The organism is Parcubacteria group bacterium (assembly GCA_041659505.1).
Lineage (GTDB): Bacteria > Patescibacteriota > Minisyncoccia > Moranbacterales > UBA2206 > UBA9630.
Genome location: JBAZYF010000001.1, coordinates 518,598 through 633,940 on the forward strand (window position 1 = coordinate 518,598; position 115,343 = coordinate 633,940).

A 115,343-nucleotide genomic window follows, 5' to 3' on the forward strand; every position below is an offset into this window, starting at 1 on the left:
GTACTGGGCTGCCTAGTGCTCCGATATATTATATCATTGTTGGGATTTTGGATTGGCTTTTAACTATTGTTGGCGTGATTGGCGTGATTGGTTTTGTCATTGCCGGACTGATGTATTTGACCTCAGCGGGACAGGAAGATCAAATTAAGACGGCCAAAAAAGCGATGCTAGCTTCAATCGTTGGAGTACTTGTGGCTATTTGTGGCGTAGTAGTTATGTATGCAGTAAACTCGATGCTTAATGCGGAGAGTCTATTTTAAGTTTAAAAAAATGAAAAAAAATAAAAAAATATTTATAATTCTATCAGCAGCCGTTTTTTTTAGTTTTCTGATAGTTGAAAAATCACAAGCAGCAACTTGTTGGACGGGAAGTTGCAAAGCAGCTTGCTCAAGCACAGAGCAAATATCTACTGTTCCAGGCGATGGTTGTGGAGATGGGGAAGTTTGTTGTGTCCCAAAATCGGCGGATGTGACAAATCCTTGCGTGGGCCTCGCGGATGGCATTTTTTGCACAACGGAGAGCGGTAAGGCTGGTACTTGCCAGGGCGGGTTTTGTAGTGCAGACAGCAATGATGACGACGACGATGATGATGATTACAATAGCACATCAACTAGTGGTTGGAATTCATCTAACCTGACACAGTTTGGTCTGCCCGATGCGGGCGGTACTGGCGATGCGGGTTATGTAATTTACGCAGTTTTGGATTGGTTGCTTGCAGTGGTAGGTGCTGTGGCGATAATCGCATTGGTTGTTTCTGGCATCCAATATTTCATGGTGGCAACAGATGAAAAAATGATGGAGCGGGCGAAAAAAACTATGACAGCAGCAATTATCGGTCTAATCGTGGCATTGTCTGGATTGGTCGCGATTTATGCCATAGATTTAATGCTTCGCGCGGACTCTTTATTTTAAAAATTTTAAAGATTAAAAATGGATATGCAAAATAATAAAAAAAAATTACTCTTATTTTCTGTAGTAATCTTTGCAGTTGGGTTTTTTATGGCAGGCAACGCTCAGGCGGAGAGTTGTATATGCGGCAGTGCCACGAGTTCGTCATATTCGACCGCACCAACAAGCAACCTTTGCCAAACAGGCACTAATTCTTCAGTTACTCCAGATAGTGGCTATTGGAATTGGAGCTGTGGGGAAACTTGCGATACTGTTAGTTGTCAGGCTCGTCAATCAGTTGATTTAACTACTTGTATTTGCGGCAGTTCTAATGGGCAATCATTTGATGCTGCTCCGACAAGCAATCTTTGCAATACGGGGACGGCATCTTCTGTCACTGGAACAGGGCCTTGGAATTGGAGCTGTGGAGAGAGTTGTGGTACAGCAACTTGTTCGGCGAATAAGACTGGTGATTCAACAACAAATGGAACTGGTATTACTTTTCCGACAAACACGGGACTGCCAACAAATTCCGGATTGGTCAAGGGAATTTTTACGAATGTGGCTAATTGGCTTCTAAGTATTATTGGTATTATTGCTATTATTAGTTTCGTGATTTCCGGAGTCCAATATTTTTTAGTAGCGACAGATGAGAAAATGCTGGAAACCGCTAAGAAAACGATGATGACTTCGATCATTGGAATTGTGGTGGCTTTATTTGGCTATATCGCAATAAAAACAGTAGAGATGCTTTTAAAAGGTTAGCTGTATTGTATAAAAAAAGACAATTTTAAAGGGCAGCTCAGTTGAGTTGCCCTTTTTATCACCTCCTTTCGATGAAGTCGTGATTTTTGTTATTTTCTTGTGAGTATCACCTCCTTTGTTCCTGGAGGTGGAGAGAAACATTGTTTTGTTTCTCTTAGCACGATCACTGTGCCATTTGTGATGCGTGCCTTATCTTCCCAGATCTCACGTACTGTTGTGCCCAGAGGGAAAACATTCCAGCCCCCTACTTGGATTACCTCAGAGAAGGGCGGTGTGCCGGTGGCTGGTATTACATACCGGTCAATTTTTCCGGTACCGGTAGCTGGCTGAGTGGGGCTTTTATTTTTTTTCTGCATCTCAACTTGGAGATGCATTTCTTCCAGTTTCTGTTTTCTAGCTGCCTCATCAGCATCATGTTTTGTCTTGGCCGCTGCAGCTGCATCGGCCTTGGCCTTCTCGCCAGTGATAAAATCCAGGGTATTATCCAAAACTTTTTCCCCAGCATCTTTGATTTTCTGAGATACCGGAGGGGGTGTTAATTGCTTTGGATATCTGGTTTGGATTCTGTTGATAACATCAGTGCCAAGCCAGGGTATTAATACGATAACACCCAGTGAGCAAAAAACAAATCGGATAATCTTGTTTTTGGCCCCTAATCCAAAAGCAAATAAAGCAAAGGATAAGCAGCCAATTAATTTATTTATGGGATCAGTAAGTCGATCCCCCAAAAACGTAAGGTCTGGATTGATCATGGCTTGAGTGAAAAGATAAATTTCCGCCACAATCGCAAATCCCATAGTGAAACCCAAAAAACCTTTTACTCTGCTTCCTGCTGCTGCTCTCTGATATCCCGAGAAACTCATTATTGCAAGAATCGGGAGACCGGCAGTAATCCAAGAGAATACGCCGTCTACCTTACCATAAATAACAACAAGCGATCCAATGAAAGCCGCTAAAAAGAATAGCGGCAATCTCTTGCTTTGCGAGTTCTCTCTGTAGGTCAAATATGCAATAATCAATTCCAGAATTGCCAGAAATTTCCAGAAGAACCATCCGCCACCCGGTGTTAAAGATTGTGTTTGTCCGGGTTGTGCCGAGATGGGTTGCGCGGTTGGGGTTGGGTCTGAAATCATGCTGGACCAAATCGACCAGCAAATAAAAATAGTGATTCCTATCCCTAGCCAGATGAATAAATTTCTATGAGCTCTTGCCCATGTGGTGATCCTATTAAACATTTGAGCCTCCTTTATTTAAGAACTTCATACACAATTTTTGATAAGGCAGTAATAATTGCGATCAGTCCGGTGAAAAAAAGACAAATGGACAAAAACTTATTTCCATGCATCCATTTGACAGTCTTTTTTATTCCGCCTGTTTTCACCAGCAGATCCCTACCAATCGCGATCGCCTTTTGACGCTGATAAATTTGATCAGCCGTCCCAGGAAGATAAGCTTCTTCGATCAATTGAAGAAAAAAATCGTCACAGGGATTGCGAAGGGTCGTTTGCGCAAAAACGAATCGCGCGTTGGTCTCATTTTTTGAAGTAAGTTTTCCACTTTGCTCCAAAAATTCCTTCGTCATCTCCATCAGTCTGACCCGATACTTTCCAGCATCAAATCCGTCAGCAATAAATCTTTTCCGGAATTCCTCTTCCACAATCAGAATAATTCGATTGCTACATGAGGATAACCCAAGATTTCTCCATGTCTCATCCTCGCCGGTTAGTTCCTCCGGGATGAGTGATAAAACCCAGTCCGGAACTCGTCCTTCATTTGGACTTCCCGGTTCTGGTTTCTTGCTTATGCCCATCAACATAGCCATGATAATGGCGAAGTTCTGAACCTTTTCCCAAGTCAGCCACGCGCTTTTTACTTTCTCGGTGGCAGTGGGAACTGCGGCTTCTGTTGCTTTGGGCCTTTCTTCGGGCTTGGGCGCTTCCTCTGTCTTGGGTGTTGTTTTTGGGGTATTTTTCTGATTTCTTGCCATTGTAATCCTCCGTTTCCGTCTTGTCGGCGTAAAAAATTGATATATAAAATTGTCAAGGAGCCGACCATTCGGCTCTTGGTTTTGACCTTGAGTCGAGTCGACGCTCTGTTGCGTTGACCTTATATACTAGCACAAAATGAGAAAAAAGTCAATTTGGGTTTGAACGTATAATTGGATAAGGCTTTATATAAGCCATAAAATTTTGGGGGATTTGGGATGAAGAGTTGATTTGAGGCTATTTTAGGCTAAATATTTGGAAAAATGTGCCAAAAAGGTGAAAAATGTAATAAATGGCTTAAAATAGCCAAAATGTAGTTAACCCGCCTATTTGCAGCGTAGTTCATTCAATTGGTCAGTTAAAAAACTTAATTTGACAAAATGTAAGCTTCTAGTCTATAATATGAGTGTTGATAGGGAAGGAAGATTCAGGTTCGCGAAAGCGGGCTTTTTATTTAAGCTTCAAGCTGCAAATCAATAAAAAACTGGTGTCATGCCGGACTTGATCCGGCATCTATGATGATACGAATCGGAGATCCTGAATCAAGTTCAGGATGACATGAAAAATTTGTAATTTGTAGAAATTAAACTAGCTTTAATTAATCATTAAATAATAAATGTATGCGAAAACTGGGACAAATTCGAAAACCGAGAAAGGCAGCCGAAGAGGAAGAAGCACCGCGAGGCGCGGGTGATTTTGGTAGTGCGATTTCAGCTCTTTGCGAAGAGAAGGGAATCTCAAAAGAGAAAGTGATTGAGACAATTGCGGCGGCCTTAGCGGCAGCTTACAAAAAAGACTATGGCAAAAAAGGCCAGAACATCCGGGCGGAATTTGATGAGGTGAGTGGCGGAGCGAAATTTTATCTCGTGAAAGAGGTGGTTGATGAAACGACACGGGAGTTTGTGGAGGAGAAAGAAGAAGGTGAAGTTGAAGAGAAACGAAGCTATGAGACGAGACCCTCCTTCGCTGAAGCTACGGCGGACGAAGAAAAATTACCGCGTTTTAATCCGGAGCGCGATCTGACTTTGGAGCAGGCAAAGAAAATCAAGAAAAAAGCGGTGGTGGGGGATATTATTGAAACAGTTTTGCCGGAAGAAAAGGATTACGGTCGAGTGGCGGCGCAAACAGCCAAGCAAGTGATCATTCAAAGAATTCGCGAAGCGGAAAGAGATTCGATGTTTGAGGAATATAAGAATAAGGAAGGCGAAGTGATTTCCGGCGTTGTGCAACGGGTGGAAGGCCGGAATGTTTTCATTGATATCGGAAAATCAGTCGGCGTGCTTTTTCCTGGCGAACAGATCGAGCGGGAAAATTATCGCATCGGACAGCGCGTGAAAGTTTATCTGGCGAAAGTAGATGCAGGCACAAAAGGTCCTGGCATCACGCTTAGTCGGGTGCATCCGGAAATGGTGCGGAGACTTTTTGAATTGGAAGTGCCGGAAATTTTTGCCGGAACGGTGGAAATCAAAGCAATCGCGAGGGAAGCAGGTGAGCGCACGAAAGTGGCTGTTGCTTCGACAGAAGAAGGAATTGATCCGATCGGTTCTTGTGTGGGACAAAAAGGGACGAGAGTGCAAGCGATCATTGAAGAATTGGGCGGAGAAAAAATTGACATCATCCTTTGGAACGAAGACCAGGCGAAATTTATTTCCGCCGCGCTTAGCCCAGCCAAAGTTTTGCGCGTTGATCTCAATGATGTAGAGAAAAAAGCGACCGTTGTCGTACCAGAAGAGCAACTATCACTGGCGATCGGCAAGCGCGGACAAAATGTCCGTCTGGCCGCCAAGCTGACCGGTTGGAAGATTGATATTGCGGGAGTAAGCGCTGATGAAGATGGAAAAGAAATCAATAATCAAGAAACAGTGAACAGTGAACAGCAGGGGGAAGAGAAAAAAGAAGAATTTGTTGCGCCAGAAGTGGCGGAAGATAAGACAGAAGAGTAGATTCTTAAATTGTGTCATCCCCGCACCCGTTTCACGAGCATAAACTCCGGCGGGGATCCAGGCGCCTCAGGTGAAAAATAAAGAGAAAACGAATTATTAAAATTCAAGACTTAATGAAGCAGAACTCTTGCCAGACTTGCAATTCGGTTTTCCAGGGTTCATAAATTGTGGAACCTGGATTCCCGCCTGCGCGGGAATGACAAGGAGAGTAGTGTATTTTTCTGAAGCTCTCCGTCAAAGCAGAAATAATAAAATAATTATTAATAAAACGATGAAAAAATTAATTATTATTGGCCATAAGAATCCAGATACTGACACAGTTGTTTCTAGTTTGATTGCGGAACATTATTACAAGAATGTTTTAAAAATCGAAGCCAAGGCATATCGTGCGGGAGAGCTTAACAACGAGACGAAATTTGTTTTGGCGGAGTTTATGCTACAGGCGCCAGCGCTACTTAAGAAAGCCGGAGAGAAAGATGTTTTTGTCTTGGTTGATCATAATGAACTTAGCCAGACTGTGGATGGTTTGAACATCGGGCAAATTGAGCGGATCGTTGATCACCATAAGCTCAACCTGCAAACTGAAGCCCCGATTTTTTTGCGTACTGATCCGATCGGGAGTACTGCTTCGGTGCTGGCAAGAATGTACGGCGAAGCGGGAAAAAAAATTCCGACCAACATCGCAAAACTGATGCTGGCGGGAATCTTGTCTGATACTTTGAATTTAAATTCACCAACAACGACGGAGGTGGATAGAAAATTAGTGAAAGATTTGAACAAAATTGCCAAGCTGAATCTGAAGCAATTTGTGGCTGATTTATTTTCTGCCAAATCAAGTCTCAGGGGAATTTCTTTGGATATTTTGATCACACAAGATTATAAGGTATTTGAAATGGGTGCTAGTAAGGTCGGGATTGCTGCTTGGGAAACGACTAAACCGGAAAGTGTTTTGGTGGAGAAGGAAAAAATATTAGAACTGCTTGCGAAAAAGAAGCAACAGGAAAAACTAGATTACATCGTGTTTATGCTGGTGGATATCATTGCGCAAAACAGTACGCTGTTTATTGTCAGTGAAAAAGAACAGGTGCTTTTGGAAAAAGTTTTTGCTGGAAAAATTTCTGGCAACGAGATGTTTTTACCGGGAGTGGTTTCACGAAAAAAACAGATCGTGCCGCCATTGACTGAGAGCCTAAATAAATAATAATTTTAAAGTTTCTATGATAAAGCAACTACCTAAATCAAGAATCGAAGTGGAGCTGACTGTGGAGTGGTCGGAGTGGGAAAAGTATATCGCACCAGCTGTTTCTGAAATTTCCGCGGAGTTTAAGTTTCCCGGATTTCGTCCAGGGAAAGCGCCAAGAAATCTTGTCGAGCAAAAAGTGGGCAAAGAAATGATCCTTTCTCACGCGGCGGAAAAAGCGATCAGCAAGAGTTATTCTGATTTTGTTATCAAAGAGAAATTGGCAGTGCTTGGCAGTCCGCAAGTGGAGATTGATAAGATCGTCGAAAATGAGCCGCTTGTTTTCAAAGCAACTGTGGCGGTGATGCCAAAAGTGACTGTCAAAGATGACTACAAAGTGGAGATTAAGAAGATTAATGCTGATTTTCAGAAAAAAACGGCCAAGGTTGGCGAAGAAGAAATTACCCTCGAACTGGAAAAGATTGCTAATAGTCGCGTAAAATTAGTTACGGTGCGGAGGCCGGCAGCGAAAAATGACAGTGTGGAGGTGGATTTCGCGGTGAGTATTGACGGGAAAGTGATCGAAGGTGGAGAGAGTAAGAATCACGCGCTGGTCATTGGCAAAGAAGTGTTTATTCCTGGCTTTGAGGATAATTTAATTGGAATGAACGAAAACGAAGAAAAAGAATTTGAACTTAGTTTTCCTGATAGTTATCACAAAAAAGAGCTAGCGGGAAAAGCGGCAAAATTCAATGTGAAGATGGATCTAGTACAAGAGAGACAGATCCCAGAAATTAATGATGAATTTGCCCTATCTTTAGGAAAATTCAAGAATCTTTCGGAACTGAAGAAAAATATCCAGGAAGGCTTGGAACACGAAAATGAACACAAATTGAAAGAAGAAAAGCACGGAAAATATTTGGATGCAATCGTGAAGAGTCTAGAAGGTGAATTGCCCGAGGCACTCGTCGCTGATGAACTCAATCGGATGGCGCAAGAGTTTGAGGGTCAGATCCAATCGACCGGTATGACACTAGACCACTACTTGGAACATCTGAAAAAAGATAAGGCAGAACTTCTGAAGGATTGGGAACCGCAGGCGGAAAAAAGGATTAAATCGGCCATGGCGCTGAAAGAAATTGCCAAAAATGAAGAGGTGAAAGTAGAATCAGCGGAAGTGGAAGCGGAAATGAACAAAACCGTGCAATACTACAAGAATGTCAAAGATTTTGAAAAGAATGTCGATATGCAGAGATTGTATAGTTATGTGAAGGGAACGTTGGAGAATGATAAGGTGTTTGAGATGCTGGAGAAACTATAATATTTTTTATAATTTACAATTTTCAATTACCAATTTTCAATAAATTTTCAAGTTCCAATTTGAAAATTGATCCATTGACAATTGAATGTAAATTGAAAATTGATTATTGAAAATTAATATGAACAACTTAACGAATCAGTATCTTATTCCAACCGTAATCGAAAAGACCAGCCAAGGTGAGAGGGCATATGATATTTATTCACGCCTGCTAAAAGATCGGATAATTTTTTTGGGTAGTTCGATCGATGACGTGTCGGCTAATATTATCATTGCACAACTTTTGTTTTTGGATTCGCAAAATTCCAAAGAAGATATCAAGCTCTATATCAATTCTCCCGGCGGATCAGTCACGGCGGCGCTCGCAATTTATGACACGATGCAATTTGTCAAAATTGACGTCTCAACGATCTGTGTGGGAATCGCGGCTAGTGCGGCGGCGCTGCTGCTCGCTAGTGGTGCGAAAGGAAAAAGGATTGCATTGCCAAACAGCGAAGTGATGATTCATCAAGTGATGGGTGGCGCGCAAGGCCAGGCGACAGACATCGACATCCACGCGAAACATATTTTGAAAACGAAAGATAAGTTGAATGAAATTTTGGCGACGCATACTGGTCAACCAATTGCCAAAGTGACGATTGACGCGGAACGAGATTTTTTCATGAGCGCAACTGAGGCGAAGAAGTATGGAATTGTGGATAAAATCATAAAATAAAGGAACCCTCCTCGCCCTCCGGGAGAGGATGTCACGAGCACGTGACAGGTGAGGGTAAGGGTTATACATTAGGAATAATCCAAGCTAGTTTAGTTTTTTCCTAACATTACACCCTTTCCCTCATCCGGCCTCCGGCCACCTTCTCCCGAAGGGCGAAGGAGATATAAAGAAAAACCCTCGAAACTTTAAAAGTTTCGAGGGTTTTTTGAGATAAAACTAAAAACTATTTTTTGTTTTCCAGAAACGGCAACAAACTTTCTCCGGTCATTTCTTTGGATTTTTTGATTCCGAAAAGATCAAGAATTGTTGGGGCAATATCGCTGAGGAGTCCGGATACTTCAAAATTTACGTCAATAGCCTCACTTTTTTTGCTAGAATGGTTTTGTGCGGTAACAAACCAGAGTGGAACTGGATTGGCGGAGTGTTCGGTATTTTTTTCTCCAGTTTTGAGGTTGATCATTTCTTCTACATTACCATGATCGGCCGTGATGAGTAGGCAGCCGTTTTTTTGGGTAATTTCTCGAATTAACTTGTCTAGGCATCTATCCACTGTCTCAATGGCGATGATAGCCGCCCGTTCATTCCCAGTGTGGCCGATCATATCGGGATTGGCATAATTAAGAACTATGAAATCATACTTTTGGGCCTGCACATATTCACAAACCTTGTCTGTCAATTCCTGCGCGCGCATTTCAGGTGCCTCGTCAAAGCGCGCGACATCTTTTGATGGAATAATGACGCGGTCTTCTAGCGGGAAGGGCTCTTCATTTCCACCATTGAAAAAATAGGTGACGTGGGCGAACTTTTCTGTTTCGGCGATTCTCAGTTGGGTTAATTTTTCTGCGGAGAGAATTTTTCCAAGACAGGATTCAACTTCGACAATAGGGAAAGCGATGTCATTTACTGGTAATCCAGTTTCGTATTGTACCATACTGACAAAATGAAGATTAGCTATCTTTCTTCTATTAAATTTATCAAAATCAGGAAGGGTAAAAGCTTTTGTGATTTGACGGGCGCGATCCTCGCGAAAATTAAAAAAAATCAAGGCATCGTTATCGGAAACCGTCGCAATCGGTTTTCCATCTTCAGTCACGACAGCTGGAACGATGTATTCATCAAAAACCTCTTGTTTGTAGGATTTTTTAAGATAGTCTAGGGGGTCAGTAATCTGTTCGCCCAGACCATCTGTCATGGCCGCATAGGCTAATTGGATGCGATCCCAGTTGTTATTGCGATCCATGCCATAATATCTACCTCCAATCGTGGCAATTTTTCCCACGCCGTAAATATTAATTCTCTTTTGCAGATCCGTAATACATTCTACTCCTGAAGTAGGGGCACAGTCTCTTCCGTCGGTAAAAATATGCAAATAGACGCGATCAAATTTTTGCTCATGCATCAGTTCTAAAAGTCCATAGAGATGGTCGACATTAGAATGGATGCCGCCTTTACCAAGGAGGCCCATAATGTGAACAGACGACTTATTTTTCTTGGCATGATCAATCGCACCCAGAAATGCCTTATTTTTGAAAAACTCGCCATTCTGTATGGACATCGTGATACGTGGCAAATTTTGATAGAGGGTTTGTCCTGTGCCAAGAGTGAGATGGCCCACTTCTGAATTGCCAGGTTCACCCCAGGGAATTCCGACTGAAATGCCAGAGGCCTGAAGAGCGATATGGGGATAGAGTTGATTTAGTCTTTCAATTGTGGGCAATTTTGCGGAAGCGATCGCGTTGCCTTTTGTTTGCTTACTAAGTCCCCATCCGTCCAGGATAACAAGTGTGATTGGTTTGAAGATATTCTGCATATTTTGTTTGTTAGCTTTAGATGATTACTAGTATATGTTAGCACTCTTGGCGTGTTTTGACAAAAATTGGCGGTTGTAATACCATTAGAGGGGTAGATAATTGTTTAAACAACTCTAGTTTATATTGATAAAGGGGAATATTCAGGGGTGGCGCCCTGGCTTTTCAAAAAGTATCTGTGGCAAATTACATTTATGATTTATCAATTGAATAGAAAAAAATATTATGGAAATGGGTTTAACGGTGCTAATCACCGGTATTTTATCTTTGGGAATCGGGTCAGTCCTGGGCTATTATGCCAGGCAGACAATTGCTAAGAAGCAACTTTCCACAGCGGAAGGCAAGGCCTTGAAGGTGGAGGAAATGGCAGAAAAAAAGGCACAGGAAATTGTGCTAGAGGCGAAAAATAAGGCGGTGAATATCCTAGAAGAAGCCAAGAAGAAAGAATTTGACAAAGAAGAGCAACTCCTCCGGACAGAGGCACGTTTGGATAAAAAAGAAGAAAGCTTGGAGGGAAAAATTCAGGATGTAGAAAAAGAGAAAGAATTGTTAGGTAAAAAGGCGGATGAGGTCAGGGAGATTCGAAAAGAAGCGGAAGAAGCTAGAAAACAAGAATTAAAAAGGCTGGAAAAGATCGCAGGGCTTTCAAAGGAAGCGGCTAAGAAAATTCTTTTGCAACTGACTGAAGAAGAAAGTCGAGAGCTTTTGGCCAAAAGGATCAAATCATTGGAAATTGAAGGACGTGATACTTTAGAAAAGAAAGCGCGTGATATTATGACTGGCGCAATCCAAAAATATGCTGGTTCGCATGCAGCTGATGTGACCACAAGCATTGTTGCAATTCCATCTGACGAAGTGAAGGGTCGGATTATCGGAAGAGAGGGACGAAATATCAAGGCCTTGGAGCGGCTTACGGGGATTGAAATTATTGTCGATGATACGCCGGAAGCGATTGTTATTTCTGGTTTTGATCCGATTCGCAGAGAAATTGCGCGAATTGCGATTGAACGGCTTATCTCTGACGGACGGATCCATCCAACCAAGATCGAGGAGGCAGTGGAATTTGCTAAGTTGGAAATTAATAATAAGATCCGTGAAGCCGGTGACGCTGCTGCTTATGACGTAGGAGTGGCTGGGCTTGATCCGAAACTGATCCATATCTTAGGACGTCTCAGATATCGGACTAGTTATGGCCAAAACGCACTGTTACATTCATTGGAAGTGGCCCATCTCTCTGGAGCATTGGCGGCGGAATTAGGCGCGGATGTGAGTTTGGCGAAAAAAGCGGGACTCTTGCATGACATCGGCAAAGCGATTGATCATGAGGTGCAAGGCACGCACGTAGAAATTGGCATCAAGATTTTGGAAAAATTCAAAATTGGCAAAGACATTATTGATGCGATGAAATCTCACCATGAAGATTATCCATTTGAAACACCAGAATCGATGATTATCTCAGCGGCCGATGCCATTTCCGCTTCACGTCCCGGAGCGAGAAAAGACACGCTGGAAAATTACCTCAAGCGCTTGGAAGAACTGGAAGCAGTGGCGACATCTTTCCCGGAAGTGGAAAAGACCTATGCCATCCAAGCCGGAAGAGAAATTCGCGTATTCGTGCGACCGGACAAAATTGATGATCTGGGTTCAATTAAATTGAGCCGAGCGATTGCCGATAAGATTGAAAAAGAGTTGAAGTATCCAGGTGAAATCAAAGTGAATGTGATTCGCGAAACACGCGTGGTGGAATATGCTCGTTAGTGTGTGGATAAATGCATTTGCTTTATTTAAAGCAATTGTAGTAAAATAGAAAGACAAGCAGATTCGATAAGAATTAAGGTACGCGCCAAAGTTTAATTTCCGAAAAATTAAAGGGCTTGGCGAAACTATTGAAAGGAGGTGATAATATGGCAGGCAATATCAATAAAGATGCTTTGGTAAGCGCAATCAGCGAAAAGACTGATTTGTCCAAGAAAGACATCGAAATGGTTTTGGAGACAATGATTGAAGTTATCACTAAATCTCTAAAAAGCGGAGATAAGGTAACAATGACCGGTTTTGGAACTTTCAAGGTTTCTAACCGTGCAGCGAGAGAAGGAATCAATCCTCAAACTAAAGCTAAGATCAAAATCCCAGCAATGACCGTTCCTAAATTTACAGCTGGAAAAGCTTTGAAAGAAGCTGTGAAATAAATTTAGTTTGAATATATTTTCTAGAAAATAAATTAGAAGATAGCAATAAAATCCCGCGCAAGCGGGATTTTATTATGCTTATTGACTAAAGGGCGGTTTACGGATATGATTTATAAGTCAGTAAAAACGGTATGTAGCTATATTATGGCCAAGCGGGCTTGCCCGCCGGAGCTTTAGCGTAGTCCTCCTTCGCGTGATACTAGCGGGCCTTGCCCGTCGTAGTCACGCTTCGGCGGGACGGAGACGGGGCGTTGTGTAATGGTAGCGCGCTTGGTTTGGGACCAAGTAGTCCGAGTTCGAGTCTCGGCGCCCCGACAGAGAAACAGAATGTTTTAGAGTTAAAAATAGTATGTTGTGCTATGTTTATGTCCTAGAGAGTAAGAAAAATAGAGATTTCTATAAAGGGTTTACCCAAGATATAAACAAAAGACTAAAGGAGCATAATTCTGGCTTAACCGAGTCAACGAAAAATCACAGACCATGGAAGCTAGTCTATTGTGAAATATTCCTAAATAAGCAGGATGCGATTAATCGAGAAAAGTATTTAAAGGGCAATTGGGGTAGGAAATTTCTCAAAGAAGTATTGAAAAATTATATAGAAAATAGATAAATTGTTTCCGGCGTGCCTGCGGCATTTGCTTGCGATATGGATAGTAAGTGCTCTCCGATGATAGCTAAGCTTAAGAAGATGTATCACTTATTAAGTTCGGTGGCAAATGCAGCAGGCGGGTATCGTATAGTGGCTAATATACGTCCTTGCCAAGGACGAGCGACGGGTTCGATTCCCGTTACCCGCTCAAAGATTCAAAAACGGCCTCCTTATGGGCTGTTTTTGTTTTATCTAAAGCAAAATCAGTCAGTTCTAACCTTGGGTTTTGAGCCTTTATGGTTTCTATGCCTTTTTCAATGATTTGGTACTGTTTTCTCAAAGTAATATCAAGGATTCCGTCTTTAAGGATAAAGCTTGAACCTAGCGATCGCAGTATTGTAGTCTTGGTTTTATAGTCTCCAGCGTTAAAATTCTCTTTTGCATACACTGCGAATTTGAAAGTTTTTTCCGTCAGTTCTAACCATTCGTCGGCTCGTTGACTTAAATTGTCCAAAGTCTGTTCAATTTCAGACTTTTCTTTTAAAAGGGATAGTTTTTGCGTCTTAAACTCTTCTTCGCTTAGGAGTTCTTTATCTCCGTTGGAAGGCGAGATGAAGACTTGCAATAGGTTATCAATTCTATTCTGGCAACTCTTAAGCGTCTTCTGCTGATTTTCAATCATAATATTTCTGTTGTTGACTTCAAATTCATTATCTCGACTTAGTACCTTTAACGCAAAACCTAAAAAGCTTTCTGGCAAAGCCACACTTTCCAATTTTTTGATGATCTGGTCATTGATTTTGTCAAAAGAGATGGGCTTTTGGTTGCAATGCGTGTCTAATTTCTTCCGAGTGCAACGGTGATAAAGAAAACTTTTTATGTTACCCGTGGATTTTATTCTTTTAGTCTTGATCTCTGTGGTGATGTGACAGCCACATTCACCACAGCGGATAGTGCCACGATAGGGCAGATCCTTATGCCTATTTTGTGGTTTCGTTTTAATCCCCAGTAGTCTTTGGACATGGTCAAATTCATCAGATCGTACCATGGGAGTATGTTTTCCTTGGTACGTTTTTCCCAAAAAATCATATTGACCGCAGTAGAAAGGATTGATGAAAATTTTGTATCCATGCGTTTCATGGAGTTTAAAATCTCCCTTTTTGGTCGTTCTTCTAAGCCCCCATTCATTGTTGGCAATGTCAACTATTTTAGAAACCGAATATTCTCCCGTTAACATCAAATCCCACATTTTGCGAACGATAGGAAATTTCTGATCATCAACATGTATAACTTTACTCCCTTGATCTCCACCTCTATCATTCAAATATCCAATCGGTGCTCGCCCAGGTCGCCATCCCTTCTCTGCCTTGGAAAGCATGCCTCGTTTAACATCTCGTCCAAGATCGATAATATATTGACTTGCCATTCCGAGTTCGACGGCCATCATCATCACATTATCAGCACTCCGATATTCTCGCCCAGGAGTTTGGATTGATTGGATTATTCCTTGTTGAAGCAACCATTGAATTTCGCCTCCGTCAACCGGATTTCTTGCAAGACGATTTATTTTCCAACAAAGTATTCCACTTGCTTTGCCCTTTTTTATTTCAGTCATCAATTTATTGAACTCTGGGCGACCTGGTTTTTTAGCGGATTGATTTTCTTGAAAAACGCCTTTAATTTCAAGATTAAGTTGCTTGGCAATTCTGCCAAGTTCCTTTTTTTGATCTTCGATTGATTGGATCTGGCGATCTTCTGAGTCAGTCGACTTTCGGAGATACATCAGATATTTTGGCTTGCTTTCCATGGTGTAATACAAAATTTAACACGCACCTAAAATCGATTATATAGCGCTCTTATTCTTTGTACACATATCAGAACGCTTTTTTATCGGCTTGTACACCGACCGAACCAGCTCGACTAAGTTTTCTGAAATTTCAAAAGCCTCTTTAAGTGAAATTTTTTCGCCCGTTTCTTTCTCGTAGAGTATTTGAAATTTTTTAGCGTCTGATTCGGTTATCATTTTGATTGTTATAATTTAGATTTTTTCTTACACCCATTACACCGATAGCGATTTTGCCTTTAGACAAAACATTCTATGGGTGTATGACTTTCTATTGAGATACATCGGGTGAATGATCGCTTTTACACCAAACAACATCATGTTTAGTGTCTTACACCTAAAAAAGAGTGCCTTCTGAAACACTTTGTTGCTCCGGTGTAGGAGGTGTAATACTTTTGCTAAAATAGCTGGCGTATATGGTCTCTACCTTGCTTTTTTCAAACAAGTAGCGGTTTCCGTTTTTTGTATGTCTCTTTTCAGATGAGAGATTGAAGTTTTTGATCGCACGTCCGACCATATTTGCCTTGTGTTTGTCGTTTTTTGCGTCACTGAAAATTTTTACATCACTTGTGTAATCGATGTATTGAGCAATTTCTTTCGGACTAAGTTCGATCATGTCTTTTCCTTCGAATTGTTCAATAACGGCAATGGCGACAGCTTCTTCAATTTCAGATGGTTCATATTCGGCGAATCCGTACCACGCAAGAAAGCGTTCTTTTGCTCCTTCAATTTCATCTGCCCAGCCAAATAGTTTAAAAATTGTTTCTATTGGAAGCCAAAGCTCCAGTTTGCGCCCGACGATGTCATTATTCTCACGGCTTTCTGATTTGCCAACAGTATAAAGTGAGCCAACTTCGCCGTAATTATTAACCAAGAATTTATAAATCATCCCTCGTATTTCTCGCCAGTTCTCGTTGTCGTCATCGGGATCGTGAAAATTCTTCTGACTTCTGATAAGTGGAATAACTAAACATCTATCTCTTAAGTCTTCTGGGAGTTCTTTTATGGATGCAAAAACTTTTGGTGAATAGGTTTCAAATTCTAAGATTTCTCTGCGACCTTTATTGACATTCATGATCCTTCTTTTGCCACCACCTTTTTTGTACGAATCAGCCAGTAAATCTAAAAGTCCGCTGTTATCCTTGGGGTTTATGGAATCTGCTTGATCGATTAGATATGTACCTCTTAAAGCATCAACTGTATCACCTAAGGCCGCCATCGTTGGGCGTGATTTTAAGGCGTTGAAGCAAACTTGTCTTAAGAAGTTAAGACATTGGCTTTTGCCCGATCCTTTGGGAGCTTTGATGTTGAGAAAAGGATATGCGTAAAAGATTGGGAAAAAGTAAGTTCCAGCTATCCAAGCCGATAAAAGGTGATAATCAATTTCTTTTTCCAGCTCAATGTATTTTTTGGCCAATCCCGTAATTTTATTCGCCATCTCTTTCGGATTGGGAATGGTGTTATTGGCGATTGTAAAATTCTCAACAAATTTTTGTAAAGCGTCCATACTCCAGCGATCTTCAATCCACATCAATTTTCGCTTTTGTAGTTCCAGAAAGTATGTCTCCGTTGTGTCGTTCTCATCCTCATCATTTTTAATCACGATTATGTCTTTGTCGGTAAGCATGATAGCCCTGTCTCTCATTATCAAGAAGACATTTTTTTCTTCCTCTACCGAAGCTCGGTAGCGAAATCCTAAGACCAAAAAATTATCTCTTATATCTAGTGATGGATGGAGAATTTTTTCTCCCATGCTTTCGATTTTATTTTCTTGTAGTTTCTCTGGCGGCTGTACAGTAACCATTTCTCCGTTTGGAAGAGTAATTTCGATGGTAGAATGTTCGTTGTTTTTTTCTTCCTCGATTTCTTTTTTAAGTTCTTCGAGCTTTTTCTCTGATTGTGTTTCCATATTATTGGAGCGACTTTATGGCGTTTTTGAAATCAACTCCATGAAGAAGCATATAAAATTTAATTACATCGCCCTTTTCGTGACATCCGAAGCAATAAAAAGTATTGGTTTCGGCGTAGAAATAAAGTGAGGGTGTTTTTTCGTTGTGAAACGGACATAGTGCGACGAAATTTTTACCCGATGATTTAAGTTCCAGCTTATCTCTGGCGAGTTCAATGACTGATCTCGACTTAGCGATTGCGATCATCTCTTGAAAATTTTCATATCGAGTGAATAATTTTTTTGTCGGACCTTCTACGATCGCAAGTTGTCTTTTGAGTTGAAAAATACGGTTTTCTATTTTGAGCAACTCTGGGATTCTAAGTTTTTCAAATAGAACATCGTAAAGCCACTGATCTTTTTCTGGAATGCCGACTAAATCTTTTTTAATTTCTGTTTTTAACCTTTCATATTCCTTTTTCCATTTCGAAATGTTTTCAGAAAGCATTTCTTTGCTTGGGCAAAAAGCCTCGACCAGCTCCTTGTCATTAAGCTTTGGTAGCGATCTTTTCCAGTGATTTTCTAGCTCGAGTGAGTGATAAAAAAATTCATCACTGTCAATGTAGTCTTGATTAGATTGGCTCTTAGACATTGTTTTCATGCTTTTAAAAATTAAAAAATCCTTACCGTATTATGGTAAGGATTGTAAATCAAAATTAAATTTAACGGCGTGACATTATGGGTCAATCCTAAATGTCACACTTCGTTGGGTTGCATAGTATATTACTAATCGTTTGGCCTATCTAGCTTTTTCATTGCAGAAAGAACCTCATCCTTGGTCATTGCTCTCGGTTGCGATACTTCTTTCTTTCGGCTAATAACTTTTCGAACGTATGCGAAACTTCCTTCTTGGCTTAGTCCTAATTCATCAGCTACCCTATAAGAGGTCAGTCCTTTTTTATGCAATTCAATTATTTTATCTTGCTTGTCACGAAAAATTTTAGAATGGATGGCTGGTAAGGGTAAATTATTTTTTCTGGCTGTTTCAAGTTGAGAGCGTTTTATATCTGTCCAATTGTCGTCAATCATTTTTTTCAGATCAGCCTTGGTTGCTTCTGGATAGACAAAAATCAAGGCCGAGAGATCTTTTTTGTTATAAAGAAAACCTTCAATATCGTATTCAAATCCAGGCCAAAAGAAAGCAGTATTCACCTGACAGCCATACCCTGTTGCCAATGAATCTGCCAATTCATATAGCGGTTTGTTTTTACCGAATAAGATAAATGAATGAAGATGGGTCGATGCTCTCCGTGGAATTTGAAATTTGTCTAAAAGTTTTTCGGAAAAGTCATTGCTGTATAGGTTGTTCCAAGAAAGAATCATGGCTAGTAAATCTGGATTGTTCTTGTGTAACTTTTTTAATCTTTCTATCTCAGATTTACTTTTTGGGTCTATGTGTGACTGTAAATTATTTTTTACTAAAAAACCTCTCTCGTTTTTTTGTGTTTTAAATCCATTTTTAGGAATGCCCAGTTTCTTTCTGAACAAGTGGATTTCGTCCATAAAATCAACTCTATCCGCCAGGTTTAGTATTTGTTCAATGTATTTATTTTCTGGGTTGTCTTTCGTTTTCATAATAAGTATATTTTCCCATTAGATGAGACAAAAATCAAGTTGCATTTTGCCTTATTTTGTTGTATTTTATATGTGATACCACAAGTTAATAAATACTGAGGCAAACCTCTGAGGTTTTTGTCCTATCACGCCCTTTAGCGGGCGGCTCGATGCACATGATAGGACACCTCGGTGTTTCTTGACTTGTGGTATCCGTCGGGTCGTCCACTCAAGCGGAACTTCTCGGCGATCTAATTGATTTAGGTCGCTTTTATGTTTAGCGAAAAAGTTGAATATCCAAAACTAAACGCAAGACAGAAAGAAATATACAACTTTCAAAAAGCTTCGGCCGTTTTTGCTGATTACGGGTATACAACTATCAAACTTTCAGACGACTGGATGGGCGCTGATTTTCTCGCGATCAGTTTCAATGGATCAAAGTATTTGAAAATCCAACTGAAAAGTCGACTGACTTTTGAAAAAAAATATCTAGGCAAAGATATTTTTGTTTGTTTTTATGATAAAAAAAGTGGCACATGGTATGTCTATGCTCATGACGAAATGCTAAATAGCTTCATCAGCGGAATTGAAAATAGCGACTCGTGGAAAATAAGCGGAGGATACAGCTTCCCGTATTTAAACGACAAGGCGCAAAAATGTCTTAGTCAATGTGCCCTAGGGTAGGATTGTACCTTTTTGTATTTACGGCTTACTTTATAAACTACTATTAAACAGCCTCAACCAAAATGAAAATCAAAAACACAATTAAAGAATTCTCAAATAAAATCGGAATCATTTTTCTAGTCATCTTTTTAGTCGCAATTGCGATAACGAGCATAACTAATATCAGTAAGGACAAACCGTCAGTTTTGCCCACTGTTATTCAAAAAAACAATCCCGAACGTCTGAAACAAAGGTTTCAAAAAATGACTGAACTTGAAACTAAAAAAGAATATGAAAAAATATACGACAGCTACTTATCGGCGGAATCAAAAAAGAAAGTCAAGAGAGGCATGTTCATAGAGCCGCCAAAAAATACTATTGTTGGAAATAAAGAAGTGCTTTATAAGAAATGGGAAATCAATGATGTGGTAATTAAGGGCAATACTGGATACGTAGACAATACAATCGCTTACTGTTTCAATGAGAGCTGCGACGATCGAAGCGAATCCAAGGTATATTCAGACTTTGTCTATGAAAACGATAATTGGTTTGATAATGGTTGGAGCCATATTTTAAAGCCAGTGATGTGTCTTAGGGACAGTGGATATGATATTCCAGAAGAATTTAAACGGTCAATCAGCTTGATAGTTCAACGACTTGAACAATCGGGCAGTGCTTCGGCAAAAAATAACGCCGAAGATATAAAGAAAATTTCAAACTGTCTTAACATTCAGTATGCCGATTCTGTCCAAGAAATGAACGAAGCCGAGGGATATTTCATATTTCTACCTTCGCAATCTTTAGGTGATTACACCATAAAGATATCGCCGAAGTATAGTACGAAAGATGATCTGTTGACTGCAATTTTATTATCCCACGAAATACAGCATGCCGTTGATTTTGTTTATGGGAATTACTCGGGAGCTGGACGAGACTGCTTCGATCTCGAAGCTCGAGCGTTTACTATGCAAAATAATATAATTTCTGCCATGAATAAGGAGGAAATAAATTCGTTAGTTACGAGAGCAGCGGTTGGAAATTCTACCGAAGCTACTCAAATTGTGGATTTATACATTATCATTCCAAAACTCAAAGGAAAGGATTATCACGAAAAAGCGTTGAATTTTGTAAAATCAGAGCCATTTTATCATGAACAATGCAAAAAATGAATTAGTTAGAAAGGCTGGACCCGACAAAGGGTCTTTTTCTATTCCTCGAACCCCTAGAACATCCCTAGGAGCACAAAAGGTCAAAAAGAGTGCAGATATATGGCCGAGAGTCAAAATATTCGCTTAGGATGAAATCGTGGCTTGAAAGACGAAAGGTTTCAAATGAAACCTTTATTTGTGTTTGCTTAAATATTTTAGGCGTGTACGAAATTATAAAAGCACTTTACAATAAGACTATGTAAATCGAACTTATGCCTGGAATACAAGGTCAAAATTTAGGAAATCAAAACGCATTCGGGAATTTGGGTGGAAAATCACTGAACGATCGAAAACTCGCAGCTGAAGTGAGGACTTTGGTATTAAAGAAAATCAAACAATTATTAGAAATTCCAGACTGCGAAAGGTCGGTAGAAGAATTTGAATTGTATCGAGCCGTTCTGATTAAGTTGGCGGGCTCAATTCTTCCTCGTTTAAATGAAGTCACTGGTGAGGATGGTGAAGGGCTGACGATCACTATTGCACCGGAGATTGCAGAAAAGAACGGGATTGTGGCAATGTCCTAAAACAAAAAAGGTTTAAAACAAAACATTCATTCGTGTTTGCTCAAATAAATTGAAAAGGTGTCCTTAACGGTATATTTGACCCTCTTGACTTCAAGGAGGGTCTTTTTGTTGTCCCTCGGAGTGCCATAATACTCCTGGTCGCTCAAATTAGCCAAAACAGTAGAAATGTATGATAAATAAGCCAAAATATCTCCTGGGGATGGTAATGGACTTCGAAGCACAAGCAAAAATGTCTTAGGCGAAACATTCCTTCTGTTTTTTATAAGACTCGACAACTAAGACTTTTTTGAATAGACTCAATATATAGTTTATTTTTTAAGGTCTAAATTTATGTCTGATGTAAACAAAAGAAATGCCGTTATTTACAAAATATTGACGGATTTTCTTGAGCGAACTGGAAAATACAATTTTTTGCCACCATTCAGCATTGAAGAAGTGGAAATTTTGTTCAATACTTCAATATGGGGGCACAGGGAAATCGTACTGACAATAATACTCGCAAGACTTTTTGATCCAAAATTTAAAGCATCAAAAAATTTCTATTCTTGTAATCCAAGATCGATTTTTGAAAAACCAATCAGGAAAGCATTAAGAGAGTATGGAGTACCTCATAGAAAATCAGGACCATTGAATGTTGCAAAGAACACAGAGAAAATTAATAAGGACTGGGCAGCAAACAAGCATGAAGAAAAAATTGCGATGACTGTTGTCGGGTTGGTTAAAAAAATTGAAGCCGTGCCATACGCAGAATTGGGAAAGTTTGCTTTAGCATATGTTGCGCGATACAAACAAGAGGCAAAAAGAATTAAGGAAATGGAAATAAAATTGGAACCAAAAGAAAACCCAATTTTTATTTCTAAATTGTGCATTGATCTCGTTAATTCTGTTCCTGATGGTGGCGCAATCCCGCAGATGATTTCAGGCTTACTTATGGAAGTAAAAAATCAAGACAGAAAATGTGCCGTTGAAGTTATCGGACACTTAGATAGTGTATCAGCCACAAATACTACTAGCAAAAAGCCTGGCGATATAGTTGAAAAAATAACTGGCGATTCTGAACTTATTTATGAAGTGACGACTAAGGGTTTCACAGATGACAGATTAATAGAATCCCATGAATCCGTAATGGTATATGATAAAAATATAAAGGATGTTTTTGTTATATGTAGACCGAAAGATATTCCAGAAACATTAACCACTGCAAGCAATTCGTACATTATGGCGACTACTCAATATAAAGAATTAGCTTACTATTTCATAAATATCTATGACTTCATCCAATCTTCGCTATTATTTTTAACTCCAAAAAGTAGGAGATTATTTTATAGCAAATTAGTTGATTATGTAAATGAAACAAATACTTCAGAAAAAGTAAAGAAGTTTTTCAAACAATGGCACACTGAAAATTTGTTATAGGTTAAAATCTTCCATTGAATCACTTAAGGCCGATGCAACAGCATGAGCTAAATCACATGGAACAGCATTTCCTATTTGATGGTATATTGAATTATCCTTTCCGAAAAATTTATAATCGTTGGGGAATGTTTGAATCAATGCCGCTTCTTTTGTTGTAATTCTTCTCAAGTGATTCGGAACACAAATGTCGTTTGTCTTTTTTCCGCTAGATAATAATTTATGGTACTTTTCAATCCAATTCTTCCCATCATTAAAAGCGTGATCTTCATCAATTATAGGTGTCCTGTTTCCTCCCATTGAAGCAGGAAGGGTGTTTGAGTGTCCCATTATATCAATAGGTCTCCCAGCTCCGTTAAAAAGCATCCCGGCATATGGCGACCTTCTCATTATGGGGTCACGAGCAAGAGTTATTTTCGCATTACATGTTTTTGGATTAACAGATGTCCCCATTGGCCCTAGTCCCTTTAATATGTCTATTACCCTAGGCGCGCTCCGTTTATATTTTTCGAGATATTCAACAAACCTTTTGGATTCTTTTTTTGAATTTTCTTTTTTAATGCCAACAAAAAACATCCTTTCTCTTTTTTGTGGTACTCCGAAATGTGTCGCATTGAGTAATACTAACTCGGCATCATAACCTAAATCCCATGCTCTCTTAAATAACATGTTTCGAACTGGTTGCCATTTATCTAGGACTGCGAGTGCTTTAACATTTTCTAGGACAAATGCTTTTGGATTAACTTTTTCAATAACATCCATAAAACTGAAAATTAGCTTGCTCCTTTCATCATTTGGATCCATTTTGCCTGCGACAGAAAACCCCTGACATGGAGGGCCACCAAATACAAGATCAATGTTTTTAAAATCTGAAAGTTGATCTATGTAATTTCTAATATCCCCGCATTCTATAATGCCGGTATGATTTGCAGAGTATGTGTTACAAGCATCTGAATCTATCTCATTTGCCCATACAACATTAAAACCAGCACGCGAAAAGCCAACATCCATTCCGCCAGCTCCAGTAAATAGTGATATTGATTTTCTTTTATTTTTTTTCATATTTAAATTCTTGATTATTCTAGATTATAGGAAATCACTCCTTTTACTAAACCTTCAACCTTAAAATCTTCTGTTGCTAAGAATGGTTCAAACTTTTCATTTATTGAAAATAGCCAAATGTGATCTTTTTCTTTTCTGATTTTTTTAATTAATGCTCCACCATTGTTTACGCAAACAACAATGTCGCCATTATCAAAATTATTGGTCTTTTTTGTAATAACTAGATCACCGTTATTTATTTTTGGATACATTGAATCTCCCTTTGCTTTTACTAAAAATGAATCTGCGGAAGAAACTAATTTTCTTGAGAGAGGTATTCTATCAACAGGGCTTCCATCAAGTATGCTTTCTCCTGGACCACAGTGGGCGAGTCCGTAAAGGTTTAAGAAGATAATTTTTTTATCGGGTGAATCAGCAATTATTTCATAATCTTGTGGATTATTAGGATTTCTTTTTAGAAATCCATTTTTTTCGAGTTGTAATATGTGGTGATGGACTAAGCTTGTAGAGGATACATCGAGTTTTTCTTGTAGCTCTCTAATTGTTAGGGGGTCATCGAAGTGCTCTTTAAGTAGTTCGAGTAGCTTTTTTTGTGTAGAATGTAGTGTTTTCATATTTTTATTATATCATGTGAATAAGATGTGCACAAGAACATCTTGACCTGTTCGGGTATTTGTTCTATACTCCCAATATAACACATTTTTAAGTTCTGTGTAAATATGACAAAAAAACTAGGAGATAAAAATAAAATCAACGCTATTACAGAGACAACGCGTTCAATAAACAATGAAACTAAACTGCTTCTTGCTGTCAAATCAGGCGGACGCTGTGAGTTTTTCGGCTGTAATGACTATCTTTTTTCAGATAAAATAACGAAAAAAAATATCAAATGGGGCGAGTTTGCTCACATTTATGCGTTTAAGGAAGATGGCCCAAGAGGAAACAAAAAATTACGACCAGATAATATCAACGACGTTGATAATTTGATGTTATTATGCCCATCATGTCATACAAAAATTGATAAAATGAAAAATTTACCCTTTTATACTGTAGAGATTTTGCGAAAACAAAAGAAAGAGCACGAAGACCGCATAAAATTAGTATCTGGATTTAAAAACACTAACAAGACTAAAGCTCTGGGTATGAGCGTAAGCATTGAAAATGAAGCAATCTGTGTGTCTGAAGATGAAATCACGGAAGCTTTAATGGCTGAAAGCCGATATCAATATCAAGAAAAGCCCAACATGATTGATTTTTCCAATGTTCCTTCTGAAAACACTCAGCTTTATTGGAAATCAAAATGTAAGGATATTAATATAATGACTGAGAAATTTTATGAGCAATTAAAAAGAGATGGCTTGGAGCATGTTTCAGTTTTTGCAATTGGTCCAATCCCATTGCTGGTATATTTGGGGTCAAAATTGGAAAACAAAATAAAGACTCAGCTTTTTCAGCGTCATCGAGACAGTGAAAGCTGGAAATGGAATGATGGCGTTGGCAAGGTCGGTTATAAGTTGAATATTATCAATGGAAAGGACAAAAGCAAAGTAGCTTTAGTGCTTTCTTTAAGCGGTAAAATACATCAAGCTCATCTGCCAAAAAAGATTGACGGGGGTTTTTATGTTTATGAAATTACACTTGATAACCAAGAACCAAATTTTTATTTTTTGAAATCAAAAGATGATCTAGACAGATTTGGCCACATATATTCCAAAACATTAAGTGAAATTAGAAATGGGCATCCAAAACTCAAAGAAATTCATTTATTTTCTGCCATACCAGCGCCAATCGCGGTTGTTTGTGGCAGAGCGTTGAATCGAAAGGCAGATACTTCATTCAAGATTTATAACCCAACAAATGGTGCCCAATTTAAATATGCTTTAAAAATTAATTAAAATAACATGAAAACACAAGAATACCTAGAAAAAGTTTTAAAACTTCAAACATTAGATGAAAAAAGCGAGGAAATTAAGGCTCTTCGTTCAGAGCGGGATAAGGTTGAGAATCTTCTAAGAACCCATTTTGAGGATGTTCCAATATCAATTCAATATGCTGGCTCTTACAAGAAAGGCACAATGATAAGGGAAAGTTATGATCTTGATATGACTTGTTATTTTAATAATGGGGATGATTCTGGCGGTGCGACACTAGAAGAAATATTTTCAAATGTTCAGCAGGCCCTTGCGTCCGAATATCATGTTTACCCAAAAAGATCAGCTTTAAGACTGCAAAGTAAGGATTCTGAAAATAGGGTTGATTTTCATATTGATGTTATTCCTGGGAGATTTGTTGATGGCGATAAGGGTGATGTCTATATTTTTCAAGCGGAAGGTGAAAAAGATAGATTGAAAACCAATCTTGAAAAGCATGTAAATCATATTACTGGGAGCAAATTAATTGACACAATTCGCCTTGTAAAGCTTTGGAAGGAATTGAATCAACTAGACGCCAAAACGTTTATTATAGAATTGTTGGTGATAAAGCTTCTGGAGGATACGACAGATAGCAATGGTTTAGATGTATGCTTTGAAAGTTTTTTAACTGAAGTTATAGAAAAAATCGACAATATAGCACTTGAAGATCCCGCAAACCCATCTGGCAATGATCTCTCTGGGATACTAAGTGAAGGTGTTAAGGCTGGCTTGAAATCTTTAGCAGAAAAGATTTTGATTTCAATTGAGAATGAAAGGTGGAAGGATATTTTTGGAGAAGTTGAGGAGGCTGATGATGAGGAAAAAAAACGAGCAATCAACGAGGCGAGACAATCTAATTCTGTTCCAATTAATCCTTGGTGTGTCCTATGAAACCTTGGTTTTTAGAAAATCCGACGCTACTTGATGAACTTAAAATTCTTATTGATTTAAAATATGCTACCCTAAACACTAGCATAGAGAACGCAGTTGTTTATATTCGAGGCACTTTATTTATTAAGAGTCTGGAGGGTAAAGAGCTGGGACGCTATAAAATAGAAATCATAATCCCAGACGATTATCCAAATTCAGCTCCGATCTTAAGAGAAACTGGGGATAAGTTTAATAAAGTTGCAGATAGGCACTTCAATGCGATAGATAACACCGCATGTCTGTTTTTCAGAGATGCTAAATACAAGTATTTCCCAAAAGGATCAAGCATAGTTGATTTTATAGAAGGGCCAATTAAGAACTTTTTTCTTTGGCAAATAGATTATGATTTAAATGGAGGCAAATCAAGCCTGGGAGGATTGGATCATGGTACTTTTGGATTAATTCAATTTTATAAAGAAGAACTGGGTGTAAACGATGAAGAATCGGTGTTTAGATTTCTAGTCCTTTTTGATAGCAAGGTTGTCCCGAGAGCTAAAAAATGCTTTTGCGGTAGTGGTAGCCTATTAAAAGATTGCCATATACAGAAGTTCAGAGCTTTAAAACAAAGCATACCCAGAAAAGACGCAAAAAAATCCCTAAATGAATTGAGGGATTATATGGATAGAATGCAGAGCCTAAAACAAAAATATGGAAAAGAGGCAGTAGACGGTGCAGTTAAGCAGATTAGAGGTTAAAACCAGCACTTCTCTCCATAAATCCAGTTCTAACCGCATTAACTAAGTAGCTCAGATAAAAATAGTCCCTATTTAGGGGGCTATTTTTTATACCCATAAAGACAGCTCAGATTTTTTGTGGTAATATTGAAATGTAATTTAATCATAATAAAAAAATATGGAGTTTTGGCAAACAAGTATAGTATATATATTAATTTTTGCAGTTGTACTTTCAAGTGCAATATGGGCTTATATTGATGCAAATAGAATTAATTCCGAAAAATATGAGGCTTGTGGCATAGGGACTAATAAACCCTTTTGGATAGCACTAATTATTTGTTTTTTATGGATACTTGCCTTTCCAATGTATCTTATTTGGAGACAAAAAATTATTGAAGGAAAATGTCCGCAAAAAAAAGAACTAGAAGTAAAATCAGAGAGCGAAATGCAGAATGAAAAAAAGGAAATAATTTTAAAGCCAACTGCCCTAGCTTTTATTTTAGGGATATCTATTCCGATAATTACCATGATAATGTTAGGCGAAATGAATTCTAGAGTTGTAATTGGTTTGGGAGGGTTCACCTTAACTCTCCCCTTGGCTGTTTTTTTATTTTGCTATTCAGTTTATAAATATCAAATAAAAAATGAGTTCACAATTATTAAGGGCATGATTCTGCTAATGTTTTTCATAATGATAATTAATCTTGAGTTCCCTCGTCTTATTAGTGACGGTTCTACTGGCGATATGTCTGGGATGATGTATTTTTTATGTTCTCCTTTTGCGTTTGTGTTCGGATTGATAATGGGGGTTTATATCATTAAAAGATTAAGATATTTAGAAAAAATTAAATATACTGCTGTTACATTTCATTCAGCAAAACAGTAGGGAAGAAATATTTTAAAATACCGCCAATCCTAAATTAATTTTTGATTCTACTCCAATTCAAATTTCTAAACAAATTCACTAGTAGAGATTCTAATCAATGCACTTCTCTTTAAATCCAGTCCAAATCGCTTGCACTTCCCCGCTCAATAAACAAAAAACTCTCCGTTGTGGAGAGTTTTTTGTTTATGTTACGGCTCCGATAAACATCGGGATGCCTATACGTTGTCTTTTATTTTCTCCTTTGATCTGGAGTGTTTTTCGCAGAGGCGCATCGCCCCGTTCTTTCTCGTGTTGCAATGCAGAGTTGGCTAGAGAGCTTACCCCGAGGTGGACCGTGTGTTTTCCAAATTTATCATTGATCTCGTCGATGCTATGGTAGAGCTTTTTCAAGCCCTTAGCACGCAGGACTTCGCAGAACAGATCGAGCTGTTTTGTGACATCTTCCTCGAGTTTGAAAAAGGCGATGCCGGTCGCGCGATATGAAAGGCTTTGATCAAATATCTGATCAAAATATTTTTCCACAACGTTGATGATTTCGCTGGGAATGGCCGTCGGGCGGGAAAATTGAATTTCCATTCCGGCATAGCGGAAGGATTGGAGCTTCAAGAAAAAAGTCGCATTGCGAGCGCGAAGATTATAGCGGCGTAATTTGATGCAAGCATTTTCAATATTTTTCGCTAACTGGGAAAAAATAAAATCGCGATCATTGGAAGGCGGAGTAAAAGTTCTCACTTTTTGGACTGAAGTATAGGTTGTTCGGCCAGTCACATCCAGAGGCAGAATAAATTTGCCATTAAGTTCTTGCCAGGTTTCAATCGTCGGTTTGGTGAATTTGCGCCTGACCCACTCTTCGTCTTTATGAGCAAATTCCAAAGCGGTATTTATTCTCTCATTTTTCAGGTAAGCACCGGTCTGTGGTCCGATGCCCCAAACATCTTCTGTTTCTTTTTGAGCGAGAAATTCGTGGATTTGATAGCCAGGAATGACGGTCAGTCCTGAGGGTTTTTTCCATTTGGAACCGATTTTGGCGATGGTTTTGTTCGGTCCTAGTCCGACTGAAAAAGTAAAGCCTAATTCTCGGTCCAGATCCTGCTTGATTTTTTCGGCAATTTTCGGGTAAGACATGCGCAAGGGTCGACGCAATCCAGTGATGTCGGCAAAACATTCGTCGATACTATATTCCTCAACTTCACTCGTGTAGCGCCGGACAATCTCAAAAAAACGCTTAGAAAGCAGGCTGTAGGTTTCATAATCAGACGGAAGGATAATCGCTTCGGGACAGATTTTTTTGATCTCAAAAATTCGCATCCCTCGTCTGACGCCACGCGCTTTGGCTTCATAGCTTAAGGATGCGGCAATTCCGCGTTCTCGGCCTGTTATCACTGGTTTGCCTTTTAGTGCGGGATCGCGCGATTGCTCACAGGAGGCAAAAAAAGCATCTCCGTCGATATGGATGATAGCTCGGTTGAAAGAATTGATGCTCAAGGTTTCGTTTGGCATCAGTTTAGTGGTATTTTCTGATGACGGAAATTACTACCGCAGAAATGATCAGTTCTTCTTTTGGAATGATCGGTTTGTATTTCTTGTTTGCTGGCATCAGAATTGTTTTGCCATTGAGCTTTTCCAAAAATTTCATCGTCCATTTTCCGTCTACTTCCGCGATGACAATGTCGCCATCTTTGGATGCTTTGCCCCTTTCGACTAAGACAATATCACCCGAGCGGATGCCCGCATCAATCATCGAGTCACCGCTGACGTTTAACATATAGGTGGCTTCTTTGTTGGAAATCAGAAATTCATCGATCGTTATCGTATCAACCAGTTCTTCTTCCGCCGGAGAAGGAAAGCCAGCGGTGATTGAACCCAAAATTTTGGTTTCGCCGAACAGTTTTTTGGGCAGTAATCTGCCTTTCTCATCTTTTGAAATCAGCTCAGCTTCGATCATTTTTTTCACCAGGCGGGTAACCGAGTTGATTGATTTGAACTTGCAAAGTCCCATTATTTCTCGATAGCTTGGCATCCGGCGATATTTTTTGTAGAATGAGAGTAGCTTTTGTTGGTAGTTTTTCATAGGGCTGTATTATTTGATGTCTAGCTTTATTATACGTGTACAAATGTACACTCGTCAAGTAGGGTGTCCCTAATCATCTAACAGAGCCTAAATATATGTGTGGAAGATTTTCAATCAGCACTCCTTGGAAAGATTTGGAGGAAAGATTTGCGCTAACCATTCCGGAGGGAATTTATAATCCACGCTATAATGCCGCTCCTAGTCAAAAGATGTTAGTTGTTTCGCAGGAAAAACCACACGAAGCGGAACTTTTTCAATGGGGTTTGATTCCGCACTGGGCCAAAGATACTAAGATTGGGCAAAAGCTGATCAACGCTCGAGCAGAAACAATCACGGAAAAGCCTTCATTCAAGGAGTCTTTCAAACTTAGGCGCTGTTTTGTGTTGGCAGATGGATTTTATGAGTGGGATAAAAAATCCAACAGTCATATCCCATATCTCATAATGCTAAAAGAGGGAGAGCCTTTTGCTTTTGCTGGTATCTATGACTATTGGCGCGATCCATCAGATCGAATGATCCGGTCCTTCTCAATCATAACGACCGAAGCGAATAGCCTAGTTTCTCGGATCCACGACCGGATGCCCGTGATTCTCACTAGGCAAGAAGAACGAGCGTGGCTTAATCCTGAATTAAAGCTGGATGATGCTAAACAAATGCTCATTCCTTATCCAGTAGAAGATATGCAAATGTATCAAATATCTACACTAATTAATAGCCCCAGAAATGATAGCGCCGCGGTAGTTGTTCCGGTCGGTTAATATGCCTAAGTTCTCATTGTGGTATAATTTAGATGTAAATAAAGAATAAAACTTATGTCATTTGAATTTAATTCAGCAATATCCGTTGAAAAAAAAGAAACACTGGATGATAAATGGTATGAAAGATTTAGCGCTTGCGGTTCTTTCGCTGATTATGAATATCTTGGCGGAGAAAAGTCAGTCAGGGAAAAGTCGAAAAACGATTTTATTCAAGGAAAGTGCGAAAATCCCACACTTGATTATCCCGATTTGGAAAAATTGGATATATCTCGAAGAGGACAAGACTTGCTTCAACTTAAAAGAGATATTTTAGAACAAGAAACAAATGAAACGATCAAACAAATATACCGTTGGAAAATAAACGAAAAAATTGCAGAGTTGAGAATGCTCGGGGAAACAAAAAGCGGAAACGATAGGAGATTTTTTCGTTATTCTAAATTTATCTACGGAAAGCCCGAGCAAGAAATATTTGCATATACGATTAGTCAGATAAAAAAGGTTATTGATGGTAAAATAAATGATACAAGGGAAGGTGTCCGTGAAGCGGCAAAAAGATTGTCCAATGAATTATCAGATCCACTTTCAATAGAAAAACCCAAAATAACTGATTTAAAGGATTTTATAAAAGAAAGCTCGGAATCCAAAGAATTCACTAATACTGAATATAATGCTGAAGAAATAAAATACGCTTTTGAACAAGCTTTGGAAAAATATAAATTGACTGGTTGGAATGTGGTAGTCACGGAAAAAGGCACTGCCGTAAGTGTGAGTCAGGAAAATAAAAATGTTAATATTCCATCAAGCCGAAAAATGAAAGAAAATAAATTAAGGGCACTAATTGAGCATGAAATTGGAACGCATGTTTTGCGGAGAGAAAAAGGAGAAAAAACTAAACTAAAGCTTTTAGGACTAGGGCTAGATAGGTATTTGAAAGGTGAAGAGGGTATTGCTACCTATGAAGAGCAAAAAATTTTAGGAGCAAACGAGTTCGCTGGTTTTGATGGGCATTTGGCTATTGCTCTGGCTATGGGAATGGATGGTAAAAAACGAGATTTTAGAAAAGTTTATGAAATATTGAAAGATTATTATTTTATCAATTCTAAGAAAGAGGAATCAGAAGCAATAATACAAGCTGAAAACTCTGCCTGGAATCGTTGTGTTAGAACTTTCCGGGGAACTAGCTGTGGCTCTTGTGGGGCTTGTCTGACAAGGGATATCGTTTATAGGGAAGGAAATATAGGGACTTGGAATGTGGTGAAAAACAAGCCAGAGGAAGTTAAAAGATTTATGGTTGGAAAATATGATCCTGGAAATCAGAGACATATCTGGATTTTGGAACAATTGGGCATAACAGATAGCGATTTGGATGATTTAGAAAAAGAATTATCGTAGTTGTTCATTAAATTGAAAGAATTTTATTTATAAAGCAGTTTTTACTGCATTAATTAAAATGCTCAAAAATTAAAATGCAAAATGTTGTAGGGCACTAGCGCTTGCTTTTTCCCTTAGAATGGTGTATAATGAATGAGTAGTATAATAGCAGTTGGAAAGCGGGTGAGCCCGCTTTTTGCTTTATATTAAACAAAAATATGCCAAAACCGACACAAAAACAAAACAAATCAATTAAACAAGCTAAATCGGAAAAAACCGCTTGTTTTAGAGATGTTTTGTCAAAAATCACTGATTTTTTTGAAAATGCCAAAAAAAGCTTCAATCCAGGATTATTGACCAGATATCAATTAGAAACCCTAACCCTGATTTGTCTAATTGCCTTTACGGGTTATGTGGTCTTATTTAAGCAACATTATTCTGAAATGTTTTTGACCCAAGAAGTTCAAGTTCCCAAAAAAAGTCCTCAAGAAATTGAAAGGGAGCGGTTAAAAAAGGACCTGCGAGTGGTTGTCAAAGGTCATCCGATCGAAATGATGATTCCCTATATCGCCCAAAAAGATCGTAAAGTTGCCGCATATCTTATCGGTATCGCCAAAAAAGAAAGTAATTGGGGCGAAAGAAAGCCGGTGTTAGCGGGAGTGGATTGTTTTAATTATTGGGGTTTTCGGGCAGAGCGGGAAAGAATGGGCAGTGGCGGGCATACTTGTTTTGACAGTCCAAAAGATGCAGTGGATGCTGTTTCCATAAGAATCGCGCAGATTATCGAGCGTAATGATGCTGAATCAGCTAAAGATATGTTAGTTTGGAAATGCGGTTCGGATTGTTCGGCGACGGGCGGTCAAGCTGCGGCCAACAAGTGGGCACGGGACGTGGATTTTTATGCAGAAAAAGTTTTGAATTAAAAGCAGTAATTGAGAAGCGCCCGATGTGGGCGCTTTTTTGTCTCCCAAAAAAAGAACCTTATCCGCTCGAAAATCGTATAATTTATATAATAAGTAAAAATAAATTGTGACTTACGCATTTGCCAAAAACAATCTTTAAGTCGCGTGGTTTCCTTGAGTTTGTTTTTGACTGTCTTAGCCACCGAGAGTTAGTGTGATTTTCTCAGGTAAGCCCTGGCTATAGAAAAGCTTGCTTTTGGCAAACGCGTAAGTCCCGAAAAGATATGAACAGAGTAATTCATTTTGAGGTTCAGGCTGATGATGTGGCGCGAGCGAAAAAGTTCTATGAAAAAGCCTTTGGTTGGAAAATCACGCAAGCGATGACCAAGGAAAAAGGTGGAATGGACTATTGGATGCTCGACACGGGAACGGGGCCTGGTATCGGCGGTGGCCTATACGCACGACCCAAAAAAGAGGAGGAGCGGTTTTTCACCTTTGACGACACAATCTTAGTCGAAGATATCGACAAAGCCGTGGAGGCGGTCAAAGACAATGGTGGTATGATCACAAGGGAAAAATCAGAGCTGGCCGGCGTGGGTTGGTTTGCTAGCGCCAAAGATACCGAAGGCAATCGTTTTAGCCTGATGCAAGCGACAGATTGGAAGCCGATGTGATAAATTGCACGTCTTTCCGATAAGTCTGAAAAAATCAAAAGATCTCTTTTGGAGATTTTTTGATTTTTGAGGTATAATAGGGGGTGCTTAATGAAAATCAAATGGACTTTAATTTATACAAACCACGAGAAGAAATATCTGTCTGGAAGCGTCCGATTTCTTTTGGGTTTGTTGTGCTTGTGATGCTGATATTATCGTCTGGTGTGCTTTGGCTGGTGCATAAGAATAATAAAATTGTTTTTGATGAGAATGATTATCACGTAACTTTTCACAAAAGGCATAAGGTCGCGGTCGTGCTGGAAGCTCCGGAAAAAGAAGTCTGGCATTTTGTGCCCGGGGTGTTCTCGATGGAACAGATCAAGAAAAATGGTTGCGTGGTAGATGGATTTCTTTCCGGTTATGGCGACAAGACGGGAGATATTGCGGATATGCTTGATCGTTCGAAGTGCGTCTATCTGCATCGGGCGCTGGAAACGTGGCTACGACCGCCGAATTTTGAGAAGGCGAATGAAATTATGCATACTGTGACCAAGCGGCCGGTGGTTTATGGAATGTTTTTGGCTGAAGCGATTTCCACGCGCAGAGACTATGAGGATCCCGAGTGGGATCATAAATTTGAGTTCAAAAAAATGTGTCGCAATGGAAATTATAACCAATGGGAAAAAAATAGTTGCATCCCGTCTCTTGATGAGCCGGAATATCGCCGGTATCTGAAATCAATTACACACCGGGCGATGGATCTCGGGATTCAAAGTTTTATGTTCGGCCAGATGGAACTGCAAGACGAGCATCCTAATTTTGACGAAACGCAAGTGAAAATTGTGCTCGATGATATGCGGAGCTATGCCAAAGAGAAAAATCTGCAAATTGTCATTGGCGCGCAGACCAACGATATCACCGATGAAAGATATCTGCGTCTGTTTGATTATATCGAAGGCGGAGTGGGAATCGACAGCAATGGGATTGTGGAAAATCAACCCTGTTCGAGTAAGTTCTCTAGTTGTTGGGCGCTTTTGTGGGACAAGCAATATAGTGCAAAAGCTAATAATGTCCTGCTGCACCTTGATTGGAGCGGGCTGACCTGGGATGATATGGGCGTGTTTGCGCGGATGAATCAGGATTTACGTGTGAGCACGCTGGACGGGCTGTATCACAAATTTACCAAACAAAACATGGGCTTTCTGATGCCATTCCTCGCGGTGCTTAATCATGAAAACGAAGGCTGTTATGGCCCGAACAAGCATTTTTACACCCCGAGTAAGAAATATCGCTGTGATGACGAGGACAAGATCAATAAGATGATGCCAAATGTGTCTTTGGCGGGGAATTAAACTTGTTAGTTTTGGGCGCGAAGAAAGCTCGTTGAGCTTTCTTTTTTTATTTGCTAAGATGAAAGCAGAGTTGAGATAATATAAAACAAAACTATATGTTCGGAGATCCAAGCATGTCGGCAATTCCTAGCCCGGAGAAAAAAAGAATCAAATCGGAAAAAGAAATTTTAAGACCAGGTTTTTTAGAAGAACTGGATGGTCTTTCATCTTCCCAATTAGAGTTGCTGGCTAAAATTGCGATGGAAAGGCGAGATGAGAAAGTGCTGGACGAAGCAAGGGCGGAAGCTTTTCAATCTCTGGAAAAGCAAGGGATGGTTTCAAATTCACCAGAAGGGATTATGCTGGTTGATTTGGAAAAAATAAAAAGTATTACAAAATTACCAGCGAAGGAAAAAGAAACTTTTAAAAGATCATTGGGTCCGATTCAACTCGACAAAAAGTTTGGGGGGAAGAATTTTTTTAAGGCGCTCACACTGCTTTTTAATGATCAGAAAGTGCTTGCAAAAGAAGATTATGCTGTGGGAGAGCGAGAGCCAAAAGACCTATTCTATTCCCCTAAAAACAAAGAGGAGGCATTAGATGTGGAGAAAATAAAACAGAGTCAGTTCTATATGCTTTTGCCAGGCTTAGTGAAGGTCAATGATTGGGAAAATGTTGAAATTGGCAAAATTCCTTCAAACAAAAAAGATCCTAAAAATGGCTTGGATTATCGCGAAGCGTTACTTGCGGTACTTATTTATCATCCAAAATATAGCAATGGTCAGCGCAATGAAAAAGACGGTAAGCTATATGTCAAAAGAAGCGATCGAGAAGGGAAATATGGAAAAATATCAGCCGAATATCTGATGAAAGAGTATGGCACAATGGGTGGATATTCTGGAATTGAAGGTGGATCGTTACAGAATGGTCGGCTATTTGTGACGAAGAATCTGCCCAATTTAGTGGCGCGTAAAATGCTTTTGTCGGATGACTTTGAGGCGCACTGGGAAACTGCGACAACAGAAAAAGAAATTGGTAGCAAGAATTTTCGCCGAAAAGGAATGACGATGTTTAATGGCGTTGCGCATACTGTCAGTAGTAGATTTTCCACTAAAGATAATAGGTTCAAGGCCTATCATTTGGCGCCAGATGTTGGTGGCGTGGTTGAAGATAGAGACGGACAGAAAAAAATGGTGGCAACTTTTAATATTTTTCAAAAAGGAACCGCGAAGAAATCAGAGAAAGGATTTTATTTGGCGGGGACGTCAATGACAAAAGCGGTGGATTTGGATAAATTTTCCGAGAGGCAAAAAAATGAAAGCGAAGAGGAGTTTCAGGCGCGAATGGAAAAAGGCAATCCGGCTAAGTTTATGATGGGAGAGGAGAATTTTGAAGAATATCTGCGTGTGAGAGAAAAACTTTCTCAGGAGGCGGGCTTTAATTTGAATAAATTACCGATAGAAAAACAAAAGGCACTCTTTGAACTTATGGAAGAAGCAGAAGGTAATGGAAGCGAAGCGCGCTTGCTCAGTTTACTTGGAGAATACAAAGACGATTGTCTGCAGACGCTTTTAGTCTTCGGGGATGATTCATCTGGGCGGGAAAATATATTCAAAATTGGCGAAATTGATCCTAAATTGGCTTGGCCGATCTTTCGCAAGTTCAATCGGATTGCTGATTTGCTGGAGAACGCGAAAGAGAAAATCGCGCATTTTTGGCAAGATAATAATCAATCTGGAAAAGAACAGACGGAAGAAGTTCTTCAGGGGTATCGGAAAACGGCTGATGAATATCTACAAGAATTTTCCCAGTTGGCGGAGTTAAAAAGCCAGGAATTGTGGAAAGTGCGGGAGAGCGAACTAATGCCAAAAATTGACAATTTCTCGGAAAACGTTGTACTTTGGGCAAATTCTTTTCATGTAGCACAAAAAAGAAAAGAAAGTATTCCGGGGTCAAGTTTCAAGGGAGCGCTGAAGGAATATGAAAAGGCTGAAGGGAATTTTTGGGAACAGTATGGTGCAAAGCAAAGTGTTCTATCCGGAGCGGAAGTTAATTCGAACCATCATTTGAGAGATCAAATTATTTCTGGCTATCAAAAAGAGTATGAAGAAAGAATAGAGCTAGCTGGCGGATTGGTTAGTAGTTATCTGAAAAAAATAGAAACACCGGAAAGTAATCAAGCAATGAAAGTTTTCATCCTTCAGGTTGCTGGAAAGTTGGTGGCGCATTGCCGTTTTGACGAGGAAAAAGACGGGCAAGTTTATTTTGGATCGGCCTTTGTTACAAACTATGAGCAAAGAAACTCTATCGGGCGCTATTTCCTAAATGAAGCGCTGACCTCAATGGGTGAGAAATATCGCTTGCACGCCGATTGCATTCCGAGCGAAGCCATTTGCGGTCACTATATGTCTAAACAAAATTTTGTGGTAGACAGAATAACCGAAGATTATGCCAAATTTGGCGAGCCGTTTATTTTTCACATCACGCGTGAAAAAACTGCAGACATCAAAAAAACGTATTATCAATCAATTGCACGCGAGCAAATAATGGAAGAATATCACGCGGGAAATTTTTCCGAAAAAGATGGGCGAATAATTTTGCGTTTTCCAATTCAGAAAAAAGTTTCTCCGGGAATGTATCCCGAAGAGATGAAAAAGCAACTCACAGAACTGATTAATGAAAAAGGCTTTGTGATGACTGGGTACTTTTTTATTGCTAGTGATGAATCAGAGAAAGAAAGAATGGTTTATTGTGCACTGGAACGATTGGATGAATCCGGAAATGACTCTGTCGGCGGAACTGGCGTGATTGGTGAGAGTTCCGAAAAAGCCTTGGAATGAGACCAGATGAAATTGAAAAGCACTTTATTCATTTGATAGATATTTTTATCAGTAATGATCATTGAAGTGATGGCGTCGGCGGAAAGGGAGATGTAGGCGATTTTATTGTCATAGATTTGCATAATCGAGCTAAAGGGATAGAGAGTATAGTCAACAAAGCGCGTGTCAGTTACATCGACATGATATTTTTCCAAATACTTCCGGGCAAAAGGTGAGTCAACGCAGACCATCTTTTTTTGTTTGTGCAGACGTTCTCTTTGTTTGACGTATTCCTGATTGATTTTGTCCATATATTTCACTACCGCCTCTACGTCGACCAGCGTGCAAATCGTTTCTTGGGCGGTCAGTGTGTCAGCCAATACCTTCCGGAGTCCCTCCTCGCCTTCATAGAAGCGTACGCCGGGCTTATTGAAGGCTAGATTGTAGTTGGTGACCAATTGAGGCATCAGTTCACCCATCGTTCTTTTGTAGTAATTGACCTTTTGGGCTTGTTCTTCCAGTCTTTCATTGATCTTATTGGGGTGTTCTACCCGAAAAATGGCTACTTTGCGGGGTTTTTCGATTTTAATGATGAGGCCTTTTTCCGACAGTTGCTCAAGCAATTTATAGACCAATCCGCGCTTATAGGCGGTTTTTTTATATATCTCACTGGCTGGCGCTTGCCCGATGCCAAGGATAAGCTCATATATTTCGGCTTCTTTGGCGGTCAAACCTGCCGCAGAGAGGATTTTTTCGTACATAATGGTTGTTTTGGCTTAAATTAGGTAAAAATAACTTTGTGTCATTCCCGCGAAGGCGGGAATCCAGGTACCCAAGGCTTTAAAAAGGGAAAAACGGGGGATAGATGGATAAAAAATAGAAGTTAGGGGATTTATAATTCGTTTTTTTGTAATTTATAACTAGTGGTGCCTGGATCCCCGCCTTCGCGGGGATGACACGTAAAAATCAATTTCCTACCCCCATTATACACCCCAAATAGTAAATTGTCAAATATACGTGACAATAGTATAGCCTAAATACGCCAATATAGTTCCTATAATATCAGATATATTGACATTTCCAAAATATCTTTCACAATATATTGACAAAACAGTTCAGAGATGCTATACTACGCAGTCAAGATAAATCGACAAAGTTTCGAAGACATCTGACAGTAATTTTAAATCTAGAATTGTTATTAGCACTAAGGTGATTGGCGAGCCCCGCTCAACCCTGGCATGGTAGTCAGATTCAATTGAGAAAGGCAAAGCTAATCGAACCAACCTTGGCGCGATACGTCATCTAGTAACCCTACAATATCAAACCTTATCCATCGTGATGAGTGGCACAGGCTTAATCCTAAAAGATAGTAAGCTTGTCCAGTCCTTATGATCAGTCCAACTTACTAAAATTTTAGGTAAACCGGACTTAACGAGAATTAGAGACTAGGGAAATTATGTTATTTGCCTTGCAAACCGGCACTACGAACGCCGGACATGCGAATAAAAATTTCCCCTTAATTCAAATCATTATAAAAGATAGTGGTTTGATAGAGTGAAGTTCTTTGAAAGAAAAGTAGTATAGTTATCACATTTTTCTCCAGTTAGTTGTTTCCATTGCGGTTGTCTTTTTTTGAAGGCAATTGCAGTGGGAATAATTAACTGAAAACAATCAAAAAATAGCTCTGCGAAAGCGGGGAAGGAGGATGCTATAATGAAAAAAATAGTATGTACTGGTCTAAGTTTGTTTTTTCTTTTTTTGTTTGTATATGTCTTCTATACGGTGACAAAAAACACCGTCGAAGACGATGAAAGCAAAAAAAGTACCCGCTCTTTTTTGTTGGAGCGGGGATACACGAAAGATCTGTTTGAAATGTACGGCCCCCCTAACCGTATATTTCAGATCGATAGCGACCCAGAGGGTCGCTACGTATATATCTATCAGAAACAAGACGGCACGGGGAGGGCTGCCGTCATAACGGAGGTGAAATTTCTGATAAGGAAGGATGGAAAGGTTTTGTCAATAACCAATCCATTCTAGAAGAGCAAACAGGAAAATCCAAACAATTGGTTGCCTGAAAATCCACAGGCGGAAAAGCATGGGTAAATCTCAAATTTCTTTTGTCTAGTTCTTTTTGAAAGAAACTAGATGCCAGTCCAAGTAAGGCCGAACCTTGGAAAATTGTTCTTTTAAGAAAAAACCCGCCCGACGAAAAGTCTGGCGGAAAAGTTGTAGGGGAAGTTTGTGGAAATCCTAAACGATTTCCACCTCCTCTTTCAGATCTAAACTTAGTTTAGGTTTGAAATGAGGTGGATGTTCTTTGAAAAAGTTATCAATAATATTTCTGGTTGTCATTTTAGTTTTTGAGAAAATTCAAAGATTGGAGTGGCAATCGGAAAAAACCAGTCTGTCGAAATTGTAAGTGTGCGATTTTCGAAAAACAGATCGGAAAAGTTTTTTTGGATTTTCGTTGATGTGCCTAGTCAGCGCGGAGAAAGTCCCGGCCACATGGCGGTCGTAATTCTTCGAAAGGAGAAAGTTATGATAATTATAGTATTTGAGTATGGCAAGAATGGTCAGTATTCCGTAAAACGCACTACTGATGTTTGCGGTGTACCGGTCCTTGCGGTGTATTGCAGGGGCAATACCCCGCCCGATATGGGAGGGCTGTACCGGTCCGCTTCTGCCGCCATCGATGTCGCCCTTTATAATCTTTGCGAGGGCGAAAAACTCGTTCTCGTGGATGGAGCGGATCGGGTTGGATTTGATGTTAAATTCGATCAGGCGGATGTTGCTGTTAACTTTCAGAGATTGCGGATTTTCCGTAGCACTGTCACGGGGATGGCGGAGGCCATTGCTGGTCTCTTTCATCTCAGGCGGGAACTCGGCTGGGAATCCGGTCGACCCTGTCGCGGGGGTAGTTGGGATACGTAGTGCGACGGTTCCCAATCGCATTAAAAAAACCTTGTGCTGGCAAGAATAAAAACCAGCAGATTGTGGGGATTTGGGCAGCCGCTTCATTGCCGCTACCCAATCTTTCCAAGTTCAGTATTTTTTCAAAAATAGTGAGCTTAGATGAGATTTTTGTTCTTTGGAAGAAAATTTATTAAAGTTAGAGTATTTTTTCTCCCAGTTAGTTGTTTCCATTGCGGTTGTCTATATTTTTAGGCAATTGCAGTGGAAATAATTAACCAAAGAACAATTAAATAAAAAGGATAAAAAAATGAGCTCACTACTAGGCTTAGCGGTGGGGGCATTTCTGGGAGTGGTTGCATCTCTGTGGTATAACCGCACCAGAAAAATGGATATCGATCTTCCTTCTGGGAAGATCGAGGTATATTTTAAAAACTATAAAAATGTAGACGGGGAGCGGATGTGGCAAGCATCTGCTTCTCGTGGTGATAAACGGTTGGGAAGGTCGGTCGTCTTTCCTTCCCTGAAAGAGCTTAGCAAGTTCGTGGCGAAAGCCATTGAGCTCGCAAGGAAAGGCGAGGAAAAGGGATTCAAAGTGGAAACCCTTTTTCGATGGAATTATGTGGATTTTAGCCGTGAGGGTGAAAAATATCATGGCTATATCCCGACCGGAGAAATCCAAGAACACATCTCATAAATTGAGTTGCCTGAAAATCCACAGGCGGAAAAGCATGGGTAAATCTCAAATTTCTTTTGTCTAGTTCTTTTTGAAAGAAACTAGATGCCAGTCCAAGTAAGGCCGAACCTTGGAAAATTGTTCTTTTAAGAAAAAACCCGCCCGACGAAAAGTCTGGCGGAAAAGTTGTAGGGGAAGTTTGTGGAAATCCTAAACGATTTCCACCTCCTCTTTCAGATCTAAACTTAGTTTAGGTTTGAAATGAGGTGGATGTTCTTTGAAAGAAAATTAATATATTATTTTCTGATTGTTATCTTAGTTTTTGAGAAAATTCAAAGATTGGGATGGCAATCAGAAAAACAATACAGGAACGTTGAAAAAATAAAAGGGAGAAAATGAAATGCCGAATAAGAATGAGCATTTTGATCCGGAGGTAGAAAAACTCTACCAGATGTTTAAAAAGCGTCTGATGGAGGAATTATTTGTACTGTCTCCACATTTGCCAACTCTGGCAAATCTTGTGGACAAATCGGATTATCTTAAACCTATGCCCGGCGGGAAAGACCGGGGATAAAGGAGGACATGATGGACGAGTTTTACAAATTGGTTAGCCTGTCTGGATCAACCGACGTTTCCTTTCAGGAAATGTCGGATGATGGGCCAGGGGCTCCGACCAGGTATGGTCGGAAAGTGTTTGGTCGGTTCGTAAGGGTGTCAGCAATGACACCAGGGAGATGTTGTATTACATCTCCCGTAGTCCTCCTCGCGGATGACGTTTACAACCGGCTTCACGAGTCCGGTTGCAAAACAAACGACTAATCCCGGTTGGCTACACAAAAAATCTCCCTCCGGAGTTTTGACCACCTCAGCAAGTCAAGTAAAAGAAAACTGAGGAGAGTAGTCACCTGACTCTAAAAATATATCGTGGTGAGCCCAGCGGAAGCAGAGCCGCAAGTTTGTTCTTTATGTGGGGTTTGGGCAGAATACTAAAAAATCTGCCCAATCTTTCCAAGTTCAGTATTTTTTCAAAAATAGTGAGCTTAGATGAGATTTTTGTTCTTTGAAAAAAAAGTAAATAAGTTTTCTATTAATTCTTGGTCAATATTTTGTGTGGCAAGTTTTTTGCTAGATGAAATATTGGCCAGGAGACGTAAAAATAAACTTGAATTCAAGGTTAGCATTAGGAGGTTTCTATGAATAGTTTCAGAGAAGTCCTCTTTGGTAAAGTTGACCTTGATTCAATGGCGACGGCTTTGGTTTTGGGGATTTCTCCTGAAGATCAAAACCTACGCTCAGTTTCGGGGTCGGCTTCAGCCGAAGAGTTGAAGGACAGTGATGTCCTTTGTCTCGAGGTCGGAGGCACTGGTCGGACGACGGAAAATTGTTTTGATCATCATCCTTGTGGTGGTGAGAGAAAGATTGATCTGTCGGCTGCCGCGCAGGCCTTGGAGCGGATGGCACGCCTTATCCACTATGTGGACGAGGTGGACCGAGGCATTCGGCATGACTGCGAGTGCCGATTTCCCTCTCTTGTTTCTCTCGTTTCTGGAATGAAATTAATTGTGAAAGAACCGGAAGAGCAAATGAGAAAGGGATTGCAGTTGATGCGGACGGTGCTGCAGTCGGGATTGGATCCATATGATTGTATGGAAAAAATTACGATTTGGATGCCGGAAGCATCCGAGTGGATTGAAGCAAAACGCCAACACGAACGGCATTTTGCAGAAGCTACTCAAAACGCCATGTGGTTTCAGACGATTACCGGGATTAAAGTAGTTGCCGTGGAAACGACATGGATTGGTGCGCCCGGGGCATTGTATGGCCTGGGGGCACATGTAGTAATCGTACTCAACCCCACGTTCGAGCAGGGCGGAAAAGTGTATCGCAAATACACAATCGCTGTGCATCGCGATTTGGGGATTAATCTGTCTTCGGCTATTTCCGAACTTAGATTGCTCGAGGATGGTTGGGGCGGACCAGCGCACGCCACGATATGCGGCTCTCCACAGGGTGTGGATAGTCAGCTATCAATGCAAACGGTGGCCGATGTGGTCACGAAAAGTTTGCAGGGCGTGAAACTAGTCAACAAAAAAGAAAGAAAGGAGGAAGAAGAATTGCTCAGGAAAGCAGCGTAGAAAATTTTCTCCAGCTTGAAATCGAGTAGCTAAAAATGGCGAAAGAAATTGAGTTTTGCGTCCCGGGTTAAAACTCCGCCTGGGTAATTGAAACACGCCAATGTTGGTGGCCCAAAGGGGCAGTTGATTTCAAATCAATTTGTTTTTGATTATTTTTCACCGCAAAGTGCGGTCAAAAAACGCAACACCTCCCATTTTCCAGGCGGAGCGCCTGGGGGGTGGGGAGAAAACCATGAAATATCAGTTTGCAATTTTAGACCCCCGTCCGATTGAGGCCGCGCAAATGGCCAATAATGCAGTTTTTTCTTCGGGACGTGGGGCATTGGGAGTTGAGGTCACCGTTCCGGCTTTAGCAGCTCGGTGCAAACTGGGGAATATCGATCCCCAGCATACCGGACAGGATGATAGTTTGGCGGCCATCGAGGTCGCACTGCAGCATGTCGTCGATGTCCGTGGCGAATGCTGCGGGCATGAGCAGGAAGTTTTCTCGGATTGTGTGGAGTGTTCGCAGCCGGTGTATGAGCCGGTTGTGACGCTGGCCACTATTCGCGCCGACCTGGATTCGGTCGGGGCGATGGCTGTTCTGCTCATTCGGGCGGAATGTGAGCAGAATGATTGGGACACGTGTAATAGCGTGCCTGGGTATGGCGAGATAATACAGGAGGCGAAGGATCGGATCCGGCTTGTGGCCGAGTCTGACAAATTTGCCAGAGGCGGCTGGCCCGGTCCACGGCCGTTGCCGACGGAAGAGTCACTTTTTGACGACTCGTCCGCCTCGACCGAGTCGGACTCACGGTTGGCTCCGATGGCCGCCGCGGTTTCCGACTTCAAAATCCCGCTGGCTCAGCGGGTTGAGTGGATGAAGCGATGGCTCCTTTGGGGCGAGGAGCCGGCCGGCTACCGTGAAAAGTGGCTGGTTGAAAGAAAGGCGATCGCGCAAGCGGTTGCCAGCGGTTTCATCAAGGCTTCGGTCGCGAAGCTTTGTGGGTACTGCGGATATTACGCTGGCGTAAGTCACGTCGGCGAACTGTGCTCGCACTGCTACTGCGACGGAGGACTTGAAGTCCAGTCGATCGCGGCAGTGGTTTCCACGCACCGCGCGGCAACCAGCATCGGCTACTCATTAGCGCCGATTGTGGTGGCGCTCAATCCGGAGTTTCGGTTTGGCGGGGGTGAACCTTGTCGAAAGTTCACGGTCTGCCAGTTTACGGCAGAGTACATGGATTTACGGGCGGTGCTCGCTGAGCTTGCCGGGCTCGAGTCGGGCTGGGGAGGATCGCCAACAATTGGCGGATCGCCCCAGGGTGTGAGCTCCATCTTGACGATTGATCAAGTCGTCGAGGTGGTGGCAAAACACCTCATCAAAAAATGTTTTTTCTGCGGAAGCTTTTTGGAAAAGCCGTACAAGGTTTGCTTTTCCTGCGGTGGAGCGCAGCCGGAATAAATTTCTTTCGGAAAAATAGTTCTTTAACCTCTCCCAAGTCAAGGTGCGCTTGGGCATAAGAGGAAAATAGCACCAAAGTTGTAGGATTTTCGGGCAGTCACTTTGTTGCCGCTGCCCGATCTTTCCAAGTTCAGTATTTTTTCAAAAATAGTGGGCTTAGATGAGATTTTTGTTCTTTGAAAAAAAATGAAAACCAACTATTTTTCATTGTCTTATTTGAGATAATAATTTTTTTGTTGTTTCTGATGAGGCAATGGAATAGTTGTTTTTTAATCTGCCGAACCGAAAAACGGGGAGGCAAAAATAAAAAAGGAGTACGAAAATGAAAAAACAGTTATTTGTTTTGGGTGGCAATGACGGTGAGATGCAGGCAATAAAAGGTTTGTTAACTGCATTCGGGCATGCCTGGGCGCAGCCCCAGATTGGCTGGGGCGAACATTTTTATGTGCCTGCCGAATTGGGACTGGAGATTATTGATGTCCAGATTCCTGTCGGCGATAATGGTCACGGCACAGTGTATCGTGCTGGAAAGACTTGCCAGGGAATCGATGAAGTGATATTTGTCGAATGCTCCCCAAAGGATTTTCCGGCTGATCAGGCTGTGATGGTTATCGATCATCATAATGATCGGTCGGGCGAGCCGGCTGCCATCCGGCAGATGGTTGAAAAACTGAACATTTGGTCCAGGCTTAGTTCGCTGACCCAGCGATGGGTCGAGCTGGTGGCCGCCAATGACTCCGGGTATATCCCGGCGATGCTGGCGCTTGGTGCTACGAGTAAGGAGATTGCCCGAGTACGCTTGTCCGACCGCAACGCTCAGGGCATTACGTCTGAGCAAGAAGTGGAAGCCGAGAGAGCAGTCGTGGGGGCCGAGGTTGTTGGAAAGTTGACCATCGTAAGGATGGCACATTCCAAGACAGCAACGGTCGCCGACAGACTTTTCGGCAAAGCCGACCAGCTCCTCATCCTCTCTGGCGACGGAGAGGTGAATTTCTTTGGGAACGGGGCGATCTGCTCCGAGCTTAAGGCAAAATTTGAGGGCTGGGGCGGCGGTTCCGGCTTTGGCAAGTCGGATGGCATTGGCTACTGGGGTGGTTGCCCGAACTTTGACGAAGTGTTGAGCTTCGTCAAGAGCAAGGTTAATCCCTCTGAGTAAGGACGGCTACCCAATGCCCAAGCATGAAACACTAACCTTGTGCTGGCAAGAATAAAAACCAGCAGATTGTAGGGGATTCGGGATTTGAGTATTGCCGTAGGGGCAAGAAAAAAATCCCGATTCTCTCCGGTACTATTTTTCTTTTGAAAAAGTAGTTCTGGATGAGGATGAGGTTCTTTGACATCAGAATTATTATAATCCGGGCAATCCTTGCCCATTTTGCTCTGGCTTAACCGTCAGAGAAGTGCCAACGAGGCGCCTGCAAGCGAAAGGAAAGGAAGTTAGAGTTTGCAGATGAGGAGTGATAATGCCAAATTTTATATGGACCGACCATGCGGACAGGGAATCTCTTCCGATTGACGCGCATCTCGCTGAGATTTTGCGTCTCACGGAAGAAAATCAGGTAATCATTGTGGAAGCGGAAACGGGCGCAGGAAAAACGACTCGGATCCCGCAGATGCTTCTGCAGGAAACGAGTCTGCCAATTCAAATGACTCAACCTCGCCGTCCGGTTGTTCGCTGGATGGCGAAAAGAATCGCCTATGAACTGAAAGATGTTCCGGGCGGTGTTGTCGGCTGGAAACTGTTTGGAGATGATCCGGTTGTGTCAAAACGGACTCGGTGTCTTTTGAAAATCGAGCAATCTTTGGCAAACTGGATCCGGCGGAAAAATCGTCTGCCGGAGGGGATTATTATTGTGGACGAGGCGCACGAGCGTCACGTTACAACCGATACCCTTTTGATTCTTCTTAAAAAACTTTTACTGGGATCGCCAAAAACGAAGGTGATTATTACATCCGCCACGATTGATACAGAGAGATTTTCAAAGTATTTTTGGAATGCTCCGATATTAAAAATCAGCGGTCGTTGTTATCCAGTAGAAGTTCGTCCCTATCATATGGGGAGAGGGGAGCACCACAGCCAAGGCGCAATTTGCGCCGCTGAAAAAGTAGTGGACAATTTTTTGAGGCAATGTCTCCATATTCAGGACACGCACAATGAATTTTCAAGTGTGCTTGTCGAGCGTGGAACGGTTCTGGCGTTTTTTCCTGGCGAGGAGGATATCAATTCCGCTATTTCTTCTCTCGAGCGTCATTTGCATTGGCGCAAAGAAAGGGATGAGAATCTTTCTGTTGAGGTCATCACTCTTGCGAGTGAAGCCAAAAACAAAAAAGAGGGCGGAAAAGATGCGGAAAATATTGATGCAAAATATCGCATCGAAATTTTTCCTTGTCACGGAAAACTGACACCGGCAGAACAGGATCGCAGTCAGGGACCGGACGTTGCGCCAAATACCTTGCGCGTTATCTGCACAACAGATATCGCGCGAACAAGCGCGACATTTCCCCGAGTGGTCGGGGTTATTGATTCTTTGCAAATCAAACGGCCCTTCTCTGATTACAAAGGCGTGGCTCATTTGGACAAAATCCAGGTGAGCATGGCTGAAGCGAATCAGGCCAAAGGTCGAGCAGGTCGGACGCAACCAGGATTCTACATTCCCATTTCTTTTGAAGGGGAATATGGAAGGCTGGCAATGTGGCCAGTGCCGGCGATTTTACGGGAGCCGTTGAGCTCAATCGTGTTGCAGTTTAGCGCGGCAGGAATTAGTCCGCGCGATTGTGACTATATCGATGCACCGGATCAGCAAAAGATTGATGCGACCATCAAACGGTTGCAAAAATTGGGTGCGCTGGATTCCTATGAGCAAATCACCGAAGTTGGTGAATTGCTCGTCCAGTTTCCGATTGATCCAGAAAGGGCGAAAGCTTTGATCACTGGATCGAAATTGGGCATTTTGCCTGAGACAATAATTGCGTCGGCGTGCATTGAGCATGAGGGATTATTTTGGATCCCCAAAACTGACGCGAAAATTGAAGTCGAGCGGTGGTTGGCGATGTGGTATATTTGCCACCGTAACGAAAACCGTTATTGGCGGGACGAGCCGTATACACTCTCCCATTTGCCCGATGGGATGACGGAAAGAGTGGATGGAATTTTTGAAATTGATCCTGACACGCTCTCGCACGGTGCGAGGACAGTGGCGGAGATTGTCAAAAAAAGTTACACCGTGCTCGGATCGGACTTTGAGGCGATGGTATGGATTTTTCGCGAGTTCAAAAAAATTGAATTCGAACTGCGCGAGAAAAAAATATCTGGCCGAAAAGCCGAAGATGAGCTCTACGGTTGGTGTAGGCGTAATTTTGTGAATTACAAAAAATTGCGTGCGGTTGAGCTGACTGTGAAGCAAATTCGAGAGGAAGTGGCTAATTCACCACTTCCAATGCGAAACGGAATTTTTGAGCAAAGAGAATTTGATGGCAATGCACTCAGCAAAGCTATCGCCTCCGGGCTTATTGATTTTGTGGGAGTGAAAAGCGACTTTAGATATTCTTCGCTTTGTGGGGTGTTTTCGGTAGGGCATAATTCGGCGTGTCCGGAAGATGCGCCCCTTGTGCTTATTGGTGGGATCCGCAAGGTTCCCACTGGAGGTCGCAGAACAAGTTTTATCCACCTGGCTGATTTGGCCGCGCCAATTCAACCGGAATGGCTGGAAGAGATTATGCCGCAGTTTTGCTCATACAACACCGGAATCAATCCTTTTTATTCAAAGGAGCATGATTCCTGTATGTCCACGACGCAGATAGTGTGTAATGGGCAAAAAGTTGGTGAGCGGTTCGTGAGAGATCAGTTCCATAAGCAAGCCCCGGAAATTTTCGCCAGATGGCTGGCGGGACAAACTGATTTGAGTGACACTATGCTTGCGGGCATGATGGCACGAAATCAGCTCAATCAGCAAAAAGCCAAAACGCTCAACGTTTTAGCAGGATCGCCAGTTTTCAAAGAATTTTCCGAAAGTGCGCGAGTAGTATTTTATTCGGAAAAATTACTCGGAGCTGGTAGTATTGCTGAAATTAGTGACCCAAATGGACTGCTTTTTCCGAGTATTGATGATGAACTGGCAAAACTGGTTTTATCGGAAAATCCTTGGGAGGTGGAATATTTTGGTCGAATTCGAGAGATTGAATATCGAGTCGGGTATGCGCCACGCGTGTTGCTCGAGTACAAAGAGCTTGAGAATAACAACTGGCTAAACCTTCCTTCGGAAGGCATTGTAATTCCCAGCGGGCGACAAGTAGATCTATATTTTATGCCCGACGGACGTTGGGACTATTCATTCAAAAACGGAGCTGAAATTAAAACTTGGTTTCGTGAAAAATTGAATGCTCAGCAATGGGAAAATTGGAATGACCATTCAGTAATCACCATTCCTGACATCAACGATGAATCGGCAGTAATTCCGGAGATTCAAGTTGTTGAATACGGAAAGTGTGTGGTTGATGGGAGTCCACTTTATGGCTATGGCCTTGTTGTATCAAGTGGTAGTAGCTTCGCAGTAAAGTGGATGAAAAAAGAGGCAGAGGCGAAAGAGGCTCACGCCAATGCCGTGAAGAAATTCGGAGAAATTCGAGTGGAAATGCAAGCGAAAAGAGAACTGGAAAGTGCCAAAGCCGAAGCGACTGAAGCACGCAAAAAATTCTCTGTCCTGTATGAAAAGCATTATTATGACAGAGAAACTCTTGAGACGATTCGTGAAAAATTGTCTCAGGGGAATCGAATTTGCGTAGCGGACAATTCGGCTGAGGGAAATCGGCAATATGCCGCTAAGATCAACGCGATGGTCGCAGAGATTGAAGCGGAACTGTCAGAAATCGCTCGTAGAAAAGCCGAAGCGGCGGCAGATTTGGAACGGGCCGTTGCGGCCGGAGAAGTGCTAGTTGGCTTTGAAGCCTGGCATCGCCGGAGTGGAATGAGTGGAAATGGCGACGGTTGGGTGATTCGATCTGACGGATCGCTCCGTGAGCATGATTCCGATACTGTCCAAAGACATAAATCGGACGGGACATATCATTGGGATTATGTTATGGGCGATGAGTTGGCACTCAAGTGGTCCTGTGGGACTATGCGAGATGTTGCTGGCGCAAGTGAGTTCGCGGTAGTGAAAATGCCGGTTGGCGGACTCACTGAAGCTCAACGCGAAGCAGTCAGAAGGATTGAACTGGATGATATCGGCACTGTTGAGAATTCATTTGGTCTTGATCCCGAAGCGGCTGAGCGTCAGGCGAAACTGGTGGCGGAAGCTGCCAGAGTTTTCAAATGTTGTCCGGCTTGTGGGGATCAATTGGTCATCGACGAAAATGCCTATCGCGCGCTTATTGGCGAATACGGAATGCATATTTGTCAGGATGACCAAAAAATTTCTCGCTTGTTGGATTATAACAAGCCGTTTGACGAGACGACGGAAGGGCGCGAAGCTCAAATCGTTGTTTCCAAGCGGATTTCCAATGGCGTGATCGAGGCGCTTGCCTATGAAAAATGGGGCGGGTGGAATCTCAATCTTCGCTGGAGAAAGCTATCGGAAGAAGAATTGGCAACCGAATCCGATGTGGAAATTGCTACTCAAGGCGACGGTTCTTTTTCTGAAGCCGGAGATCGTTATTTCCGTTGTTCCTGTGGACGACCGACTCGTCTGACGAAGGGCGACTGGAAACGCTATCTGGCAGGTGAAGAAATTTCACTCATGTGCTTAGGGTGCTATTCTAGCGGGATAGTCAAGAAAGAAGTGGAAGCCAGTGTAGGCGAAAAAGCTGGCGGAAACGGAGCACTCGACATTTCCAAGCTTAAGGAGGCTTGGGGAAAATAACGAAAAAAACGCTCGGAATCGAAGCGTTAGTCGGGCAAGGAGAAAAATGATAGCAGCGGAATTTAAAGAAAGAGCTGAAGCCTTAGCTCTCTGCGTGAATAACCCCTTCGAACTTCTTTTCTTTGTGACCGAGACAAAGTCTTGGCCGAAGGAACTGGAGGATGGCGATCGGTTTTCCCCGGAGGAGGCTGAAAAGCTAATCCGGGAGACGGGGATAAAAGAACATTCCCAAAAAATCACCGTAGTCTTTTCTCCTACCGGAAATCCGGTAGAGCTCAAAGTTTTTGTATTTCCTGACCAAAGCGTTATTCTTTGGGACGATCAGGAAATGGGCGGAGATTTCGTGACAGCTCAATCATTTGAAGAGCTGGAAGAATTTTTTGCCTATGAGGATGACGAAGATTAAGTTTGATCGCGAAGCAGTCGGTAAACGCGTGAATCCCTGCTAGCTGGTCCCGGCGATAGGATGGGCATTGTTCTTTCAAGAAAAAACAGATTTTCAAATCCGGCTGAAGTACTTAGCTCGAAATGAAAACTAAAAAATTGTAGGGGAAGTGTGTTGGAGATTTTTAATCCTAAAAATCTCCACCTTCTCGTGCAAAAAACTCTCTGCGATTTTCCATGGATTCGCAGGGTCGTCCAAAAAATTCTCGTAAAATCGAAAGGAGGTGAGCACTTGATTCTGCTCAAATATATTTCTGGCCCGCTGGCCGGAACATCCCTGCCAGTTTCCGGTGATATTGACGCCGACAGGTTTCTGGCGGATCTCGTCAGTTTGGGATGGGTGTGGGAGGTGGTTTCCTGTCCTGCTAACATCCCTCTGGATGATGGGCTGAAAAAATGGATGCGAGCGGATTTGAGAGCTCGCTTGGAGTTATTAAAAAAATAGGGAAAAGTTCTTTGTGTTTTTCCGTTAGTAGGGTTTCAGTGTAAACCTGAAAACGGACAAGGGTGAAATAATTTGCCGGGAGGAAAGGAATGTTTTATTGTCATTCTTTTTCCTCCCGTTTTTATCTTAGAATTTATCTTTTGGGATAAAAGTTGAGATGAGAAATACTACGCAATATAAAGAACAAAACGGGACTTTGGAATTGTAGCCAAAGCCTGTTTTTTGTTTGAGAAATTTGTTGAAAAAAACCAAATAAATTTATAACTCCACTAACTCATATTCATTTTTTCCGAGTCCTAATTTTTTTTGCAAACCCAATTCGTTTGTCCTTGGTTGCCAAAATAAAAATCCCCGATGAGCGATGTCATCGGGGATGAGAGTTTAGAAATCTAATTCAGTTTCTGGATTCATGTAAAATTCTGGATTTGGATTATATCCGGAGTCATAAGAGCTATAGTAGGATTCTTTTTCTCTCTTTTTCTTTATGCTTTCTGCTGATAGCCTGGGTATATTATTATAAGGACTGTGCTGCTCATTTTTTTTCAATGCATCATCTACGCATATGCGTTGACACCTTTCTTTTTTTGTTAGCTTTTTGCTTTTATTTTTCATTTGGACTTTCCCTTGTTTTTAAAAACAAAATGGACGCCCAGTCATTTTATGACGATGCGCTTCTTTCCGACAGCAACAACAAGTGCCTGGCTGTCCATGTGCATTTACGCCACCGCCAATCATTGGTATAAAATAGGGGCACATTATACAGGTCATCGCTGGAACATTCGATAGTGCTGCGTATACTTGGCGCATTTCATAGGGATAGTCTTCAGGCCATGGCATATTTCTTTTTTCTTTTTGGTAATCTGGATTTTGTGGGAATGCCTGGAGAACTGCCTTGTGAGCATCAATATGAATCCATCTTTCAGTTTCATGCCCACCCATCATCCCCAGTACTTTCGCGCCTCTGCCAAGTTGTTTATCGCGATTGTCGCCAACTGGCAATACTACTCCTGGATTTTTTCCCAATACAATATCCAGTGCCTTTTCTTCTTCGTCAGTGTCGGGCTGAAATTTAAGCGTGAATCCGCTAATCCACATTCTCATAAAAACCTCCTTTTTTAATTTGTTAATATGCTCGCCAACTACGGCTAGTTGACTCCTCATCTTACTATTTCCACAAAATAAGTCAAAATATCCGATAGTTTTTGTGCTAGTTATTCAAACAATGGCCAATAAAAGCCAAAATTGACATAAAATAAAAAAGCTGATAAGCTTAAAATATCATCGGAAAAAGCGACATATAGTTAAAATAGCCTAAAATTATGCTAGAAACGTTGAAAAAAATAGGAATGGAAGAAAAACAAGCTAAGCTTTATTTGGCTTGTCTTTCGCTTGGCGCGACGACTATTATTGAAATAGCGCGCAAAACCGGCATAAAAAGGACGACCGTCTATGAAAACTTGGACGAGATGGTGCGAGCTGGTTATGTGAAAGTAATGAAAAAGGAAAAAAGAAAACGCTATCTTGCATTGGAACCAAAGGAGCTAAAAGATTTGATCAGAAGAAAAGAAGCCCTGCTTGAGCAAATAATGCCCCAGCTTACAGCGATGAACAATGTTAGCAGCATTAAACCGAAAGTGTGGTTTTATGAGGGAAAAGAAGGAATTCTTGAAGCCTATGAAGATTCGCTGAATTATTCTAATATTGAAGTTGTAGGCTTCGCTTCCGGGGAAGTTTTAAAGATGTTTAGCCTAAAAGAAGTGGAAAAATATATTGCCAGAAGACAACGCAAAAAAATTATCCAAACACTGATTATGCCTGAAGACAAAGATGCAAAAAGTTTTATTGTTAATGCGAGCGAACAATTACGAAGAGTGAAAGTGGTAAGCGAAGAAGAGTATCCTTTTAAAATCGAAATTAATATCTATGCTAACCGCTTGGCTTTGTTTTCCGTGAAAGACAAAATGGCAGTGATTATGGAATCAGAACCAATTTCATCAGCGATGCGCATGATCTTTAGGATGTGCTGGAAGGGGATTGATTAGTAAACTGTACAGATAAGTACAGACTAAAAAAACTGACGAATTTTAAATTCTATGCACCAAACCCTCAAAAAATATTTTGGCTATGACGAATTTAGACCGCTGCAGGCGGAGATCATTTCGCATGTTTTGGAAAAAAATAATGCGTTTGTTTTGATGCCGACTGGAGGCGGGAAGTCGCTGTGCTATCAGCTGCCGGCGCTCAAATTTCCTGGCATCACGCTGGTCATCTCTCCGCTCATTGCGCTCATGAAAGACCAGGTAGACGCCCTGCGAGCGAATGGAATTGTGGCGGAGTTCATTAACAGCACGCTGGAACTTTCGGAAATTTCTAAGATTGAAAACAAGGCGCGCACGGGTGAGCTGAAAATTCTCTATGTGGCGCCGGAGCGATTGGCTTTGGATTATTTTCAAGCTTTTCTCAAAACTTTAAAAATAAGTTTGATTGCGATTGATGAAGCGCATTGTATCTCCGAATGGGGACATGATTTTCGTCCCGATTATCGCAATCTCGCAAAACTGCGAAAGCTTTTTCCAGTTGTACCGGTGATGGCGCTCACGGCGACGGCGACAGACAGGGTGCGCGAGGATATCGTGCGGCAACTGGAAATGCAAGAAGCGCGCGTTTTTATTTCCAGTTTCAATCGTCCCAACTTGAGTTATGTCGTGCGACCGAAAAAGAATGCTTTTTTAAATTTGGTAAATTTGCTTAAAAAATATCAGGATCGATCGGTGATTATCTATTGTTTTTCGCGAAAAGATACGGAAAGTATTGCGGCGAATTTAAAGCTTGAAGGATTTAAGGCGGCGGCCTATCATGCGGGTTTGGAAAATGAAAAAAGAAGAATGACGCAAGAAAAATTTGTGCGCGATGAAGTGCAAATTATTGTGGCAACGATTGCGTTTGGAATGGGCATCGACAAACCGGATGTGCGTCTCATTGTCCACTACACTTTGCCTAAATCGATCGAAGGTTACTATCAAGAAACCGGACGTGCCGGGCGGGATGGTTTGCCTAGTGAGTGCGTGCTGTTCTATTCTTTTGGCGATACAATGAAGCATAATTTTTTTCTGCGTGAGATCCAAGATGAAGCTGAGCGAGCGAGCGGTCAGAAAAAGTTGGCGCAAGTGGTGGAATATGCAGAACTGCGGACGTGCCGGCGAGAATATTTGTTGCAATATTTCAGTGAAAAACAAGTGGTGGAAAATTGCGGAGGATGTGATGTGTGCCTCACTCCGAAAGAGGAAGTGGACGCGACAATTATCACGCAAAAAATTCTTTCTACGATTGTGCGCACCGGTGAACGCTTTGGCGGTCGGCACATCATCAGTGTTCTGCGCGGAGCGCGGTTGAAAAAAATTCTGGAGCTGGGACATGATAAGCTTTCCGTTTTTGGAATTGCCAAAGACGCGAGCGAAGAAGAGTTGCGCTATTTTATTTCACTGCTACTTGTGAAAGGATTCATTGCGAAACATGATGGAGAATATCCGACGCTCTATCTCACCAATCTTGGCAAGAAGTTTTTGAATAATCGTGAGACCATTATTTTGCCCTCACCGCAGTTTGAAAAAGAACCGGAGGCACAAAGGAAGAAAGGCGCGCTGGAATATGACACGGGACTGTTTGAAGAGCTTAGAATTTTACGAAAGAATCTGGCTGACCAAAAAGGCGTTCCTCCGTTTGTCATTTTCAGCGATGTAGCGCTCCAAGAAATGGCCTACTATTTCCCACAAACAAAAGAAAGCTTTTTGCAAATCAGTGGCGTTGGGGCGATGAAGCTTGCGCAATACGGGGAGAAATTTATGCCGATTATTCGGGAATATGTGAAGGTGCATAATTTGATTAGTAGAGACGAGGCATTGCCTCGTCTAGGAATTAAACAACGAAAAGACGAGGCGGTGCCTCGTCTCTATGGGGGTGCAGGATCGACATACTTCGAAACCAAAAAATTATTGGACGCAGGATTGGCGATTGAAAAAATCGCCAGCGCGCGCAAATTATCGCAGGGGACGATTATTGATCACATTGAAAAACTGAAAGCCGGAGGCGAAGAATTAACTTTGAAGCATCTGCGTTTGCCTGAGGAAAGATTTCAAAAAATAAAATCCGCCTTCGAAAAATCCGGTGGAATGATGCTTTCGCCGGTGCGGGAAATTTTGGGGGATGATTTCAATTATGATGAACTAAGAGTGGCGCGGTTGTTTTTGTGAATTTTGGGCGGGGGTTGACTTGGGGATAGTTCCTAGTATACTAGGAACTAGGAACTAATAATTGTAGGCAAAAAATATGGACAAAACTACTTCTGAGAAAATAATTGAATATATCGCCAAAAACAGCCAGGCTAGTGGTAAAGAGCTGGCTGATTATTTGGAAATTACTGATCGTGGCGTGCGAAAGCAACTAAAAACGCTACTCGAAAGAAATGAAATTTGCAAAATAGGTAAGTCGCCAAAAGTTTTTTATCGCATTGCTGCAGAAAAAACCGTAGTTTTTAAACTTGCTATGGACGGAGTTGTTGTTGGTGAAAAAGTTAAAAAATTTATTAACGATCACTATCTTAATATCACTCCTATCGGAGAGAGAAAAGAGGGTTGGGCTGGTTTTGTGGCTTGGTGCCAAAAAACCAATCAAGATGTGGCAAGAATGGCGCAGGATTATTATAATTTGATGGAAAAATATAATAAATTCAAAACAGAAAAGGGATTAATCGATGGCAGGAAGAAAATAAAAAATACTTTTCCTGAAATGCATCTTGACGAGCTATTCTATGTTGATTTCTATAGCATTGAACGATTTGGAAAAACAAAACTGGGGCAGTTGCTTTTGCATGCCAAACAGAGTCAGAACAAAAAGTTGATCAGAGAAATTTCTAGTGAAGTGAAGGAAAAAGTGGAATATTTAGTTAAAAAATTTCGGATTGATGGTGTCGGCTATATTCCTCCGACTGTGAAACGTGAAGTGCAATTTATGAAGGAGCTGCAGCGAAATTTGAAGCTTCCGCTAAGGATGTTGGCTATTTCCAAGATAAAAACAGAAATAGCCGTTGCCCAAAAAACACTCACAAAGTTGCCTGATCGTATAGAGAATGCAAAAAAGACGTTTATTGTGGAAGGCGTTACCAACTATAATAATATTTTGCTTATTGATGATGCGGTCGGTTCCGGAGCAACACTGAATGAAGTGGCAGGCAAAATTAGAGAAAAGAAAATTTGCAAGGGCAAAATAATCGGGCTAGCAATCACGGGAAGCTTTAAGGGATTTGATGTTATTAGTGAAGTTTAGTTTTTTTTGGCTTTTCTTTGCATGCAAGAGTTTTGATACGACAAGCTGAAAGTGGCGCGGTTGTTTTTGTGAGTTATTCTCAATTATTACTTGGCTGGTGGAATAGTGCTAGTGAGTATTTAAATAACTTTATCTAACTAATATGGAATTATTAAAAAAAGTCAGCCGGCTTGAAGTTAAAAGATGTTTCGTTCTTTCGCAAAGATTTACATCAAAAAAGATGCGCAAAGATGAAATAAAAAAGCACATCATCAAACCGGAGAAAGTGACTTTTTTAAAAAATCTGGAGATAAGTAAAAAAGCCATACTAAAAATGAAAGAAACAGAAATTGATCAGTTCATTGCTGTTGAATATAAAAAAAGACTTAAGGCTTATGATGGGGTTGAGTGGTTTATCGGTTATGTCTATTTATCCGAGGTCGGTATTTGGAAAGGTGCAGGTGGAATTCCCAAGGCTTGGTCAACTGGTTCTCTTTTGGATTCTGCTCAGGAAGTGGCGAAGGAACTGAGAAAGACTAATTCAAAATATTCCAGAATCAGAGCAATAAAAGCAGTGCCAGAAATAATTAAATTTAAGGCAGTCATAAAAAAGGAAAAGTATTTGTTGCCAATAATGCTTCCGGGAGGAACGATTCCTGTTTGTCGGAAAGGTATGCGTCCGATGAATTTTGACGTCGATGATGGGTGTATGCGTTCGTTGGCATTTGCTGTCAGTGGTGACGGACAGATAAAAGCCTATGTCGGGATTTTTGCTAAAGATGCTTCCCAAATCACCTCAAAAAAACCTTTTTGAGTATCGTAAATCTTTTGGCTTTCGATGATGATGGCGATCTCTTCGTCGTAGGAAACCATCCCGATCTTATTTCCCCCATAAATGACCATCTCGATTTCGATCTTGAATTTATCTGATGGGACAATTCGGCTTTGGAAGAAATATTCATTTTCATCTTGGGAGACAGTGCGCAGTTCCGGACTACTGGGAAAAAGAATCCGAGCCCAAATCTTCTTTTCTTTACGCTTGGGAATGAAATGGCTCATGAAATAGTGGTCAAAGTCGAGGAATTTCTCGTTGAGCGTGCCCAGCATCTCGCTTCCAGGGTGTTTGAGAACATCTTTGAAAACTTCACGATAGGCTTCGCGGCCTTCAAAAAATTGAATTTTAGGCTTCTTATCGATCAAATTGGTGAAAGCCAAAAGCTCCGGCATGACTTTGTCGAGGGCTTTTTGTTTTTCCTCCAGCATTTCTGCGAGTTTTTTGGGGTTTTGAGCGAAACAAATGGCCACGCCGTTTCGCACGTAGCTGTTCATGAGGCCTTTTTCTTTCAAGGACTCGACGGCCAGATAGGTGGTTGTGCGCTTAACTAGGGACTTTTTGGCCAAGCGGTAGACGCTCGTTTCGCCCAATTCGAGAGCCGCCAGGTAGACTTTGGCCTCATTTTCAGAAAGGCCGGTTTTTTTGAGTTCGTCTAAATGCATAAAATGTGGTGTTATAGCGGATACTGTCATCAAAAGTGACGACAATATCATTATAGCATATGCTGTCAAAAAAAGCAATAGATAAGCCAAATAAAGCTTGGTTAGGTTTGTCTAAAATTTGACAATAGTCCGTAACTATGGACTAGTTGCCCAAAAAATGGTATACTACGCTGTTAAGATAAAACAGGGAAAAAGAAAGCCAGCTAAATCTTAACAAACTAAACATTAAGCCAAAAACTATGAAAATGATCTTGAATAATGGAATGGTTGTAGGAAACGCTCCAATGATGTCAGAAAAAACCAGACGATATCTCAGTAACCTCTGGCACTTTCCTTCCAAAGCAGAAGCGGAGAAAGAGAAAGAAAAATACTACTCATTTGAATACCGCAGAGAGATCCACCGCAGAGCTGACCAGACTGAAGCCGTGATCGAGCCGTAAATTCTAGTGGAAAACAGAAAAAGCTTCTGTTTTTCCTAGAGTTTATCTAAATCCTTAGATAACTCAGTTATTTAAAAAATTAATATTCAGCTAACACTCTCTCCAAAAATGGTTTTGGATGATGTCAGATAGCAATAATATCTGATGTATTAAGGAGTGGAGCAGAAAACAATATATTTTGCTTTCTGCTGGCTGAAAAAGTTTGCCGCCTGAATCGGCGGGGTAGAAATGGAGCAAGGAGATTTTATGAAAAGAGTATTATTCTTTAGTGGATCTTATGCAGCTTATAATGTGAAAAGAATAGCTGGACTTATCGAAAGATTGGGGTATGAAACAATTATACTCTCTGGCTCTGATGAGTTGGAAGGATTTCCTCTGACCGAGGTAAGCGTGGTGGTTATTGAGGAATGTAGTTGTTCTTCGATAGGGAAGGAACTGGCAGAGTTTCTCAAAAAACACCCAATAGTACCTATGGTAAGAGGTGGCTGTAGTGTTCCTATGTGTGGGGAATTTGAATGGGGGAAAGACGATTTAAAAATTTTCGTGAAAATTCTTTCAGAGCTTGGTGAAAAGGAAGACATAATAAAATTTTTTAGCAGAGGGGAGGAGGAAAAATGAAAAGAGTCTTGGTAGTCGAAGATCACTGGATGACAGTCGATAACCTTGTGGCAATTTGTAGGGAAGCTGGCTGCGAGGTAAAAGTGGCTATGTCCTTGGCGGAAGTCGAAGCTATGGCCAAAGAAAAATTTGACATTTTCGTCTGGGATTATAATCTCCCGGACGGAACGACTCTTGAGGCAATCAAGGTTGCAAGGAAAAGAGACTCTGAAGCGACAATGATAGCATCAAGTAGCGACCCTGAAAGTCGGTTGCTACAGGTAATAGCAGGTTGCAATATTGAAGTAGATCCGTATTCCATCTATGGGGTGCTGGAAAAGGAGGTGGAAAAATAGTTCTTTAACCACAAATCGACTTCGAGCCAAGTCGTAAAACATGGCTCTTTTTTACGTGCCTAGGTAAATGGGGATATGTATAGAATGTGTATAATATATGTATAAATTATACACGCGTGGTCAAGACAAAATCTAGCGGAACAAGACTTTGACCGGTGAGAGAAATTTTTGGGCGAAGATTTTGGCTATGAGGAATTGAGAGTGGCGTAATTGCTTTTGTGATTGATTTAGAGGCTACCCCTTGGTGGACGTTGTTGACTTTTTTCCTAAAATATGCAATCATAATCAATCATCTGTCGTTCTTTACATTTATACTGCCCTAGAGATGATGCGGGTACTATACATAAATTTAGGCAAAATTGGAGGTGGAAATGGACAAGGAAAATGTAAGCCAAAGGAAAAAAATTCTTTGGGTAATGACGGGAAGTTTTTCAAGTCTTTGCAATCGTGGCTGTGCTCATTGTTTAGATAATGCTAATATGGAAAATGGATGTTACTTTTCCCCAAAAAATGCCGAACTATTGGCCAGCGAGATTAAAAGCGAGCAAGAACGATCTAGCGATGATGTCGATTCAGAGTTGCACCTTGCTGGTAATGGTGAAATACTACTCAATCCGGATATTGTTGAAATATTTGATATCATTTTTGGACAAAATCAAAAAAATTCAGGAAATCTTGTTACGTCTGGAATCGACTCAAAAGCTCCTAAGGAAAAAGATCGTCTTCTTGAAATTCTCTCCCGCGAGTATGCTTCTCGGCTTTATTTCAATTTAAGCTTCAATCTATTCGAAAAGCGTTTTCCAAAAAGGCTAATAAGGACCCTAGAGCTTCTTTTTAAAAATGGGGTAAAAAAAGTCGGAATCATGATTTGCCAGCCTCGGCAGCGGACATTGCTTACTAGTTATAAATTAATTTGGCTAATCTATCATTATTTTATAAGATGGGTCAGAGAGATTGATCCGCAAGCTTCCTGGGAAGAAATCTATGATTGTAATCTGGGAGAGGGTGTCAGCAGTGACGCAAAACACTTATCATACCTTGATTGCTCCCCAACCCTCTGGAGGCGTCACGATGGATTTTTAACCCCTGCCTCAACTGAATTGGAATGTAATGGAGAAAGTTTGAGCATAAGATCGATTCCCAAAACGGAATTATTTCACAGTACCGTGGATATGCGTTCGATCCATATGAGAACATTGCGCTTTCTTACGAAATTTGGAGAGCTGGAAATAAAGATTAAGCCAAAATTTCTCGCTAAAAGAGGAAGGGCAATGAAGCTTGATGATCTTGGCTTTCCCGACAAAGGGCTATGCAATTTTCTGGCCGGATCTGATTATTCCCCTGTTCATTTTGGAGCAGATGGGAGTTGGTATCCAAATTGCGATTGTCCGATTTTGAGATCTCTGCGTATCGGGTATGTTCATGAGGATGTTCGGCAAGTTTGGCACAGACGAGAAACGCTGAGAAAACATCTTTTTGAAAAAATTATTTCTGACCAGCACGGCTACGCGGACATCTGTCAATTTTGCCAAAAAACCTCAACCCAATTGTATTATGAGTTGAGGAATAAACCATTACGTTGTTAATAACTGTTAAATTTAACAAGCACAACGAAAGGCCAGGGGAAACCATGGCCTTTTACGTTGGGTAAAAATAATATCCCAAAAAATTAAAACATCTTCTTCTCTTTCACCAAACTCAAATACAACGCCGGAACAATAAAAAGCGTGAGGAATGAGGAAAGGATAAGTCCAAAGACAATTGTGCTGCCCAGGGCTCGCCAGGTTTCGTTGGAGAGGGTGATGGGGATGATGCCAAAGATTGTGCAGATCGAAGTGATGAAGATCGCTTCGATTCTGGATTTGCCGGCATCAACGACGGACTCGAAAAAGGGAATGTCGCTTTTGATGTTCAAGTTGATCTTGTCAATGAGAATGATGGCGTTTTTTACTACGATGCCAAACAGCGCGAGAATTCCAATGAGACCGGGGAAACTCAAAGTGATTTGGAAAATGGCCATGCCGATGAACACGCCGATGAGGGCGAGCGGGAGGGTGACTAGCACGATCATAGATTGCTTGAATGAGTTGAATTGAATGATGAGGGTGGAGAGAATGAGCGCCATGGCGATGACCATCGCGTTAATGATTGACGTGACGGACTCGGCGTTTTGTTCGTTTTCACCGCCATAGACGATTGAGTAACCGTCTGGCAGGACATAGTCGCTGGCGACTCTTTTTTGAAATTCGCTCACGACCGAGGCGGGAATGGTTTTGCCTTCCACGCCAGCCGAGAGGAGCACGGCTTTTTTCTGGTCAATGTGTGTGATGGTTCCCACGGAGGGCTTGAGTTCAATTTTGGCGACGTCCTTCAAAAAGACCGGTTGACCTTTGAGGTTGGTGATTTCCATATTTTGGACTGCCGCGAGATCAGGCAATTTATCTTCCGAGAAACTGGCGTTGACATCAATTTCTTTGGTATCACGAATAACGGTGCTGATTTTTGTTCCGGAAATGGCCATGCGGATTGTGGAACCAATCATGGAGGCATTGAGGTCATAGAGTTCCATTTTTGCGCTATCGAGCATGAAAGTATATTCAGCTGGAGCGGATTTGAGTGAGGTGTCAATGTCCACAACGCCGGGAATGTTTGCGAGTATTGGGCGCAGATCGCCAGAAATTTTGTCGAGCACTTGCAGATCATCCCCGATGATTCTCGCTTCAAAAGCACTGCCAGCTGGTGGCCCGCCACCAGGGGACTCAACCTTGATGGTGACTCCGGTAATTGAATTCATATCCTCGCGGATTTTTTTAGCCAAGTCATAGGAAGTGATTTTTCTCGCGTCTTTGTCTTTGAGGGCAAGTACAATTCCACCTAAGTGTGAGACGCTACCGGAAACTCCACCGCCTGTGCCGTCAGGCGAGATGCCCGGGCGACCGATCACGGTGGAAAAATTATCAATCTCGCCATATTTCAAAAGTTTTTCCTCCATTTGCACAGCAAGTTTGTTCGTTTCAGCAAGATTTAGTCCGATGGGCGCTTCAAAAGTGAGATAGATATTGTCTTCGTTGGAAGCGGGGAAAAATTCTGTTTTCACAATACCAGTAATGGGAAGCGCAATGGCGAAAAGAAAAAGAGCGAGCGTGACAAAAATCAAAGTCAAACGGCGTTTTTTGGTGGAGACAAAGACACGCAGATATCTTTCATAGATCGGAATGACCGCGTCAAAATGAACGATGCCATGGATGAGGCGAGAGAAAAAATTTTCATTTTCGCAAGTTCCCTGACAACGCAACTTTTCCTTGATCGCTTCATCGCTTTGCCATTCGCGGTCCATCAGTTTTTGGTTTTCAGCCAACTTTTTTCGCCCATCGCGCGCGTACCATCTGCCGAGGAAAAAGAGAATGACAACAAAAATCGCGCCAATAATAATCGTATAGACATTTTTTTGCCAAAAAAGAAAGGCAGCGAGAGCGCAGAGGAGCGTGAAATAGATCCAAAAAGCTTTTTTAGTGAGACGAATGCGCTCAAGCACGGCCGCGAGAGGGTGGTTGATCATGAGAGCGATAAGGAGAGACGCAATCAGTGTCACAGAAACAGTGATCGGAATGGATTTGATGAAAGAACCGATGATTCCGGTGGCAAAAAGCAGGGGCAAAAAGGCCCAGGTGGTGGCCAGTGTTGTTGAGGTGAGCACAACTTTGAAGTCACTCAGCACCAAAAGCACGGCTTCTTCTGGGGTGAATTTTCCGGTTTTCAAATATTGCTTTGTCGCGCTCACAACCACAATCGCATCATCAACCAAAAGTCCGAGCGCCAAGATGAGAGAAAAAATGGAAAGAAAATTAAGCGAAATTCCCGTGAGATTCATCACGCCAAAAGTGGCAAAGAAAACCAAAGGAATGGCGAGCCCCGCCACAATCGCTTCTTTGAGTCCGACGATGAGAAAGAGTGTGACAAAAACCAAAACCAAAGTGATCAAAAAGTCGTGGGTCAGTTGGGTGAAATCTTTTTGAATTAGTTTGGAAAAATCAGTCGTAGCGGCATATTGCACGCCCGGTGCAAAAGTTTTGATTTTCGCGTCAATGACTTCTCTTGCGCTCGCAACAGTGTCAATAATTGATCCGCCAGTTTTTTTGATAATATCAATATTGACCGCTTCTTTCGGCTCGGAGCCCGCAATGGAAAAACGCGAATAGACGGTGCGTTTGATCGCTCTTTCTTCCACGGTTGCAATGTCTTTGAGGTAAACAATAGCATTGTTGTCGCCATGGAAAACGGGAATATCGCCAAGCTTTTCGGCATCAAAAAAACGATTATCGGTGCGAATGGGATAGCTAAATTCGTTGCCTTCAAAATTTCCGCCCGGAAAAGCGACATTTGACGCGGCGACCGCTTGATTGGCCTGTGTCGCTGAAAGCCCATAGCCGGACAATTTTTGCGGGTCATAGGCGATGGAAAATTCCCGCTCGTCTCCACCGGAAACTTGCACTTCGCGCACACCCGGCAATTTTTCCAATTCGTCTTTGATGTCATCGCCGTAGCGACGCAAGGTGAACCCGTCATAGGGTCCAGTGAGCGAGAGGGAGAGGATTGGCGTGTCATCAAAAGAAATTTCGTTGAGTTCCGGGTCATTGGCATCCGTTGGCAAGTCTTTGATAGACGTGAGCTTATCACGCAAACGTCTGATGGCATCATCTTGATTTTCGCTCGTGTCAAATTCAACGGAAATGGCCGAAAAAGAATTGGAGGAACTGGAAGTGATTTTTTTGATGCCTTTCACGCCGGAAATTCCGGTCTCGATTTTTTTGGTCACCAACTCTTCCACATCAGTCGGGGAGGCTCCAGGATAGGTGGTGGAGATCATTGCAAAGGGAACTTTGACTTCCGGGTTAGATTCACGAGGTAGTTTATTGTAGGAAAAAATACCCCAGCCGGTGAGAAGGACAATAAGGAGAACTACCACGCGAAAATTGACCACAAAAAAATTGAGCCAAGTTTTGCGCAAGGACGGCTTAAATTCCAACTGATCTAGGTAGCGTTGGTCGGATGATTTGTGTTTAGGGGTTTGGTCGGACATATGATGTTCTCTACGAATTACGAATTTATACGAATGTACGAATATACAAATATCTTGCCGGAGTGGGTTTGCCTGCTGGCTGATAGGCAGGCAAGCTCGTTCCTGCGTAATCCACCTCATCCGGCCTTCGGCCACCTTCTCCTTGGTAAGGAGAAGGGCATTCTTTCGTATTTTGTCCCCTCTCCTTACTAAGGAGATTTTACCTTCAACGATTTGAAGGTAAAAGGGTGAGGTGGATTTAAAGTTTCACCTCCACCGCATCCCCATCTTTGAGCGACTTATTTCCTGAAACAATAATCTGTGTATCTTTTGGCAAATCTAACTTAACCTCAGCAATCTCACCAGTGATGTGATCAATGGTTAGATTGATTTTTTTGGCTTTGCCATTGGAGGCGATAAAAAGATAGCTTTCATTTTGTCCGACAGTAATCGAAGAGAGGGGAAGCAGGATTGCGTCTGTTTTTTGAGGTTGCTCTGTGATGTTCAGAGAAACATTAATAATCGTTCCGCTAAGCAAAGTATTTTTTTCCAACGGCGCTGCTTCGATTAGAAACTTTTTTGTCGCAGGGTCTGCTTGAGAGGAAATGTTGGTAATTTTTGCGCTAAAAGTTTTTCCGTCATTATCAGTTAGACTCACAGTAAGACCAAGGGAAAAATGGAAAAATTGCTCTTGGTCAACAAAAAACTGCACTTTTAGTTTTCCAGTTTTGCTAATCGTGGTGAGCACGTCTCCCGCGGAAACACTGTCTCCCAGGGAAACTTGTTTTGAGGTAACGACGCCGGAAATTGGTGCGGTAATGAGGTGGGCGTCTAGTGCTCCGGAAAGAGCGATCTGAGCATCTTCATATTGCCTCTTGGCAATGTCACGCGCACTGCGGTTGGCAAAGCTATCAACTTTTTTGTAATTATTTTCAGCCAGTTGTAAAGATTCTTTGGCAATTCGCACGGCTTGTTCCAACGCTTGAATTTGTGCGCTTTGGAAATTATTTTTTCCTGCCTCAGAATTGTTGCCGGTGTCATCAATTTTCACGAGCGTTTGACCTTGGGCGACATTTTTCCCCAAATCAAAGTTAATATTTGTGACCGTTCCGCCAGATTTGGCGGTAATCTTCGCTTCATCTTGTCCCATCACCGTCGCGGGGAAGAGTAGGGTTTTTTTGAGCGTGGCGCTCTGGGCAATCGTTTGCACGCCGACCGGTGTTGCAGTCGCTTCGGGCGTCGCGGGAGCAGAGCTTTGTGAGTTGGATTTTTGATAGCCCCAAAAAGCAATGAGGGCGAGAACTAAAATGAGAGGAATGAGGATTTTTTTCATAAAAATAAGTTAAATTAAGTTAGCCACTCGACTTTGAATTTTAGGTGAAATTGGCTTTTTTGTCAAACAAAATGAGGAAAGAAAAAAGGCTTTCATTGTTTAGCATTGCTTTGCTATTCAATGAAAGCCCAGTGTTGTTTGGCCGATTGACTGTTTAAAATTACCAGAGAGCGCAGGCGTCTCCTTCCTTGCATTGAAACATATCCAGAACTTCCCCGGCGATAGCGGCCTTCGTCTCATCGTCTCCTGTGAAAACCACCTTCCGAACGCCGTTACTGAAGTCAATTTCCACATCACAATTGTATTTGCGCGACGCAGCCTTTACAATTCTGGCCATGATCTCCAGATTGGCATCCTCGATATTTATCGGAACCATATTCAAGACCATACTCCCTCCGTTATTTTTGCGTCATTCGTTGATGACGCTGTTAGTTTTGGCACAGCCGGGAAATCCGGTGGCCATATTGAAAGTTTTAGCACGTTTAATCTGCTTAGTCAAAATAAAAACCGGACTATTTGATTAATCCGATTTTTTGAGAAAACTAGGTTCTTGTGAAGTTACATTTTCTTGAAAGAAATTTTGTAGACCGGCTCATAGGCGTTGTCGTATTCATCTTTAATCTCGACAGTCTTGCCTTCCATCAGAGTCGACATCGCCACATCGGTGATTTCCTGGTCGAGTTCTTCGGCTTTTTTCTTGAGCGCTTCCAGTTTGGCATAGCGCTCTCCCATTCGGCTTTGGGTCATGGCTTCAATTTGTTTTTTCTTCTCGCGCAGTTTTTTCAGTTCATCTGTTACTTCAACATAACCATTGGCGTTCATCAATGCATCGGTGTATTCTTTGCGAATTTCTTTTTGCTCTTTTTTTGTGACTTGGAGCGTGTCAAACAGGTCTTGGATGTTTTGCATTTACTTTGATACGACGTAGCCTCTTCGACCCGCCATAGCTTTAGCGGAGGAGGTTGGCGTAGTCGATTTTTAAAAATATTTATTAGCCACAAGATTGATGATAGCATAGATTTTTAAAAAGGGGAAAATATTGTTCGTAGAGACGCCCCGCTGGGACGTCTAGAGCCATAATTGATATCCAATGGGTTTGTAATTAAGGCGTGGATTAGGGCAAAGCATCAAAGACGCCCCAGCGGGGCGTCTCTACGAAAAATGCCTTCATAAAGCCAAAAATCCAGCACTTGACTTTTTAGTCAAAAAGTGCTATGATTACTTGATTAGAAAAATAGAAAATAATATAAAAAAACAACTGAAAAAGGAGAGGAAAAATGAGAAAAGAATTTAAGATTCTTAGCTGGGTTGCTGTTGCTGCGGTCTTCTTGATTGGTATTGGCTATGGCATCTCCCTTGTTAGTTTAGACAATCAAGAAAGAGTTTCGAAGATTGTCCATCAAGGAAAGGCGGAAGCTCCATATATCGATATAAATAAGAAGCTCAAGAATGATTTGGCCAACGCCAAGATGCTTCTTATGGTTATCGAAGATCGGAAACTCGAAGGCAAACCCTATTCCGCTTCTGAGGAAAAGGAGCAGCAACAGTTTGTTGCAGATCTCCAGGCAGTTTTGGAAAAAAGGTAACTAACGCCCTGAACCTAGGGCGAGCAACGAAAAAATATGAGGGGATTTCTGGAAACCAGAGACCCTCTTTTATGATGGAAAAATTTTACAGATTTAAAAATTGATGTTAGCTTGGAAATAGGCTATTTCTAATCGTTTTTTAAACTTTAATCATAAAGGAGGCGGTTATGAACATTGGCGCGGTTACGGTGGGATTGTTTGTGCTTGCGGTAGGTTTTCTCATAGTTCCTTTATTGAAAAAGGCGTGGAAGGATTTTTATTATGAAGAAGATGGGGATTTTCCGGTCAGTGATGATATTAATGCTCGAATAACAGAGATGGATTGGCAAAGATAGGAGTATGTTTACAAATAGGATGGTAAATGTGGACATAGGGGAAGTTGGCTTATTGAAACCAACTTCCCTCATTTTTTTTCTAGGGCAGTTGTGCTAAACTAACAACATGCTCAAAAAAACCAAAATTCAAATAATAACAAGTGTGGCTTTAGGCGTCATTTTGATTGGGGCTTTTTTTTATTTTCATAAAGCTGGTGAAAATAAAAAAGTAGAGCTTAACCTGGCGCAAAATAGTGAGGAGCAAAAGCAAGAGATGGTTGAAGAAAATATTAGTAATCAAGATAATAATGCTGATATTCCGGAAAAGGTGGACCCGCTTTCGCTAACCTCCTCCGCTGAAGAGCTACGGCGGGTCGAGGAGCTACAGCGTGGCGAAGGAAAAGACACCAAAGTCGTAGATAATTCATCAACTGCTGATGCAAGTGGTGAGGCGGAAGCGCCGAAAGTGACCAAGCTATCCATTGCAAATCGACTTGTTTCTTTCGGATTTCAAGCGTCTTCGGAGCGGAAAATCGACACGATTATTATTCATTCGTCCTATGATGCAATTGGTGATGATCCATATTCGGTTAGCGGCGTAATCGCGGAATACAAGAGCTATGGCGTGTCTCCGCACTATCTGATTGATCGCAAGGGCAAAGTGTACCGACTTGTCGAAGACAAAAATATCGCCTATCATGCGGGAGAGAGCAAGATGCCGGACGGTCGCACGGGCGTGAACGCGTTTTCCATCGGGGTGGAGATGCTCACCACTAAAAAAGATAAGTTGACCAGTGCGCAATATTCCGCGCTGAAACTGCTTATTGCGGATCTCAAGGGGAAATATAAAATCGGTGATGTCTTGGGGCACAATCAGATTGCACCGGGCAGGAAGGATGATCCTTGGAATTTTGAGTGGAATAAATTGAAATAATATGCTCAAGAGAAAAAAAATTTCTGTTTCTTTGCCTATTTTAAAAAAAGTTCCCTATCGGACATTTCTTGATATGCCTGCCAAATTGGCTGGCGTGCCAATGTTTTATACTGTATTTTTCAGTCTTGGTTCTTTGAATGCGGAGCATTTTAGTAATCTTTTTTTATCTTCGCCAAAAAGGTATGAGAAGAAAAGTGTTGAGGGAGTTTTTCAGGAGGTTAAAAATTTTCGGCAGTTGGAAAAATTTTATAAAACATATTGGCACAAGCTATCAGACGAAGAAAAAATTGCATACGGACTTATTTTGTTGCATGCTAATTTTTCTTCTTGGCTTACTGACGGGATTTATGAAATTATGATAGATTGTCCGCCTTCCGGTTTTAATGTGGAGAGTCAAGTTTCGGTGGAAAAATTACCAACGCTAGAGATTATAAAGAAAAAATCAACAGCTGCCTTTATGGGTGCAGATAAGGATATTTATGATTTTATAGAGAAGATTATGAAAGAGCTGGCAGTGATAATTTCTAAAAATAGAGAAATTGTGAAGGCGGTGCATAGGAGGGAAATGAGGCGAATAATGAGTTTTACAAATTTTTATGAGTTGATGCAAAATTCTATATTGCAGCTTCTCTATAGTCATCCAGGAGTATCTCGTTTTCAAAAGCCAGTTTCTGAAATATTTTTCAAAAATATCGGGCATTCTATTTCCAAACCAAAGAAGTATTATCTTTTTCCGAAAAAAGAGAGAAGAGGATTGGTGGGGTTGTCAGCCTCTCCTGGAAAAGTTGTGGGGGTCGCAGTAGTGTATAATTGGCTGAATAGTGCTCATGAAAAAATCAAAAAAGGAAATATTTTAGTTTGTCCAAAAACTGATCCGGCCTGGGTTTCGCTTATGCGTAAGGTTTCGGGTGTGATTACTGAAAGTGGAGGCGTGCTCTCGCATGCAGCTATTGTCGCGAGAGAGCTTGGGATACCTTGCATCGTTGGTCTTTTTGGCGCAATGAAAAAAATAAAGAGTGGTGACTTGCTGAAGATGGACGCTGATAGAGGGACAGTTAAAATTATTAAGAAAAAATAAGCTATGCAAATCATTATCGAAATCAAAAATAAAATCACCAAACTGATCCTCAAGGATGGCCAAAAAACTGTTGACGAGGTGGTTTTTGGGGCGGAGGAAAATATTTCCGAAAAACTGTTGCCTAATTTTGACGTGCTGCTCAAGAAAAATGAGTTTACTTTAGAGGATATTGCTAATGTCGAGGTGGAAACTGATTTGGGCGACACTTTCACGTCCCGAAGAATCGCCGAAGCGATGAAAAATGCTTTTCTATGGACTAAAAAGAACAAAAACCAGAAAATTTGACAATTTTACTAGAAAAGACTATTTTTTCTAGTCACAGTTCGTTTTGTTAACATCCAAGGGGAGGGCACGGCTATGAAAAAAGTTTTAAGTGGTAATGGCGGTTTTCCTGATAATGCGGTAGAAATTATAGTTTCAGGAATCAATAGGCTTTTAAAAAAGCCAACCGCCGATGAGATTGCTTGCCATCGCGAATGGGAAGCGGGGGATTTTCGAGACGAATACCAATGTCTCGAAAGGGAAAATAAAATTCTCAAAAAGACAATTTCCGCGTTGGAAGCGGAAATTACGCTTCTCAAAAAAGATAACGCTGAATTAAAGGAGGTGGCTGACGACCTCCTGGGCGAAATCTTTGAAGCAAGTGGGTAGATGTTAAGGCTAATCAGAGCCGCAATCTGCCAAAACCGCCGGTCAACAAACCGGCGGTATTATTTTTGCTTGACACAAATTTCTAAAATAGTGTATAATACTGTTGTAATGAAAAAAAGCACAACTATACTTTCTTAGATTTTTGCGTCCGCTAAAAAAATAGCGGGTGGCTTGCTTTATTTTTGATGTTGTGCAATACTGATTTTAGTGCTTATTTTACTTGAAAATAACTTCTCCACCTACCATGGGGAATTTGAAATTTTGAATAAAAAGAATTAGGTAAACTTAATACTTTAATATAAATCTCATTTAAATTATTATTTCTCGGGTGAGAATAGAGAAATAATAAGGCAATGAGCACTATTTGTATGCTTAAAGACTCCAAGAGTTTAAAGGTAAAAGATGCCTTTGGTTCGCAATCTTCTCTGTCCAAGAGAAAATTTTTCAAATCAATGTCTATGGTATCTTTGCCAAACTTGATTGAGGTTCAGTTGAATTCCTACAACTGGCTCCTAGAAAAGGGTCTCAAAGAGCTTTTGGATGAAGTCAACCCGATTGTGGACTTTACCGAAAAAGATTTGGAGCTGTCTTTCAAGGAATATTACTTGGACGAACCGAAATACAACGAAGTGGTGGCGAAGAATAAAAATATTTCCTATGAAGCGCCACTGCGATGCAAGGCGCAACTTCTCATCAAAAAAACCGGAGAGGTGAAAGAGCAGGAAATTTATCTGGGAGACTTTCCGCTGATGACTGATCGAGGAACCTTTATCATCAACGGCGTGGAAAGAGTGGTGGTCAGTCAGATCATTAGAAGCCCCGGTGTATTTTTCTCGATGGACTACCAAAAAGGCAAGAAATTGTTCGGTGCGAAAATTATTCCTAATCGAGGAGCGTGGCTGGAAATTGAGACGGACACGGAAGGCGCGATCTATGTAAAAATTGACCGGAAAAGAAAAGTAGCGATTACTTCACTTTTGCGGGCTTTTGGTTATGGCACTGACGCGAAACTTTTGGAACTTTTCAAAGATGCCGACAAGGGTGAAGTTTCTTTTATCGAGGAGACAATTAAAAAAGATATTGCGAAAAGCCAGGGAGAAGGTTACAAGGAAGTTTACAAAAGAATCCGTCCGGGAGATCTCGCAACAGAATCAAACGCCAAGCAAGTGATTGACTCGATGTTTTTTAGTTTTGAAAAATATGACTTTGGAGCTGTGGGACGCTACCGCTTGAACCAAAGACTTGAAGTGGAAGCGCCCAATGATGAATTGCATCGCGTTTTGACTCACGACGATTTGATCCGCATCATCAAAGAAATCATCCGACTGAACAATGATCCGATGGCGATTGCTGATGATATCGATCACCTGGGAAACAGACGCGTGCGCTCGGTAGGAGAGTTGGTGCAAAACAAATTGCGTGTCGGCTTTGCCAGAACTGTGCGAAACATTAAAGACCGGATGAGTACCTGCGACATGGAAACCGTCGTCCCAGGACAATTGGTCAATTCTCGCCCAATTGCTGCTTCGATCAAAGAATTTTTTGCTAGCTCGCAACTTTCGCAATTTATGGACCAGGTCAACCCGTTGGCCGAGCTTGAGCATAAGCGTCGTATCAGTGCGATGGGACCAGGCGGACTCACGCGAGAGCGCGCCGGTTTTGAAGTGCGCGACGTGCATCATTCTCATTATGGCCGGATCTGCCCGGTGGAAACTCCGGAAGGACCGAATATTGGTCTCGTTGGACATCTCGCAACGTATACTAAAATCAATCAATATGGTTTTCTAGAAACTCCTTATCTACGGGTATATAAGGAAGTCGACAACAATGAAGAGAAATTGACGAACCGAATTTTAGATGAAGAAGTGGAAGGTTTGGCAGTTGGAACTCTTTTGGATGAGACAGCGCTTAAAACAGTCTTGAAATCAAAAGCGAAAACGATCAAAGTCAAACCATTTGTGAGCCACGACATCGACTATATCAATGCGACAGTGGAAGATCGCAAAAACATAACGCACGCCGGAATTAAGATGGATGAATTTGGGAATATTTTGGACGCCGTTGTTGGTGCTCGCGTAAAGGGCAACACGACTGAAATTGAAGCGACAAAATTAGACTATATCGATGTTTCTGCCAAACAATGTATTTCTGTGGCAACTTCGCTCATTCCATTCTTGGAGCACGACGATGCTAACCGTGCACTCATGGGAAGCAATATGCAACGCCAAGCTGTGTCTTGCGTAAAACCACAAGCTCCGCTCGTGGGAACCGGCATTGAAGACAAGGCGGCAGTTGATTCAGGACAAGTGGTGGTGGCGCGCGCCGCAGGAGAAGTGACAGAAGTGGACGCGGATCATATTATTATTAAAGAAGAAGCTCCAGTGGGAGCAAAAAAACCTTTTCTCAAACGCGATTATCATTTGCAGAGTTTTGTTAAATCCAATGCCTTCACCTCGATGAATCAAGTGCCACGCGTGGCGAAGGGTGATGTGGTGAAAAAGGGACAACTTTTGGCTGACGGTGCTTCGACTGATCACGGTGAGCTATCGCTTGGACAAAACATTGTAGTGGCTTTCATTCCGTGGGAAGGTTCGAACTATGAAGACGCGATCATCATTTCTGAAAAATTGGTGCAAGATGATCGCTATAGTTCGATCCATATTGAAGATTTTTCAATCGATGTGCGTGACACTAAGCTTGGACCGGAACTCATCACTCGTGATATTCCAAACATTGGTGAAGAGCGCCTCAAAAACTTGGATGAAACGGGAATTATTGTGATTGGAGCCGAAGTCGCTTCTGGCGATATTCTCGTCGGAAAGATTTCTCCTAAAGGTGAAGGTGATTTGACGAGTGAAGAAAGATTATTGCGAGCAATTTTTGGAGAAAAATCAAGGGATGTCAAGGATAGCTCGCTCTATCTTCCCCATGGAGAATATGGCAAAGTGGTGGATATTAAAATCTTTTCTCGTGAACAAGGCGACAAACTTTCGACCGGTGTGATCCAGCAGATCCAAGTTAGCGTCGCTCAGCTCAAAAAAATCTCCGTTGGAGACAAGTTGGCCGGACGTCATGGAAACAAAGGTGTCATTTCTCGCATCGCTCCTGTTGAAGATATGCCATATCTGCCAGATGGAACTCCAGTGGATATGATTCTCAATCCACTCGGTGTCGCTTCACGTATGAACATCGGACAAATCTTGGAAACGCATCTTGGTTGGGCAGCGCTGAAATTGGGCTACAAAGCCGCGACTCCTGCGCTTGAAGGTGTGACCGAAAAACAGATCAAGGAAGAACTCAAAAAAGCCGGACTACCAGAAAGTGGAAAAGTGCGTTTGGTAAATGGACGCTCAGGAGAAAAATTTGATAATGATTCGACGGTGGGTGTGATGTATGTAATGAAACTCCACCATTTGGTCGATGACAAGATCCATATGCGATCGATCGGACCATACTCTTTGATTACACAGCAACCACTGGGAGGTAAAGCTCAATTTGGAGGCCAGCGTTTTGGAGAAATGGAAGTGTGGGCGCTGGAAGGTTATGGCGCATCTTACACTTTACAAGAAATGCTCACGATCAAATCAGATGACCAGATGGGACGATCAAAAGCCTATGAATCAATCATTAAGGGTGACCCGATCAAGAGTCCGAATGTGCCAGCTTCTTTCCATGTGCTGGTCAGTGAACTGAAAGGTCTTGGGCTGAATGTTGAACTGAATGAAACCAGTGCTGATGGGAATGAGGATGTGGATGAAGTGCGCGTGAATCAGGATGATGAAAGTATTTAAAGCCGATTCGAAACCAAAAACCGATGCGAAACTACGAATGAATGCGAATCTACGAAATAGAACCGATGCGAATTAACGAATGAATGCGAATCTACGAATAGGAAAAATAGTAAGGCGTTTAAAAATTAATAATTCGTATGTCCCCCGTTCGTAGTGGGGGTTCGCGAAGCGAATAACTTTATGATGGATTCAATCACTAACACCAAGACCAGCAATTTCTCCAGCGTGCGGCTGAAAATTGCCAGCCCGGAGGAAATCTTGGAATGGTCCAATGGCGAAGTAACGAAGCCGGAGACGATCAACTACCGGACTCAGCGTTATGAAAAAGATGGACTATTCTGCGAGAAAATTTTCGGACCTTCCCGGGACTGGGAATGTTATTGCGGAAAATATAAACGCATCCGCTACAAAGGCATTGTCTGCGACAAGTGCGGAGTGGAAGTGACCAGAAGCGTCGTGCGACGTGAACGGATGGGGCACATCAAACTTTCCGTGCCGGTTTCACATATCTGGTTTTTGCGGGGCGTGCCATCAAAAATTGGTCTGGCGCTGGGAATGGGTGTGCAAGATTTGGAGCGCGTGATTTATTTCTCGAGCTATGTGGTTTTGAGCGTGGACGAAGCAGAAAAGGAAAAAGCGCTGGCTCAGATCGAGCAAGAAGTGAAATCCAAGCAGAAAGAACTGGAAAAGAATTTTCAAGACGAAGAAGATAAGAAACGAACTAAATTGGAAGGACTGAAGGAAATCTACCGTAGTTCTAAGGAAGAATTGAAGGGTCTGCGTAAATATCAGATTATTTCCGAAATTGAATATTTCAATCTTTCTTCTCGTTATGGACAAGTCTTCACCGCCGGAATTGGCGCGGAAGCGATCAGAAAACTTTTGTCAGAATTGAATATGGAAGAGGAGATCGCTAAATATAAGGCGATGCTCGAGAGCGAGGAAGAAATCGCGGACAAGAAAAAAGTGATGAAGCGGATCAAACTGTTGAATGGTTTGGTGAACGCTAAACTCAAACCAGAGTGGATGCTGCCTGTCGTTATCCCTGTTATCCCACCGGATTTGCGACCGATGGTGGCCTTGGACGGAGGACGTTTTGCGACTTCTGACATTAATGACCTTTATCGTCGCATTATTAATCGCAATAACCGGTTGAAAAAACTGATGGAAATTGGTGCACCGGAAGTGATTACGAGAAACGAAAAGAGAATGCTGCAAGAAGCGGTGGATGCTCTTTTTGACAATAGCGCGCGAAAATCACAAGTCAGTGTGGCGGCTTCAACTGGACAACGCAGAGCTTTGAAATCCCTGGCGGACACTTTGAAAGGTAAACAAGGTCGTTTCCGTCAGAACCTTTTGGGAAAACGCGTCGACTATTCCGGACGAAGTGTGATCGTGGTCGGACCGAAATTGAAATTGCACCAATGCGGATTGCCAAAGAAAATGGCGTTGGAACTTTTCAAACCGTTTATTATCAACAAACTAATCGAAAGAGAATTGGCCTATAATGTCCGCTCAGCCGGAAAAATGGTCGAAGCAGAATCGGAAGAAGCTTATGATATCTTGGATGAGATTATTTCGCATCATTATGTACTTTTGAACCGCGCTCCAACACTGCATCGTTTGTCGATCCAAGCTTTTCAACCGGTGTTGATCGAAGGCAAGGCGATTCAGATCCACCCGATGGTTTGCTCGGCTTTCAATGCGGACTTCGATGGTGACCAGATGGCGGTGCATGTGCCACTGACTGACAAAGCGCGTTGGGAAAGTGCCAATTTGATGCTATCTTCCAAAAATCTTTTGAAACCAGCCAGCGGCGAACCGATCATTTCTCCAACCCTGGATATGGTGCTCGGTTGCTATTACATCACCCACATTCTCGCCGGCGCGAAAGGTGAAGGCCGAATTTTTGGCTCTGCTGATGAAGCAATTATGGCGCAGGAATTGGGACAAGTTGATGTGCGCGCGAAAATTAAGGTGCGCTTGAACGGGGAGATGCTAGAAACTTCTATCGGAAGGATTCGTCTGAATAATATTATTCCAATCGAACTGGGTTTCCAAAATTATGAAATGACCAAGAAGGAATTAAAATCCCTGGTGGCAAAAGTTTTGGAGCTTTGCGGACAAGAAACGACAGCAATCTTTGTGGATGAAATTAAAAATCTTGGTTTTGCTTCTGTCACAAAATCGGGAATCAGTTGGGGAATGGACGACTTGCAAGTGCCGACGGACAAGCAAGAGATTATGGACGAAGCAGAGACGAAAGTGGATGTGGTTAAAAAGCAATATAATCTGGGACTTTTGACGGAAAGTGAGCGCAAAGGCAAAGTGATTGAAATTTGGAATGATACGAAAAACAAAATCACGGATCGTGTGCGTGAATCGATGGACAAAGAAGGACCAGTTTATTCGATGGTCTATTCCAAAGCCCGTGGATCAGAATCCGTGGTGGTGCAGATGGCCGGTATGAAGGGTCTGATGGCCGGACCAACTGGAGAAACAATCGAACTGCCGATCAAGAGTTGTTTCAAAGAAGGAATGAATGTGTTGGAATATTTCATCTCCACTCATGGCGCGAGAAAAGGTATGGCGGACACTGCTCTTCGAACAGCGACTGCCGGATATCTGACGCGCCGTCTCGTGGACGTGGCGCAGGATGTGATTGTGCGTGAAGAGGATTGTCATGACACTGAGGGAGCATATATTTACAAAGAAGATTCAGATCGCATTGGACAAAATTTTGCCAGTCGTTCCGTCGGTCGTGTGCTTTCGGAAGATATCTTGGACGCCAAAGGCAAAGTTGTTTTGGAAACCGGCAAGATGATCACCAAAGAAGACGCGGAATTGATTGAAAAAGCCATGCCGGAAAAAATCAAGATCAGAACTGTCGCGACTTGCAAAACTCCGCGCGGAGTTTGTCAGAAATGCTATGGAATGGACTTGGGACGGGGACATTTGGTGGAAGTTGGACAAGCAGTGGGAATTGTGGCCGCGCAAGCGATTGGCGAGCCAGGAACCCAGCTCACTATGCGTACTTTCCACATTGGAGGTATTGCCGGATCGGACATCACCCAAGGTTTGCCTCGTGTGGAAGAAATTTTTGAAGCGCGTCCTCCAAAGGGAGAAGCGATCATTTCGGAAATTGATGGTAAAGTGACGGAAATTGAACACACTGACAAATCCGTAATTGTAAAAATTGAATCGACTGACACGGTGGATCTGGTCAAGGAATATCAAATCTCAATCGGCAGTACTTTGAAAGTCGCCGTGGGAGATCTTGTGGTCAAGGGAACACAACTCAGCGAAGGTCACATTGATCTGCGAAAACTCTATGAAACAATGGGACGAGAAGCAGTGCATCGCTATATCACTCGGGAAATTCAAGATGTGTACGCATCGCAAGGTGAAGGCATCAATGACAAGCACATTGAAGTGATCGTGCGCCAAATGTTCAGTCGCGTTTCAATTGTGACGGAAGGCGACAGTGACTTCTTGCCTGGAGATATTTTTGAAATCGATGAGTTTAATGAAGCTAATTTGCGCGCGAAAGCCAAGGGTGGCGAAGAAGCGACTGGTGAGCGGATTCTTTTGGGAATTACAAAAGTAGCTCTTTCCACGGAAAGCTTCCTTTCCGCAGCGTCCTTTCAAGAAACTGCTCGCGTGCTCATCAATGCCGCTGTTTCTGGCAAAGAAGACAAATTGCGTGGTCTCAAAGAAAACGTAATCATCGGAAAATTGATCCCAGCGGGAACTGGCTTTCATCGGCAAGACTAAAAGTTAAAATAGCCGTAATTTTCAAAAAGCACCTTGAGAAATCGAGGTGCTTTTTGGTTGTATTATTTTGAAAGTTGGATTATACTGATAAATAATAATAGGATAATCTAGATTTAATAATTTATCAAGAATAGATTTCTTACTTCCTCAAAAGCTATGGAAAAAAAAATGAATAAAACTACAAAAAAGAAGATCCTGATTATTGAAGATCAACAGGTTTTTATTGATATGTTTGGAGGTAAATTGAAACAAGATGGCTTTCAAGTTTCTGTGGCGATGAATGGAGCGTGGGGCATCAAAGAAGCGTTGGAAAATGACTTTGATCTTCTAGTGATTGACATGGTGATGCCTGCAATGAACGGAGAAGAGATTGTGGCGAAATTAAAAATAGAAGAGAAAACGAAAAATCTTCCCATTATAGTTTTGTCAGCTTCGGTTGATGAGGAAGCGCAAAAACGCGTTGAACAGATGGGTATCGTAGTCTTTTTTATCAAAACGCATATTACGCCGAGTGATCTTTCGCGTAAGATTACAGAAATCTTGAATCCTGCTTGACTTTTCCGAATTTGTGGTGTATACTATAAAGGTAATAAAGAGAGCGGGTGAGCCCGCTTTCTTTTTATTTTAATCAAAAATCTCTGTGATCGGGAGCTTAATTCTCGAGCAGGGACAAAAACAAAAATATGAAAAAAGCAAAAGAAGTGTGCAAATGCCCTGATTGTGTGAAGCGGGCGACAATGGACGCGGAAAACGAACTGATGAATTTCGCCATCCTTCTGGCTCTGATGCCAGCGCTGACCATCACCTTTTTGAGTAATGCCGGTTTTTTCTAAAAACCGCAATTTTAGGAGTTGCGCGTTTCACCTCACAGTCGTATTTTCTAAAAAAATAACTCGAACGCTCTTTTTTCTTTTCAAAATTTTCCCTCTATCAACGGCAACCAATGGAAAATTTTGAAGAAAAAAGGCATTCTCAGGCAGGATTTTTTTAGAAAATACGACTGACTCGGGTAAACGCGCAAATCCTGTTTATAATTAAGCAGCCTTCTAAAAGGGGCTCGCCCCGTTATCGCGTAGCGATTTTACGGGGTTTTATATTTTAGGAATTTGTGCTAAACTATGACCATATGGGACGAAAAAAAAAGCTACAAAAAGAAAATAGCGCGAACAATAAAAACCAGGATTCGTATGAGTCTGACGGAACGGCGAAAAACAAATTGGATTTTTCGCTTTCGAGAGATGTCAAAAGAAATGTGGCCGGAGTGATTCTTTTCACTTTGGCGCTTTTGACTGCCTTGGGTTTTTTTGGCTATGCCGGGGTGGCCGGAGATTTTTTGAATAAAATAGTTGGTCAAGCGATCGGTTGGACGAAATTTATTTTTCCGATTTTTCTTGTCTTAGCTGGTATCATTTTATTTTTTCGCAAAGAAACAATTTTTTATGTAACAAAGTTAATTGGCCTCGCAGTGGTATTTTTGAGCATTACGGGACTATTCCACTGGTTTTTTGCCGCTTCCAAGATGCAAAAAATGGCCGAGGCCGGAAAAGGTGGTGGCTATCTTGGCTACGCCGTGGCTTATGGTTCGATCAAATATTTGGGCAATGCGGGAAGTTTGGTGGTCATTTTAGCCCTTTTGCTTTTGGGTGTGATTATTGCTTTTGAATTTTCGATCGTTAATTTCATTGAGCGATTCAGGAGAGAAAAAAATGATCAAGAAAGTAGCGAGCTTGATGATGCTGTCGATGATGCTTTGCCGCTGGAGTCGGAGCAGATTTTTCCAGTGGAGGAGGAAAGAGATGCTGATGTGCTATTGATGCAAAAAGAAAAAGAAGCTTTGGCAAAAGAAAATATTGCCAAGATTAAATTTGTCGAAGGGCGGGATCAGTTCGTCTCTTCCGAACTTAATAAGAATGAAGATGATGTGGAAGATGGACTTTTTTTACATAAAAGTATGGCGGCGGGAGCTGCCCATGGAGCGGGAAGAAAATCGAAAGCAAAGTGGAAATTTCCACCGGTGGATATCTTAGAAAAAGCTTCTGGCGTGGCTAAGGGCGGTGATGTTGATCTGAACGCGCAACTGATCGAGGATGCCCTGCGCAATTTTGGAATTGAAGTGGAACGGGGAGAAATCAAGACTGGACCATCCGTGACGCAATACAGTTTCCGTCCGGCAGTTGGAGTGAAAATTGCTAAGATTTTGGCTTTGCAAAATGATCTTTCGCTGGCCTTGGCTGCTCCGATCCGGATCGAGGCGCCGATTCCGGGAAAATCGATGATTGGAATCGAAGTGCCGAACAAGAGCTCTTCCTTGGTGCGCTTGCGGTCAATTTTGGAGAGCAAAGATTTTAAGAATCGCAAATCCAATTTGACGATCGTGATCGGAGAGGATGTGAGTGGCAACTATATTTTTGGCAGTCTGGACAAGATGCCCCATCTGATGGTTGCGGGAGCGACCGGAACAGGAAAGTCGGTTTGCGTCAATTCGATCATCACGATGCTGCTCTATCAAAATTCTCCCGAAGAGTTGCAGTTTATTATGGTTGATCCAAAACGGGTTGAATTGTCACTCTACAACGGCATCGGACATCTTTTGACGCCGGTGATTGTGGAAAATTCCAAAGTGGTCAATGCGCTGAGATGGGCGGTGTCCGAGATGGAAAAACGCTATAAGTTATTTCAGGAAGTTGGAGTGCGTGACATCATTTCCTATAAAGAAAAAATCAAAAATGGTGAAACAAGAAAATTGGTCGACTCAGAAACTGGTGAAGTAAGTGAGGAAGATTTGAAAAATATTCCCTATATCGTAATTGTCGTGGATGAACTGGCTGATCTGATGGGCAGTCATGGGAAAGAAGTGGAAGGCGCGATTGTGCGAATTGCGCAGATGGCGCGGGCTGTGGGCATCCATTTGATCGTTTCCACCCAGCGTCCGTCTGTCGAGGTCATCACTGGTCTCATCAAAGCGAACATCACCACCAGAATTTCTTTCCAAGTGGCAACCCAGATCGATTCGCGCACAATCTTGGATATGGCGGGCGCGGAAAAACTTTTGGGCAAGGGCGATTGCCTCTATCTCAGTGCCAACTCTCCCAAGCCGCAACGGATCCAGGGTGTCTTTGTGACAGAAAAAGAGGTGAAGGAAATTGTTAAATTTATCAAAGACGAGAATAAGCGTGACATCGTCGAGGAGGAAAAAGCGTCTGAAATCACTTCCGGCGGAGCTAGTTCTCCCGCCCAGGAACTGGACAATTTCAACGGGTTTAATGATGAGAATAATGATGAGCTCTACGAAGCGGCGAAAAAAGAAATAATGCAGTCTAAAAAAGCTTCTGCTTCATTTTTGCAGCGGCGTTTGCGCGTGGGATATGCCAGAGCGGCAAGACTTCTTGATATCCTGGAAGAAAAAGGCGTAGTTGGACCGGCTGACGGAGCAAAAGCGCGTGAAATCTATGGTCTTCCCGAAGAAGCCGGAACGGTCTATAATGATGATAATGCTGATCAACAGAAGCGGGATAAGTGGGAGATGTAAAAATATTTTGAGGTCACGATTTGTGACCTCAAAACAGAGATGTTATTGCATATTGCGCCTCAGGCGCTTTTTTATTTCCCTATGTTGGAATATCCAAGATAGCTCTTGCGGTCTTTTTCGACCAAGTCCCAGATCATTTCAAAGAGTTGGCGAAAAATGGTTGCCATATCAGCGTTTCTGAAGATGACCCCAAAAAGATATCTTTGTGAAACAATTGCGACAGAATCATCTAAGATCATTATTTCCAAGTTGCTATTATATTTATCAATCCTGATGGCTTTGACATTTATATTATACTTTTCAAGCACTTCGTTATTTAGATATTTTTCGATTATTTTAGGATGGAAGGATGTGAGGGCTCTTCTTTTGATTTTGTATTTTTCATGAGCTGAGTTTACTTCTAGAAAATAATCCAGAACTTCTTTGCTGGCGTCTACTTCATTGCCGAAAAAGCCGACATATTTTCTTTCTGCTTGGTTTTTTTCGCGCATAGTATTTATGACGAAGCCATATATTTGTTTTAGTCCGGAAAGTCCTTCGTAGTAGGCCACGCTGACTTTTTTGCCCCGTTCTTTTTTGACTGCCAATAGCTCTGGCAGTGCTCTTTTGGCCCACAGCATCCGCTCGTCCACAATTCGCCAGATATGCTCCGGTGTTTCCGCTTCGAACAGCAGTTTTTTTGCTCGCGGGATTTTGCGCACCATCCCTTTTTCTTGTAATTGTTCCAAAATAACATAGGTTGTGGGCTTTTTCAGTCCGCTTTTATTGGCGACGTTATAGGCAGTGGTCAGTCCCAATTGCAAAAGCGCCAAATAGACTTTGGCTTCTTTGTCGTTTAAACCCCAGTTTTTGACGGCTTCGATAAGATTCATAATGTTATGTCATTCCCGCGGAGGCGGGAATCTAGTGTAGAAACCAACATTAACGCACTTGGCTGTATACCAGCAAAAGTTATCTTAGCATAAAGAAAAAAATTAGTCAATATTTTTGATGATAATATATATGAATAGGCTAATTGTGGCTAATAAAAAGCACAATAAGACTATATAAAAATTTGATATTCATTGACTATTATATACTTTTACGCTATAGTGGCTTGTTAGGCTGAAATTTTGAACCATTTAAAATCAGACTTTGACGGAGCTCTTTAAAAATCTAAAAAGGAGGCTGTATGGTTAAAAAATCGAAGATGCAAACACAAAAGGACAAAGCCCGGGAAATTACTGGTTATCTGGTGGAATTTCTAGAAGATAACGGGATTGAATATTTTGGAGAATTTAGTGAGAAGGTTAGAAAACACTATAAACCGTTTTTTAAACCAGCGGTTCTAATGCTACTTGAAAAAAGAATCAGATGTGGAGATTTTCTGGATAATGTTATTGATAGTTTTTTTGATCTTGATGATTTTGTCGTAGCGGTGATTTCAGGAAGAAATGGCGATTTTATGGGTAGTATTGAAGATTTCTTGGCTGTTTGGTTAAAATCTGGCGAGGGTTTAGTAATGAGCGGAAACGGTTTTGCAAAAGAAGAAATGATGGTGATTCTTAAAAAATATTGGAAAAAAATCAGACTCGAAGCGGAATTACTAGAAATATCAACGTAGTAGAAAATATCCATGCCATGACTTTAAAAACTGAAAAGGAGGACTAGTGATGATTTTAGCTTGTATTTGTGGAGAAAAATTTTCGGAAAGAGAGGAAATCGTCGTCTGTCGTAAATGCAGAAAGAGGTTTTCTCAGAAAGAAGAACATTACCAGGAAGTAATCGCCTTAATAGATCCGCTTAAACTTTGCAAATCTGGTAAGAGCAGGCTTGTAGGTGTTCCACTTGAAATGGACAATGTTTTTATAAAAAGCTCATGTCCGAATTGTGGATTCCACAACCAAAACAGAGGCGATCTTTTCTTTAAGCATTTCAGCTAGTAAAAATTACTCAGAAGCAATAGCAAGGGAAAAGGGAATCACTCATCGCAGTGGTTCCCTTTTTAAATTTTTTGATAATTGTTACTAATCAAAAGACGCCCCAGCGGGGCGTCTCTACATCTTGCTGGGGGAATGCAAATAGGCTATACTTGAAATAATCGAAAAACAAAAATCAAAACAAAAATACGAAATAAATTAGGCCTAAATTAAAATGATGAAGGTTGTTTTTTTGTAATTTCGTAGTAATTTGTCCGCCTGCAACGCTATGCGTAGCATTGCGGGCAGGTATTTTTGTAGTGTATGACAAATGGCTTTACAAAAAGAAAAGTTGGGACGCTGACTTTGGGCGAGAAGCTCAAAAAGTTACGCTCGGACAAGCGGATCGCGCTCAATGAAGTTTCGCGCGTGACCAGGATCCGGGTGGAATATTTGCAATGCCTGGAAGATGGAAAATATGATGAGTTGCCGGCGGATGTTTATGTGCGGGGATTTCTCAAGAGCTACGGAGATTTTTTGGGGGTGGATGATCAGCAACTTGTTCGACTGTTTGAAAAAGAAAAGGGCATCAAGAAAAATCTGGAAAAAAGCAAAAATCCCAAAAAGATCGATACGAAGAAAAAATCGCTCAACATCTCCGCGTTCATTTTCACGCCTAAAAAAATCATTTTATTTTTTGTTGCCATCCTTGTGCTTGGCGCGTTTTTTTATCTTTACCATGAAGCCGGGTCATTGACTGACACGCCACGCCTGATCATCCTTAGTCCTGAATCAAATTCTCAGATTGATGGAAATTCTGTTTCTTTAGAAGGAAAAACGGATAAGGATGCGCAGATATTTGTTAATGATCAGGCAGTCTTGGTCGACGATGAAGGGAAGTTTAGAGAAAATATTTCCTTGCAACAAGGAATTAATGTTATCCGCGTCAAGGCAGTGAATAAATTTCAAAAGGAAACCGGAGAAAATGTGACTGTACAGGCTAAATATGCGGATGACTCAGCAGTGGCAATGAGTGATAATCCCGCGGCGGAGAATATGACCGATCAAAATGCTCCGTCGCGGGAGAGTGATGCTGTGCAGATCGAACTGACGGTTGATCCTGGTCCGGTCTGGGTCAGCGTCGAAGCGGATGGCAATTTGGTCTTTAGTGGGACGGTCTTGGCTGGCGCCGTGCAAAAATTCAGCGCCCATGATAAGATTACGATTGGATCTGGACAAGCTAATGCAACATTCGTTAAGCTTAATGGTGAGGATCGGGGAGCTCTGGGAAAAGAAAAGGGAGCGATTAAGGGAGTGGTTTTTGCTAAAAACTAAAAAGCATGGTAAACTATCACTAGCTCCTACGAAAGTATAAATAAGTGCCTGTCTGTCGGTAGGTAGGGATGTAACGAGCACGTGACAGGTGAGGCTATGAAATAGTTTTCTTCGATTTCTCTTCTCCCCTCGGGAGAGGATGTCACGAGCACGTGACAGGTGAGGGCAAGGGTTGCAGATTAAGATTAATCTAAGCTAATTTAGTTTTATCTCACTGTAACGCCCTTTCCCTCATCCGGCCTTCGGCCACCTTCTCCCTAAGGGCGAAGGGGATATAAATATATTTTTAGGTAATGCATGGTGCAAGCAATTAATAATATTAATAAAAAACCATTATGAAAGACGAAGAAAAAAAGGAGGGGAAAAACCTACCTACCGGACAGGCAGGCAAAGAGCAAGAAAAAGGGGTGGACAATGTTGTTTCGGAAATTCGGGAGAAATTTGGGGAAGGTGTGATTATGAAATTGGGGGATATTAAACACGTCGATGTAGCCTCGATTCCGACCGGTTCGATTTCATTGGATCTAGCCTTGGGCATTGGTGGAATTCCGCGCGGTCGCGTGGTGGAAGTCTATGGGCCGGAATCTTCCGGAAAAACCACTTTGACTTTGCATATTATTGCCAACACCCAAAAAGCCGGCGGAGTGGCGGCGTTTATCGATGCGGAGCATGCACTCGATCCAGAATATGCGCGCAGGATCGGTGTAAACATTAATGATCTTTTGATTTCTCAGCCGGACAATGGTGAGCAAGCGCTGGACATTGTGGACGCCTTGGTCAATTCGGGAGCGATCAATATGATTGTCGTGGACAGTGTGGCGGCGCTGGTGCCGAAAGCAGAAATTGAAGGTGATATGGGTGATCAGCATATGGGACGCCAGGCGCGCTTGATGTCACAGGCCCTGCGGAAACTAACAGCGATTATTTCCCGCTCAAATTGCACCGTGATTTTTATCAACCAGATCCGGATGAAAATTGGTGTGGTATTTGGCAATCCGGAAACGACGACCGGTGGAAACGCGCTGAAATTTTATTCTTCCGTGCGGGTGGAAGTGAGACGTTCGGCGCAGATCAAAAAGGGCGAGGAGATTGTAGGCAATCGGACAAAGGTCAAGATTGTGAAAAACAAAGTGGCGCCACCATTCCGCACAGCTGAATTTGACATTATGTATAATGAAGGGATTTCGGCTGCGGGCGACGTGCTTGACACGGGTGTGAAATATGAAGTAATCACCAAAAAAGGCAATTCCTATTCTTTTGGCGAAGTGAAATTGGGCGTCGGTCGCGAACCGGCTAAGGCCTTTTTGAAAGCTGATCAGAAGATGCAAGCGGAAGTCGTAAAGGGGATTATGAAAAAAGTGGCAGAATTGGAGGAGATTGCGAATAAGGAATAGGAGGAAAAATTTTCAATGAATTTTAATTTGCTAAAAGACAAATTAGTTTAATAATTTTTAATTTTAAAAAGTAATTATGGACACAACACATCCAAGCAAAGAAAGAACGCTGGTTATTATAAAGCCGGACGGAGTGCAGAGGACGTTAATTGGAGAGATTATCAAGCGTTATGAGCAAGTGGGACTCAAAATGATTGCTCTTAAAATGACCATCCCAACTGAGGATATGGCCACAAAACATTACTATGAAGTGGGCGGGGATGCGTGGCTGGAGGAAGTGGGCAGAAAAGCAGCTGCTTCTTATGAGAAAAAAGGTTTGAAATCTCCCTTTGCTACATTCAAAGAAAATGGTATCGCAATTATGAAAGCCAATGCTAAATATCTTAGCTCTGGACCGGTGGTTGCAATGATTTGGGAAGGTAATCAGGCTGTGGCGCTTGTACGAAAAATAACCGGAGGAACGGAGCCATTGTCTTCGGATATGGGAACTATTCGCGGAGATTTTACTTTGGATACTTATCAAATGGCAGATTTTGATCAAAGAAGTATCAGGAATTTAATTCATGCCTCTGGATTGACAGAGGAGGCGGAAAAAGAAATTCCAATTTGGTTTTCTGAAAATGAAATATTGAAGTATCGCTTAATTCAAGATGAAATTCTTTATGATGTGAATTTGGATGGGATTTTGGAATAAAATCCACCTCACCCTAACCCTCTCCTTGGTAAGGAGAGGGGATAAATGCGAATAACAAAAAATCCTCCAAGCTTTCGCAAGGAGGATTTTTTGATATTCACAAAAAAAAGCTTATTTTTCTTTGTTGGCAGTTTTAATGCAACGGGTGCAGATTCTGGTTTTTGTGCCATCAATCTTCTTGCTTTGCAAGTTGATTTGGAATTTTCGCAAGGTTTTGACATTGGAATGACTCACAGTGTGGCCCGTGCCGGAACCGCGGCCGCAAACTTCACATACTCGACTCATAAAATTAGGTATTAGTGGTTGATTTATTACAAGATATAAGGTAGCATAGGAATATAATTTTAGCAAGGGAACTCGTATGTCTAATGAAATTGTCCTCGTTGTCTTCTATATCATCATTTTGCTTTACTCGGTCATCATCCATGAGGTTTTTCATGGCGTGATGGCGCTGTGGCTGGGGGATACTACGGCCAAATATGCCGGACGGCTGACGGCCAATCCTTTGAGCCACTTGGATTTTATCGGCTCATTTATCGCGCCACTTTTTATGTATCTGTCTTTTGGCTTTGCTTTTGGTTGGGCGAAACCCGTGCCATATAATCCATACAATTTGAAAAATCAAAAATGGGGACCAGCGCTGGTAGCGATGGCCGGGCCGGGGATAAATTTAGCGGTAGCGCTTGTGGCCGCGCTCATTGCCCGATTTATTGCGCTTCCTCTGCACCTCAAGAAAGATATTATCAATCATTTCAACGAATGGTCAACAGTTTCTGGGGTAATTGCCGGATCGATCAGCGCCATTTTTTATGAACTTTTGATCATTGTGGTAATCATTAATGTTTTTTTGGCCTTTTTTAACCTCATCCCAATTCCACCATTGGACGGCTCCAAGCTTTTGTTTGCCATTTTTCCCATCAAAATCGAAACTCAAGCTATGCTCGAACAATTTGGTTTTATGCTCCTTTTGTTTTTTATTTTCTTTTTCACTTCCCCTTTGCGCATCTTTTTGGGTACAGCAATCAATGCCTTTTTGCGGGTTGCGATTTAGGGGTGGGTACAAATTGTACTGATCCTCTTGGTAGGATAAAGAAATTGCAAAAATAATAAAAATGTTTGACATTTTTTAGAAGAACTGTTAGTTTGTAAAATCAAATTGGCGGATTAGGGGAGGATTGTTCATTGGCATTGGATAAAAAAGGAGGGAAAATATGATAGACGATCAAATGCAGGAAGAGTTAAAAACACTCCGCGACGGTTTTGCGTGGAGAGGAGCGCTTATCATTAACCTTCGCGACGAGTTGGCAAAAGTTGCTAATATGAATGAGCAATTGGCCGATATGCTCGAAGCTGTTTGCGAGGAGAGCGCGCATCTTTCCCGTAAACTGGCCGAATGTGAAGAAATGATTTCTTGGCTAAGGAGTAAAATGGAAGAAGATGGTGCCAAGTATCGTCGTGAAGTTTCGAAACTGCTTGCGGATAAATTTATGCGCGATTTTGGCTCTAGATGCAGGTAGCTTTTTTTGATGTTCTGCGTTTTTTTCAATTAATCGCTGGTGCAATACACCAGCGATTACCCTAAAAAATTTGACATATCCACTACTTTCCTTTATGCTTACTCTGCTAGACAACTGGCAGTTTTTTTATTATACTCACTAGGAGTTGCGAGGATAATAAGCACTAGATATTTAAATCAAATTATTTTATTACGAGCCGCGAAATTAATGACAATGCGCTAAATTGAGCTTTAGCTGAGCTAGATTTGTACATTTCATAAATTCGCCCGCCTGCAACGCTATCGCGTAGCATTGCGGGCAGGTAATTCGTAGAGAAGAACAGATGCCAACAATCAATCAACTGAAGCGAAAATCCCGCTCGTCGGTCAAGAGCAAGTCTAAAACACCTGCTTTTAAGCATGTTTTTAATACTTTGAAAAACAAGCCCGTTCTCACGAACAGCTCGTTCAAACGAGGAGTCTGCCTCAAAGTCAGCACAACCACCCCAAAGAAACCGAACTCGGCTCTGCGAAAAATTGCCAGAGTGCGTCTCACCAATGGAATGGAAGTGACGGCTTATATCCCGGGCATCGGACACAACTTGCAAGAGCACTCCATTGTGATGCTCCGCGGTGGTCGCGTGAAAGATCTCCCGGGCGTGCGTTATCATATCGTGCGGGGAGTCTTGGACAGCGCCGGCGTGGCCAATCGCAAGCAAGGTCGCAGTAAATATGGCGCTAAGGTGGAAAAGGCTAAATCGTAATTAGAAAAAACTAGTAATTTATACATATGGCAAGAAGAAAAAGAGTATTTGACAAACACGTTAAGCCTGACACGAGATATGATAATCTTTTAGTAGGCAAATTTATCAACAGCATTTTACAAGACGGCAAAAGAACAACTGCCGAGCGGATCGTCTATGAAGCCTTTGATATCATCCACGAAAAGACCAAAAAAGGCGGACTAAACATCTTTGAACAAGCCTTGAAAAATGTCGCACCACTCGTTGAACTAAAATCTCGCAGAGTTGGAGGCGCCAACTATCAGGTGCCAGTCCCAGTTTTGGGCGAAAGACGCACAACTTTAGCCATCCGTTGGCTAAAAGCGGCTATTTCTTCCAAAAAAGGCAAAAAGATGGCGGAAAAATTGGCTGATGAACTGATCGAAGCTTCGAATAAAGCTGGCGCTGCGATGAAAAAGAGAGACGATGTGCATAGAATGGCGGATGCGAACAAGGCATTTGCTCATTTCGCGTAGGAAAAATGGAAAATGCAAATCTCAAAATGGAAAATGACAATGTAAAATAAAAAATTTTATATTTAAAAAATCATTTTGAATTTTAAACTGTAATTTTTAATTTTGATTTTTAAATTTTAAAATTAGCTATGCGTAAATACCCAATCGAAAAGTATCGTAATATCGGAATTATCGCTCACATTGATGCGGGAAAAACAACGACGACCGAGCGCGTGTTGTTTTATACTGGTGTCACGCACAAAATCGGTGAGGTGCATGAAGGTGCGGCCACGATGGACTGGATGGAACAAGAGCAGGAGCGCGGAATCACCATCACTTCAGCGGCGACCACTTGTTTTTGGAAAGATTGCCAGGTGAATATTATTGATACTCCGGGCCACGTGGACTTTACCGTGGAAGTGGAACGGTCACTCCGCGTGCTGGATGGCGGTGTGGTTGTTTTTGACGGCAAAGAAGGAGTGGAGCCTCAATCGGAGACAGTGTGGCGTCAGGCGGACAAATATAGTGTTCCACGCGTTTGTTTTATCAACAAAATCGACAAAGAAGGCGCCGATTTCTACTATGCCTTGAGAACTATCTGGGATCGTTTGACTCCTAACGCTGTGGCTTTGCAAATTCCGATCGGAGAGCGCGGTGATTTTGCTGGCGTGGTGGATCTGATCAAGATGAAAGGCTATACTTTTGCGGGAGAAATGGGAATTGAAGTGATTGAAGGAGAAATCCCGGCTGAACTTTTGGACAAAGCAAAGGAATGGCGAGAAAAGATGGTGGAAAAAGTTTCAGAAACAGATGATGCGCTGACGGAAAAATTTTTGAACGGCGATGAGATTTCACAGGAAGAACTGAAAGCGGCCATCCGTCGTGCGACAATCGCAACAACACTTGTCCCGGTCTTTACTGGAACAGCATTGCGTAATAAGGGAGTGCAATTGGTTTTGGATGCAGTTATCGATTATCTTCCATCTCCGCTCGACGTACCAGCCATCAAAGCAACTGATGTGCGCGATGAAACAATCGAAATTGAAGTGAAGCAACAAGACGACGCGCCGTTTGCCGCGTTGGCTTTCAAGGTGGCGACTGATCCCTATGTGGGACAATTGACTTTTTTCCGTGTGTATTCGGGAGTTTTAAAAGCGGGATCATACGTGCTCAATTCTTCTAAGAATGAAAAAGAACGTATTGGACGAATTTTGCAGATGCATGCTAATCACCGGGAAGAAATTTCCGAGATTTATGCGGGCGGAATTGGAGCATTGGTGGGAATGAAAAATACGACCACTGGCGACACTTTGTGTGACATTGAAAATCCGGTGCTGTTGGAAACAATCACTTTCCCCGAACCAGTGATCTCGATTGCGATTGAACCAAAAACGAAAGCTGATCAAGAGAAGATGGGATTTGCGCTGCGAAAACTGGCCGAAGAAGATCCAACGTTCAAGGTGCGTACAGATGAGGAAACCGGACAAACAATCATTTCCGGTATGGGCGAGTTGCATCTGGACATTATTGTGGATCGCATGAAACGCGAATTTAAGGTGGAAGCCAACATCGGTCAACCACAAGTAGCTTATCGGGAAACGATCCGCGTCAAAGCGGAAGCGGAAGGTAAATATATCAAACAATCCGGTGGTCGCGGACAATATGGACATTGTTGGATGCGCGTCGAACCGCAAGAGCCAGGCAAGGGATTTGAATTTGTTAGTGAAATTAAAGGTGGAGTCATCCCGCAAGAATATATCACGCCGATCGAAAGAGGTGCGAAGGAAGCAATGGAATCGGGAGTTGTGGCAGGGTACCCAATGGTGGACATCAAAGCGACAGTTTATGACGGATCATATCATGAAGTGGACTCCTCGGAAGCCGCTTTCAAAATTGCCGGATCGATGGCGTTCAAGGAAGCTTGTAGGCGTGCGAAACCGATGCTACTTGAGCCAATCATGAAAGTGCAAACCATCACCCCAGAAAACTTTATGGGTGATGTGGTGGGTGATATCAATGCTAAGCGGGGCATCATCAAGGAAATGGGTGACCGCGGAGAAGGTAATGCGCGCGTGAAAGTGATTGACGCAGAAGTGCCATTGTCCTCGATGTTCGGTTATGCAACACAGCTCCGTTCAATGTCACAGGGCCGTGCCAACTATGCGATGGAATTTTCCCACTACGCCGAAGTGCCAAAGAATGTGGCAGAAGAAATTTCAGGAGGCAAAAAATAGTTTAAAATTTACAACTTTTCCAAAAGACAACTCCGAGAGGGGTTGTTTTTTGGCTCTTTAAGGCTTGCAATATTTTCAAGTAATGATACAATATCAGTATAATTATTTAAAAACAAACTGCCTTTGTCCCGGTGCGTATTTGGGACTACGGCGTGTTGAGAAAAAAATGAATGATTTAATAAATATAAAAGTGATTCAAAAAGATTTTAATGGGGAGAAGAAAAGATTTGTTAGTGCTAGGGAGTTGCACCGGTGGTTAGGCGTTGGAAAGTTCTTTGCTAATTGGATAAGGGATAGAATTGAAAAATATGATTTCGTGGAAGATTTGGATTATTTCGTGTCCATTGCCAAATTTGGCAATGGATTTGATGGCTCAACTAAAGGAAAAATTACTGACCCCAAAACTGGAAGAGTTTTAGCTAGGAATTATGTTATCTCGGTGGATATGGCCAAAGAATTGGCAATGTTGGAAAATAGCGAAATTGGAAAAATGGTCAGAAAGTATTTTATCCGAGTGGAAGGTGATTTCAAAAAAGTAATGCGAGTCGCCAAAATGGATCCCAAATTTATCAATCAGTTGGCGAGCCAGTTCTTTGAAACTAGAGAAGAAACGAAAGAATATCGTCGGGATTTCACGGATTGTATTAAGGATTTTGTGGCCGTGAAAAATTATGGAACATACACAGATATGCTATATAATTTTCTGTTTCTGGAAAGAGCCAAGGAATATCGCAAACTTTTGAATCTCGCCAAAAAAGATTTTACCAGAAATTATATGTATGAAGAAATAATTTTTATTATCGGCGCTTTTGAAACAGGGCTTTCCGGCGAGGTGGAAAAAGTAGCTAAAAAATTAAAAAGAATGCTAACACAAAAAGAATTTGAAAAAATTTTCCAAGAATTTTCCGCTCAAAGGAATTGGCTGGTCTATCAAAAAAGGGCGAGAAATATTATGGCAACTTACGACGAAGAATTGCGTCGAATAAAGCATCCGAAGTTGATTGATTATCGCAAAGAATTCAGCCAGGAAGATATTCAAAAGTTGTTAGGGTGAAATCCTCGTCGGTTCAGTGTCTCCCGACCTGAACCACTCAGTTCTTACTAGGCTATAGCATAATCGAGAGCTTATTTTTTATTCGCGAGCTGATTAGAAATAAAAGATTCCCTCCAGAGGCGGGCAGGCAAGTCAGAGGCGTGAACCGACGGCAGATCTTGCTTTTTTTGTCTTCGCCAAATTTGGCGAAGGATTTTTTTTCCAAATCGGTCATTTTTGCTATAATTAAAACTAATAAATTTTAGAGGCTTCCATAGAGGCCTCTATAGAAGCCTCTAAAAAAACTATGCCGGAAAAAATGAAACAAATTTGGGAAAATAATCGCCGATGGATTTTGGTTGCTACTAGCTTGGTTATTTTTTTGTGTATCATTTTGGCGAGTAATCAAGTGGCCGTGAAACAAGCAGAGGATTCCTCGATTGCGCAGATTGCGGAGCTTGAAAAACAGTTGGCGGTGGAGAAAGAAAAAAATACTACGTCTGCCGACAAAACTTTGGCGTCGGCAGAAGAATCCGCCAAAGTCGAGCGGGTGATTGATGGCGACACGATCAAGCTCGAGAGTGGCCAAGTTGTGCGCCTGATCGGGATCGATGCGCCGGAATCGGTCGCTCCGGAAAAACCGGTGCAATGTTTCGGGCCAGAAGCGAGTGAGGAAAGTAAGCGACTCCTGGAAGGCAAAGAAATCCGGATGGAAAAAGATGTGTCCGAAAAAGATCAATACGGGCGCTTGCTTCGTTACGTCTGGGTCGGTGACATTTTCGTAAACGACTATCTCGTCCGCAATGGTTTTGCCCGTGCCGATAACTTTCCGCCGGATGAAAAATTCAAAGCAGAGTTTTCTCAAGCGCAAGCGGAGGCGAAGAATAATAAAAGGGGGTTGTGGGGGAAGTGTCGGTAGAATTTCGTATCTAAGTCAAATGCTTGACAAATGCAGTAAATAATGCTAAAAAAGTATGTTGTGGCTTAACAATTTGCAGTTAACAAAAGGGAATTCACATTTGAAGTTGTTGCGGTAAACAATTTGTCAAAAGGAGAGGCGGCATGTTTTACACTTTGATTAATACCGAGTTTCTTTATGTGGAAAAGTTGTATCGTAAAAGAATGATCGATACACTCGAGAGCATTCAATGTAATGGGTTCTCGAATCTGTTTGTTTCTTCTAACGGAGGACAGAGTATTGTTGCTGAACTGGGAGTCCAACGGCTCATGCCAAGAAAAATTACCACAATCGGTGGCTACAGTATCAGGTCAGCAGCGCTGGATATTTTTTTGTGCGGAGCTAATCGGTTAGCCTTTTCTGATTCAGTGTTCTTTTTCCATGAGGCGTCTTATGAAAGTGATGGTCGCCTGATCCGAGAATCCGAGGCGGAGCTTGCGGTGGAGATTGAAAAACTCACCTACAAGTATCAGCAAAGTGGTCATTTACTACGGCGATTGGATCTCCTTCGGAGGGCGAACGAGCTCACTGGGCAAATACTAGCGAGACAGACCAAGCTTTCATATGGTCGTGTTCGCGAATTGATGCTTGGAGACGGATGCCAGATGAATGCCCGAGAAGCTTTGTTTTATGGGCTCGTCCATGAAATTATCCCGTGCTCGTACGTCGATTTTGATCATGATTCAATTTGACGTCTGAGTCCGGAGAAAATTGCCAAAACATTCAACAAAAGCGATAGAAGATAGGCTTATCTTCTATCGCTTTTATAATTTTAGCTGGAGTTAGAAATTATTCTGCTGCAATGCGCAAATAGGCGTCAGGTTGCGCAAAGGATTTTCTTGTAGTAGAGTTAATAACCAGTACTTTCCAAACATGCAATAACTTCAAATATACAAAATTCTAATCACGTTATTATTTGAAAGGAGGCTTCTTATGACTTTGGAGCGAGTTTCGGAGTTAGAGCAGGCCATCCCGACTATTAAGCGTTGGGATGTTGTGGAGCTTATGGCTTTTTATGGCCTCAAAAAACAAGACATCTGCCCTTTGTGTGGAGAACCAAAAGGCTGGGGAATTGTTTGTATGCGCTGCCTTGGAATTTATGGATCCAGGGGAACTGCATTGGTCATGGCGGAAGTTGGACGGAAGAAGGTGGGTATCGATGAGCGTTACCTTTGGTTTTTGTATGTCGGCAAAAATCTTTCTCTGCTTTGGGGCAAGCGGAATGGACACAACCAGAAGAAAGTGAAAAAAATTCTGATGCCTATTGATGATTTGCCTGTCCCAGAAGAACGAATTATTGAAGCTAAAGTCTCGGAAGAAAAACTTCCGGAAATTCGGAACGCGGACGTGCAAATTAACGAAACAGTGGCTGTGAACGCGGAACCAGTGGTTGTGGTGTCGGTCGATGAAAACAGCGCACCTGAAGATGTGGCTTTCCTGCCAGACAGGCAAATTGAAATTATGCCCGGAATGAAAATCTGGCATGACATCGCATTGACTTTAGCTCATGGATCAATATACGAAAGAGTATCTTGCTCGGTTTGTAGAGGGCAAAAGGAATCCAATCGATGGATGTGTGGCAACTGCTTTAAGGAATTCAGGGAGCAGGGATTGGTCGCACTGAAAACATATCTGGCGGAACTAAACCCCAGAATTTATGTTTATCCTGATGGTTCGCATATCCCTGATGACAAGGAAAGTGAGGTAATCATCAAAATCGCGTATAATCTTCTCTCGTCCAATTTTCAAGGATATGTTCCTGGCAATCCATGGGAACTCGCTTGCACTATTAGAACATTGAGAGGGGTGCATGACAAAATCCCTATGGCAATTCTGGCTAATATTGCCCGAGAGGCCTTGCGGCGCAGAGCAGTGAAAGGTCAAGAAGATCAGGTTTTTGTTCTAAGAAAACAAACTTCAGTTTCTGAAAAATCTGAATTGGCAGAATCGATTTCAGTTTTTTCCGGCATGAAAAATTTAAAGGAAGACACGAATATTGCACAAGCTTTTTTAGCCTTTTTATCCGACGCCTATTACTGCTGGAATATTAAGGAAAAAGCCAATGGTGGTAAGCCGACGAAAGAAAAGTTTGCGAAAAAAGTCGGATATAACGTTGCCTCTTGGCATTACTTGAAATATCCCAAAAAGTATCCGGGAAAATCTGGGATATCAGTTGCAAAAGCGAGGGAGATTGCGGTAGCGATGAACACTACTCTCGAAGAAGCTCTGGCAATCGGTCAAACGTTTTTAAACAAAACGGTTTAGGTGTTTTCAATGAGAGTATATTGTGGATTTTTTTTAGCTCGGTTTCTGGGTAATGCCCTGGAAGCCGAGTTTTCATTTCCAGGTTGAAATTATAGTCAGCCACTTCAATAGAGGCTTCTATAGAGGCCTCTAAAATTTTTTAGTTTGCTGCTGCATTTGAAAACTAGTTTTTTGTTGAAACCTCCCTTTTTTGCTATAATCCACAAATGGAAGAACCGGAAAAAACATTTTCCCCGTTTGGGGCGTGGGTCATGCGAGTGAAAGAGAAAATTGAAAAAAATGCGGGCGTACTATTGGTGCTCGTGTTTTTGCTTTTTTGGTTGGGCGTGTTTCTGGCGCAACCGGTCAATCTGGTCAGTATTGATTTGGGGCGCCACATTGAAAACGGGCGCTATTTTTTTGCTACGTACAAAATTCCTGATACCAACCTCTATTCCTATACCTATCCGGATATTCCTTTCATCAATCATCATTGGGGCTCGGGCGTGCTGTTTTTTCTGATCTGGAAAGTGGCTGGAATTGCCGGGCTGTCATTTCTCTATATTGTGCTTAGTCTCATTACTTTTAGCATCCTGTTTTTTATGACCAAAAAATTCGCCGGGCTACCGCTTGCGGTGCTGGCGTCCACGCTAGTCATTCCGCTCATCGGTGAGCGGACAGAAGTGCGGCCGGAAGTGTTTAGCTATTTTTTTGCGGTGATTTTTTTTCTTTTGCTTTGGAGATATAAGAAAGGCGAGTTGAAAACTGACTGGCTGTTTCTTTTGCCAATTTTTGCTCTTTTTTGGGTCAATCTGCACATCTACTTCATTTTCGGTATCGGGCTTATCGGACTGTTTTTGCTCGACACCGTGCGGGAAAAAAACTGGAAACAATTCAAGATACTATTTCTAGTCTTAGTCCTAACTATTGGCGCGAGCCTTGTGAGTCCCTTTGGAATCAGGGGATTGATTTATCCCTTAAATATCTTTCGCAATTACGGTTACCGCGTCTTGGAAAATCAGTCGGTCAGTTTTTTGACTAATTTAGGGTTTATTAACAATCCTAATCTGATTATTGTTAAAATAGTTTTACTGGTTCTGTTTTTAAGTACAGTTGTGCTTTTCATAACTAATCGAAAAAAAATCAACTGGCCGCTTTTGGGACTTTCCGTTACGGTGGGCATTTTGGGCTGGAGCGCTTTGCGCAACTTTTCACTGTTTGGCTATTTCGCCTTGCCGGCGCTGGCCTATAATTTGAAATATGGGTTTGGAAGAAAAATCGATCTCAAAGATGGCACTGTGCAGACGTTGATTTTTGCGTTAGCGGGTTTGTTTTTTTTCACGTTCAGCTTTCTTTCTCAAGGAAAGCTTATGCAAGCGAATGGAAACACGGCGCAAGCTGATCAAAAAGCGCAGGAAGCTTCAGCCGTTTTTTTCCGAGAGAATAATTTGAAAGGGCCGATTTTTAATAACTACGACATCGGCAGTTATTTGATTTTCCATCTTTATCCTCAAGAAAAAGTATTTGTCGACAATCGGCCGGAAGTTTATCCTGATACTTTTTTTCAAGACATTTACATCCCGATGCAAGATGACGACGCAGCTTGGCAACGAGCGAATGAGCAGTATGATTTTAATGTGATCTATTTTGCCACGCATGACGCGACCAATTGGGGGCAGGATTTTTTGGTGAAAAGAATCAAGGATCCGCAGTGGGCGCCGGTCTTTGCTGATGAATACGCGATTATATTTCTCAAAAGAAATGAGCAAAACGAGGCTTTAATTTCGCGGTTTGAGATGTCGCAGGATCATTTTAGGATTACGAGCGCACCCTAATCCTCCTCGCCCTTAGGGAGAGGATGTCACGTACTCGTGACAGGTGAGGGAAAAGGGCGTTGATAAAAAAGAAAAGCGTTGTTAATAGAAGGGGTGGTTATTGAAAGGCTTCTCCCTCATCCGGCCTTCGGACACCTTCTCCCTAAGGGCGAAGGGGATATAAACAAAGCGCGCTAATAATTTTTTTTAATTATGCAAAAAGTCTCCGTCATCATCCCGGCCTATAATGAGCTGAACACTTTGTCAGCTATTTTGGAGCGCGTCACTATCGCTTCGACATTGGACTGTGAAAAAGAATTGATCGTCATCGACGACCATTCGACTGATGGGAGCTACGAATTGTTGATGGAATTACAAAAGAAATATACTTTTGTTCTCAAGCGGCACGAGAAAAATTTTGGCAAAGGTCGAGCACTACGCACTGGCTTTTCCGTCGCGACTGGAGATATCATTCTCATCCAGGATGCTGATTTGGAATATGATCCGACGAATTGGGTGGATCTTTTGGTGGAATTTAAAAAACCGGAAACGCAAGTGGTTTACGGATCAAGAAATATTAGTCCCAAGAGACGAGGCTATGCCTCTTGCATTCTTGGTGTAAAAATTCTAACTGTTGCGATCAATCTGCTTTATGGCGCAAAACTGACAGATAGCTACACGTGCTATAAATGTTTTCGAAAAGTTTGTCTAAATGATATAAAACTGGAATCAAATGGCTTTGAGATCGAAGCAGAGTTGACAACTAAATTTCTTAAAAAAGGCTACTCTATCAAAGAAGTAGCGATCAGTTATAACCCGCGTAAGTTCGAAGAAGGCAAAAAAATCGGTTGGCGGGATGGAGTCTTGGGGCTTTGGGTGATCATAAGGAATCGTCTTTAATTATATTTGACAAGGTGGGGATTCTGTAGTATGCTGACACGTTGTTCAAGAAATGAGTGTTTTTTTGAAAATAGTATTTCATCGGGAAATACTTAACAAATGATTAAGAGAAACAAGGGAGGTTCGTGATGGGAAAAATTGTGTTTTTGTTTGTACTGTTTAGTATTGTTGCTGCCGCGATAATATTTTGTATTGCTCGGATACGGTCTGAGAAAACAAGGTTTGAGAATGCAAAGCGGCGGTTTGATGCGGCTCTTAACAAACTTCTTGAGCTTAAGGATGACTATTTTGTCAAGGCGAAAAGGGAGGATTATCTTGAAGCAGAAGTTCGCTTATTAAAGCATTCTGCGGGAAGCGATCCGGTTGAATGGTATGACCGGCACGCTGATGAAGTAGAAGCGATACTGGAAAGTCCATTTGTCTATTTGAGACGCAAAGTTTATGATCCTGTTGATAACAGTCTTTTGCGGGAAGATGCAGTGGAAGTTGCCTGCGATCACCCGACAGCCGGAAAAATTTACATAATGGTCAATCAATGGAATGTTGACAAAGTTGATCAGATCTTTAGGCGCAAAACAAAGTATCGTGCCAGCAGGCGTTTTTATCAGATGAGAATGGATCGGGAATTGCCGCAAGACACAACAGTTATTCACCAGGACGACGGCATAACTTTGACCGATATTTTACTACTGAATTATCTCCTTACTGATCGCCATGTGCCAGTTCGGGAGTATTACGAAGAACCAACAGTACGGCGCTCACACCCCAATGACGGCAATATGGATATGTTGCACGCCGGCCATGAAGATCTAATATCCGATATGTCTTATCCGCGAGCTAACGATGACAATGCGATTATCGCGACATCCGACAGGCCTGGCGTATTTGGCTGGGTATCTGATTCTGCGCCTGATCAAAATGCTCCTGCTGAACATCAATTCGGCGGCGGCGATTTCGGCGGAGGCGGTGCCAGTGGAAGTTTGGACGATGGACCTGTAATTGTCGATCCGTTCGAATCAGCTGGTCACAGTGAGTCTGATTCTGGCGCATCGTCCGAAATTCACGATGACGCTCCGGCCGAAACTCCTGCAGATTCATCATCGCCTGAGGCCGACACAAGCTGCTCTTCTGACGACGACTAGGAAACCTTAGATTCGTCAAATTGAAGAATGACTCGAAAAAATTTCGCCAAAGCCAGTCCTACCAGCTAGGATTGGCTTTATTTATTGGCTTGACAGATTGGGGATTATTTGGTACTGTTTCAAGTTCTTTGAGAAGTGAATGTTTTTTGGGAAATGTTTTTTGTATCGTGGGATGATTCCATTAATAAGTTAGAAATGTTAAGGAGGCCTCAATGGTCAGATCGCTTTTGTTGGGAGTATTGACTTGGTTTTTTATTGCCCGGATAGTTTCTTTGTTTCACAAGATGTTTCCGACCAAGGCTCAGGTGGCTATGGCAAGAGCGCGTTTTGCCAGCACTCTTTGTAAGTTGCATAATCTGAAGGAAGAATTTTATGTTGAAACGAAGTTGAAGCACTTTATTCGCGAAGATGCTTACTTGGTGGCAGGAAAATTCCGGGGCAATCCGATAGTCCGGTATGAACATTTGATCGATGAAATCGAAAACATATTATATCATCCTGCTGGCTATCTGAAGCAGAAAGTCCGCGAACCGGTCAGTGATAGTCTTTTTCGAGAAAAGGAGGCAGAAGATGTAGTCAGACCACTGGCTGATGGCTACATGATTATTATGAAGCCTAATGAGCGGGGAGTGTATAGCAAAATCGATTCAAATGGTGATTTTGCATGACCCACCAAACGCAGCCTATTTACAGCAGCGGCTCAAGCGCGTGGCGATGCGCTTGTGGTTGAGACTGACACGAGCATAACCCAAATACAAATTTAGACAAGCCAATTCTAGTAACCAGAATTGGCTTTATTTTTTTAAAATTAATACTTGACATTTTGCAGGAAAAATGATAGAGTCCGATGTTATTCATTTGATGGATAATAGGGAAAGTACTTTGAAAATATTGAGGAAATATCAACTATTTCAGGAACTGGAGGTGCCTGGAAAAAATGATTTCGTTTGTTGTGGTAGTGACTTGTAATTTTCAGTAGTAATATCAAAAACTATTCTAAGTTAGGAGGGAGCTTGCAATGAAAGATCTGATGTTGATTTTTGGTCAGTGGATGGTGTATCCGGCAATCGCCTTGGTATTCATGTTTGGAGCCAGATGTATTGAGAACCGACGGACAAAGTTTGATGATGATGCGTTGGTGCTGGAAGGAAACACCGCCATCGCTTTGCGCAAGGCGGGGATTTATCTCGGTCTGGCCATCGGAATCGTCGGACCGCTTTCCACGCACACTGGAGGATTCTTCGGTGACGTTTGGAATCTGTGTCTGGGTGGAATTTTTCTGGTGCCGGCGTTGTTCGCTGCTTTTTTTGTCAACGAATATTTCATGTTATCGAGCGTCAACAATGATGAGGCGCTCAAAAAAGGCAATGTCGCTGTCGGTATCGTTGAGTTCTGCAGTTATGTTGGGAGTGGCCTGTTTTTGAATGGGGCGTTTACCAATGGCAACGGCATTGGAGATATTGGTGTGTCTATGGTTTTTTTTGCTCTGGGACAGGCGGCGCTGGTCGCGGTCTATTATGCTTATGCCATGTATTACAGGATGACCAGTCAGAGCAGTGGGGCGAGAGATTTGCCTGAAGTGATTGAACAGGAAAGTGATGTTCCTGCCGCGATTGATGTCGGCGGATTTCTTATTTCTTTTTCTTTCCTTTTGAGGGCAAGTCTTGTCGGCGATTTCACTGGTTGGGGAGCAAGCTTGGGAGCATTTGGCTGTTACTGTGGCTTTGGCTTGGTGCTGCTTCTTGTATATCGACTTGTGGTGAATAAATTTTTTATGCCACGGGTTGAAAATGGAAAGTTGACCGATGAACCACGCAATGTTGCGATGGCGCTGATGGAATCAGCATTGCAAATCGCAGTGGCAATCGTCATTTCTTTTTCAGTTTGATGGGTTAAGGAGAAAACCAATGAAAAAATCAAAACAGATTATCATCGGTTCCGCCCTGACAGCATTGATACTGAGCGGGTGCAGTGACGGTACGTCTACTCAGCGGCGATGTGTCGACAAGGATGGAAAAATCTTGGCCGACAGTGATTGCGCACATGAAGAAGAGATGCGCCGGCGTGGCTATGGCGGCTATCCAGGCAACTGGATGTTGTTCAATAGCCATTATCCTTCCGGTCCTTATGTTGCGCCCTCAGCCCCTTCTCATAATTGGGCCTGGGGAGGAGCAGTCAGCAAGAATCCTGGTGGGACAACCATACTTAAGGGCGGAAGCAGTTCCATGCCGAAGAGTTCCGGTTTTTCTTCTTCATTCCGTGGCGGATCCAGTTCTGGCACAAGTGTTTCTCGCGGTGGTTTCGGAGGCTCAGCCAGTGCGCATAGTGGCGGATTTGGAGGATAACATTTTATGAAAAGGAGGTTTCTGTGAAAAGAATTGCGATTGAACAGAGAAAGGATTGGCAGCTCCGCGTTGAGGAAAAAGGTTTGTTGTTTCATCATACGGAGGAAGGGCTGTATTGGGATGAGCGAGCGTATTATAAATTCACCGCTGATCAAATTGATGTTTTGGATGACGCAACAAACGAGTTACACAAAATGTGCTTAGCTGCCGTTTCGCACGTCATTGAAAAAAACCGCTTCGCCGAACTGGGCATTTCTCCGGAAGTGGCGGAAGTGATCCGTGATTCCTGGCGTCGAGAAGATCCGAGTCTTTATGATCGATTCGATTTCGTCTATGACGGGATCAATCCACCGAAAATGCTGGAATACAATGCTGATACGCCGACCGGCTTACAGGAAGCGAGCATCAGCCAATGGTTCTGGCTTGAGGAAGTTTTTGGCGACAAGTATGATCAGTTCAATTCGATCCACGAAAAATTGCTGGAGACCTGGAATGGACTGCGAAAATTTATTCCCAGCAATAAACTGCATCTGGCTTGTGTAGCAGAGCATATCGAAGATCTGGTTACTACGACATATCTTCAGGATACCGCTGAACAAGCTGGAATTGAAGCCGAGCTCATTTTTATGGGAGATATCGGTTTTGATGCCGAACAGAATCGGTTTGTTGATATGAAAAACAACTTCATCGGTTCGCTGTTCAAATTGTACCCATGGGAATGGCTGGTCAGTGATCAGTTTGGACCAATGGCGCTGGCAAATTACAAGGGTATGCTGTGGCTGGAGCCGATCTGGAAAATGATCCTTTCTAATAAGGGCCTGCTTCCAATCCTTTGGGAACTCTATCCCAACCATGAAAATCTTCTGCCGGCCTATTTCGATGGCCCGCGAGAAATGACCAAGTATGTGCGCAAGCCTTTGCTATCACGTGAAGGCGCCAACGTCACAATCTTTGATGGCGACAAAGAAACGCACACGCCAGGTAGCTACGGTGAAGAAGGGTATATCTATCAAGGCTTGGCAGAAATTCCCTGTTTTGATGGAAATTATCCAGTGCTTGGTTGCTGGGTCATCGGCGGACATTCTGCCGGACTCGGAATCCGTGAATCCAAGACATTGATTACCGACAATTTCAGTCGGTTCGTTCCTCACCTGTTCGAATAACGCAGCAGCTGCTGCAACAATAAGCGCCCGGTCGCAAGACTCGGGCGTTTTTATATTCCGCGTTGTATATTTTAATGTGATATTTGAAGCTAAAATTAGCGAATAGTTTGAGTTTGACAACTGCTATTCTCTGTAGTATATTAAAACGTTCTTTTCATTGTAAATAATAGTGCGAATCTAACCGTTGCGATTTAGCTCAAATAGAAAGAGAGGGGGGTATATGAAAAACAAGTTTCTATTAATGCCATTGATTATTTTGAGTATAGCTTGGATTATTTGGGGTGTTGCTTTTTTGGTCTATGGTTCTGTGATGGGCAATGCTGCTTTACTAATCGGTTCTCTTATCGGAATCGGATCGATTCCTTGGGCAGATTCAAAATGTTCAGAAGGTGATATTGTCATTTTCAAACTGAGCAATGGCTTGAAAAAATTCCTTCGGGAAAATGTATTTGTGTTTGCTTTTTTTTGCGTGGTGTTGCTTTTCTCAACTTTAGCTTATCAGGGCTATGGAGCTTGGGCTGGCGCGTTGGCTGGGTGTGTCGGGTGTGGTATAGCGGCCTTTGCTATCATAATGTTCTTTATCGACTGTAAGGAGGAATCAGTGAGAGTGGTGGCAGGAAAACCAGACAATGAAATCATGATTTCATTGTGCCGCGGAGAGATTTTGAAGAAAATACTCCGAAGCAAAGTCGTCAGACTAGGGTTACCTCTAGTCACAGGATTTTTTGGGACTCATGTTTTGATGCACCATGGCGTTTTGCTCGGTATTCTGGTCATACTGGCTGGGATTGTTGTAACATTGGCGGTATATTTCACTGATTTCATTCATTTTTCTGAGAAAGAAAAAATGGAAGATAGACTGGCTAGCGGACCAGTGAGTGAAATCGTTGTTCCTCAGAAGAGCGATGGTGCATTAGAATATCTGGCAACAGCATATAGCGCTGCTCCTAATCATTGCATATCATCTCACATAGACTCCATAATCAAGCGGGCGACTCGGCTACTCAGCTATCGTAGTGATGACGGAACGGTCGGGGAAATTATCGCAACTTATCATGTTTTTATTGAACAGTATGTCGCTAGAGCAGCAGAGTTAGTCAGGAAGTACTGGAAAGCCTTTGTGTATCTCAGCTCGGTTGATCTTGGTGAGCTATCTTCTGAAATCAGCCGTTTGCAGACTGAGATTGAAAGCGGAGATGCTTCCGCCAAAAAAACGCTTGATGAGAAGAAGATAACTAAGGCTGCGATTGAAGAGATGCGAAAAAAACAATTGTCTATTGGGCGGGGACTTGGCGAAATCGCTGCCACGCTTGAGGCGATGGAAACAATTGTTATTTCAGCGGAAACGAGCGATGCTGATGCTAAAGATGTGCGCGATGAACTTCAGCGCACGCTTTCCACTACCACCTTGGCGATCAAAGAAACGCTTTGTGATCATGAAAAATGAGGATAATTAATCACTAATTTCACAAAACATCCAAAACGGCTTAGATGCAAATCATCGGCCGTTTTTTATTTATTCAGACTGAATATCCTATCTTCTGGACAAAGAAGAATATCTATGATACAAAGGATAGATTTGACCGTTAATAGTTTTTAGTAGTCTTAAAAACAGAATATATGGAAGGGAGGATTAGAAATGACGATTGATTCATTGTCGCGATCATTGGCAAGGGGGGTGGCGAGGCATGTCGTATTGCGAGGAAAAGGAGGACCGCTGATTTTTTTGGTGGTGCTCGGTTCCGGACTTATCGGTATCGCAAGTATGCTGGCAAAATTAGGACAGTTTTTCCCGTTGATGGAAGGAGGTTTTCTGATTGTTTGTTTCTTAGCTGGCTATGTCATTTATCGAGAGGGTATGCATGATCTGGACACTCGGCGTTCGGCGCTGGAATGTCTCGTTTGGCAGGATTTTCCGATTGATGAAGAGAAGCTGTATTATCGACCTCAACTGTTGAGGGGATTGGAACTTGGTTGCGAAGCGATTCATAAACTATTAGAACTGTCCAGGAGGAGCGAGGAGAAAGAAAGCCTTTCGCAGATATTGGATGATGCGATCAAGATGCTTGAGATGCAGCATGACTCAGTCTGTCAAGTACGAGAAGCCCGACGCATCTTGGCGTTAGTTTCAGACAGTCAGGATCGGCGAGAAAAAAATGATCCGCTATTGGCGGAGAATATCCGCGCTATGGGGGAATATGCGACAGAAGCAGAAAGCTTGATCGGGGATATCAATGACCGGTTGAAGACTGTGACCTTGCAGATAGCCCAGTTGGAAACGCGGACCAGTCAGCGCAAAGTCAATGCGACGACATTCGCGAAAGAAAATTCAGATATGCTGAAAAAACTACAGAGTGCTGTGGAGAGAAGAAAGAGTGAGGCGGCTGTTGTGATTCAAAAATTTCAGTACAACTAACATACACAGGAGGAAATACAATGAGTAACAGAGGACAAGGTGCGGGTATGGTATGGTTGGGCTTGGCTGGCATTGCGCTGGTCGTGATGTTGGGAATCGTGACCTATATTTCCATGTCAAAAGATCAAAAGGCCGCTCAGGCGCCGCAAGATCAGACGGCGAAACAGCAGGATGTGACAGAAAAAAAGCCACCGGTCATTCCGGGAACCGTTCAGATTTCAATCGCCAGTTCCAACACCAAGGAGGACTGGTTGCATCAGATGACTGATAAGTTCAACTCGCTTTCCAAAAGCGATGCGGTCTATCAGTTAAATGGTCAGCCGATCCGTGTGGCCATCATTCAGGAAACGATTGATGAAAAGAAAAAGGATTACCGTTCGGGCGCGATGGTCAACGATATTCTGAATAAGAAAATCGAACCAACGATCGCTTCACCGGGGGAAGAATCTTGGATGGACAAATTGAATAAGGAATGGCAGATCCAAAATGGCAGTGCGATCAGCAAGGCAGATGCGCCGATTCTCGTTCGCACTCCACTCGTCATTGCTATGTGGCAATCGCGAGCAACTGCGATGAAAGCTTGGCCAGACGCTGGAGCGGAAGCAAAGTGGTCGGCATTCCGTGCTCTGGCCAATAATCCGAAAGGCTGGGAAAAATATGGCCATCCGGAATGGGGCAAGTTCAAGATTGGGTATGGCTATTTCGGGGAAAGCAATTCTGGTACACTGGCGACAGTCGCCATGTGCACAGTCGGTTCGGGAAAAAAACGTCTGGAATTTTCAGAAATATCGCCGGATAGTCCGGCCGCCAAATTTCTTGGAGACATTGAGAAAAGCAAAGTGCATTCTGGCAAGAGCGATCTATGGCTTTTGGAAAAGATGATCAAAGGCGGGCAGGAATATCTGGATGCTGTTGTCACATATGAGTCAAACGTCATAATGATGAATCACAAATTTGAAAAAGATTTGCGCGAACTGTTGGTCTGTGTTTATCCGCAAGATGGCGCAGTCATGGTCGGGCATCCGTTTGCCATTCTCGATCGTGCTCCCTGGGTCACCCTAGATCAGGCGCAGGCCGCTAAGATTTATCAGGATTTTCTGTTGGCGAAAGAGCAACAGGAACAAGTTTTGGCAGCCGGTTTGCGGCCGGCAGATGCCAGTGTTAAATTGGCTTATCCCTTCGATGCATCACTGGGGGTGAATCCCAATGCAAAGATCGTGGAGCTGGCTCTGCCTGATCAGATGGTTATTGACCGGGTCGGTGAGGTTTGGCACAAAGTAAAAAAACATACCGTCGTTGCCCTAATTTTCGACAAATCCGGTAGTATGAGCGGTTCCAGTCTGAATAACGCAAAAAAAGGAGCCACTGAATTTGTCAACAAAATGGATCCGGAAGATATTATTGCGTGGATGCCTTTTGACTCAAAGTCATATGGCGTGCTAATCGAAGGCACCAAACAACTGATCGGTGAAAAACTGATTAGTGAACATATTGTAGGTTTGGGATCCGGTGGTAACACCGCACTTTACGATACCATTTTGGAAGCTCACAAAAATCTGACCGATATGCGTAAGAAACATGGCGATTCATTCCGCTATGGCATCGTGGTCCTGACTGATGGCGGTGACAACAGTAGTAAGAATTCTCTCACTGATGTTGAAGTGCAACTTCAACCAATGGAAAGCGATCCGACCGGGATCCAGATTTTCACCATCGGCATCGGTGAAGCCAAAGAGATGGTGCTTCGAACAATTGCCGCCAAAGGGAACGGGAAGTTCTACAAGGGAACGCCTGAGGAACTGCAGAAAATTTATGCCGAAATTGCGACTTATTATTAAGCAGCACTTAGCATAAAGGCTAACAAGCAAACGAAAGCGTTTCGGGCTCCGAAACGCTTTTTTCTATTCTAAATTTTCACTGTTCGTGCTAGAATTTGCATTAATGAAATAGTCATAGTGATTGCGGAGAATCGCGATATTGACAAAAATGGTTATCCATAGTATATTAAACAGTTCTTTTTATTACAACGATATTTATATCAACAATAGCGGTTAAGTGCTTTATTCAACAGGGAAATTAAGGAAAGGAGAGGTTATGGGAATTGTGAGAAGATTGTTTGCGAGTAATGCAGTGTCGTTTGCGCTTTTTTGCATCACATGTCTTGTGGGCGGAATTGTTTTACGGACGCAGAGTCTCAAGGCGGGCCTTGGAACTTTCGCCATTGGCATCTGTCTCATTGCAGTTGTGTGGCTCACAGATATCATATGGGTTGTCAATGAGCAGAAACAGAAAGGCAAATCGGCGGACGGCCTGGGCGACGAAATCATTTTTTCCGAGCGGAAAGATACCCCCTTGGAATATCTGGCCGGGTTCAGTCTTTCATCCCCGAGGGATGGGGTTGTTGTGCTGGCCGATTTAATTTTTCGAAGGGCCACGCGGTTGCTGAATTATCAAGCTGAGGATGGTGTCATCGGTGAAGTTCTCAATGCCTATCGATCTTTCATAGATCAGTATGTTGTGCGAGCGGCGGAGCTGGTCAAGAAGCATCGCAAGGCGCAAGAATTTCTCGACAATACGGATCCCGAAAAACTGGCCCGTATCATAACCGACCTGAGAGGGAAGATCAAGGGTGGCAATGTTTCGCTGCAATCGACACTTGATGAAAAACAGAGGACGCTGGAGGAACTCGGCGCGATGCAGGAATCGCAGAGCCAGAGTATTTTCATGCTTGAGAAAATCGATGCTACATTGGAATCGATGGAAACTCTTGCAGTTTCAGCGGAAACCAACAGCATAAGTGCCAAGGATGTGCTTGATGAGTTGCAACGCACTATTTCCTCCACAAGTCAGGCGATCAAAGAAACCCTTTGCAACCACGGCGGATGAATGCGGTCAGGGCGCTAGAAAATGACACATTGTGGCCTTAAATAGGCAAAACGGTTCGATGCAAATCACGGGCCGTTTTTATTTGACTTTTCCAGTAAATATGCTACTATCAAACGTTTGGTATACATGGTTTTTTGCACAGAGGGAATGAAAACAACGGGGGAGTTTTATTCTTTCTGTGTTGAAAGTCAATGGAGTTTATGGCTGGATGAATGCAACTTAAAAACCGAATTAGGGTTAAATTAAAATGGAGGAGGGAGTGGATATGCCAGAAAAAGAATTGGAGCTTAATGTCAACTATACTGAATTGGTTTCGGATATGCGTCAGGAGTTTCTCCGGCGCGGATTTTTGAAACCGGTCAAGCCGGAAGTTTTCTTGGAAGAAAAGCTGAACGTCCAGATGAAAATTCTGGCGGAACGCGTTTCTTCACGAATGGTGCGGGACTGGGATAAGTTATTTCCCGGCGTTGTACGTTCCAATGAAATATTGCGGCGCAAGGTGGAAGAACATCTCGCAGAAAAGAAGCAGGAAGTGCTCGAACAGTTCAAAAGCGAATTGGAGCGAAAAGCAAAGATCCGGCAGGTGCTGGGTTTTATGTTTCGGCCGGCGCAACTGAATCTGATCATGGTTCTTCTCGTTTCCGGAGTGTTTATGTACCCGGCATGTTTCCTGATGTTTTTTTCCCCGAGTGATGCAAATTTGCTCTGGGGAGCCGTCGGGGCAGTGTTTACGGCACTGCTGGATGGAATATTTTTCCTGATGTATCTTTTTGCAAGAAAAAAAGAAAGTCGCCAATTGTGGAGTTCGTAGATATCGCAGTTAACCATGAACTATGAAATATGAAAGTGAAAGGAGTAGCTTATGTTTGGATGCAAAAAAAACGTATGTTTCGTATTCACCCTGTTTTGTCTGCTGGCGTTCAGTGCTTGTGGACCAGTGTATGAACAGGATAAACTTGTTCTTAAGCTGAGCAGTCTCGGCAATCGAGATGCAACAGTTGCCAACAAAAATGAACAGGTGAAAGAAAATACGGAAAAAAAACCGATCACGGAAGGCACTGAAAAAATAGACCAAGCGGAAAAAAAGACAGAGGTAGTGGATGGTGATGCGGAAAATTATCAATCGGAGTTGTTAACCGCTTTTCGGTCCTATATGTTTTTCCCCACTCCAGGAGTAAGGTTCTTGCCTTTCCCAAAAGGCAATCAGGCATATTGTTTTTCCAGGGGAAAAAGTCTCGAATCACCGAAGGATGAGCATTTCAAACTGAATGCAGCGGATGGAGTTATTTCAGCGAATGTGACGGTACACATGCACGTCGCGGATGAATTTCCCGACATCAAGGACCGACTATTGAAATTCGTGAAGACATATAGTCTCACGCAATTTTCCAATTCGGAAAATGTCCTGACTGACTTTATGAGTTCTCGATTTCAACCGATCCTTTATGCCGGATATCAGAATTACTTTTCCGGCAGAAAAGTGTTGGAGCTGGTGCGGGACAAGAAGGGGATTAACAAGTACATGCTGGCCTATATGAATGAAAAATATAATCAGTATGGCTTGGTTTTCACTTTGGTTTCCGTCACTTCTGCAATGAGTTTTGATGAAGAGCAGCAGGAGCGGATGAATAAAATTATCGTCAAGGAAGCTGAGGCGGTCGCGATGGGGATAAGAAATAAACAAGTTTCTCCCTTGATCCAGGAAATCCGCAAACTGGAGCTTGAAGGCAAAGACGAAGAAGCGCGGCTAACTTACGAAGCTAATGCGCAAGCCACTGAAAGAGTGGCTAAGGCTTGGGAAATGCGTCGAAAGCTTGTGATCGAGCAGATTGGTTCTGGCAATTATTTCCGTTGGGAGCAGTCCAAGTTGATGGTGGATGCTCTTATGCAGAAGAAAACAACTGTGCGGATCGTTCCGTCGGGAGCTAATTTATTCCTTGGCGGTTTTAATCAGGCAATTCCGACAATAACGGACGTGAAATAAATTCAATTGCAGATCAAGGAGAATTCAAGCGATGAAAAAATCAATTATTACAATTGTTGGTTGCATATTTCTGATTATAGGATTTGCCGGTTGCGGTCTGATGCATAAAGAACAAGACGAATTGGCATTCGAATATTGCGTAACAGATGGAAAGCCGGTGAATCCCAAGGATAATCCGTTGTTGCCCTATGGAGTTCATGGATATATTGGATGGAATACGGAAATCTTTCGTGTTACCAGCCAGTCACATCAATACGCGATGACGGCTGAGATTACGAAATCGAGTCCATATGATGAAGCGGCCACGTTTGATTCGCATGAAGGCGCTACCATCAAAGTGAATTTTACCACGATGGGACACGTTGAAAATATCTGGATTTTCTATGATAATTTTGGAAACAACCAGTACAAACTGTCTGGTGAATTTTCCGAAATTAAGGATCCGCGGATATATGAGGCGATCCGAGAAGCCAGTCACTATGCCATGGCAGTATTTGTTGAAATGGCGGAAGATATGTCGGCAACCACGATCAAAAAAAGTCCCGACCAGATGAACAAGGAAGCGACGAAGCGGACCAGGGAATATATGAAACAGTTTGGCTTCTATGTCGATGACATCTTTCTTTCCGGACCAATCACTTTTCCTGGTGGTGATGCTATTACTACTGCCTATAATACCACCGGCGTTGCCAATTCTGAAGTGGAAGAGGCGAGGCAGGATAAAGAAAAAATGCTCGAGACCAAAAAGAGCATGATTGACCGGGGCAAGCGGGAAGCGGACAAAATTTTGTCCGAAGCCTCTCGCGAAGCCAACCGGTTGACGGCTGAGGCTGAAGCGATGGCGATGGATATGAAACAGTCCATTGCTCAGATCGGCCTGGACAATACGATTGATCTGTTCGTCGGCCGGGAGTTGGCCAAACTGGTCAAAGAGGGAGTCATTCCCGAAGCTGTGCTGACCCAGGATTCGGTGCTGGGTGCCCCGTTCTACAACAAGAAACTGGTCAATAAATAAAGGCCGGTGCCTGTAAAGGCAACAAGGGTTCAATGCAAACGTGTTGAACCCTTTTTCATTGGATAATTAAGCTGTATTGGTATGTGGGATTATTATGAGTGGTTAGCTTAATATGCACTTGACAAATTCTTCAGTTTACGCTACATTGAAGCGTTCCTTGACAACTTAAGGAAAGATGTAAAATAAGTGGACAAAACGCGCTTTTTGGCGCTTTTTTGTGAGTATTGGCAATAATGCTATTTTTGGCTGTACAACATCAATATCAATGAGAAGGAGAAGAAACAATGAATTCCAAGCAAAGAACAGATTTAATTGACATGGTTACGGCAATGCAGAATCAACTTACTGTGTTAAAACGGAAACTGAGAAGCGGAAAGGATGTTTATTTCGAGGCGACGGAAAAAGTTTTTTTCGAATTCGTCAGCGAAGTGCATCATGCCAGAATCCAGTATCTCATTGATGAGATGCATAAGGATTCAGAAGATGCTCGGAAAAAACTGATTGAGTATCTTGATGGCATTTCCAAGCCCGCTGGCGTCGAAGAAGCGAAATTGGAAACCGAAAAACCTGTCGGTACTGAGGAGACTCCGTTGGATTTTGAATCCATCGGGGATGTTATTGACAATGCCCTGGGATTTGTTGCTGGAATTTTCAGCGAAATCAAAAGTCAATCTGAAAAGGCCCGTGGAAAGGCCGGCGAATTGGCCGGAGAAGTATCGGATGCGGTCAAGCCAACCATTAATGATCTGTCTAAAAAAGGCGGTGAGTTGTGGGACGCGCTGACCAGCGCCGGTAAAGATATGGTCCGGAAGAAAGCATTCACCCCTGAATTCACTTCGCGCATTCATGAAGAACTGCGCAAGCGGGGATGGGGGGATGAAGGCATCGACACGGCACTGGCGGTTTTCTACCAGGTGCTGGCCGAAATGGATAAACCGGTTGAAAAAAAGGAGAAATGATTCATGTATGAAACAATAAAGAAGAATTTTTGGCCGTTGTGCGCCGCTGGTGTTGGAATTTACACGTTCGCAGCTTTGCGTAATCGAGTAGGTTTTGTGGTTCTACTGATAGCTGTTGTTTGTGTATTTGTTATGAAGCGGTTTGACAAAACTATTGATACTGAAGCTCAAAAAAAGCAGCAGGCTGCAGATCGGGAAAAAGCCGAGGTGGCGAGAACCGCCAGTCTCAGGAAACTGAGAGAGGTGACTTTTCAAACCACGGACGAACTCTCGACGACGCTCAGGTCAATTCTGGCCATAGGGGAAACTCTTTCGAATTATGACAAGGCAGCTAATGAAACCGTCGCGGAGATATTGAAAGTATACAAGGTGTATGTTGACAAATATCTCGATAGCGCGGCAACGTTGGCTGAGAAGTATCGCCGAGTCAAGGCTTATCTGAAATCACAAGATCCGACAACTATTCGGGCGGAAGTGAAGGCGTTGAAAAACAGGATGAACGATGGTGAAAAAAATCTCGAACGGACACTCAAAGAAATGAGTGCGACGCTCGGGCGACTTGAAGAGATGCAAAAAGACCAGCCGGAGTTCCGGCAAAGTCTTGACGAAATCTTTGCAACCATCCAGTCACTGGAAAGCTCGATCAAACGAGCCGAAAATGACCCGGATGCAGACACGGAAATTCGCGCAGAAATTCAGCGGACAATTTCATCTACATCGGAAGCGATTGAAACTACACTGGTGAAAGCCAAGCGAGCAATCTGAAATAACTGGAAGAAAAAAAGGAGAATGGGGTATGACGACCGAAACAGCAGTTGCAGTTCAGGAAAAAACATTGGCAAATCTTCCCATATTGGCAATCGGCGATTTTGATAAGGCCAAAGCCATGACCGTGGACGATTTCAAATCCGTGTACTCCCAGCAGACCGCTGAGGAGATTGCTGGCAAGCAGCAGCGCAAGGACATGACCGACGCAGCCGTCGTATACATGAAAGCAGCACGCGGACTCGGTGCCAGCGTGAATGAGATTCTCATGGAGAATGAGGGTCTTCAGAAGCGCTGGGGTGAAGTGATGGGCGACCTGGTGAAAGGTAAGGATGGTTCCGGTTCCGATTTGGAACGCAAGGCAACTGGCCTTCCCATCATCGGCACTTTCTTCAAAAAAAGAATTGACAGCCGGATGACCGCCAATATTCTGGAAGTTCTGCCGGATCTCCTGCGACAGCAGTGGGATGTTACAGAAAAAGCAGCCATGCGGGTGAAAGCCCAGATGGTTATGCTTGTCCAAGCTGAGAAGCAGGCAGAAGGAGACTATCGGCGCCTTGGTGATGACCAGATTCGTCTGCGCGATGAGGCGATGAAGAAAAATGACGAGTTCAATAAGCTTCGCGCGGAATTATCAAACATTGAAGCTCAGCTTGCGGCCAGCAGTGAGGTTGATGATCTTATTGCAACTAAGCAACCCGTACCGGAAGGCAAGAAAGCGCTTTCGAGCGATGATTATGCCAAGCTGATGCAGCGCCGGACTGAGATTATGGAGCAGGACAACGATCGCGAGATCGAACTGCAAACTGTCACTCAGACTTTTCGCGCCACGAAGGACGGTCATGCAATGACCGAACTTCAGATCGGCGAGCTGAACACGACCCGGAAAGCGATGAATGCGATTTCGATCATGTTGGACGCATTTCTGAAGGTAACGCGTCCGATCATGATGCGCAGCATCGTGATTATGAACGCCCAGTCCAGCGGCCTCAAAGGAGCAACGCTGCTCCAGGCACTCGGACAGTCAATGAATGAAAGTTTGAAAATGTGTGCATATGGAATGACAGTTATGACCGAACAGGCCATGGCGTTAGGTCGTATGGAATTCCTGGAAAAGGGCACCGTTGCCGAGGTGAAGCAAATTCAGCTCGCTAATGACAAAGTTTGGAACGAGTTTACTAAAACTCAATACGAACAGGTTATGCAGCGGACCAAGCCCCTTTTGGAACATGCGAATTTCAACGGCGAAACTATTCCCGAAGCGGAATTTACACAAACTCAGGCGTAAGGAGGATGAAGCAAATGGCAGACGAAGTAAAGGCAAGCAATACCAAGAAATGGATTATTATCGGTGCCCTGTGTTTGATCCCGTTC

General features: G+C 42.3%; 105 protein-coding genes and 2 tRNA genes (2 of these 107 cut by a window edge). 86 read left to right on the plus strand and 21 right to left on the minus strand.

Annotated elements, in window-relative coordinates:
* The 3 genes in view from WC848_02385 to WC848_02395 are tightly spaced (at most 24 nt apart) and all read left to right on the plus strand, a layout consistent with a single transcriptional unit that may run on beyond the window.
* Positions 1-260: the 3' portion of a hypothetical protein gene (locus WC848_02385; GenBank protein ID MFA5961502.1), read on the plus strand. Its footprint begins 118 nt before the window's first position; the window shows 260 of its 378 coding nt (coding positions 119-378); its start codon lies beyond the left edge, outside the window; its stop codon occupies positions 258-260.
* Positions 261-270: 10 nt separating this feature from the next.
* Positions 271-912 carry a pilin gene (locus WC848_02390; protein ID MFA5961503.1) on the plus strand — a complete coding sequence of 214 codons (642 nt, stop codon included), beginning with the start codon at positions 271-273 and terminating at the stop codon, positions 910-912.
* Between the two features lie 24 nt (positions 913-936).
* Positions 937-1,653: a hypothetical protein gene (locus tag WC848_02395; protein ID MFA5961504.1), complete on the plus strand. Its 717-nt coding sequence runs from the start codon at positions 937-939 to the stop codon at positions 1,651-1,653.
* Positions 1,654-1,742: 89 nt separating this feature from the next.
* On the opposite strand, the gene WC848_02400 is transcribed toward WC848_02395, so the two are convergent.
* Both WC848_02400 and WC848_02405 read right to left on the minus strand, forming a co-directional pair.
* A complete protein-coding gene (locus WC848_02400; protein ID MFA5961505.1) occupies positions 1,743-2,888 on the minus strand; it encodes a hypothetical protein in 1,146 nt (381 codons plus the stop codon).
* An 11-nt stretch (positions 2,889-2,899) separates the two neighbouring features.
* Positions 2,900-3,640: a hypothetical protein gene (locus tag WC848_02405; protein ID MFA5961506.1), complete on the minus strand. Its 741-nt coding sequence runs from the start codon at positions 3,638-3,640 to the stop codon at positions 2,900-2,902.
* 618 nt (positions 3,641-4,258) lie between these two features.
* Between WC848_02405 and nusA the strand changes: the two genes are divergently transcribed.
* From nusA to clpP, 4 genes are all read left to right on the plus strand, one after another.
* Entirely contained in the window at positions 4,259-5,581 is a 1,323-nt protein-coding gene (nusA, locus tag WC848_02410; GenBank protein MFA5961507.1) for a transcription termination factor NusA, read from the plus strand.
* A gap of 271 nt (positions 5,582-5,852) precedes the next feature.
* Entirely contained in the window at positions 5,853-6,782 is a 930-nt protein-coding gene (locus WC848_02415; GenBank protein ID MFA5961508.1) for a manganese-dependent inorganic pyrophosphatase, read from the plus strand.
* 16 nt (positions 6,783-6,798) lie between these two features.
* Positions 6,799-8,082: a trigger factor gene (gene tig, locus WC848_02420; GenBank protein MFA5961509.1), complete on the plus strand. Its 1,284-nt coding sequence runs from the start codon at positions 6,799-6,801 to the stop codon at positions 8,080-8,082.
* Between the two features lie 118 nt (positions 8,083-8,200).
* On the plus strand, positions 8,201-8,794 hold the full coding sequence (gene clpP / locus WC848_02425; protein MFA5961510.1) for an ATP-dependent Clp endopeptidase proteolytic subunit ClpP: 594 nt from the start codon (positions 8,201-8,203) through the stop codon (positions 8,792-8,794).
* A 223-nt stretch (positions 8,795-9,017) separates the two neighbouring features.
* On the opposite strand, the gene gpmI is transcribed toward clpP, so the two are convergent.
* The gene (gpmI, locus tag WC848_02430) at positions 9,018-10,604 is read right to left on the minus strand and encodes a 2,3-bisphosphoglycerate-independent phosphoglycerate mutase (GenBank protein MFA5961511.1); all 1,587 of its coding nucleotides are present in this window, start codon (positions 10,602-10,604) and stop codon (positions 9,018-9,020) included.
* Between the two features lie 223 nt (positions 10,605-10,827).
* On the opposite strand from gpmI, the gene rny reads away from it, so the two are divergent.
* From rny to WC848_02455, 5 genes are all read left to right on the plus strand, one after another.
* Positions 10,828-12,360, plus strand: coding sequence for a ribonuclease Y (gene rny, locus WC848_02435; GenBank protein MFA5961512.1), 1,533 nt, complete (start codon positions 10,828-10,830; stop codon positions 12,358-12,360).
* A gap of 158 nt (positions 12,361-12,518) precedes the next feature.
* Positions 12,519-12,791 carry an HU family DNA-binding protein gene (locus WC848_02440; GenBank protein MFA5961513.1) on the plus strand — a complete coding sequence of 91 codons (273 nt, stop codon included), beginning with the start codon at positions 12,519-12,521 and terminating at the stop codon, positions 12,789-12,791.
* 244 nt (positions 12,792-13,035) lie between these two features.
* Positions 13,036-13,106, plus strand: a tRNA-Pro gene (locus WC848_02445).
* 34 nt (positions 13,107-13,140) lie between these two features.
* Positions 13,141-13,401, plus strand: coding sequence for a GIY-YIG nuclease family protein (locus WC848_02450; GenBank protein MFA5961514.1), 261 nt, complete (start codon positions 13,141-13,143; stop codon positions 13,399-13,401).
* A gap of 115 nt (positions 13,402-13,516) precedes the next feature.
* Positions 13,517-13,588, plus strand: a tRNA-Gly gene (locus WC848_02455).
* On the opposite strand, the gene WC848_02460 is transcribed toward WC848_02455, so the two are convergent.
* The 4 genes from WC848_02460 to WC848_02475 form a co-directional block, all read right to left on the minus strand.
* Positions 13,580-15,187, minus strand: a complete 1,608-nt coding sequence (locus WC848_02460) for a recombinase family protein (protein MFA5961515.1) — start codon at positions 15,185-15,187, stop codon at positions 13,580-13,582. The genes WC848_02455 and WC848_02460 overlap by 9 nt on opposite strands.
* Before the next feature lie 373 nt (positions 15,188-15,560).
* Entirely contained in the window at positions 15,561-17,132 is a 1,572-nt protein-coding gene (locus WC848_02465) for a hypothetical protein (protein MFA5961516.1), read from the minus strand.
* A 1-nt stretch (position 17,133) separates the two neighbouring features.
* Complete coding sequence (locus WC848_02470) at positions 17,134-17,763, minus strand: CHC2 zinc finger domain-containing protein (GenBank protein ID MFA5961517.1); 630 nt, start codon at positions 17,761-17,763, stop codon at positions 17,134-17,136.
* 134 nt (positions 17,764-17,897) lie between these two features.
* Entirely contained in the window at positions 17,898-18,746 is an 849-nt protein-coding gene (locus tag WC848_02475) for a hypothetical protein (protein ID MFA5961518.1), read from the minus strand.
* Between the two features lie 252 nt (positions 18,747-18,998).
* Here WC848_02475 and WC848_02480 point away from each other — a divergent pair, with 252 nt between their 5' ends.
* The 4 genes from WC848_02480 to WC848_02495 all read left to right on the plus strand — a co-directional run bounded on the left by WC848_02480 (position 18,999) and on the right by WC848_02495 (position 22,536).
* Entirely contained in the window at positions 18,999-19,409 is a 411-nt protein-coding gene (locus WC848_02480) for a hypothetical protein (protein ID MFA5961519.1), read from the plus strand.
* A gap of 62 nt (positions 19,410-19,471) precedes the next feature.
* The gene (locus tag WC848_02485; GenBank protein MFA5961520.1) at positions 19,472-20,557 is read left to right on the plus strand and encodes a hypothetical protein; all 1,086 of its coding nucleotides are present in this window, start codon (positions 19,472-19,474) and stop codon (positions 20,555-20,557) included.
* Positions 20,558-20,808: 251 nt separating this feature from the next.
* Positions 20,809-21,120, plus strand: coding sequence for a hypothetical protein (locus WC848_02490; GenBank protein ID MFA5961521.1), 312 nt, complete (start codon positions 20,809-20,811; stop codon positions 21,118-21,120).
* A gap of 330 nt (positions 21,121-21,450) precedes the next feature.
* Complete coding sequence (locus WC848_02495) at positions 21,451-22,536, plus strand: hypothetical protein (protein ID MFA5961522.1); 1,086 nt, start codon at positions 21,451-21,453, stop codon at positions 22,534-22,536.
* Here WC848_02495 and dcm read toward each other — a convergent pair.
* Together dcm and WC848_02505 are read right to left on the minus strand one after the other, a co-directional pair.
* The gene (dcm, locus tag WC848_02500; GenBank protein MFA5961523.1) at positions 22,531-23,595 is read right to left on the minus strand and encodes a DNA (cytosine-5-)-methyltransferase; all 1,065 of its coding nucleotides are present in this window, start codon (positions 23,593-23,595) and stop codon (positions 22,531-22,533) included. The two genes, WC848_02495 and dcm, sit on opposite strands and share 6 nt — an antisense overlap.
* A 14-nt stretch (positions 23,596-23,609) precedes the next feature.
* On the minus strand, positions 23,610-24,209 hold the full coding sequence (locus WC848_02505) for a S24 family peptidase (protein MFA5961524.1): 600 nt from the start codon (positions 24,207-24,209) through the stop codon (positions 23,610-23,612).
* 105 nt (positions 24,210-24,314) lie between these two features.
* Between WC848_02505 and WC848_02510 the strand changes: the two genes are divergently transcribed.
* The 4 genes from WC848_02510 to WC848_02525 all read left to right on the plus strand — a co-directional run bounded on the left by WC848_02510 (position 24,315) and on the right by WC848_02525 (position 27,998).
* Positions 24,315-25,490 (plus strand): SAVED domain-containing protein, encoded by a 1,176-nt coding sequence (locus WC848_02510; protein MFA5961525.1) that lies wholly within the window; start codon positions 24,315-24,317, stop codon positions 25,488-25,490.
* A 6-nt stretch (positions 25,491-25,496) separates the two neighbouring features.
* A complete protein-coding gene (locus tag WC848_02515; GenBank protein MFA5961526.1) occupies positions 25,497-26,399 on the plus strand; it encodes a nucleotidyltransferase in 903 nt (300 codons plus the stop codon).
* On the plus strand, positions 26,396-27,133 hold the full coding sequence (locus WC848_02520) for a hypothetical protein (GenBank protein MFA5961527.1): 738 nt from the start codon (positions 26,396-26,398) through the stop codon (positions 27,131-27,133). Before WC848_02515 ends, WC848_02520 begins: the two co-directional genes overlap by 4 nt.
* 157 nt (positions 27,134-27,290) lie before the next feature.
* Complete coding sequence (locus WC848_02525) at positions 27,291-27,998, plus strand: hypothetical protein (protein MFA5961528.1); 708 nt, start codon at positions 27,291-27,293, stop codon at positions 27,996-27,998.
* 183 nt (positions 27,999-28,181) lie between these two features.
* Here WC848_02525 and WC848_02530 read toward each other — a convergent pair whose 3' ends face one another.
* Positions 28,182-29,498, minus strand: coding sequence for a DNA polymerase IV (locus WC848_02530; GenBank protein MFA5961529.1), 1,317 nt, complete (start codon positions 29,496-29,498; stop codon positions 28,182-28,184).
* Between the two features lie 4 nt (positions 29,499-29,502).
* A complete protein-coding gene (locus tag WC848_02535; GenBank protein MFA5961530.1) occupies positions 29,503-30,069 on the minus strand; it encodes a LexA family transcriptional regulator in 567 nt (188 codons plus the stop codon).
* Between the two features lie 95 nt (positions 30,070-30,164).
* Here WC848_02535 and WC848_02540 point away from each other — a divergent pair, with 95 nt between their 5' ends.
* From WC848_02540 to WC848_02570, 7 genes are all read left to right on the plus strand, one after another.
* On the plus strand, positions 30,165-30,827 hold the full coding sequence (locus tag WC848_02540) for an SOS response-associated peptidase (protein MFA5961531.1): 663 nt from the start codon (positions 30,165-30,167) through the stop codon (positions 30,825-30,827).
* Positions 30,828-30,945: 118 nt separating this feature from the next.
* The gene (locus WC848_02545) at positions 30,946-31,140 is read left to right on the plus strand and encodes a hypothetical protein (protein ID MFA5961532.1); all 195 of its coding nucleotides are present in this window, start codon (positions 30,946-30,948) and stop codon (positions 31,138-31,140) included.
* The gene (locus WC848_02550; protein ID MFA5961533.1) at positions 31,086-32,219 is read left to right on the plus strand and encodes a tyrosine/phenylalanine carboxypeptidase domain-containing protein; all 1,134 of its coding nucleotides are present in this window, start codon (positions 31,086-31,088) and stop codon (positions 32,217-32,219) included. Before WC848_02545 ends, WC848_02550 begins: the two co-directional genes overlap by 55 nt.
* 197 nt (positions 32,220-32,416) lie before the next feature.
* Complete coding sequence (locus WC848_02555) at positions 32,417-33,121, plus strand: hypothetical protein (protein ID MFA5961534.1); 705 nt, start codon at positions 32,417-32,419, stop codon at positions 33,119-33,121.
* A 263-nt stretch (positions 33,122-33,384) separates the two neighbouring features.
* Positions 33,385-33,774 carry a VOC family protein gene (locus tag WC848_02560; GenBank protein MFA5961535.1) on the plus strand — a complete coding sequence of 130 codons (390 nt, stop codon included), beginning with the start codon at positions 33,385-33,387 and terminating at the stop codon, positions 33,772-33,774.
* 101 nt (positions 33,775-33,875) lie between these two features.
* Positions 33,876-35,105 (plus strand): hypothetical protein, encoded by a 1,230-nt coding sequence (locus WC848_02565; protein MFA5961536.1) that lies wholly within the window; start codon positions 33,876-33,878, stop codon positions 35,103-35,105.
* A gap of 95 nt (positions 35,106-35,200) precedes the next feature.
* Positions 35,201-37,924, plus strand: coding sequence for a hypothetical protein (locus WC848_02570; protein ID MFA5961537.1), 2,724 nt, complete (start codon positions 35,201-35,203; stop codon positions 37,922-37,924).
* Here WC848_02570 and WC848_02575 read toward each other — a convergent pair.
* The gene (locus tag WC848_02575; protein MFA5961538.1) at positions 37,831-38,664 is read right to left on the minus strand and encodes a helix-turn-helix domain-containing protein; all 834 of its coding nucleotides are present in this window, start codon (positions 38,662-38,664) and stop codon (positions 37,831-37,833) included. The genes WC848_02570 and WC848_02575 overlap by 94 nt on opposite strands.
* A gap of 1,624 nt (positions 38,665-40,288) precedes the next feature.
* Between WC848_02575 and WC848_02580 the strand changes: the two genes are divergently transcribed.
* From WC848_02580 to WC848_02620, 9 genes are all read left to right on the plus strand, one after another.
* Positions 40,289-40,837 carry a hypothetical protein gene (locus WC848_02580; GenBank protein MFA5961539.1) on the plus strand — a complete coding sequence of 183 codons (549 nt, stop codon included), beginning with the start codon at positions 40,289-40,291 and terminating at the stop codon, positions 40,835-40,837.
* 289 nt (positions 40,838-41,126) lie between these two features.
* A complete protein-coding gene (locus WC848_02585; GenBank protein ID MFA5961540.1) occupies positions 41,127-41,513 on the plus strand; it encodes a hypothetical protein in 387 nt (128 codons plus the stop codon).
* Positions 41,514-41,892: 379 nt separating this feature from the next.
* Entirely contained in the window at positions 41,893-42,066 is a 174-nt protein-coding gene (locus WC848_02590; protein MFA5961541.1) for a hypothetical protein, read from the plus strand.
* 619 nt (positions 42,067-42,685) lie between these two features.
* Positions 42,686-43,627 carry a hypothetical protein gene (locus tag WC848_02595; GenBank protein MFA5961542.1) on the plus strand — a complete coding sequence of 314 codons (942 nt, stop codon included), beginning with the start codon at positions 42,686-42,688 and terminating at the stop codon, positions 43,625-43,627.
* A 232-nt stretch (positions 43,628-43,859) separates the two neighbouring features.
* Complete coding sequence (locus tag WC848_02600; protein ID MFA5961543.1) at positions 43,860-45,071, plus strand: hypothetical protein; 1,212 nt, start codon at positions 43,860-43,862, stop codon at positions 45,069-45,071.
* 322 nt (positions 45,072-45,393) lie between these two features.
* Positions 45,394-46,227 (plus strand): hypothetical protein, encoded by an 834-nt coding sequence (locus WC848_02605; protein ID MFA5961544.1) that lies wholly within the window; start codon positions 45,394-45,396, stop codon positions 46,225-46,227.
* Between the two features lie 307 nt (positions 46,228-46,534).
* Entirely contained in the window at positions 46,535-50,929 is a 4,395-nt protein-coding gene (locus WC848_02610; protein MFA5961545.1) for a hypothetical protein, read from the plus strand.
* A gap of 46 nt (positions 50,930-50,975) precedes the next feature.
* The gene (locus WC848_02615; protein MFA5961546.1) at positions 50,976-51,335 is read left to right on the plus strand and encodes a hypothetical protein; all 360 of its coding nucleotides are present in this window, start codon (positions 50,976-50,978) and stop codon (positions 51,333-51,335) included.
* A gap of 150 nt (positions 51,336-51,485) precedes the next feature.
* Positions 51,486-51,818 (plus strand): hypothetical protein, encoded by a 333-nt coding sequence (locus WC848_02620; GenBank protein ID MFA5961547.1) that lies wholly within the window; start codon positions 51,486-51,488, stop codon positions 51,816-51,818.
* Between the two features lie 381 nt (positions 51,819-52,199).
* Here the strand turns inward: WC848_02620 and WC848_02625 are convergent, their stop codons facing one another.
* Complete coding sequence (locus WC848_02625) at positions 52,200-52,430, minus strand: hypothetical protein (protein MFA5961548.1); 231 nt, start codon at positions 52,428-52,430, stop codon at positions 52,200-52,202.
* Between the two features lie 18 nt (positions 52,431-52,448).
* A complete protein-coding gene (locus WC848_02630; protein ID MFA5961549.1) occupies positions 52,449-52,979 on the minus strand; it encodes a hypothetical protein in 531 nt (176 codons plus the stop codon).
* 158 nt (positions 52,980-53,137) lie between these two features.
* On the opposite strand from WC848_02630, the gene WC848_02635 reads away from it, so the two are divergent.
* The 4 genes from WC848_02635 (at position 53,138) to WC848_02650 (ending at position 57,933) form a co-directional block, all read left to right on the plus strand.
* Entirely contained in the window at positions 53,138-53,860 is a 723-nt protein-coding gene (locus WC848_02635) for a helix-turn-helix domain-containing protein (GenBank protein ID MFA5961550.1), read from the plus strand.
* A 51-nt stretch (positions 53,861-53,911) separates the two neighbouring features.
* Positions 53,912-56,068: a DNA helicase RecQ gene (recQ, locus tag WC848_02640; GenBank protein MFA5961551.1), complete on the plus strand. Its 2,157-nt coding sequence runs from the start codon at positions 53,912-53,914 to the stop codon at positions 56,066-56,068.
* A gap of 76 nt (positions 56,069-56,144) precedes the next feature.
* Positions 56,145-57,140 carry an HTH domain-containing protein gene (locus WC848_02645; GenBank protein MFA5961552.1) on the plus strand — a complete coding sequence of 332 codons (996 nt, stop codon included), beginning with the start codon at positions 56,145-56,147 and terminating at the stop codon, positions 57,138-57,140.
* Positions 57,141-57,282: 142 nt separating this feature from the next.
* Positions 57,283-57,933, plus strand: a complete 651-nt coding sequence (locus WC848_02650) for a hypothetical protein (GenBank protein MFA5961553.1) — start codon at positions 57,283-57,285, stop codon at positions 57,931-57,933.
* On the opposite strand, the gene WC848_02655 is transcribed toward WC848_02650, so the two are convergent.
* Complete coding sequence (locus tag WC848_02655) at positions 57,876-58,616, minus strand: helix-turn-helix domain-containing protein (GenBank protein ID MFA5961554.1); 741 nt, start codon at positions 58,614-58,616, stop codon at positions 57,876-57,878. The genes WC848_02650 and WC848_02655 overlap by 58 nt on opposite strands.
* Before the next feature lie 239 nt (positions 58,617-58,855).
* Between WC848_02655 and WC848_02660 the strand changes: the two genes are divergently transcribed.
* The 4 genes from WC848_02660 (at position 58,856) to WC848_02675 (ending at position 61,595) form a co-directional block, all read left to right on the plus strand.
* The gene (locus WC848_02660) at positions 58,856-59,056 is read left to right on the plus strand and encodes a hypothetical protein (GenBank protein ID MFA5961555.1); all 201 of its coding nucleotides are present in this window, start codon (positions 58,856-58,858) and stop codon (positions 59,054-59,056) included.
* A 246-nt stretch (positions 59,057-59,302) separates the two neighbouring features.
* Positions 59,303-59,674 carry a hypothetical protein gene (locus WC848_02665; protein ID MFA5961556.1) on the plus strand — a complete coding sequence of 124 codons (372 nt, stop codon included), beginning with the start codon at positions 59,303-59,305 and terminating at the stop codon, positions 59,672-59,674.
* The gene (locus WC848_02670) at positions 59,671-60,009 is read left to right on the plus strand and encodes a response regulator (protein MFA5961557.1); all 339 of its coding nucleotides are present in this window, start codon (positions 59,671-59,673) and stop codon (positions 60,007-60,009) included. The genes WC848_02665 and WC848_02670 overlap by 4 nt, the downstream gene beginning before the upstream one ends.
* A 371-nt stretch (positions 60,010-60,380) precedes the next feature.
* Positions 60,381-61,595 carry a radical SAM protein gene (locus WC848_02675; protein ID MFA5961558.1) on the plus strand — a complete coding sequence of 405 codons (1,215 nt, stop codon included), beginning with the start codon at positions 60,381-60,383 and terminating at the stop codon, positions 61,593-61,595.
* An 83-nt stretch (positions 61,596-61,678) separates the two neighbouring features.
* On the opposite strand, the gene WC848_02680 is transcribed toward WC848_02675, so the two are convergent.
* The 4 genes from WC848_02680 to WC848_02695 form a co-directional block, all read right to left on the minus strand.
* Positions 61,679-65,089, minus strand: a complete 3,411-nt coding sequence (locus WC848_02680; protein ID MFA5961559.1) for an efflux RND transporter permease subunit — start codon at positions 65,087-65,089, stop codon at positions 61,679-61,681.
* A gap of 238 nt (positions 65,090-65,327) precedes the next feature.
* Positions 65,328-66,401, minus strand: a complete 1,074-nt coding sequence (locus WC848_02685; GenBank protein ID MFA5961560.1) for an efflux RND transporter periplasmic adaptor subunit — start codon at positions 66,399-66,401, stop codon at positions 65,328-65,330.
* Between the two features lie 160 nt (positions 66,402-66,561).
* The gene (locus WC848_02690) at positions 66,562-66,738 is read right to left on the minus strand and encodes a hypothetical protein (GenBank protein ID MFA5961561.1); all 177 of its coding nucleotides are present in this window, start codon (positions 66,736-66,738) and stop codon (positions 66,562-66,564) included.
* Positions 66,739-66,959: 221 nt separating this feature from the next.
* The gene (locus tag WC848_02695) at positions 66,960-67,310 is read right to left on the minus strand and encodes a hypothetical protein (GenBank protein ID MFA5961562.1); all 351 of its coding nucleotides are present in this window, start codon (positions 67,308-67,310) and stop codon (positions 66,960-66,962) included.
* Positions 67,311-67,678: 368 nt separating this feature from the next.
* Here WC848_02695 and WC848_02700 point away from each other — a divergent pair, with 368 nt between their 5' ends.
* The 11 genes from WC848_02700 to WC848_02750 all read left to right on the plus strand — a co-directional run bounded on the left by WC848_02700 (position 67,679) and on the right by WC848_02750 (position 82,058).
* On the plus strand, positions 67,679-67,987 hold the full coding sequence (locus WC848_02700; protein ID MFA5961563.1) for a hypothetical protein: 309 nt from the start codon (positions 67,679-67,681) through the stop codon (positions 67,985-67,987).
* Between the two features lie 167 nt (positions 67,988-68,154).
* Complete coding sequence (locus WC848_02705; protein MFA5961564.1) at positions 68,155-68,322, plus strand: hypothetical protein; 168 nt, start codon at positions 68,155-68,157, stop codon at positions 68,320-68,322.
* Between the two features lie 106 nt (positions 68,323-68,428).
* Positions 68,429-69,235 (plus strand): N-acetylmuramoyl-L-alanine amidase, encoded by an 807-nt coding sequence (locus WC848_02710; GenBank protein MFA5961565.1) that lies wholly within the window; start codon positions 68,429-68,431, stop codon positions 69,233-69,235.
* Position 69,236: 1 nt separating this feature from the next.
* Complete coding sequence (locus WC848_02715) at positions 69,237-70,313, plus strand: PEP-utilizing enzyme (protein ID MFA5961566.1); 1,077 nt, start codon at positions 69,237-69,239, stop codon at positions 70,311-70,313.
* 3 nt (positions 70,314-70,316) lie between these two features.
* Positions 70,317-70,598, plus strand: coding sequence for a hypothetical protein (locus tag WC848_02720; protein MFA5961567.1), 282 nt, complete (start codon positions 70,317-70,319; stop codon positions 70,596-70,598).
* A gap of 72 nt (positions 70,599-70,670) precedes the next feature.
* Positions 70,671-70,964: a hypothetical protein gene (locus tag WC848_02725; protein MFA5961568.1), complete on the plus strand. Its 294-nt coding sequence runs from the start codon at positions 70,671-70,673 to the stop codon at positions 70,962-70,964.
* A gap of 353 nt (positions 70,965-71,317) precedes the next feature.
* Complete coding sequence (locus WC848_02730; GenBank protein ID MFA5961569.1) at positions 71,318-74,755, plus strand: DNA-directed RNA polymerase subunit beta; 3,438 nt, start codon at positions 71,318-71,320, stop codon at positions 74,753-74,755.
* Between the two features lie 180 nt (positions 74,756-74,935).
* Positions 74,936-78,529, plus strand: a complete 3,594-nt coding sequence (rpoC, locus tag WC848_02735; protein MFA5961570.1) for a DNA-directed RNA polymerase subunit beta' — start codon at positions 74,936-74,938, stop codon at positions 78,527-78,529.
* A 168-nt stretch (positions 78,530-78,697) separates the two neighbouring features.
* Positions 78,698-79,084, plus strand: a complete 387-nt coding sequence (locus WC848_02740; protein MFA5961571.1) for a response regulator — start codon at positions 78,698-78,700, stop codon at positions 79,082-79,084.
* Between the two features lie 128 nt (positions 79,085-79,212).
* Positions 79,213-79,362 carry a hypothetical protein gene (locus WC848_02745; protein MFA5961572.1) on the plus strand — a complete coding sequence of 50 codons (150 nt, stop codon included), beginning with the start codon at positions 79,213-79,215 and terminating at the stop codon, positions 79,360-79,362.
* 293 nt (positions 79,363-79,655) lie between these two features.
* Positions 79,656-82,058 (plus strand): DNA translocase FtsK 4TM domain-containing protein, encoded by a 2,403-nt coding sequence (locus WC848_02750; GenBank protein ID MFA5961573.1) that lies wholly within the window; start codon positions 79,656-79,658, stop codon positions 82,056-82,058.
* Positions 82,059-82,129: 71 nt separating this feature from the next.
* Here WC848_02750 and WC848_02755 read toward each other — a convergent pair whose 3' ends face one another.
* On the minus strand, positions 82,130-82,930 hold the full coding sequence (locus WC848_02755; GenBank protein ID MFA5961574.1) for a helix-turn-helix domain-containing protein: 801 nt from the start codon (positions 82,928-82,930) through the stop codon (positions 82,130-82,132).
* Between the two features lie 317 nt (positions 82,931-83,247).
* Here WC848_02755 and WC848_02760 point away from each other — a divergent pair, with 317 nt between their 5' ends.
* The 4 genes from WC848_02760 to WC848_02775 all read left to right on the plus strand — a co-directional run bounded on the left by WC848_02760 (position 83,248) and on the right by WC848_02775 (position 87,379).
* Complete coding sequence (locus WC848_02760; GenBank protein ID MFA5961575.1) at positions 83,248-83,661, plus strand: hypothetical protein; 414 nt, start codon at positions 83,248-83,250, stop codon at positions 83,659-83,661.
* 619 nt (positions 83,662-84,280) lie between these two features.
* Positions 84,281-85,291, plus strand: a complete 1,011-nt coding sequence (locus WC848_02765) for a RodZ domain-containing protein (protein ID MFA5961576.1) — start codon at positions 84,281-84,283, stop codon at positions 85,289-85,291.
* 335 nt (positions 85,292-85,626) lie between these two features.
* A complete protein-coding gene (recA, locus tag WC848_02770; GenBank protein MFA5961577.1) occupies positions 85,627-86,685 on the plus strand; it encodes a recombinase RecA in 1,059 nt (352 codons plus the stop codon).
* A gap of 76 nt (positions 86,686-86,761) precedes the next feature.
* Positions 86,762-87,379 (plus strand): nucleoside-diphosphate kinase, encoded by a 618-nt coding sequence (locus WC848_02775; protein MFA5961578.1) that lies wholly within the window; start codon positions 86,762-86,764, stop codon positions 87,377-87,379.
* Positions 87,380-87,490: 111 nt separating this feature from the next.
* Here the strand turns inward: WC848_02775 and rpmB are convergent, their stop codons facing one another.
* Positions 87,491-87,664 carry a 50S ribosomal protein L28 gene (gene rpmB, locus WC848_02780; GenBank protein ID MFA5961579.1) on the minus strand — a complete coding sequence of 58 codons (174 nt, stop codon included), beginning with the start codon at positions 87,662-87,664 and terminating at the stop codon, positions 87,491-87,493.
* 76 nt (positions 87,665-87,740) lie between these two features.
* On the opposite strand from rpmB, the gene WC848_02785 reads away from it, so the two are divergent.
* The 27 genes from WC848_02785 to WC848_02915 form a co-directional block, all read left to right on the plus strand.
* Positions 87,741-88,430, plus strand: a complete 690-nt coding sequence (locus tag WC848_02785) for a site-2 protease family protein (GenBank protein ID MFA5961580.1) — start codon at positions 87,741-87,743, stop codon at positions 88,428-88,430.
* Positions 88,431-88,590: 160 nt separating this feature from the next.
* A complete protein-coding gene (locus WC848_02790) occupies positions 88,591-88,896 on the plus strand; it encodes a hypothetical protein (GenBank protein ID MFA5961581.1) in 306 nt (101 codons plus the stop codon).
* A gap of 322 nt (positions 88,897-89,218) precedes the next feature.
* Entirely contained in the window at positions 89,219-89,638 is a 420-nt protein-coding gene (rpsL, locus tag WC848_02795; GenBank protein MFA5961582.1) for a 30S ribosomal protein S12, read from the plus strand.
* Positions 89,639-89,664: 26 nt separating this feature from the next.
* Positions 89,665-90,132 (plus strand): 30S ribosomal protein S7, encoded by a 468-nt coding sequence (gene rpsG, locus WC848_02800; GenBank protein ID MFA5961583.1) that lies wholly within the window; start codon positions 89,665-89,667, stop codon positions 90,130-90,132.
* Positions 90,133-90,260: 128 nt separating this feature from the next.
* Complete coding sequence (gene fusA, locus WC848_02805) at positions 90,261-92,345, plus strand: elongation factor G (protein ID MFA5961584.1); 2,085 nt, start codon at positions 90,261-90,263, stop codon at positions 92,343-92,345.
* Positions 92,346-92,511: 166 nt separating this feature from the next.
* Complete coding sequence (locus tag WC848_02810; GenBank protein MFA5961585.1) at positions 92,512-93,399, plus strand: antA/AntB antirepressor family protein; 888 nt, start codon at positions 92,512-92,514, stop codon at positions 93,397-93,399.
* A 298-nt stretch (positions 93,400-93,697) separates the two neighbouring features.
* Entirely contained in the window at positions 93,698-94,297 is a 600-nt protein-coding gene (locus tag WC848_02815) for a thermonuclease family protein (GenBank protein ID MFA5961586.1), read from the plus strand.
* Positions 94,298-94,500: 203 nt separating this feature from the next.
* Positions 94,501-95,028 (plus strand): hypothetical protein, encoded by a 528-nt coding sequence (locus WC848_02820; GenBank protein MFA5961587.1) that lies wholly within the window; start codon positions 94,501-94,503, stop codon positions 95,026-95,028.
* A 241-nt stretch (positions 95,029-95,269) separates the two neighbouring features.
* A complete protein-coding gene (locus WC848_02825) occupies positions 95,270-96,601 on the plus strand; it encodes a hypothetical protein (protein MFA5961588.1) in 1,332 nt (443 codons plus the stop codon).
* A gap of 206 nt (positions 96,602-96,807) precedes the next feature.
* Positions 96,808-98,415, plus strand: coding sequence for a hypothetical protein (locus tag WC848_02830; GenBank protein ID MFA5961589.1), 1,608 nt, complete (start codon positions 96,808-96,810; stop codon positions 98,413-98,415).
* Positions 98,416-98,607: 192 nt separating this feature from the next.
* Complete coding sequence (locus tag WC848_02835; protein ID MFA5961590.1) at positions 98,608-99,294, plus strand: glycosyltransferase family 2 protein; 687 nt, start codon at positions 98,608-98,610, stop codon at positions 99,292-99,294.
* Positions 99,295-99,719: 425 nt separating this feature from the next.
* Entirely contained in the window at positions 99,720-100,436 is a 717-nt protein-coding gene (locus WC848_02840) for a hypothetical protein (GenBank protein MFA5961591.1), read from the plus strand.
* Positions 100,437-100,648: 212 nt separating this feature from the next.
* Entirely contained in the window at positions 100,649-101,104 is a 456-nt protein-coding gene (locus tag WC848_02845; GenBank protein MFA5961592.1) for a hypothetical protein, read from the plus strand.
* A gap of 350 nt (positions 101,105-101,454) precedes the next feature.
* The gene (locus WC848_02850; GenBank protein MFA5961593.1) at positions 101,455-102,324 is read left to right on the plus strand and encodes a DUF350 domain-containing protein; all 870 of its coding nucleotides are present in this window, start codon (positions 101,455-101,457) and stop codon (positions 102,322-102,324) included.
* Between the two features lie 19 nt (positions 102,325-102,343).
* Entirely contained in the window at positions 102,344-102,781 is a 438-nt protein-coding gene (locus WC848_02855) for a hypothetical protein (GenBank protein ID MFA5961594.1), read from the plus strand.
* 23 nt (positions 102,782-102,804) lie between these two features.
* Positions 102,805-103,944, plus strand: coding sequence for a glutathionylspermidine synthase family protein (locus WC848_02860; GenBank protein MFA5961595.1), 1,140 nt, complete (start codon positions 102,805-102,807; stop codon positions 103,942-103,944).
* A gap of 220 nt (positions 103,945-104,164) precedes the next feature.
* Positions 104,165-105,391 (plus strand): hypothetical protein, encoded by a 1,227-nt coding sequence (locus WC848_02865; GenBank protein ID MFA5961596.1) that lies wholly within the window; start codon positions 104,165-104,167, stop codon positions 105,389-105,391.
* A 192-nt stretch (positions 105,392-105,583) separates the two neighbouring features.
* Positions 105,584-106,360 (plus strand): hypothetical protein, encoded by a 777-nt coding sequence (locus WC848_02870; GenBank protein MFA5961597.1) that lies wholly within the window; start codon positions 105,584-105,586, stop codon positions 106,358-106,360.
* A gap of 20 nt (positions 106,361-106,380) precedes the next feature.
* Entirely contained in the window at positions 106,381-108,198 is a 1,818-nt protein-coding gene (locus WC848_02875; GenBank protein MFA5961598.1) for a VWA domain-containing protein, read from the plus strand.
* Between the two features lie 256 nt (positions 108,199-108,454).
* The gene (locus tag WC848_02880; protein MFA5961599.1) at positions 108,455-109,246 is read left to right on the plus strand and encodes a hypothetical protein; all 792 of its coding nucleotides are present in this window, start codon (positions 108,455-108,457) and stop codon (positions 109,244-109,246) included.
* Between the two features lie 265 nt (positions 109,247-109,511).
* On the plus strand, positions 109,512-110,057 hold the full coding sequence (locus WC848_02885) for a hypothetical protein (GenBank protein MFA5961600.1): 546 nt from the start codon (positions 109,512-109,514) through the stop codon (positions 110,055-110,057).
* Positions 110,058-110,108: 51 nt separating this feature from the next.
* The gene (locus WC848_02890; GenBank protein ID MFA5961601.1) at positions 110,109-111,230 is read left to right on the plus strand and encodes an SPFH domain-containing protein; all 1,122 of its coding nucleotides are present in this window, start codon (positions 110,109-110,111) and stop codon (positions 111,228-111,230) included.
* 31 nt (positions 111,231-111,261) lie between these two features.
* Complete coding sequence (locus WC848_02895; protein ID MFA5961602.1) at positions 111,262-112,245, plus strand: hypothetical protein; 984 nt, start codon at positions 111,262-111,264, stop codon at positions 112,243-112,245.
* A 284-nt stretch (positions 112,246-112,529) separates the two neighbouring features.
* Entirely contained in the window at positions 112,530-113,204 is a 675-nt protein-coding gene (locus WC848_02900; protein ID MFA5961603.1) for a hypothetical protein, read from the plus strand.
* Positions 113,205-113,207: 3 nt separating this feature from the next.
* A complete protein-coding gene (locus WC848_02905; protein MFA5961604.1) occupies positions 113,208-113,969 on the plus strand; it encodes a hypothetical protein in 762 nt (253 codons plus the stop codon).
* 31 nt (positions 113,970-114,000) lie between these two features.
* Positions 114,001-115,257 carry a hypothetical protein gene (locus tag WC848_02910; protein MFA5961605.1) on the plus strand — a complete coding sequence of 419 codons (1,257 nt, stop codon included), beginning with the start codon at positions 114,001-114,003 and terminating at the stop codon, positions 115,255-115,257.
* A 14-nt stretch (positions 115,258-115,271) separates the two neighbouring features.
* Positions 115,272-115,343, plus strand: the 5' end (the start) of a protein-coding gene (locus WC848_02915) for a LemA family protein (GenBank protein MFA5961606.1). Its footprint extends 516 nt past the window's final position; the window shows 72 of its 588 coding nt (coding positions 1-72); the start codon lies at positions 115,272-115,274; its stop codon lies off the right edge, out of view.

Bases quoted from the DNA above. Each gene is read 5' to 3' on its own strand.
- WC848_02635 (MFA5961550.1), top strand. From the start codon at position 53,138: ATGCTAGAAACGTTGAAAAAAATAGGAATGGAAGAAAAACAAGCTAAG.
- recA (MFA5961577.1), top strand. From the start codon at position 85,627: ATGAAAGACGAAGAAAAAAAGGAGGGGAAAAACCTACCTACCGGACAG.
- WC848_02665 (MFA5961556.1), top strand. From the start codon at position 59,303: ATGAAAAGAGTATTATTCTTTAGTGGATCTTATGCAGCTTATAATGTG.
- WC848_02875 (MFA5961598.1), top strand. From the start codon at position 106,381: ATGAGTAACAGAGGACAAGGTGCGGGTATGGTATGGTTGGGCTTGGCT.
- WC848_02680 (MFA5961559.1), bottom strand. From the start codon at position 65,089: ATGTCCGACCAAACCCCTAAACACAAATCATCCGACCAACGCTACCTA.
- WC848_02845 (MFA5961592.1), top strand. From the start codon at position 100,649: ATGGTCAGATCGCTTTTGTTGGGAGTATTGACTTGGTTTTTTATTGCC.
- WC848_02575 (MFA5961538.1), bottom strand. From the start codon at position 38,664: ATGTACGAAAAAATCCTCTCTGCGGCAGGTTTGACCGCCAAAGAAGCC.
- WC848_02700 (MFA5961563.1), top strand. From the start codon at position 67,679: ATGAGAAAAGAATTTAAGATTCTTAGCTGGGTTGCTGTTGCTGCGGTC.
- WC848_02465 (MFA5961516.1), bottom strand. From the start codon at position 17,132: ATGGAAACACAATCAGAGAAAAAGCTCGAAGAACTTAAAAAAGAAATC.
- WC848_02625 (MFA5961548.1), bottom strand. From the start codon at position 52,430: ATGAAAAATAAAAGCAAAAAGCTAACAAAAAAAGAAAGGTGTCAACGC.
- WC848_02760 (MFA5961575.1), top strand. From the start codon at position 83,248: ATGCAAACACAAAAGGACAAAGCCCGGGAAATTACTGGTTATCTGGTG.
- WC848_02870 (MFA5961597.1), top strand. From the start codon at position 105,584: ATGACGATTGATTCATTGTCGCGATCATTGGCAAGGGGGGTGGCGAGG.
- WC848_02590 (MFA5961541.1), top strand. From the start codon at position 41,893: ATGCCGAATAAGAATGAGCATTTTGATCCGGAGGTAGAAAAACTCTAC.
- WC848_02610 (MFA5961545.1), top strand. From the start codon at position 46,535: ATGCCAAATTTTATATGGACCGACCATGCGGACAGGGAATCTCTTCCG.
- rpoC (MFA5961570.1), top strand. From the start codon at position 74,936: ATGATGGATTCAATCACTAACACCAAGACCAGCAATTTCTCCAGCGTG.
- WC848_02695 (MFA5961562.1), bottom strand. From the start codon at position 67,310: ATGCAAAACATCCAAGACCTGTTTGACACGCTCCAAGTCACAAAAAAA.
- WC848_02725 (MFA5961568.1), top strand. From the start codon at position 70,671: ATGAAAAAAGTTTTAAGTGGTAATGGCGGTTTTCCTGATAATGCGGTA.
- WC848_02685 (MFA5961560.1), bottom strand. From the start codon at position 66,401: ATGAAAAAAATCCTCATTCCTCTCATTTTAGTTCTCGCCCTCATTGCT.
- WC848_02885 (MFA5961600.1), top strand. From the start codon at position 109,512: ATGCCAGAAAAAGAATTGGAGCTTAATGTCAACTATACTGAATTGGTT.
- WC848_02650 (MFA5961553.1), top strand. From the start codon at position 57,283: ATGGAATTATTAAAAAAAGTCAGCCGGCTTGAAGTTAAAAGATGTTTC.
- nusA (MFA5961507.1), top strand. From the start codon at position 4,259: ATGCGAAAACTGGGACAAATTCGAAAACCGAGAAAGGCAGCCGAAGAG.
- WC848_02810 (MFA5961585.1), top strand. From the start codon at position 92,512: ATGAATGATTTAATAAATATAAAAGTGATTCAAAAAGATTTTAATGGG.
- WC848_02775 (MFA5961578.1), top strand. From the start codon at position 86,762: ATGGACACAACACATCCAAGCAAAGAAAGAACGCTGGTTATTATAAAG.
- WC848_02585 (MFA5961540.1), top strand. From the start codon at position 41,127: ATGAGCTCACTACTAGGCTTAGCGGTGGGGGCATTTCTGGGAGTGGTT.
- rpmB (MFA5961579.1), bottom strand. From the start codon at position 87,664: ATGAGTCGAGTATGTGAAGTTTGCGGCCGCGGTTCCGGCACGGGCCAC.
- WC848_02900 (MFA5961603.1), top strand. From the start codon at position 112,530: ATGAATTCCAAGCAAAGAACAGATTTAATTGACATGGTTACGGCAATG.
- WC848_02475 (MFA5961518.1), bottom strand. From the start codon at position 18,746: ATGAAAACGAAAGACAACCCAGAAAATAAATACATTGAACAAATACTA.
- WC848_02450 (MFA5961514.1), top strand. From the start codon at position 13,141: ATGTTGTGCTATGTTTATGTCCTAGAGAGTAAGAAAAATAGAGATTTC.
- WC848_02675 (MFA5961558.1), top strand. From the start codon at position 60,381: ATGGACAAGGAAAATGTAAGCCAAAGGAAAAAAATTCTTTGGGTAATG.
- rpsG (MFA5961583.1), top strand. From the start codon at position 89,665: ATGGCAAGAAGAAAAAGAGTATTTGACAAACACGTTAAGCCTGACACG.
- WC848_02480 (MFA5961519.1), top strand. From the start codon at position 18,999: ATGTTTAGCGAAAAAGTTGAATATCCAAAACTAAACGCAAGACAGAAA.
- WC848_02525 (MFA5961528.1), top strand. From the start codon at position 27,291: ATGGAGTTTTGGCAAACAAGTATAGTATATATATTAATTTTTGCAGTT.
- WC848_02470 (MFA5961517.1), bottom strand. From the start codon at position 17,763: ATGTCTAAGAGCCAATCTAATCAAGACTACATTGACAGTGATGAATTT.
- WC848_02740 (MFA5961571.1), top strand. From the start codon at position 78,698: ATGAATAAAACTACAAAAAAGAAGATCCTGATTATTGAAGATCAACAG.
- WC848_02660 (MFA5961555.1), top strand. From the start codon at position 58,856: ATGAAAATGATCTTGAATAATGGAATGGTTGTAGGAAACGCTCCAATG.
- WC848_02390 (MFA5961503.1), top strand. From the start codon at position 271: ATGAAAAAAAATAAAAAAATATTTATAATTCTATCAGCAGCCGTTTTT.
- WC848_02535 (MFA5961530.1), bottom strand. From the start codon at position 30,069: ATGAAAAACTACCAACAAAAGCTACTCTCATTCTACAAAAAATATCGC.
- tig (MFA5961509.1), top strand. From the start codon at position 6,799: ATGATAAAGCAACTACCTAAATCAAGAATCGAAGTGGAGCTGACTGTG.
- WC848_02835 (MFA5961590.1), top strand. From the start codon at position 98,608: ATGCAAAAAGTCTCCGTCATCATCCCGGCCTATAATGAGCTGAACACT.
- WC848_02910 (MFA5961605.1), top strand. From the start codon at position 114,001: ATGACGACCGAAACAGCAGTTGCAGTTCAGGAAAAAACATTGGCAAAT.
- WC848_02565 (MFA5961536.1), top strand. From the start codon at position 33,876: ATGGACTTTAATTTATACAAACCACGAGAAGAAATATCTGTCTGGAAG.
- fusA (MFA5961584.1), top strand. From the start codon at position 90,261: ATGCGTAAATACCCAATCGAAAAGTATCGTAATATCGGAATTATCGCT.
- WC848_02690 (MFA5961561.1), bottom strand. From the start codon at position 66,738: ATGGCCAGAATTGTAAAGGCTGCGTCGCGCAAATACAATTGTGATGTG.
- WC848_02825 (MFA5961588.1), top strand. From the start codon at position 95,270: ATGACTTTGGAGCGAGTTTCGGAGTTAGAGCAGGCCATCCCGACTATT.
- WC848_02405 (MFA5961506.1), bottom strand. From the start codon at position 3,640: ATGGCAAGAAATCAGAAAAATACCCCAAAAACAACACCCAAGACAGAG.
- WC848_02505 (MFA5961524.1), bottom strand. From the start codon at position 24,209: ATGAAAACACTACATTCTACACAAAAAAAGCTACTCGAACTACTTAAA.
- WC848_02765 (MFA5961576.1), top strand. From the start codon at position 84,281: ATGACAAATGGCTTTACAAAAAGAAAAGTTGGGACGCTGACTTTGGGC.
- WC848_02560 (MFA5961535.1), top strand. From the start codon at position 33,385: ATGAACAGAGTAATTCATTTTGAGGTTCAGGCTGATGATGTGGCGCGA.
- WC848_02720 (MFA5961567.1), top strand. From the start codon at position 70,317: ATGCAAATCATTATCGAAATCAAAAATAAAATCACCAAACTGATCCTC.
- WC848_02555 (MFA5961534.1), top strand. From the start codon at position 32,417: ATGCCAAAACCGACACAAAAACAAAACAAATCAATTAAACAAGCTAAA.
- WC848_02705 (MFA5961564.1), top strand. From the start codon at position 68,155: ATGAACATTGGCGCGGTTACGGTGGGATTGTTTGTGCTTGCGGTAGGT.
- WC848_02545 (MFA5961532.1), top strand. From the start codon at position 30,946: ATGAAAGATTTAGCGCTTGCGGTTCTTTCGCTGATTATGAATATCTTG.
- WC848_02905 (MFA5961604.1), top strand. From the start codon at position 113,208: ATGTATGAAACAATAAAGAAGAATTTTTGGCCGTTGTGCGCCGCTGGT.
- WC848_02600 (MFA5961543.1), top strand. From the start codon at position 43,860: ATGAAATATCAGTTTGCAATTTTAGACCCCCGTCCGATTGAGGCCGCG.
- WC848_02850 (MFA5961593.1), top strand. From the start codon at position 101,455: ATGAAAGATCTGATGTTGATTTTTGGTCAGTGGATGGTGTATCCGGCA.
- WC848_02605 (MFA5961544.1), top strand. From the start codon at position 45,394: ATGAAAAAACAGTTATTTGTTTTGGGTGGCAATGACGGTGAGATGCAG.
- WC848_02710 (MFA5961565.1), top strand. From the start codon at position 68,429: ATGCTCAAAAAAACCAAAATTCAAATAATAACAAGTGTGGCTTTAGGC.
- WC848_02595 (MFA5961542.1), top strand. From the start codon at position 42,686: ATGAATAGTTTCAGAGAAGTCCTCTTTGGTAAAGTTGACCTTGATTCA.
- WC848_02830 (MFA5961589.1), top strand. From the start codon at position 96,808: ATGGAAGAACCGGAAAAAACATTTTCCCCGTTTGGGGCGTGGGTCATG.
- recQ (MFA5961551.1), top strand. From the start codon at position 53,912: ATGCACCAAACCCTCAAAAAATATTTTGGCTATGACGAATTTAGACCG.
- WC848_02820 (MFA5961587.1), top strand. From the start codon at position 94,501: ATGATCGATACACTCGAGAGCATTCAATGTAATGGGTTCTCGAATCTG.
- WC848_02670 (MFA5961557.1), top strand. From the start codon at position 59,671: ATGAAAAGAGTCTTGGTAGTCGAAGATCACTGGATGACAGTCGATAAC.
- WC848_02745 (MFA5961572.1), top strand. From the start codon at position 79,213: ATGAAAAAAGCAAAAGAAGTGTGCAAATGCCCTGATTGTGTGAAGCGG.
- WC848_02400 (MFA5961505.1), bottom strand. From the start codon at position 2,888: ATGTTTAATAGGATCACCACATGGGCAAGAGCTCATAGAAATTTATTC.
- WC848_02715 (MFA5961566.1), top strand. From the start codon at position 69,237: ATGCTCAAGAGAAAAAAAATTTCTGTTTCTTTGCCTATTTTAAAAAAA.
- WC848_02890 (MFA5961601.1), top strand. From the start codon at position 110,109: ATGTTTGGATGCAAAAAAAACGTATGTTTCGTATTCACCCTGTTTTGT.
- clpP (MFA5961510.1), top strand. From the start codon at position 8,201: ATGAACAACTTAACGAATCAGTATCTTATTCCAACCGTAATCGAAAAG.
- WC848_02615 (MFA5961546.1), top strand. From the start codon at position 50,976: ATGATAGCAGCGGAATTTAAAGAAAGAGCTGAAGCCTTAGCTCTCTGC.
- rny (MFA5961512.1), top strand. From the start codon at position 10,828: ATGGAAATGGGTTTAACGGTGCTAATCACCGGTATTTTATCTTTGGGA.
- WC848_02730 (MFA5961569.1), top strand. From the start codon at position 71,318: ATGAGCACTATTTGTATGCTTAAAGACTCCAAGAGTTTAAAGGTAAAA.
- WC848_02880 (MFA5961599.1), top strand. From the start codon at position 108,455: ATGGGAATTGTGAGAAGATTGTTTGCGAGTAATGCAGTGTCGTTTGCG.
- WC848_02630 (MFA5961549.1), bottom strand. From the start codon at position 52,979: ATGAGGAGTCAACTAGCCGTAGTTGGCGAGCATATTAACAAATTAAAA.
- WC848_02785 (MFA5961580.1), top strand. From the start codon at position 87,741: ATGTCTAATGAAATTGTCCTCGTTGTCTTCTATATCATCATTTTGCTT.
- WC848_02495 (MFA5961522.1), top strand. From the start codon at position 21,451: ATGTCTGATGTAAACAAAAGAAATGCCGTTATTTACAAAATATTGACG.
- WC848_02645 (MFA5961552.1), top strand. From the start codon at position 56,145: ATGGACAAAACTACTTCTGAGAAAATAATTGAATATATCGCCAAAAAC.
- WC848_02540 (MFA5961531.1), top strand. From the start codon at position 30,165: ATGTGTGGAAGATTTTCAATCAGCACTCCTTGGAAAGATTTGGAGGAA.
- WC848_02485 (MFA5961520.1), top strand. From the start codon at position 19,472: ATGAAAATCAAAAACACAATTAAAGAATTCTCAAATAAAATCGGAATC.
- dcm (MFA5961523.1), bottom strand. From the start codon at position 23,595: ATGAAAAAAAATAAAAGAAAATCAATATCACTATTTACTGGAGCTGGC.
- WC848_02790 (MFA5961581.1), top strand. From the start codon at position 88,591: ATGATAGACGATCAAATGCAGGAAGAGTTAAAAACACTCCGCGACGGT.
- WC848_02815 (MFA5961586.1), top strand. From the start codon at position 93,698: ATGAAACAAATTTGGGAAAATAATCGCCGATGGATTTTGGTTGCTACT.
- WC848_02520 (MFA5961527.1), top strand. From the start codon at position 26,396: ATGAAACCTTGGTTTTTAGAAAATCCGACGCTACTTGATGAACTTAAA.
- rpsL (MFA5961582.1), top strand. From the start codon at position 89,219: ATGCCAACAATCAATCAACTGAAGCGAAAATCCCGCTCGTCGGTCAAG.
- WC848_02655 (MFA5961554.1), bottom strand. From the start codon at position 58,616: ATGCATTTAGACGAACTCAAAAAAACCGGCCTTTCTGAAAATGAGGCC.
- WC848_02750 (MFA5961573.1), top strand. From the start codon at position 79,656: ATGGGACGAAAAAAAAAGCTACAAAAAGAAAATAGCGCGAACAATAAA.
- WC848_02570 (MFA5961537.1), top strand. From the start codon at position 35,201: ATGTTCGGAGATCCAAGCATGTCGGCAATTCCTAGCCCGGAGAAAAAA.
- WC848_02460 (MFA5961515.1), bottom strand. From the start codon at position 15,187: ATGGAAAGCAAGCCAAAATATCTGATGTATCTCCGAAAGTCGACTGAC.
- WC848_02490 (MFA5961521.1), top strand. From the start codon at position 20,809: ATGCCTGGAATACAAGGTCAAAATTTAGGAAATCAAAACGCATTCGGG.
- WC848_02530 (MFA5961529.1), bottom strand. From the start codon at position 29,498: ATGCCAAACGAAACCTTGAGCATCAATTCTTTCAACCGAGCTATCATC.
- WC848_02510 (MFA5961525.1), top strand. From the start codon at position 24,315: ATGACAAAAAAACTAGGAGATAAAAATAAAATCAACGCTATTACAGAG.
- WC848_02415 (MFA5961508.1), top strand. From the start codon at position 5,853: ATGAAAAAATTAATTATTATTGGCCATAAGAATCCAGATACTGACACA.
- WC848_02515 (MFA5961526.1), top strand. From the start codon at position 25,497: ATGAAAACACAAGAATACCTAGAAAAAGTTTTAAAACTTCAAACATTA.
- WC848_02895 (MFA5961602.1), top strand. From the start codon at position 111,262: ATGAAAAAATCAATTATTACAATTGTTGGTTGCATATTTCTGATTATA.
- WC848_02855 (MFA5961594.1), top strand. From the start codon at position 102,344: ATGAAAAAATCAAAACAGATTATCATCGGTTCCGCCCTGACAGCATTG.
- WC848_02395 (MFA5961504.1), top strand. From the start codon at position 937: ATGCAAAATAATAAAAAAAAATTACTCTTATTTTCTGTAGTAATCTTT.
- WC848_02755 (MFA5961574.1), bottom strand. From the start codon at position 82,930: ATGAATCTTATCGAAGCCGTCAAAAACTGGGGTTTAAACGACAAAGAA.
- gpmI (MFA5961511.1), bottom strand. From the start codon at position 10,604: ATGCAGAATATCTTCAAACCAATCACACTTGTTATCCTGGACGGATGG.
- WC848_02865 (MFA5961596.1), top strand. From the start codon at position 104,165: ATGAAAAACAAGTTTCTATTAATGCCATTGATTATTTTGAGTATAGCT.